The sequence below is a fragment of the Curvibacter sp. APW13 genome (genome assembly GCF_032337135.1).
Classification (GTDB): domain Bacteria; phylum Pseudomonadota; class Gammaproteobacteria; order Burkholderiales; family Burkholderiaceae_C; genus Allorhodoferax.
The window spans coordinates 1-115,343 of the sequence record NZ_JAVXZZ010000006.1; the positions used below are offsets into that span (position 1 = coordinate 1).

General features: G+C 64.3%; 93 protein-coding genes, 1 pseudogene and 1 riboswitch (1 of these 95 running past the window's edge). Of the genes and pseudogenes, 70 read left to right on the forward strand and 24 right to left on the reverse strand.

Going from position 1 to position 115,343, the window contains the following annotated elements; translation table 11 throughout:
* The first annotated feature begins 223 nt into the window (after nucleotides 1-223).
* The 8 genes from fliD (at nucleotide 224) to RQP54_RS18635 (ending at nucleotide 9,605) form a co-directional block, all read left to right on the forward strand.
* Nucleotides 224-1,645 (forward strand): flagellar filament capping protein FliD, encoded by a 1,422-nt coding sequence (gene fliD / locus RQP54_RS18600; protein ID WP_315679971.1) that lies wholly within the window; start codon nucleotides 224-226, stop codon nucleotides 1,643-1,645.
* 120 nt (nucleotides 1,646-1,765) lie between these two features.
* Complete coding sequence (gene fliS, locus RQP54_RS18605) at nucleotides 1,766-2,185, forward strand: flagellar export chaperone FliS (protein WP_315679972.1); 420 nt, start codon at nucleotides 1,766-1,768, stop codon at nucleotides 2,183-2,185.
* Between the two features lie 20 nt (nucleotides 2,186-2,205).
* A complete protein-coding gene (locus RQP54_RS18610) occupies nucleotides 2,206-2,505 on the forward strand; it encodes a flagellar protein FliT (RefSeq protein ID WP_315679973.1) in 300 nt (99 codons plus the stop codon).
* 115 nt (nucleotides 2,506-2,620) lie between these two features.
* On the forward strand, nucleotides 2,621-4,510 hold the full coding sequence (locus RQP54_RS18615) for a type I secretion system permease/ATPase (protein ID WP_315679974.1): 1,890 nt from the start codon (nucleotides 2,621-2,623) through the stop codon (nucleotides 4,508-4,510).
* A gap of 1 nt (nucleotide 4,511) precedes the next feature.
* Nucleotides 4,512-5,843: an HlyD family type I secretion periplasmic adaptor subunit gene (locus RQP54_RS18620; protein WP_315679976.1), complete on the forward strand. Its 1,332-nt coding sequence runs from the start codon at nucleotides 4,512-4,514 to the stop codon at nucleotides 5,841-5,843.
* Nucleotides 5,840-7,228 carry a TolC family outer membrane protein gene (locus RQP54_RS18625; protein ID WP_315679978.1) on the forward strand — a complete coding sequence of 463 codons (1,389 nt, stop codon included), beginning with the start codon at nucleotides 5,840-5,842 and terminating at the stop codon, nucleotides 7,226-7,228. The genes RQP54_RS18620 and RQP54_RS18625 overlap by 4 nt, the downstream gene beginning before the upstream one ends.
* Before the next feature lie 12 nt (nucleotides 7,229-7,240).
* Nucleotides 7,241-9,013 (forward strand): tetratricopeptide repeat protein, encoded by a 1,773-nt coding sequence (locus tag RQP54_RS18630; protein ID WP_315679979.1) that lies wholly within the window; start codon nucleotides 7,241-7,243, stop codon nucleotides 9,011-9,013.
* Nucleotides 9,006-9,605, forward strand: a complete 600-nt coding sequence (locus RQP54_RS18635) for a methyltransferase domain-containing protein (RefSeq protein ID WP_315679980.1) — start codon at nucleotides 9,006-9,008, stop codon at nucleotides 9,603-9,605. The genes RQP54_RS18630 and RQP54_RS18635 overlap by 8 nt, the downstream gene beginning before the upstream one ends.
* A gap of 100 nt (nucleotides 9,606-9,705) precedes the next feature.
* Here the strand turns inward: RQP54_RS18635 and RQP54_RS18640 are convergent, their stop codons facing one another.
* From RQP54_RS18640 to fliE, 3 genes are all read right to left on the reverse strand, one after another.
* Nucleotides 9,706-14,022, reverse strand: coding sequence for a tetratricopeptide repeat protein (locus tag RQP54_RS18640; protein WP_315679981.1), 4,317 nt, complete (start codon nucleotides 14,020-14,022; stop codon nucleotides 9,706-9,708).
* 12 nt (nucleotides 14,023-14,034) lie between these two features.
* Entirely contained in the window at nucleotides 14,035-28,404 is a 14,370-nt protein-coding gene (locus tag RQP54_RS18645; protein ID WP_315679982.1) for a M10 family metallopeptidase C-terminal domain-containing protein, read from the reverse strand.
* Between the two features lie 302 nt (nucleotides 28,405-28,706).
* Nucleotides 28,707-29,018: a flagellar hook-basal body complex protein FliE gene (gene fliE, locus RQP54_RS18650; RefSeq protein WP_315679984.1), complete on the reverse strand. Its 312-nt coding sequence runs from the start codon at nucleotides 29,016-29,018 to the stop codon at nucleotides 28,707-28,709.
* A 192-nt stretch (nucleotides 29,019-29,210) separates the two neighbouring features.
* Here fliE and fliF point away from each other — a divergent pair, with 192 nt between their 5' ends.
* The 13 genes from fliF to fliR all read left to right on the forward strand — a co-directional run bounded on the left by fliF (nucleotide 29,211) and on the right by fliR (nucleotide 40,074).
* Nucleotides 29,211-30,908, forward strand: coding sequence for a flagellar basal-body MS-ring/collar protein FliF (gene fliF / locus RQP54_RS18655; protein ID WP_315679986.1), 1,698 nt, complete (start codon nucleotides 29,211-29,213; stop codon nucleotides 30,906-30,908).
* Nucleotides 30,909-30,933: 25 nt separating this feature from the next.
* Nucleotides 30,934-31,935 carry a flagellar motor switch protein FliG gene (fliG, locus tag RQP54_RS18660; protein ID WP_315679987.1) on the forward strand — a complete coding sequence of 334 codons (1,002 nt, stop codon included), beginning with the start codon at nucleotides 30,934-30,936 and terminating at the stop codon, nucleotides 31,933-31,935.
* 1 nt (nucleotide 31,936) lies between these two features.
* Nucleotides 31,937-32,647: a flagellar assembly protein FliH gene (locus RQP54_RS18665; RefSeq protein WP_315679989.1), complete on the forward strand. Its 711-nt coding sequence runs from the start codon at nucleotides 31,937-31,939 to the stop codon at nucleotides 32,645-32,647.
* Nucleotides 32,634-34,049 (forward strand): flagellar protein export ATPase FliI, encoded by a 1,416-nt coding sequence (gene fliI, locus RQP54_RS18670; protein WP_315679991.1) that lies wholly within the window; start codon nucleotides 32,634-32,636, stop codon nucleotides 34,047-34,049. The genes RQP54_RS18665 and fliI overlap by 14 nt, the downstream gene beginning before the upstream one ends.
* A gap of 29 nt (nucleotides 34,050-34,078) precedes the next feature.
* On the forward strand, nucleotides 34,079-34,543 hold the full coding sequence (gene fliJ / locus RQP54_RS18675; RefSeq protein ID WP_315679992.1) for a flagellar export protein FliJ: 465 nt from the start codon (nucleotides 34,079-34,081) through the stop codon (nucleotides 34,541-34,543).
* Between the two features lie 125 nt (nucleotides 34,544-34,668).
* Nucleotides 34,669-35,835 (forward strand): flagellar hook-length control protein FliK, encoded by a 1,167-nt coding sequence (locus tag RQP54_RS18680; protein ID WP_315679994.1) that lies wholly within the window; start codon nucleotides 34,669-34,671, stop codon nucleotides 35,833-35,835.
* 63 nt (nucleotides 35,836-35,898) lie between these two features.
* Nucleotides 35,899-36,465, forward strand: coding sequence for a flagellar basal body-associated protein FliL (gene fliL, locus RQP54_RS18685; RefSeq protein ID WP_315679996.1), 567 nt, complete (start codon nucleotides 35,899-35,901; stop codon nucleotides 36,463-36,465).
* Nucleotides 36,466-36,486: 21 nt separating this feature from the next.
* Nucleotides 36,487-37,491: a flagellar motor switch protein FliM gene (fliM, locus tag RQP54_RS18690; RefSeq protein WP_315679998.1), complete on the forward strand. Its 1,005-nt coding sequence runs from the start codon at nucleotides 36,487-36,489 to the stop codon at nucleotides 37,489-37,491.
* Nucleotides 37,481-37,927: a flagellar motor switch protein FliN gene (gene fliN, locus RQP54_RS18695; RefSeq protein ID WP_315680000.1), complete on the forward strand. Its 447-nt coding sequence runs from the start codon at nucleotides 37,481-37,483 to the stop codon at nucleotides 37,925-37,927. Before fliM ends, fliN begins: the two co-directional genes overlap by 11 nt.
* A 9-nt stretch (nucleotides 37,928-37,936) precedes the next feature.
* Nucleotides 37,937-38,242, forward strand: coding sequence for a flagellar biosynthetic protein FliO (locus RQP54_RS18700; protein ID WP_315680002.1), 306 nt, complete (start codon nucleotides 37,937-37,939; stop codon nucleotides 38,240-38,242).
* A 23-nt stretch (nucleotides 38,243-38,265) separates the two neighbouring features.
* A complete protein-coding gene (gene fliP, locus RQP54_RS18705; protein ID WP_315680142.1) occupies nucleotides 38,266-39,018 on the forward strand; it encodes a flagellar type III secretion system pore protein FliP in 753 nt (250 codons plus the stop codon).
* Nucleotides 39,019-39,027: 9 nt separating this feature from the next.
* Complete coding sequence (gene fliQ, locus RQP54_RS18710; RefSeq protein WP_315680004.1) at nucleotides 39,028-39,297, forward strand: flagellar biosynthesis protein FliQ; 270 nt, start codon at nucleotides 39,028-39,030, stop codon at nucleotides 39,295-39,297.
* Nucleotides 39,298-39,312: 15 nt separating this feature from the next.
* Complete coding sequence (gene fliR / locus RQP54_RS18715) at nucleotides 39,313-40,074, forward strand: flagellar biosynthetic protein FliR (protein WP_315680006.1); 762 nt, start codon at nucleotides 39,313-39,315, stop codon at nucleotides 40,072-40,074.
* Between the two features lie 12 nt (nucleotides 40,075-40,086).
* Here fliR and RQP54_RS18720 read toward each other — a convergent pair whose 3' ends face one another.
* Together RQP54_RS18720 and RQP54_RS18725 are read right to left on the reverse strand one after the other, a co-directional pair.
* Complete coding sequence (locus RQP54_RS18720) at nucleotides 40,087-40,716, reverse strand: response regulator transcription factor (RefSeq protein WP_315680008.1); 630 nt, start codon at nucleotides 40,714-40,716, stop codon at nucleotides 40,087-40,089.
* On the reverse strand, nucleotides 40,713-41,795 hold the full coding sequence (locus tag RQP54_RS18725; protein WP_315680009.1) for an ATP-binding protein: 1,083 nt from the start codon (nucleotides 41,793-41,795) through the stop codon (nucleotides 40,713-40,715). The genes RQP54_RS18720 and RQP54_RS18725 overlap by 4 nt, the downstream gene beginning before the upstream one ends.
* 199 nt (nucleotides 41,796-41,994) lie before the next feature.
* On the opposite strand from RQP54_RS18725, the gene RQP54_RS18730 reads away from it, so the two are divergent.
* The 7 genes from RQP54_RS18730 (at nucleotide 41,995) to RQP54_RS18760 (ending at nucleotide 48,299) form a co-directional block, all read left to right on the forward strand.
* On the forward strand, nucleotides 41,995-42,438 hold the full coding sequence (locus RQP54_RS18730) for a hypothetical protein (protein WP_315680010.1): 444 nt from the start codon (nucleotides 41,995-41,997) through the stop codon (nucleotides 42,436-42,438).
* 32 nt (nucleotides 42,439-42,470) lie between these two features.
* Complete coding sequence (locus RQP54_RS18735) at nucleotides 42,471-42,833, forward strand: response regulator (RefSeq protein ID WP_315680011.1); 363 nt, start codon at nucleotides 42,471-42,473, stop codon at nucleotides 42,831-42,833.
* A gap of 39 nt (nucleotides 42,834-42,872) precedes the next feature.
* Entirely contained in the window at nucleotides 42,873-45,029 is a 2,157-nt protein-coding gene (locus tag RQP54_RS18740; RefSeq protein WP_315680012.1) for a chemotaxis protein CheA, read from the forward strand.
* 18 nt (nucleotides 45,030-45,047) lie between these two features.
* A complete protein-coding gene (locus tag RQP54_RS18745) occupies nucleotides 45,048-45,539 on the forward strand; it encodes a chemotaxis protein CheW (protein WP_315680013.1) in 492 nt (163 codons plus the stop codon).
* Nucleotides 45,540-45,636: 97 nt separating this feature from the next.
* Nucleotides 45,637-46,455 (forward strand): CheR family methyltransferase, encoded by an 819-nt coding sequence (locus tag RQP54_RS18750; RefSeq protein WP_315680014.1) that lies wholly within the window; start codon nucleotides 45,637-45,639, stop codon nucleotides 46,453-46,455.
* A gap of 42 nt (nucleotides 46,456-46,497) precedes the next feature.
* Nucleotides 46,498-47,196 carry a chemoreceptor glutamine deamidase CheD gene (gene cheD, locus RQP54_RS18755; protein WP_315680016.1) on the forward strand — a complete coding sequence of 233 codons (699 nt, stop codon included), beginning with the start codon at nucleotides 46,498-46,500 and terminating at the stop codon, nucleotides 47,194-47,196.
* Nucleotides 47,197-47,207: 11 nt separating this feature from the next.
* Nucleotides 47,208-48,299, forward strand: a complete 1,092-nt coding sequence (locus tag RQP54_RS18760; RefSeq protein ID WP_315680018.1) for a chemotaxis response regulator protein-glutamate methylesterase — start codon at nucleotides 47,208-47,210, stop codon at nucleotides 48,297-48,299.
* On the opposite strand, the gene RQP54_RS18765 is transcribed toward RQP54_RS18760, so the two are convergent.
* Entirely contained in the window at nucleotides 48,287-49,345 is a 1,059-nt protein-coding gene (locus tag RQP54_RS18765) for an AraC family transcriptional regulator (protein WP_315680019.1), read from the reverse strand. The genes RQP54_RS18760 and RQP54_RS18765 overlap by 13 nt on opposite strands.
* 102 nt (nucleotides 49,346-49,447) lie before the next feature.
* Between RQP54_RS18765 and RQP54_RS18770 the strand changes: the two genes are divergently transcribed.
* The 5 genes from RQP54_RS18770 (at nucleotide 49,448) to RQP54_RS18790 (ending at nucleotide 54,950) form a co-directional block, all read left to right on the forward strand.
* Nucleotides 49,448-51,070, forward strand: a complete 1,623-nt coding sequence (locus tag RQP54_RS18770) for a carboxyl transferase domain-containing protein (RefSeq protein WP_315680020.1) — start codon at nucleotides 49,448-49,450, stop codon at nucleotides 51,068-51,070.
* A 14-nt stretch (nucleotides 51,071-51,084) separates the two neighbouring features.
* Nucleotides 51,085-51,213 (forward strand): hypothetical protein, encoded by a 129-nt coding sequence (locus RQP54_RS18775; protein WP_315680022.1) that lies wholly within the window; start codon nucleotides 51,085-51,087, stop codon nucleotides 51,211-51,213.
* Nucleotides 51,206-53,251, forward strand: a complete 2,046-nt coding sequence (locus RQP54_RS18780; protein ID WP_315680024.1) for an acetyl/propionyl/methylcrotonyl-CoA carboxylase subunit alpha — start codon at nucleotides 51,206-51,208, stop codon at nucleotides 53,249-53,251. The genes RQP54_RS18775 and RQP54_RS18780 overlap by 8 nt, the downstream gene beginning before the upstream one ends.
* Nucleotides 53,252-53,356: 105 nt before the next feature.
* Nucleotides 53,357-54,280 (forward strand): glyoxylate/hydroxypyruvate reductase A, encoded by a 924-nt coding sequence (locus RQP54_RS18785; RefSeq protein WP_315680144.1) that lies wholly within the window; start codon nucleotides 53,357-53,359, stop codon nucleotides 54,278-54,280.
* Nucleotides 54,270-54,950: a nitroreductase family protein gene (locus tag RQP54_RS18790; protein ID WP_315680026.1), complete on the forward strand. Its 681-nt coding sequence runs from the start codon at nucleotides 54,270-54,272 to the stop codon at nucleotides 54,948-54,950. Before RQP54_RS18785 ends, RQP54_RS18790 begins: the two co-directional genes overlap by 11 nt.
* A 1-nt stretch (nucleotide 54,951) precedes the next feature.
* Here RQP54_RS18790 and RQP54_RS18795 read toward each other — a convergent pair whose 3' ends face one another.
* The 5 genes from RQP54_RS18795 to RQP54_RS18815 form a co-directional block, all read right to left on the reverse strand.
* Nucleotides 54,952-56,112, reverse strand: coding sequence for a thiolase family protein (locus RQP54_RS18795; protein WP_315680027.1), 1,161 nt, complete (start codon nucleotides 56,110-56,112; stop codon nucleotides 54,952-54,954).
* Nucleotides 56,091-57,518: an AMP-binding protein gene (locus tag RQP54_RS18800; RefSeq protein WP_315680029.1), complete on the reverse strand. Its 1,428-nt coding sequence runs from the start codon at nucleotides 57,516-57,518 to the stop codon at nucleotides 56,091-56,093. Before RQP54_RS18800 ends, RQP54_RS18795 begins: the two co-directional genes overlap by 22 nt.
* The gene (locus RQP54_RS18805; protein WP_315680031.1) at nucleotides 57,518-58,090 is read right to left on the reverse strand and encodes a biotin transporter BioY; all 573 of its coding nucleotides are present in this window, start codon (nucleotides 58,088-58,090) and stop codon (nucleotides 57,518-57,520) included. Before RQP54_RS18805 ends, RQP54_RS18800 begins: the two co-directional genes overlap by 1 nt.
* 104 nt (nucleotides 58,091-58,194) lie before the next feature.
* The gene (locus tag RQP54_RS18810; RefSeq protein ID WP_315680032.1) at nucleotides 58,195-58,788 is read right to left on the reverse strand and encodes an energy-coupling factor transporter transmembrane protein EcfT; all 594 of its coding nucleotides are present in this window, start codon (nucleotides 58,786-58,788) and stop codon (nucleotides 58,195-58,197) included.
* Between the two features lie 3 nt (nucleotides 58,789-58,791).
* Nucleotides 58,792-59,520 (reverse strand): ABC transporter ATP-binding protein, encoded by a 729-nt coding sequence (locus tag RQP54_RS18815; RefSeq protein ID WP_315680033.1) that lies wholly within the window; start codon nucleotides 59,518-59,520, stop codon nucleotides 58,792-58,794.
* Between the two features lie 87 nt (nucleotides 59,521-59,607).
* On the opposite strand from RQP54_RS18815, the gene RQP54_RS18820 reads away from it, so the two are divergent.
* From RQP54_RS18820 to RQP54_RS18855, 8 genes are all read left to right on the forward strand, one after another.
* The gene (locus tag RQP54_RS18820; RefSeq protein ID WP_315680034.1) at nucleotides 59,608-60,516 is read left to right on the forward strand and encodes a hydroxymethylglutaryl-CoA lyase; all 909 of its coding nucleotides are present in this window, start codon (nucleotides 59,608-59,610) and stop codon (nucleotides 60,514-60,516) included.
* Nucleotides 60,517-60,518: 2 nt separating this feature from the next.
* A complete protein-coding gene (locus tag RQP54_RS18825; RefSeq protein WP_315680036.1) occupies nucleotides 60,519-61,010 on the forward strand; it encodes a YbaK/EbsC family protein in 492 nt (163 codons plus the stop codon).
* 59 nt (nucleotides 61,011-61,069) lie between these two features.
* Complete coding sequence (locus tag RQP54_RS18830; RefSeq protein WP_315680038.1) at nucleotides 61,070-61,249, forward strand: DUF1289 domain-containing protein; 180 nt, start codon at nucleotides 61,070-61,072, stop codon at nucleotides 61,247-61,249.
* On the forward strand, nucleotides 61,246-61,884 hold the full coding sequence (locus tag RQP54_RS18835) for a 2-hydroxychromene-2-carboxylate isomerase (protein ID WP_315680039.1): 639 nt from the start codon (nucleotides 61,246-61,248) through the stop codon (nucleotides 61,882-61,884). Before RQP54_RS18830 ends, RQP54_RS18835 begins: the two co-directional genes overlap by 4 nt.
* A gap of 73 nt (nucleotides 61,885-61,957) precedes the next feature.
* Complete coding sequence (locus RQP54_RS18840; RefSeq protein ID WP_315680040.1) at nucleotides 61,958-63,778, forward strand: DUF294 nucleotidyltransferase-like domain-containing protein; 1,821 nt, start codon at nucleotides 61,958-61,960, stop codon at nucleotides 63,776-63,778.
* Nucleotides 63,775-64,422: a 3'-5' exonuclease gene (locus tag RQP54_RS18845; protein ID WP_315680041.1), complete on the forward strand. Its 648-nt coding sequence runs from the start codon at nucleotides 63,775-63,777 to the stop codon at nucleotides 64,420-64,422. The genes RQP54_RS18840 and RQP54_RS18845 overlap by 4 nt, the downstream gene beginning before the upstream one ends.
* Nucleotides 64,423-64,507: 85 nt before the next feature.
* Nucleotides 64,508-64,798: a nucleotidyltransferase family protein gene (locus RQP54_RS18850; RefSeq protein ID WP_315680042.1), complete on the forward strand. Its 291-nt coding sequence runs from the start codon at nucleotides 64,508-64,510 to the stop codon at nucleotides 64,796-64,798.
* The gene (locus tag RQP54_RS18855) at nucleotides 64,795-65,169 is read left to right on the forward strand and encodes a DUF86 domain-containing protein (protein WP_315680043.1); all 375 of its coding nucleotides are present in this window, start codon (nucleotides 64,795-64,797) and stop codon (nucleotides 65,167-65,169) included. Before RQP54_RS18850 ends, RQP54_RS18855 begins: the two co-directional genes overlap by 4 nt.
* 345 nt (nucleotides 65,170-65,514) lie before the next feature.
* Here RQP54_RS18855 and RQP54_RS18860 read toward each other — a convergent pair whose 3' ends face one another.
* From RQP54_RS18860 to RQP54_RS18870, 3 genes are all read right to left on the reverse strand, one after another.
* The gene (locus RQP54_RS18860) at nucleotides 65,515-66,219 is read right to left on the reverse strand and encodes a hypothetical protein (protein ID WP_315680044.1); all 705 of its coding nucleotides are present in this window, start codon (nucleotides 66,217-66,219) and stop codon (nucleotides 65,515-65,517) included.
* Nucleotides 66,220-66,729: 510 nt separating this feature from the next.
* Nucleotides 66,730-68,544 (reverse strand): cation acetate symporter, encoded by a 1,815-nt coding sequence (locus RQP54_RS18865; RefSeq protein ID WP_315680045.1) that lies wholly within the window; start codon nucleotides 68,542-68,544, stop codon nucleotides 66,730-66,732.
* A complete protein-coding gene (locus tag RQP54_RS18870) occupies nucleotides 68,541-68,849 on the reverse strand; it encodes a DUF485 domain-containing protein (RefSeq protein ID WP_315680047.1) in 309 nt (102 codons plus the stop codon). Before RQP54_RS18870 ends, RQP54_RS18865 begins: the two co-directional genes overlap by 4 nt.
* A 387-nt stretch (nucleotides 68,850-69,236) precedes the next feature.
* Between RQP54_RS18870 and RQP54_RS18875 the strand changes: the two genes are divergently transcribed.
* The 7 genes and pseudogenes from RQP54_RS18875 (at nucleotide 69,237) to RQP54_RS18910 (ending at nucleotide 80,813) form a co-directional block, all read left to right on the forward strand.
* Nucleotides 69,237-70,997: an MFS transporter gene (locus RQP54_RS18875; RefSeq protein ID WP_315680048.1), complete on the forward strand. Its 1,761-nt coding sequence runs from the start codon at nucleotides 69,237-69,239 to the stop codon at nucleotides 70,995-70,997.
* Nucleotides 70,998-71,102: 105 nt separating this feature from the next.
* Nucleotides 71,103-71,297, forward strand: a complete 195-nt coding sequence (locus RQP54_RS18880; RefSeq protein WP_315680050.1) for a hypothetical protein — start codon at nucleotides 71,103-71,105, stop codon at nucleotides 71,295-71,297.
* A gap of 105 nt (nucleotides 71,298-71,402) precedes the next feature.
* Nucleotides 71,403-71,894 (forward strand): hypothetical protein, encoded by a 492-nt coding sequence (locus RQP54_RS18885; protein WP_315680051.1) that lies wholly within the window; start codon nucleotides 71,403-71,405, stop codon nucleotides 71,892-71,894.
* Nucleotides 71,895-72,044: 150 nt separating this feature from the next.
* A pseudogene (locus tag RQP54_RS18895) lies at nucleotides 72,045-78,262 on the forward strand (excinuclease ABC subunit A).
* Nucleotides 78,263-78,341: 79 nt separating this feature from the next.
* Entirely contained in the window at nucleotides 78,342-79,112 is a 771-nt protein-coding gene (locus tag RQP54_RS18900) for a hypothetical protein (protein ID WP_315680052.1), read from the forward strand.
* 33 nt (nucleotides 79,113-79,145) lie between these two features.
* Nucleotides 79,146-79,922, forward strand: coding sequence for a substrate-binding periplasmic protein (locus RQP54_RS18905; protein WP_315680053.1), 777 nt, complete (start codon nucleotides 79,146-79,148; stop codon nucleotides 79,920-79,922).
* A gap of 84 nt (nucleotides 79,923-80,006) precedes the next feature.
* Nucleotides 80,007-80,813, forward strand: coding sequence for an alpha/beta hydrolase (locus tag RQP54_RS18910; protein ID WP_315680054.1), 807 nt, complete (start codon nucleotides 80,007-80,009; stop codon nucleotides 80,811-80,813).
* A 63-nt stretch (nucleotides 80,814-80,876) separates the two neighbouring features.
* On the opposite strand, the gene RQP54_RS18915 is transcribed toward RQP54_RS18910, so the two are convergent.
* Complete coding sequence (locus RQP54_RS18915) at nucleotides 80,877-81,818, reverse strand: carbohydrate porin (RefSeq protein ID WP_315680056.1); 942 nt, start codon at nucleotides 81,816-81,818, stop codon at nucleotides 80,877-80,879.
* A gap of 371 nt (nucleotides 81,819-82,189) precedes the next feature.
* Between RQP54_RS18915 and RQP54_RS18920 the strand changes: the two genes are divergently transcribed.
* The 7 genes from RQP54_RS18920 (at nucleotide 82,190) to RQP54_RS18950 (ending at nucleotide 88,683) form a co-directional block, all read left to right on the forward strand.
* Nucleotides 82,190-82,906, forward strand: a complete 717-nt coding sequence (locus RQP54_RS18920) for a hypothetical protein (protein ID WP_315680059.1) — start codon at nucleotides 82,190-82,192, stop codon at nucleotides 82,904-82,906.
* 112 nt (nucleotides 82,907-83,018) lie between these two features.
* Nucleotides 83,019-83,501, forward strand: coding sequence for a Spy/CpxP family protein refolding chaperone (locus RQP54_RS18925; protein WP_315680061.1), 483 nt, complete (start codon nucleotides 83,019-83,021; stop codon nucleotides 83,499-83,501).
* Nucleotides 83,502-83,507: 6 nt separating this feature from the next.
* Entirely contained in the window at nucleotides 83,508-83,795 is a 288-nt protein-coding gene (locus tag RQP54_RS18930) for a hypothetical protein (RefSeq protein ID WP_315680062.1), read from the forward strand.
* 8 nt (nucleotides 83,796-83,803) lie between these two features.
* Nucleotides 83,804-84,493 carry a response regulator transcription factor gene (locus RQP54_RS18935; protein WP_315680064.1) on the forward strand — a complete coding sequence of 230 codons (690 nt, stop codon included), beginning with the start codon at nucleotides 83,804-83,806 and terminating at the stop codon, nucleotides 84,491-84,493.
* Nucleotides 84,490-85,908, forward strand: a complete 1,419-nt coding sequence (locus tag RQP54_RS18940; protein WP_315680065.1) for a HAMP domain-containing sensor histidine kinase — start codon at nucleotides 84,490-84,492, stop codon at nucleotides 85,906-85,908. The genes RQP54_RS18935 and RQP54_RS18940 overlap by 4 nt, the downstream gene beginning before the upstream one ends.
* An 83-nt stretch (nucleotides 85,909-85,991) precedes the next feature.
* Nucleotides 85,992-87,026, forward strand: a complete 1,035-nt coding sequence (locus RQP54_RS18945; RefSeq protein WP_315680067.1) for a histone deacetylase family protein — start codon at nucleotides 85,992-85,994, stop codon at nucleotides 87,024-87,026.
* A 106-nt stretch (nucleotides 87,027-87,132) separates the two neighbouring features.
* Nucleotides 87,133-88,683: a HAMP domain-containing sensor histidine kinase gene (locus tag RQP54_RS18950; protein WP_315680068.1), complete on the forward strand. Its 1,551-nt coding sequence runs from the start codon at nucleotides 87,133-87,135 to the stop codon at nucleotides 88,681-88,683.
* Here RQP54_RS18950 and RQP54_RS18955 read toward each other — a convergent pair.
* From RQP54_RS18955 to RQP54_RS18970, 4 genes are all read right to left on the reverse strand, one after another.
* Nucleotides 88,649-89,854, reverse strand: coding sequence for an MFS transporter (locus RQP54_RS18955; RefSeq protein ID WP_315680070.1), 1,206 nt, complete (start codon nucleotides 89,852-89,854; stop codon nucleotides 88,649-88,651). The genes RQP54_RS18950 and RQP54_RS18955 overlap by 35 nt on opposite strands.
* A 9-nt stretch (nucleotides 89,855-89,863) precedes the next feature.
* Nucleotides 89,864-90,715: an HAD-IIB family hydrolase gene (locus RQP54_RS18960; protein WP_315680072.1), complete on the reverse strand. Its 852-nt coding sequence runs from the start codon at nucleotides 90,713-90,715 to the stop codon at nucleotides 89,864-89,866.
* Nucleotides 90,712-92,343: a peptide chain release factor 3 gene (locus RQP54_RS18965; RefSeq protein WP_315680074.1), complete on the reverse strand. Its 1,632-nt coding sequence runs from the start codon at nucleotides 92,341-92,343 to the stop codon at nucleotides 90,712-90,714. The genes RQP54_RS18960 and RQP54_RS18965 overlap by 4 nt, the downstream gene beginning before the upstream one ends.
* Nucleotides 92,344-92,410: 67 nt before the next feature.
* On the reverse strand, nucleotides 92,411-93,121 hold the full coding sequence (locus RQP54_RS18970; RefSeq protein ID WP_315680076.1) for a hypothetical protein: 711 nt from the start codon (nucleotides 93,119-93,121) through the stop codon (nucleotides 92,411-92,413).
* Here RQP54_RS18970 and RQP54_RS18975 point away from each other — a divergent pair.
* From RQP54_RS18975 to RQP54_RS19010, 8 genes are all read left to right on the forward strand, one after another.
* Complete coding sequence (locus RQP54_RS18975) at nucleotides 93,120-93,509, forward strand: hypothetical protein (protein ID WP_315680077.1); 390 nt, start codon at nucleotides 93,120-93,122, stop codon at nucleotides 93,507-93,509. The two genes, RQP54_RS18970 and RQP54_RS18975, sit on opposite strands and share 2 nt — an antisense overlap.
* A gap of 46 nt (nucleotides 93,510-93,555) precedes the next feature.
* Nucleotides 93,556-93,630: riboswitch (S-adenosyl-L-homocysteine riboswitch) on the forward strand.
* Between the two features lie 77 nt (nucleotides 93,631-93,707).
* Entirely contained in the window at nucleotides 93,708-95,159 is a 1,452-nt protein-coding gene (gene ahcY / locus RQP54_RS18980; protein WP_315680078.1) for an adenosylhomocysteinase, read from the forward strand.
* A gap of 30 nt (nucleotides 95,160-95,189) precedes the next feature.
* Nucleotides 95,190-96,176, forward strand: coding sequence for a TlyA family RNA methyltransferase (locus RQP54_RS18985; protein ID WP_315680079.1), 987 nt, complete (start codon nucleotides 95,190-95,192; stop codon nucleotides 96,174-96,176).
* 11 nt (nucleotides 96,177-96,187) lie between these two features.
* Nucleotides 96,188-97,030, forward strand: a complete 843-nt coding sequence (gene metF / locus RQP54_RS18990) for a methylenetetrahydrofolate reductase [NAD(P)H] (RefSeq protein ID WP_315680080.1) — start codon at nucleotides 96,188-96,190, stop codon at nucleotides 97,028-97,030.
* Nucleotides 97,031-97,136: 106 nt separating this feature from the next.
* Nucleotides 97,137-98,525 carry a TolC family protein gene (locus RQP54_RS18995; RefSeq protein WP_315680082.1) on the forward strand — a complete coding sequence of 463 codons (1,389 nt, stop codon included), beginning with the start codon at nucleotides 97,137-97,139 and terminating at the stop codon, nucleotides 98,523-98,525.
* A 2-nt stretch (nucleotides 98,526-98,527) separates the two neighbouring features.
* Nucleotides 98,528-99,511, forward strand: coding sequence for an HlyD family secretion protein (locus RQP54_RS19000; protein ID WP_315680084.1), 984 nt, complete (start codon nucleotides 98,528-98,530; stop codon nucleotides 99,509-99,511).
* A gap of 21 nt (nucleotides 99,512-99,532) precedes the next feature.
* Nucleotides 99,533-100,753, forward strand: a complete 1,221-nt coding sequence (locus RQP54_RS19005; RefSeq protein WP_409997590.1) for an ABC transporter permease — start codon at nucleotides 99,533-99,535, stop codon at nucleotides 100,751-100,753.
* The gene (locus tag RQP54_RS19010) at nucleotides 100,754-101,875 is read left to right on the forward strand and encodes an ABC transporter permease (protein WP_315680086.1); all 1,122 of its coding nucleotides are present in this window, start codon (nucleotides 100,754-100,756) and stop codon (nucleotides 101,873-101,875) included.
* Nucleotides 101,876-101,903: 28 nt separating this feature from the next.
* Here RQP54_RS19010 and RQP54_RS19015 read toward each other — a convergent pair whose 3' ends face one another.
* Nucleotides 101,904-102,788: a 23S rRNA (adenine(2030)-N(6))-methyltransferase RlmJ gene (locus tag RQP54_RS19015; protein ID WP_315680088.1), complete on the reverse strand. Its 885-nt coding sequence runs from the start codon at nucleotides 102,786-102,788 to the stop codon at nucleotides 101,904-101,906.
* Nucleotides 102,789-102,973: 185 nt separating this feature from the next.
* On the opposite strand from RQP54_RS19015, the gene rplM reads away from it, so the two are divergent.
* From rplM to erpA, 5 genes are all read left to right on the forward strand, one after another.
* Nucleotides 102,974-103,402, forward strand: a complete 429-nt coding sequence (gene rplM, locus RQP54_RS19020) for a 50S ribosomal protein L13 (protein ID WP_315680089.1) — start codon at nucleotides 102,974-102,976, stop codon at nucleotides 103,400-103,402.
* Between the two features lie 10 nt (nucleotides 103,403-103,412).
* Complete coding sequence (rpsI, locus tag RQP54_RS19025; protein ID WP_315680091.1) at nucleotides 103,413-103,805, forward strand: 30S ribosomal protein S9; 393 nt, start codon at nucleotides 103,413-103,415, stop codon at nucleotides 103,803-103,805.
* A gap of 80 nt (nucleotides 103,806-103,885) precedes the next feature.
* A complete protein-coding gene (locus RQP54_RS19030) occupies nucleotides 103,886-104,614 on the forward strand; it encodes a DUF6776 family protein (protein WP_315680093.1) in 729 nt (242 codons plus the stop codon).
* 15 nt (nucleotides 104,615-104,629) lie between these two features.
* Nucleotides 104,630-105,025 (forward strand): polymer-forming cytoskeletal protein, encoded by a 396-nt coding sequence (locus RQP54_RS19035; RefSeq protein ID WP_315680094.1) that lies wholly within the window; start codon nucleotides 104,630-104,632, stop codon nucleotides 105,023-105,025.
* A 53-nt stretch (nucleotides 105,026-105,078) separates the two neighbouring features.
* Nucleotides 105,079-105,444, forward strand: coding sequence for an iron-sulfur cluster insertion protein ErpA (gene erpA, locus RQP54_RS19040; RefSeq protein WP_315680095.1), 366 nt, complete (start codon nucleotides 105,079-105,081; stop codon nucleotides 105,442-105,444).
* Here the strand turns inward: erpA and RQP54_RS19045 are convergent.
* On the reverse strand, nucleotides 105,441-106,553 hold the full coding sequence (locus RQP54_RS19045) for an anhydro-N-acetylmuramic acid kinase (protein ID WP_315680096.1): 1,113 nt from the start codon (nucleotides 106,551-106,553) through the stop codon (nucleotides 105,441-105,443). The two genes, erpA and RQP54_RS19045, sit on opposite strands and share 4 nt — an antisense overlap.
* Nucleotides 106,554-106,565: 12 nt before the next feature.
* Complete coding sequence (locus RQP54_RS19050; protein ID WP_315680098.1) at nucleotides 106,566-107,939, reverse strand: M23 family metallopeptidase; 1,374 nt, start codon at nucleotides 107,937-107,939, stop codon at nucleotides 106,566-106,568.
* 121 nt (nucleotides 107,940-108,060) lie between these two features.
* Between RQP54_RS19050 and tyrS the strand changes: the two genes are divergently transcribed.
* A complete protein-coding gene (tyrS, locus tag RQP54_RS19055; RefSeq protein WP_315680100.1) occupies nucleotides 108,061-109,305 on the forward strand; it encodes a tyrosine--tRNA ligase in 1,245 nt (414 codons plus the stop codon).
* 59 nt (nucleotides 109,306-109,364) lie between these two features.
* Here the strand turns inward: tyrS and RQP54_RS19060 are convergent, their stop codons facing one another.
* The gene (locus tag RQP54_RS19060; RefSeq protein WP_315680101.1) at nucleotides 109,365-113,414 is read right to left on the reverse strand and encodes a CHASE domain-containing protein; all 4,050 of its coding nucleotides are present in this window, start codon (nucleotides 113,412-113,414) and stop codon (nucleotides 109,365-109,367) included.
* Between the two features lie 70 nt (nucleotides 113,415-113,484).
* On the opposite strand from RQP54_RS19060, the gene dtd reads away from it, so the two are divergent.
* A complete protein-coding gene (gene dtd, locus RQP54_RS19065) occupies nucleotides 113,485-113,952 on the forward strand; it encodes a D-aminoacyl-tRNA deacylase (RefSeq protein ID WP_315680146.1) in 468 nt (155 codons plus the stop codon).
* Between the two features lie 60 nt (nucleotides 113,953-114,012).
* On the opposite strand, the gene pabB is transcribed toward dtd, so the two are convergent.
* Nucleotides 114,013-115,343, reverse strand: partial view of an aminodeoxychorismate synthase component I gene (gene pabB, locus RQP54_RS19070; RefSeq protein ID WP_315680102.1) — the 3' portion only. Its footprint extends 502 nt past the window's final position; the window shows 1,331 of its 1,833 coding nt (coding positions 503-1,833); its start codon lies off the right edge, out of view; its stop codon occupies nucleotides 114,013-114,015.

The following is a 115,343-nucleotide window of genomic DNA, read 5'->3' on the forward strand; positions in this document are numbered from 1 at the left end:
AGCCAACCAGTTGCCGCAAGGCGTGCTGGCCCTGTTGCGTTAAACCGCTCGGGCGTAAGAACGGTGCGGTTGCCGCACCGTAGGCGCAAAGAAATCGGCACCCTCGCGGTGCCGATTTGCTTGAAAACTCAAGTTTGCGCTGAATTTGTCGATGTATTCTGAACTTTGCGCGACATGGGACGGTCCGATAATGGAGCGGCTCAGTGCTGGGCAGGAGGTTCTCATGGCGATTACATCGACGGGTATTGGCAGCGGACTGGATGTCAACAGCATCGTTTCCCAGTTGACCGCCATCGAAAAGCAGCCGCTCACTTCACTCAAGGTGAAGGCGGCAAAACTGCAGGTGCAGCTCACGACAGTCGGGCAAATCCAGTCTCAGGTTTCGGCTCTGGCCTCGGCCGCCACGAGCCTGGGTAGCGTGCTGGGCTGGAAGGGTGTTACCGCCAGCAGTGCCAATCCGTCGGCGATCGGCGTCTCTGCCACGTCGGTAGCGGTGCCAGCCAATTTCAATGTTGAAGTGACGGCTCTGGCCAAGGCCCAGTCGGTGGCCTTGCCTACGACCGTCGGGTCGCCTGCACTGCCGACGGCCACGGAGCAACTGGGTTATGGAACCCTGAGCATCCAGGTAGGAAGCAAGGCGGCAGTCAATGTCACCATTGCCGACGGCAAGGGGACGCTGAGCGACATCGCCGCCAAGATCAATGCCACCACGGGGGTCGGGGTGACCGCCACGGTCGTCAACGATCCGAGCGGAAAGCAGAATTTGCTGATTCGAAGCAATAGCACCGGCAGCGACGGTGCGTTCACCATCACCGCCACCGAGGGGACAGGCGGAACCATCAGCGTCCCGTCCAATCTCTCGCGCCTGTCCTACGTGTCGGGCAACTACGCCATGGCATCCACCCAGGCGGCGCAAAACGCTGCCATTACGCTCAACGGGGTAGCAGCCACTTCCAGCACCAATACCTTTGCCAATGTGGTGCCTGGAGTGACATTGACCGCACTGCAGACCACGACCCAGCCGGCCGAAGTGAAGATCGAGCGCGACACTGCCTCCATCACCAAGGCGCTGCAAGGTTTCGTTTCAGCGTACAACGCGCTCAATGCCACGCTGAGCGAGGCCACCAAGTACGATGCCGCGACTAACGTTGCCGGGCCGATGCAAGGCGACTCGGTGGTCACGGGTCTGAGCAATGCAATGCGGCGACTGATGGGAAGCGTCCTCGACACCGGGTCCAGTTACAAGCGCGTGGCCGATGTCGGACTGACTGCCGGTCTGGGCGGTGACCTGGCACTGGACACGAGCAAGTTTTCTGCTGCGATGGCGGCCGACCTCAGCAATGTGCAGACCCTGTTCACTGCCTACAACGGCACCGACGCCAAAAACGGTTTTGGCGTTCGCGTCAAGGACTTTGCCAACGGCTTGCTGGCGTCGAGCGGCACGGTAACGGGAAAGAGCAGCGCGATCCAAAAGGCGATCGCGACCAACACGGCAGAACAGACCCGCATCAATGACAAGGCCAGCTTGTTCGAAGCGCGGCTCAAGAAGCAGTACTCCGGGCTGGATTCGAAGATGGCACAGTTGAATGCGCTGAACTCTTACGTGGCACAGCAAGTCACGACCTGGAATAAATCGAACAACTGAGGTCGCGTCTCCGCACCTGGGTGCGGCCGTGTCACCGGTTGATCCCCCATTTTTCGGAAACCACTTCATTCGATGAACAACATGCCGATAACGAAAGTAACACTTTCTGAAAGCAACAGCATGTTCACACCAGTCAGTACCCGTGCCGCCTCGGTCTACAAGCGCGTCAACGTCGAAACCGGCATCGAATCAGCCAGTCCACACCAACTCGTGGTCATGTTGTTTGACGCCTTGCAGCAGTATCTTCTGGCGGCACAAGGGGCCATGGAGCGTGGCGACGTAGCCTTGAAGTGCCAGAAGATGGGGGCGGCGATTCGCGTGCTTGACGAAGGTCTGCGCGGCGCCCTGAACCTGGAGCAGGGTGGCGACATTGCCCGCAACCTGGATGCGGTCTACGAGTTCTGTGTCAACCGCCTGACGGTGGCCAACCTCAAGAACGATCCCCAGGCCATTACCGAAGTGATGGGCATCATGGCGCCGATCGCCAGCGGTTGGAAGCAGATGAACGGACAGACACCGGCGAATGGACAAAGCCGCTGAAGGCGGACGGGGGAGTGCGCATGTCCCGCATGCTGATTGATTACTACAAAGCCATTGAAGACAGCAGCGCGAAGATGCTGGAAGCGGCGCAAGCCCAGGACTGGGAGGGCGTGGTGCGATACGAAGGTGCCTGCGCTGTGCTGATCGAGCAGTTGCGTCACCGGGCCCAGACCGTTGAACTGCTCGAAGAGGAGCGGGTGGAGAAGGCCCGCATCATGCGCCGCATCCTGGAGAACGACGCGCGCATCCGCGACCTCGCGGAGCCGTGGGTACAGTACCTCGATGGGCAGATGAACGGCGCGCGCACCCTGCTGCACTGAACCTGTTCGCGCTAGACAAATAGGCCGCTTTTGCGGCCTTTGTTTTTCGTTTCGATCCTGATGGGGCTGCCTATGATGGTGCGGACTTGGTTGTACCGGTACCGCACCTTCGCCCATGGCATTCCTATCCACAGCACCGCCCAATGAAATCCGGCTGGCATTTCGCCAGCTGCGGTCTTCGTTCGTCTCGGTCGTGGTGTTCAGTGCCTTCCTGAATGTCATGCTGCTGGCGCCCAGCTTCTACATGATGCAGGTCTATGACCGTGTGCTCGCCAGTCGCAACGAAACCACGCTGCTGGTGCTGACGGCCATGATCTTGGGGGCCTACCTGTTTACGGGGGCCCTGGAGGTCATCCGCACCTGGGTGCTGGTACGCGTGGGCGCGCGTCTGGACACCCTGCTGTCGGGCCGCATCCTGCAGGCATCTTTTGACCGCACCCTGCGACAAGCGGGAGGCAATGCCGGGCAAGCTTTGTACGACCTCACGTCCTTGCGGCAAACGTTGACGGGCGCCGGTCTGTTGGCCTTGGTTGACGTTCCCTGGCTGCCGTTCTACATGGTGGTCATCTATCTTGCGTCCCCCACGGTGGCAGGGTTCACCGCGTTCGGCGCCTTGCTGCTGGTGGGCATCACCGTACTGAATGAGCGCTCGTCCAAACTCCGGCTGGAGGCCGCCCAGACCCTGAGCATGAAGACCCAACGGGAACTCGGCAACCACTTCCAGAATGCGGAGGTGATCGAGGCCATGGGCATGCTGGGGCGCCTGGCCGAGCGCTGGGCCCGTGCCCGCAACCAGGAGCTGGCCTTGCAGTCGATGGCAAGCGATCGTGGGGCCGTGTGGGGGGCAGCGGGCCGCTTTGTGCGTGTGGCGATGCAGTCCTTGTCCTTGGGTCTTGGCGCCATGCTGGTCATCGAAGGACAGATGTCGGCCGGCATGATGATGGCCATGTCTATCGTGGTCAGCCGCGCGCTGGCGCCTGCCGAATCGGTGGTGGCGAACTGGAAGTCACTGATCACGGCCCGGTCCGCCTACCGGCGCCTGGTGGAGTTGCTGGGCAGCTTTCCGCCGCGTCCCGAGCCCATGCGTCTGCCCTCACCGCAGGGGCAGATCACGTTCGAAGGGGTCAGTACTGCCGCGCCTGGTTCCCGCCAGGCGATCCTGCGTCAGGTGAGCTTCGTCATCCAGCCCGGCGACGTCGTGGCCGTCATCGGGGCCAGTGGTGCAGGCAAGTCGACGCTGGCGCGCCTGCTGGTGGGCGTCTGGCCTGCCATGGGCGGCGCGGTGCGGCTCGATGGTGCTGATCTGGCCCAGTGGCACCGTGAGGACCTGGGGCCATTCGTGGGCTACCTGCCGCAGGACATCGAGCTGTTCGATGGCACCGTGGCGGAGAACATTGCGCGCTTTGGTGATGTGGATGCCGACGAGGTGGTGGCCGCGGCCCAGCGCGTCGGTGTACATGAGCAGATCCTGCGCCTGCCACAGGGCTACGACACGCCCCTTGGGCCTGGCGGCAGTTTCCTGTCCGGTGGGCAACGTCAACGCATCGGCTTGGCGCGTGCCCTGTACCGCGACCCGGTACTGGTGGTGCTGGACGAACCCAACTCCAATCTCGACGACGTGGGCGAGAAAGCCCTGTCGGCCGCCGTGTCTGATCTGGCCGCGCGCGGGCGTACCTGTGTGCTCATCACCCACCGCCCGGCGGTGCTTCCCCTGGCCAACAAGCTCATGGTGCTGCGCGACGGCACGTTGGCAGCGTATGGGCCACGCGATGCCGTGCTGGCGGCGTTGAACGGTCGCAGCGCCGAGCCCGTGCCGCCGGCAAATGCCGGCGCGGGCGGTAGCCGCCCCGCACCGCCTGTCGTGAGCGAGAAGGCCGCATCGGCACCCGACGCGCGACAGGATGGCCCCCGAGTTCCATCGCCACCGGCCCGATCCGAAATGCCGCCACCAGCGGTCCAGGCCGCCCCCGCGGCGGCCCCCTTCAATCTGCAGTTTCCGGAATGACATGAGCGACACCACCGTGCCATTGCCGAACCTCATGGAGCAGTTGCCTGACCTGGATGACGCGCGCGCGCGCCGTTGGGGCTGGTTGCTGCTGCTGGCCTGCTTTGGCTCCTTCATGGCCTGGGCCACGCTGGCACCGCTGGACTCCGCCGTGGTCTCTCCGGGGACCGTGACCGTGACCGGTAGCCGCAAGGTGGTGCAACCGCTGGCGGCAGGCAAGGTGACCGCGTTGCTGGTGCGCGAAGGCGACATGGTGCAAAAGGGCCAGACCCTGGTGCAGTTGGACGAAACCAGCAGCCGCTCGCAGCTTGACCTCGTGCGCGGCCAGTGGCTGGTGGCGTTGGCCACGCAGGCCCGTCTGGAAGCAGAGCGCCAAGGCAGCGACACCATTGTCTTTCCCGAGCAGCTGGCGCAGCTGGGAAGCGACGCGCGCGTACAGGAGGTCATGGCCTTGCAGACACGTCTGCTGGCTTCGCGGCGCCAGATGCGCAGCAATGAACTGCGGGGCTTTGACGCCAGCCTGCAAGGACTGGATTTCCAGGCGCAGGGACAGGAAGCAGCGCGTGAAGCCAAGGAAGCCCAAGGGCGATTGATGCGCGAAGAACTGCGCAACCAGAAGGCCCTGGCCGAAGAAGGGTTCTATCCCCGCAATCGTGTCTCGGAGCAGGAGCGCGGGTACGCCAACCTGTTGGGTAGCCTTGCCGAGGACGCTAGCCAGCTGGGCAAGGTACGCCAGTCCATGGTGGAGCTGCGGGCGCGAAGGGCTGGACGCGAGCAGGAGTTGCGCAAGGACATCGAGTCGCAACTTTCAGACGTGCAGCGCGAAGCGGCGGCGCTCGAAGTGCGGCTGCGTGCGTTGGAGTTTGAGGTCGCCAACGCCACGATCCGCGCGCCGGCCGACGGCATCGTCATGGCCATGACGCTCAACACCGTCGGTGGGGTGGTCAGCGCGGGTGCCACGCTGATGGAACTGGTGCCGACCAAGGAGCCATTGCGGGTCGAAGTCATGCTACCCGCTCACCAGATCGACCGGGTCAAGCCGGGCATGGACGTCGATCTGCAATTCACCGCTTTCAACACCGCCAACACGCCCCGGGTGGAAGGCAAGGTGGTGCTGGTTGCCCCCGATGCCCTGATAGACCCGCGGCATAATGGTTCGTACTTCAAGCTGGCGGTGGAAGTGCCCGTGCAGTCGCACGCCAAGCTGCGCCAGCATGAAATCCGCGCCGGCATGCCGGTGGAAGTGTTCATCAAAACCGGGGAGCGTACCTTCATGAACTACGTGCTCAAGCCCTTGATCGACCGGCTCAACCACGCCCTGATCGAGCCATGAGTCTGATGAAACCGGGATGGCGCCGCAATGCCTTGTTCGCCGCATTGTGTGTGGCGGGCTTGTCCGCTGCCCGTGCGGGGGAGTTTGCGCAGGCCTACCAGGCCGCGCTGCAGAACGACGCCAAGTTCCAGTCGGCGCGCTACACCCTGGAGTCGGGGCAGCAGGCGCTACCGCTGGCACGTGCCGCCATACTGCCTACCGTTAGCGCCACGATATCGGACATGCAGGTGCAGGGAACGCAGGACATCGAATCGGCGGGAACCACCACCAGCAACAACCTGGACTACCGGGCACCGAGCCAGAGCATCTCGGCCCGCGTTCCACTGATCAATGCCGCCGGGGTGGCGGGTACACGGGTGGCGGGGGCCCAGGTAGAGGCGGCCCAATCCCAGTATGAAGCCCAGAAGGCGGACCTGCTGGACCGTCTGACCATGGCATTCCTGCAGCGCATGCTGGCAGAGGACGCCTTCAGCGCCACCCACGTCCAGATGCAGGCCGTGATCGAGCAGCGCAACCTGATGCGCAAGCGCCTGGAGCGTGGCGAAGGCACCAAGACTGAAGTGGCGGAGGCACGCGCCAGCGTCAGCACGGTACAGGCCCAGTGGGCGGATGCACGCGACCAGGTGACGAATACCCGGGCGGCACTGGCGCAGATGACCGGCGAAAAGCTCACGGAGGCCAACGAAAAGGCGGTTCGGCTGGCCGATGACTTCAAGCCACCCGCATTGGAGCCGGCCGATCTGGCGCCATGGATTGCCATGGCCCTGGAAACCAGCCCGACCCTGCGCGCCAAGCGCCAGCTCGCTGCCGCCGCAGCGCAGGCCGTCGCCCGTGCCGACGCCGGCCACTTGCCGCGCCTGGATCTGGTGGCCAGCGTTTCGAATTCGCGCAACGAGAGTGCTTCATCGCTCAACCAGACTGTCAACCAGCGTGCCGTCGGTCTGCAGTTGTCGATTCCGATCTACAGCGGTGGGCAGGTGGTGGCGCAGGCCAAGGCCGCGAACGCCGAGCTTGCCCGTGCAGACGCGGAAGTCTTGGCGGAGCAGCGCGCCATTGAGCTCGATGTGACCCGTCTGTACCGCATTGTCCGCAACGGTGCCACCAAGCTGGAGTCCTATGTGGACGCGCTGGAAGCCAGCAACCTGGCGGCCGAAGGGGCCCGGCGGGGGCTGGAGAGTGGCTTGCGCACCAATGCCGACGTGCTGGAAGCCTTGCGCAAGGCAGCGCAGGCCCAGAAGGACCTGGCGCAGGCGCGCTATGACCATGTGCTGCAGCGCATTCGGTTGTTCAACCGCGCCGGCATGCCGGCCGAGAAGATTGCCGAGCAGGTCGATGCCCTGCTCAAGCGCGAGGAAGGCTCCCCGCCCGCGCCCACGGCCCAGTAGGTCCGGTACCGCATGCAAAGTGCAGCAGAGTTGGTGGCCCACGGCATGCGCGAGCACCAGGCGGGCCGTGTGGCGGCTGCGCTGGAGGCGTATGAACGGGTGCTTGCCATTGATGCCCGGCAGTTCGATGCCCTGCACCTGCGCGGTGTGGCGCTGCACCAGTGCGGTCGCTCCGACGAGGCGGTGCAGGCGATAGAGGCTGCGCTGACCCTGCGTACCCACGACGCGGCGGCGCTCTCCAACCTGGGGCTGGCGCTGCGTGCCCTCAAACGCCACGATGAGGCCCTGCGTGCCTACGACCGTGCCGTGGAGTCCGCGCCACAGTTCGCTCAGGCCTGGAGCAACCGGGGCAACCTGCTGCGCGACATGGGGCGTGGTGCCGAGGCGGTGGCTTCCTATGAACGCGCGGTCGCTGCCAACCCCCAACTGGCCTCGGCCTGGCACGGCCTGGGCTTGGCTTTGGGGGATCAGTCGCGCTGGGCTGACAGCCTGCAGGCCTTCGACCGCGCCTTGGCCTTGCAGGCTGACTATGCCGTGGCCTGGATGGACCGCGGCAACACCTTGCGTTCGCTGGAGCGCTTTGAGGATGCGCTGCAGAGTTACGAGCGTTCGCTGGAGTTGGCGCCCGAAACGGCCTTTACCTGGTCGAACCGCGGCGTGGTGCTCAAGCGCCTGGGGCGCTTTGCCGAGGCCGTGGTCAGCTACACCCGGGCACTCACACTCAAGCCCGATTTCGTCGATGCCATGGTCAACTTCGCCACCTTGCAGAAGGACCGCATGGACCTCGAGTCCGCCATCGCCCTCAACGAACGGGCGCTGGCCCTGCAGCCGGACAACAGTGGCGCCCACCTGAACCTGGCCATCTGCCATCTGGTCACGGGAAATTGGGATCTGGGCTGGCCCCACTACGAGTGGCGCTGGAAGACCGAGCAACTGCTCGACGGCGCGCGCAATTTCGCACAAGCCCAGTGGGACGGTACCGCCTCATTGCAGGGCCAGACCATCCTGCTGCACGCCGAACAGGGGCTGGGTGACACGCTGCAGTTCTGCCGCCTCGCCACACTGGTGGCCCAGCGCGGAGCGCGGGTGGTGCTGGAAGTGCAGGCGCCGCTCAAAGGGCTGTTGGCCGGACTGGACGGTGTGGCGCAGGTCGTGGCGCGCGGTGAGCCCTTGCCCCCCTTCGATTGCCATTGCCCGCTCCTGAGCCTGCCCTTGGCGTTGGGGTTGACCTTGGACGATCTGCCGGTGGCACGGGCCTACGTGCAACCCGATGCATCGCGCGTAGCAGCGTGGCCGGCCCGCCTGGGGGCGGTTGCCCCGAAAGTGGGGCTGGTCTGGTCCGGGCGTCCGGAACACAAGAACGACCATAACCGCTCCCTGCCGCTGGCCACCCTGGTACAGGCGTTGCCAGCCGGTCCGCAGTACCACTGTCTGCAGAAGGAATTCCGCCCCCTGGACGCCCAGCTGCTGCAGACCCTGCCGCAGATCACCCGCTGGGACAGCGCCTTGCACGACTTCCGCGACACGGCCGCGCTGGTGGCGCACATGGACTGGGTGGTGAGCGTTGACACCTCGGTCGCGCACCTGGCCGCGGCCATGGGCAAGCCCGTGTGGCTGCTGCTGCCCTACAGCCCCGACTGGCGCTGGATCGTGGGGCGCGACGACTCGCCCTGGTATCCCGAAATGCGCCTGTACCGGCAGCCGGAACTGGGCGACTGGGACTCCGTGCTGGAGCGCCTGCGGCACGACATCGACACTGAATTCAGGAGACTTCACCATGCATGAAAGCAGCAAAGCCATCTTCAGCCGCCTCAAGGACGCCCGCTACGCCACCCGCTACTTCGTGGGCGACGGCATCGACATCGGGGCCGGCCCGGACGCGCTGGGCCAGTATGGCGAGTTCTTTCCGCTGATGCGTTCCTGCCGGGCTTGGGACCTGCCCGACGGTGATGCCGAACTGCTGGCCACGGTGGCCGACGCCACGTTCGACTTCGTGCACTCCTCGCACTGCCTGGAGCACATGCGCAACGTGGATGTGGCCCTGAACCACTGGTTGCGCGTGCTCAAACCCGGCGGTCACCTGGTGTGTCTGGTGCCGGACGAAGACCTGTACGAGCAGGGCCAGTTCCCCTCCACCTTCAATTCGGACCACAAGCACACCTTCACCATCCACAAGAAGAAGAGCTGGTCGTCGCGTTCCATCAACCTGACGGAGTTGCTGGCCAACACGCAGGCGGACATCCAGGTGAAGAAGATCGAGTTGCTCGACGCTACCTACCGCTACAAGCTGCCCCAGCAGCTGGGCAAGCGCATCGACCAGACCACGACGCCGGTGGGCGAGTGTGCAATCGAGTTCGTGGTGAAGAAGCTGGGTTGACGTCGGTGGCCCTCTCTTTGGCCGGATTTTCGGCCAAATCTGCCTCTTGCCCGCATATTCATTGCGTAGGCAGCTACTGAAAGTGTAGCAACTGCGGGGGCTAGGCCCGCTGCAGGTCGGACAGCAGGTGCGCCACCGCATCGCCCCATTGGGCACGGGTCTGTTGGCGGTACAGCGTGGTACGGGGGTACCAGGGGCTGTCGTGGCGTTCGAGCAGCCAGCGCCAGTCGGGCACGCAGGGCAGCAGCAGGCGCACGCGGCGGCCCAGTGCCCCGGCCAGGTGCGCCACCGAGGTGTCCACAGTCACCAGTTCGTCCATCTGGCTCAGGATGGCGGCGGTATCCTCGAAGTCGCGGATCGCGGGGCTCAGGTTGTTCAGACGGCAGTCGCTGGGCAAGCTGGCGATCTGGGCTTCGGCAGCGGCCCCTTTCTGCACGCTGAAGCACTCCACGCCGTCCCAACGCAGCAGCGCAGCGAAATCGGCCAGTTGCATCGAGCGGTTGGCGTCATTGCCATGGGTGGGGCGCCCTGCCCAGACCAGTGCGATGCGTCGCTTTTTGGTTGAGCCCAGTTGCTTTTTCCAGTACGTGACGCGTTCGGGCAATGGCGTGAGGTAGGGCACCTGGGCCGGAACGGTCTCCAGCGTGGTGCCGAAAGCCCGTGGCAGGCTCAGCAAGGGGCAGTGGTAGTCGAAGGGTGGCAACTCCGCCCCGCTGGCCACCATCTGGGCCAGTCCTTCCACGCGGGACAGCAGGCTGTGGATGTCCGGCTGCACCACCAGCACGACGCGGGCCCCGCGCGCAGCCAGCAGCGGCACATAGCGCACGAACTGGAAACTGTCGCCAAAACCCTGCTCGGCATGCAGCAGGATCGTCTTGCCCTCCAACGGCTCGCCGTTCCACAGCGCTTGGGTGAACTGGCGCTTTTCCTTGGCGTCGGGTTGCAGCCAGCGGCTCTCGTAGTCGGTCCAACCCGCGGCGAAATCGCCCATGGCCAGCTCGATCAGCGCCTGGTGCAGGGCCGCCTTCACATGGCCGCCGGGCTGTGCGGTGAGGTGGCGAAAGGTCTGCAAGGCCTCTTCGAAGCGGCCGTTTTCCTTCAGGGCGATGCCTTGGTTGAAGCGGTATTCGCTGTCCTTGCCGGCGAGCTTGACGGCACGGTTGCTGGCGTCCAGCGCTTCGGCCCAGCGGCCTTGGGTGCCCAACGCATTGCCTAGGTTGGCCCAGGCCTGGGCGTTGCCGGGAGCGAGCCGCACAGCAGTCTGCAAGGCAGCCAGTGCCTCGTCGAGGCGGCCGATATTCTTCAGGAAGGCACCGCCATTCGACCAGCTCTCGGGGTCTGTGGGGTTGAGTCGGCATGCGCGCTGGCCGAAGGTGACGGCGGCATGGGTGAGCCCTTGGCGGAAGGCGCAGATGGCCAGCGCCGAGGCGGCGCGGGCATGGGTGGGGCACAGGCGCAGCGCCTGCCAGAACGCGGGCGCGGCCAAGGCCGGCTCGTTGCGCTCCAGCAGCACGCGCCCTTGCTCCACCAGCGCGTGGGCCGCGGCGTGGCGGCGCTTGCCTGCGGCGGAGTTCGGGTTGGCCAGCTCACGCAGCTCGCGTGTGAGCCGCTCCAGCACCGAATCCCAGTCGCGGTAGCTGGGTTGGCGCAGGATGCGCACGCTCGGGTACCAGGGCGTGTCCTCGCGCTCCAGCCGCCAGCGCCAGTCCGGCATCCAGGGAATGAGCAGCCAGGTCGGAATGCCCAGGGCACCGGCCACATGGCAGATCGACGTGTCCACGCACACCAGCAGGTCCATGTGCTGCAGGGCGGCGGCCGTTTCGCCGAAGTCCTTGAGCTCGTCTGAGAGGTCCAGCACCTTGCCTTGCAGGTTGGCGGGCAGGGCCTGCAGATCGGTGCTGCGCGCGCCGACCTGGAAGGAATAGAACTGCACGCCGTCCAGCCCCAGGAGCGGGTGCAGGGCATCCAGGGCGATGGAGCGGTTGGCGTCGTTCTTGTGGGCGGGGTTGCCTGCCCACACCAGGCCCACGCGCAAGCCCGGCGCGGTGATGCGCGCGGCCCAGGCCGCAATGCGGTCGTGGGCTATGTGCAGGTAGGGCACCTGCCCCGGAATCTGGTCGCCCAGGCGCAGCAGGTGCGGGATGCTCAGCAAGGGGGCGACCATGTCGTACGGCGGCGGGCGGCTGCCTTCATGCAGCAGCTCCACCCCCTTGGGCAGCTCCACCAGGGAAGTCAGGGGCTCCTGAATCAATAGCAACACACGCTCGAAATACGCGGGCAGCAGGGCGATATGGCGCAGGTACTGCAGGGTATCGCCGAGGCCCTGTTCGGCGTGCACCAGCAGGGTCTTGCCGTGCTGGACGCTGCCGTCCCACAGCGGCTTGGTGGTCTTGATGCGCTTGGAGGGGAAGTCGGGGACGTCGAAGCGGCGTTCGTAGTCGGCGTAGCCGCCGGCCATGTCACCGGCCAGCAGTCGCGCAAGCCCCCGGTTGTAGATCAGCCCCGCGTAGTCCGGCTTCGCTTTCAGCCCCTGTTCGAAACAGGCCATGGTGCTAGGGAGGTCGCCGATCGCCTTGAAATAGGCGCTGCAGTTCGACCAGCTTTCGGGGTCTGTGGGGTTGAGTCTGCAGGCGCGCTGGCCGAAGGTGACGGCGGCGTGGGTGAGCCCTTGGCGGAAGGCGCAGATGGCCAGCGCCGAGGCGGCGCGGGCATGGGTGGGGCACAGGCGCAGCGCCTGCCAGAACGCGGGCGCGGCCAAGGCCGGCTCGTTGCGCTCCAGCAGCACGCGCCCTTGCTCCACCAGCGCGTGGGCCGCGGCGTGGCGGCGCTTGCCTGCGGCGGAGTTCGGGTTGGCCAGCTCACGCAGCTCGCGTGTGAGCCGCTCCAGCACCGAATCCCAGTCGCGGTAGCTGGGTTGGCGCAGGATGCGCACGCTCGGGTACCAGGGCGTGTCCTCGCGCTCCAGCCGCCAGCGCCAGTCCGGCATCCAGGGAATGAGCAGCCAGGTCGGAATGCCCAGGGCACCGGCCACATGGCAGATCGACGTGTCCACGCACACCAGCAGGTCCATGTGCTGCAGGGCGGCGGCCGTTTCGCCGAAGTCCTTGAGCTCGTCTGAGAGGTCCAGCACCTTGCCTTGCAGGTTGGCGGGCAGGGCCTGCAGATCGGTGCTGCGCGCGCCGACCTGGAAGGAATAGAACTGCACGCCGTCCAGCCCCAGGAGCGGGTGCAGGGCATCCAGGGCGATGGAGCGGTTGGCGTCGTTCTTGTGGGCGGGGTTGCCTGCCCACACCAGGCCCACGCGCAAGCCCGGCGCGGTGATGCGCGCGGCCCAGGCCGCAATGCGGTCGTGGGCTATGTGCAGGTAGGGCACCTGCCCCGGAATCTGGTCGCCCAGGCGCAGCAGGTGCGGGATGCTCAGCAAGGGGGCGACCATGTCGTACGGCGGCGGGCGGCTGCCTTCATGCAGCAGCTCCACCCCCTTGGGCAGCTCCACCAGGGAAGTCAGGGGCTCCTGAATCAATAGCAACACACGCTCGAAATACGCGGGCAGCAGGGCGATATGGCGCAGGTACTGCAGGGTATCGCCGAGGCCCTGTTCGGCGTGCACCAGCAGGGTCTTGCCGTGCTGGACGCTGCCGTCCCACAGCGGCTTGGTGGTCTTGATGCGCTTGGAGGGGAAGTCGGGGACGTCGAAGCGGCGTTCGTAGTCGGCGTAGCCGCCGGCCATGTCACCGGCCAGCAGTCGCGCAAGCCCCCGGTTGTAGATCAGCCCCGCGTAGTCCGGCTTCGCCTTCAACCCCTGCTCGAAACAGGCCATGGCCTCGGGCAGACAATGGCGCTCGCACCACACGCGCGCCAGGGTACCCCAGGCGTCCGCGTGGGCCGGCTGCTGGCGCACGATCAGTTCCAGCTCGGCCTGTGCACGCGCATGCAGTTGCAGCTCCAGCAGGCACTTGGCCAGCATGAAGCGGTAGTCGACAGCGTTTGGCTCCAGGGCGCAGGCGCGGTCGAAATGGACGCAGGCCTGGGCATACTGGCCTGTGCCATAGAGCAGGTTGCCGAGGTTGTTGTGCGCGGCCGCGAACTGCGGGTCGTGCTGCAGCGCCTGGCGGTAGGCGTCAACGGCCTCCTCCTGCCGTCCCAGGTTCTTCAGCGCGACGCCACGGTTGGCATGGGCGCGGGCGTTGTCCGGAGCCAGTGCCAGTTGGGCATCGAAGCGCGTCAGCGCGTCGGCGTGGGCACCCTGGGCATTGAGCAAGACTCCGAGGTTGTTGAGCGCGTGCGGGTGGTCCGGCTCGCGCGCCAGCACGGCCTCGTAGGCCGAACGGGCGGCGAGCAGGTCTCCGGCATTCTGCAGTGCCAGGGCCTGGGCAAATGAGTCAGTGGTGTCTGTACGCGTTTGCCGCAGGGCCATGGAGCAAGGTGTCTACCAGATGAAATCGGACGAGCTCAGTCCGGTCGTCGAGGTCAGCACCAGTTTCATGTCGGCCGCACCGTCGCCATTGCTGTCGACCAGCAGGACGTGCGTCGCATCGTCCCACTTGCCCTGGGCATTGCCGTTGTTGCTGAAGGTGCTCACCATGCTGAAATTGTTGCCGAGTCCACTGAAGTCCAGTTTATCTTGCCCGACCACGAAATCGGTGATCGTGTCAAAAGTGGTGGTTGTGGACTGCAATTTGTCGGTAAAGGTGAAGTAGTCCGCACCTGCACCGCCGGTCATGGTGTCTGCTCCGTTGCTTCCGATGATCACGTCGTTGCCTGCACCGGCCTGGATGACCGAGCCCACGCTGGACAGCGCCAGCGTGATGGTGTCGTCCATGGATCCGCCGACCAGCGTCTCGATGCCGCTGATCGTCACGTTGTTGTTGCCGTTGCTCGACAACGTGAGCTTGTCGGTGCCTCCGCTGAGGTTGTAGGTGACAAAGGACACTGCATTGCCCAGGGTCACGTCGTCATTGGCTGCCCCCGCCACCAGCGTCTCCACGTTGGTCAGCGTCAGGGTGTTGACGCCGGAACCTGCGAGCGTTACCGAGTCGTTGGATGCACCCAAGTCGATCACGGCGCCCGTGATGGCCGTGGAGTAGGTGATGCGGTCGCTGCCGCTGCCGCCGTTGATGGTTTCGATGCCACTGACGGTGATGGTATTGGCGCCACCGGACAGATTGAGTGTGTCTGTTCCTCCGTTGAGGTTGATGAAACCCGAACCCAATGTTGTCGACAGGGTAATGGTGTCATTGCCCGAGGCGCCGACGATGGTTTCCACACCCGAGGTCGTGATGTCATTGGCCAAGCTGCTGGTCAGGGTCACCGAATCGGTGCCGCCGTTGAGGTTGAATACGTTGCCGGTGGCCTGCGCTGTCAGCGTGATGACGTCATTGCCGGAGTTGCCGGTAATGGTTTCGATCGATGCGCTGGACAGGGTGAAGGTGTTGGCACCATTGAACAGGCGCAGTTCATCGGTACCTGCGCCACCGACAAAGTTGGTGGTGCCAGATACCACGGCATTGAAGGTGATGACGTCATTGCCGGTGCCGCCGGTGATGGTTTCGACGTTGGATACCGTGAAGTCGTTGTCGTCGCTGCTCAGCGTCAGGGTGTCGGTGCCGGCGCCCAGGTCGACAATCGTGCCCGTCTGGCCCGCATTGAAGACCACGGTGTCCGTTCCGCCGGAGCCGCTGATGGTCTCTGCCCCAATGACCGTGAGCAGGTTGGTGCCAGAGGCGGCCAACACCAGGCGGTCGGTTCCCGCGCCGAGGTCGTAGGTGCCGCCGGACTGGGCTGCGGTGAGGGTCACCACGTCATTGAGCGTACCGGCCGTGAGCGTTTCCACGCCCGACACGTTGACCACATTGGCGAAGTTGCCCAGCGTCAAGGTATCGGTGCCTGCGCCCAGGTTGAAACTGCCGCCGCTGCTCAGTGTGCTCAGCGTGACGTTGTCTGCGGCTGTACCTCCCGTAACAGTCTCTACATTGGCCAACGTGATGGTGTTGCCGACGCTAGCCAGGGTTACCGTGTCCGCACCGGCCCCCAGGTTGAAGAAGTTGTTGGTTGCGGCATTGCTCAAGGTGATGACTTCGTTGCCACTGCCACCGGTCAATGTGTCGATGGAGTTGTTGAGTGTCAGCGTGTTGCCACCATTCGCAAGGATCAGGGTATTGTTGCCTGCACCGAGGTTGTAGTTGCCGCCTGCAACGCTCGCAGCCAGGGTGACGGTGTCGTCGCCGCTGTCGCCGACAATCGTTTCCACCCCATTGGCGGTGAGCGTGTTGGCGAAGTTACCCAAGGTCAGCGTGTCGGCCGCGCCACCACCGAGGTTGTAGTTGCCGGCCGTGATCTGGGTCAGGAAGGTCAGCTTGTCGTCGGCAGCACCACCCACCACAGTTTCGACGTTGGAGACCGAGGAGATGGTGTTGGCCGCGCCGGAAAGGTTGAGGCGGTTGTTGCCGCCGCCGAGGTTGACCGCGGATCCGGAGATCATGCCGGTGGCCAAGGTGATGGTGTCGTCGGTCGCATCAGCGACGATGGTCTCGGCATTGCTGACCGTGACGGTGTTGGTGCCACTGGTCTGGCTGAACGTCAGTACGTCGGTGCCGGTGCCCAGGTTGACAACGCCATTGGTCATCAAGGTCGCCACCGTCACCGTGTCGGCGCCGGTGCCACCGGTGATGGTTTCGACGTTCGACAGCGTCAGGCTATTGGTGCCATTGGCCAGGGTAAGTGAATCGTTACCAGCATCGAGGTCGAAAGTGCGTCCGGAAACGACACCGCTGAGCGTGATTTTGTCGGCGGCGGCACCAGCCACAAGGGTGTCAATATCTGTATTGAGCGTCAACGTATTGGTGCCGGTTGTGGCCAAGATCAATGTGTCTGTGCCTGCGCCCAAGCTGATGTTGACGCCAGATACTGCCGCTGTCAGCGTCACGCTGTCGTCACCACTGCCGCCCACGATGGTTTCGATGTTGGTGGCCGTGAGGGTGTTCGCCCCGCTACCGCTGGTCATGAGTACCAGCTTGTCGGTACCACCGGCCAGGTCGAACGCCTGGTTGGTGACCGTGTTGCCCAAGGTGATGGTGTCAGCGCCGGCATTGGCCACCAGGGTTTCGACGTTGGTAACCGTGAGCACGTTGGTGGCATTGGCCAGGGTCAGCTTGTCGCTGCCGTCGCCCAAGCTGATCACCTGGCCGCTCACACCAGCGCTGAGCGTGATGGTATCCACCAGAGTGCCGCCCATCACGGTTTCCACGCTGGCATTGAGGGTGAGCGTGTTGGCGGCATCTCCCAGTACCAGCTTGTCAGCGCCGGCCCCCAGGTCGATATTGGCGCCGGAGATTGCGCCTGCCACGGTGATGGTGTCCGCACCTGCATTGCCGACCACGGTTTCGATCGCGCCATCGATGGTGATGCTGTTGGTGCCGCTGGCCAGCGAGAGCTTGTCCACGCCCGCCCCTAGCGTAACGGTGGCGCCGGTGATGGCTGCCCCCAAGGTGATGGTATCTGCACCCGTGCCGCCGGTGATGGTTTCGACATTGGTCAGCGTCAAGGTGTTGGTGCCGTTGGCCAAGGTGACGCTGTCACTGCCCGAGCCCAGGTTGTAGACGCCGCTGCCTTGGGCTGCGCCGAGGGTCACGACGTCTGCCCCTGTGGTGCTGCTGGTGAGTGTTTCCGCATTGCTGACGGTCAGGGTGTTGCCCACGCCCAAAAGGGTCAGGCTGTCCGTGCCAGCACCCAGGTCATAACTATTGCCACTGACCGCAGCACTGAGCGTAAGCAGGTCGGCACCTGCATTGCCCACGATTGTTTCGATGTCTGCGCCGACCGTGAGGGTGTTGGCAGCATTGGCCAGGATCAGCTTGTCGGTGCCGGTGTCAAGGACGAAACTCAGGGTCGAACCTGAAACGCCGATGCCTAGCGTGATCGTATCGTCACCCGTGTTGCCGACGATGGTCTCGGTGTTGGACACCGTCAGGGAGTTGGCACCCACGTTGCCCAGGATCAGCTTGTCACCGCTTCCTGCGCCGAGGTTGAACGTTCCGCCCGTGGCCTGCGAACTCAAGGTGACCGTGTCATTGCCGGAGCCACCATTGAGGGTTTCCACGTTGGACAGGGTGACGGTGTTGGCGCCCGTACTTGCTGCCAGCAAGTTCAGGGTGTCGTTGCCAGCGCCCAGGTCGTAGGTCATGCCGGTGACCGTGGCACTGAGCGACAGCACGTCCGCCAGGCTACCCCCGACGATGGACTCGATGGAGGCGTCGACGGTCAGCTGGTTGGCTGCACTGGCCAGTGTCAAGGTATCGGATCCGGCGCCCAGGGTGATGCTGGCGTTGGTGATGCCGGTAGTGAACGTTACCGCATCGTTGCCCGAGGAGCCGACCACCGTTTCGATGTTGGCCACGGTGACGGTGTTGTCTCCCGTGGCTGCAAACACCAGCTTGTCGGCTCCCGCGCCCAGGTCGATGGTACGCCCGGTCACCGAGGCGGACAGGGTGATGGTGTCAGCGCCAGAATTGCCCACCAGCGTATCGATGTCGGTACCGATGGTCAGCGTATTGGTGGCGTTGGCCAGTCGCAGCACGTCGTTGCCGGTACCCAGGGTGAACGAACCTGAAGTCACACCGGTAGCCAGCGTCACATCGTCGTCACCGGTGCCGCCGGTAATGGTCTCGATGTTCGAGACCGTCAGGGTGTTGTTGAAGTCGCCCAGCGTCAACGCATCGTTGCCCGCGCCCAGGTTGTAGTTGCCCGCCGTGATCTGTGCGCTGAGCACCACGGTATCGGCCAGCGACCCCCCGGTGAGGGTTTCCACGCCCGACAGGGTGACGGTGTTGGTGCCAGTTCCAGTGCCTGCGAGGGTCAGGGTGTCATTGCCAGCCCCCAGGTTGTAGACACCGTTGGTGACCAGCGCCGAGATCGTGAGGGTGTCCGCACCGGTTCCGCCGACCACGGTTTCCACTGTGCTGTCCAGCGTAAGGGTGTTGGCGCCATCTGCCAGCGTCAGGACGTCTGCCCCCGATCCCAGGACGATGGAGCCTCCCGAAATGGCGGTCGTCAGCGTGACGAGGTCGGCGCCGGTGCTACCCACGATCGTTTCCACGTTGGCGAAGGTGGCGGTGTTGCCGTTGCCACCCAGGGTGATCTTGTCCGCGCCGGCACCCAGGTCGTAGACAGAGCCACTGGCCAGTGCAGCCGTCAGCGTCAAGGTATCTGCCCCAGTACCACCTGTGACGGTTTCCACGTTGGCCAGGGTCAGGGTGTTGGCACCGTCGGCCAGCACCAGACTGTCTGTGCCCGAACCCAGGTCATAGTTAAATCCGGACACCGCCGCGGTGAGCGTGATGCTGTCGTTGACCGATCCACCGACCAGGGTTTCGACGCTGCCATTGAGCGTCAGGGTGTTGGCACCTGCCCCCGACAGTGTCAGCGTGTCGTTGCCGGCACCAAGGTTGTAGCTGTTGCCCGATACCGCACCTGACAGCGTGATGGCGTCGGCCAGGGTACCGCCGACGATGGTTTCCACGTTGCCGCTGGCGGTGAAGGTATTGGCGAAATTGCCCAGCACCAGGCTGTCGTTGCCCGCACCGAGATCAAAGCTGCCGGTGGTGACGGCACCGCTGAAGGTGACGGTGTCTGCACCTGTGCCACCCACGATGCTTTCGACGGTGTTGACGGTGCCGTTGCCTACGGTCAGAGTGTTCGTGCCGTCGGCGAGCGTGATCTGGTCGGTTCCTGCTGCCAGGTCAAAGTTGCCGCCCGTCACGGTAGTGAGCAGGGTCAGGACCTCGTCCCCGGAGTTGCCCACCACGCTTTCCACATTGGAAAGCGTCAGGGTGTTGCCGCCGGTGGCGAGGAACAGCTTGTCCACACCACCTGCGAGGTCGACCACGGCATTGGTGACGCCTGCACCGAAGGTCACGATGTCGGCACCGGCATTTCCGGTCACGGTTTCAGCGCTGGTCAGCGTCAGGGTGTTGCCACCGGCCGCAAGCGTGATGCTGTCGTTGCCTGCGCCGAGATTGAGCGAGGCATTGAAGGGACTGGCGCTGGCCAAGGTGATGGTGTCGTCACCCGAACCGCTGGTGCTCAGGGTCTCTACACCGTCCAGGGTTGCCACATTTGCACCGGCCGCGAGGGTCAATGAGTCGCTGCCGCCGCCCAGGTTGACGGTTCCGCCGGTGATCAACGTGGTGAATGTCACGGTATCGTTGCCATTGCCGCCCACAAGCGTGTCCACACCGGAGGCCGTGATCACGTTGGTGCCCGAGCTCGACAGGTACAGGGTGTCGGTTCCGCCGTCCAGAGCCACGGTGGCGCCATTGATGGCAGCGCCGAGGGTCACGGTTTCGTCACCAGCGGAACCGGTCACGGTTTCGACATTGGTGGCGGTGATGATGTTGGTTCCGTTCGCCAGGGTCAGTGAATCGCTGCCGCCGCCCAGGTCGTAGGAGGCGCCCGAAACCGCCTGCGACAGGGTGATGGTGTCCACCACGTTGCCAGAGCCGTTCACTCGCTCAACGCTGGCGTCCAGGGTCAATGTATTGGCGCCACTGCCAGAGAGGTTCAGGGTGTCCGTCCCGGCGCCAAGGCTGAAGGTGCCTGCGGTCTGTGCGGCCCCCAATGTGATGGCGTCGGCGCCTGTACCACCCACGATGGTTTCGATGTTGGTGGCTGTCAGGCTATTGGTGCCGTCCTTGAGGGTCAGGCTGTCTGTTCCCGTGCCCAGGTCGATAACGCCACCTGCGACCACGGTGTTGAGTACCACAGTGTCTGCGCCGCTGTCGCCAGTAATGGTTTCCACGTTGCTGGCGGTAACGGTATTGGTGCCATTGGCCAGTACCAGGGCGTCGTTGCCAGCACCCAGGTCGATCTGCGCGCCAGAAATGGCGGCGCCTAGGGTCACGGTATCGGCACCGCTGTTGCCGGTCACGGTTTCCACGTCGGTGGCGGTCAGGCTGTTGGTACCAGCCCCCAGGATCAGCCGGTCATTGCCAGTACCCAGGGTGTAGGTGTTGCCGGTCACGGCGCTGGTCAGGGTGAGCGTGTCGACCCCCGTACCACCGGTGACGGTTTCGACCGTACCGTTGAGCGAGAGCGTGTTGGTGCCGTCCGCCAGGAATACGCGGTCTGCGGTGCCGGCGCCCAGATCGATGCTGATGCCATTCACGGCAGCGCTGAAGCGCACGGTGTCGTTCGCTCCGGCCCCCTGGATGGTCTCGATGGCGTTGACCGTGACGTCGTTGGCTCCCAAGCCGGAGAGGCTAAGCTTGTCTCCAGAGCCTCCGCCGAAGTCGTAGGTGACGCCGGAAGCGGCGCCGCTGACGGTCACGAGGTCATCGCCGGCGCTGCCCACGATGCTCTCGACCGTGGCGGCGACTGTGAGCGTATTGCCGCTGGCGCCCAGGGTCAGCGTGTCGGTGCCGGAACCCAAATCGATGTTGGTGCCGGAGGTTGCGCTGGTGGCAAGGGTCACCGCATCGTCTCCACTGGCCGACGCGGTAACGGTCTCCACGTTGCTCAGGGTCAGCGTGTTGGCGCCGGAAGCCAGTGCCAAACTATCGGTGCCTGCGCCCAGATCGATGCTGGCACCACTGATCACCGCTCCCAGTGTGACCGTGTCGGCAGCGGTGCCGCCCACCAGGGTTTCGATGCCTGTCGAGGTGAGGCTATTGGCGCCGGCGCTGGACAACGTGAGCGTGTCGCTGCCTGCCCCCAGGTCTACATTGCCACCCGTGACGGCAGCCGTGAACGTCACGGTGTCGGCCGCAGTGCCGCCGGTCAGTGTCTCGATACTGCTGGCCGTGAGCGTGTTGGCCACGTTGGTCAACGTGAGCGTATCGGTGCCGGTACCACCGGTCACGGTTTCCACATTGGTGGCCGTCAGGCTGTTGGTGCCGTTGGCCAGGATGATGCGGTCGCTGCCTGCGCCCAGATCGACAACCCCATTGGTGAGCGTTGCACCGAAAGTAACGGTGTCGGCTCCGGAGTCTCCGGTGATGGTTTCAATGCCGGAGGCCGTGATGGCGTTGGTGGCGTTGGCCAGGGTCAAGGTGTCGGTGCCGGCGCCGAGGTTGATGTTGCCTCCGCTGAGTCCGGCCGCCAGAACCACGACGTCGTTGCCGGTGCCTGCGGCAATGGTTTCGGCATTGCTGACGGTAAACGTGCCGCCGGAGGCCGACAGCGTCAAGGTGTCGGTGCCCGTGCCCAGATCCACCGTAGCCGCAGTACTGCCGCTGCCCAGGGTCACGTTGTCGTTGCCCGTGCCGCCGGTAATGCTTTCAACGTCGGTGATGGTGACGGTATTGGCGCCATTGGCCAGGACTACGGAGTCGGTGCCTCCATTGAGGTCAATGGCCATGCCGCTGACGGCAGCGCCGAGCGTCACCGTGTCATCGCCGGTACCACCGGCAAGGGTCTCGATGTTGAGTGCCGTGAGGCTGTTGGTGCCGTCGGCCAATGTCAGGCTGTCGCTGCCGGCTCCCAGGTCCACGGTGGCACTGGTAATCGGCGCCCCCATGATGATGGTGTCGGCGCCTGTACCGCCCAGGAGCGTTTCGACGTTAGAGATCGTCAAGGCATTGGCGCCGTTGGCCAGCGTCAGGGTGTCGGTGCCTGCGCCGAGGTCAATGTTGGTGGTGACGGCATCTGCCAGCACTACGTTGTCGGCGCCGGCAGCACCCACCACGGTTTCTACGCCAGTGATGGTGAGGGTATTGGTGTCGTTGAACAGGGTCAGCGTGTCGGTGCCCGCGCCCAGGTTGACCACGTTGCCCGTGCCCGTGAAGCCCGAGCCCATGGTGATGGTGTCGTTGCCGGTACCGCCGCTGATGGTTTCGACGTTGGAAACCGAAGCACTGTTCGTACCATCCGCCAGGATGACGCGGTCCGTTCCCGCGCCCAGGTCCACGTTGGCACCAGTGACGGTAGCCCCTAGAGTCACGGTGTCAGCGCCCGAATCACCGACCAAGGTCTCGACCCCGGTCACGGTGAGGGTGTTGGGCGAATCAAACAGGGTCAGGGTGTCGGTGCCGTTGCCCAGGTCGACGATCGCACCCGTGACGCTATTGCCCAGCGAAACCGTGTCGTCGGCGCTCTGCCCGGTAATGGTCTCGGTATTCTTGACGATGACGTTGTTGGCACCTGCAGCGCTCAGGGTGATCTGGTCACTGGTGCCGGCCCCCAGGTCGTACATGCCGAAGGTGGTGGCGTCAGACAAGGTCAGGGTGTCGGTGCCGGTGCCACCCAGCACGGTTTCCACGCCCGTGGTCGTGAGGGTGTTGGTGCCATTCGTCAGCACGATCTTGTCGCCCGAACCTGCGCCGAGGTTGACCTGCCCGCCACTGAGCACGGAGGTGAACGTGACCTGGTCTACACCGGTGCCACCCGTGACCGTTTCGATGTTGGTGACGGTGAGTGTGTTGGTGCCGTTGGCCAGCGTCAAACTGTCGGTGCCGACACCCAGGTCGACACGCATGTTGGACACCGCGGCACTGAGCACGATGGTGTCGTCCCCGGAGCCGGAAGTGAGCGTCTCAACGCTGTTGCCCAGGGTGAGGGTGTTGTTGCCCGTGGTCGACAGGATCAGCTGGTCACCGGTGCCTGCACCCAGGTCGTAGCTGCCGGACGATACTGCGCTGGTCAGCGTGATCGTGTCATTGCCTGAACTTCCTGCCAGGGTTTCGATCGAACTGTCGAGTGTGAGGATGGATGCTGCGGACAGATTCAGGGTGTCGGTGCCCGTGCCCAGACTGATGGTGCCGTTGGTTACCGCCGTGGACAGGGTGACGGTGTCGTCCCCGGTGCCACCGGTGATGGTTTCCACCGCTGCAGCGGTGACCGTGTTGGTGCCGTTGGCCAGCGTGAGGGCGTCGTTGCCGCCATTGAGGTTGATCACGGCGCCGGTGACCGTGGCGCCCAGCACCACGGTGTCGGCAGCATTGCCACCGATCACGCTTTCGATGTCGGTGGCGGTGAGGGAGTTGGCCGCTGCACCGGAGAGGTTCAGGACATCGGTGCCGCTACCCAGCGAGTAGGTCGCGCCCGTTACGGCAGCGCTCAGGGTCAGGGTGTCATTGCCCGTGCCACCCACGACGCTTTCGACTGAGGCGTTGAGGGTGAGGTTGTTCGTGCCATCGGCCAGCGTGAGGGTATCGGTGCCCGCACCGAGGTCGAAGCTGAAGGCGGTGCCCGACACTGCTGCAGACAATGTGACGCTGTCGTTGGCCGTGCCGCCGACGATGGTTTCAATGCCTGTGGCGGTGATGGTGTTGGCGCCGGCGCTGGACAGCGTCAGGCGGTCGGTGCCGCCAGCGAGGTCGTAGACCAGACCTGTGACTGCAGTGCCGATGGTGATGATGTCGTTGCCGGCATTGCCGACCACGGTCTCGACGTTGCCGCTGACCGTCAGGGTGTTGCCACCGGCCGCCAGGTTCAGGGTGTCGGTGCCCGTGCCGAGGTCAAAACTGCCTCCCGACACGGAAGCATTCAGGGTCACGGTGTCGTTGCCGGTACTGCCAATGACGGTTTCTACCCCAGACGTCCCAAGGGTGGCTCCGTTGCCTGCCAGCGTCAGGGTATCGGTTCCACCACCGCCGGTCACGGTTTCGATGTTGGTGACGGTCAACGAGTTGGTGCCGTTGGCCAGGGTCAGGGAGTCGGAGCCACCCAGCAAGTCAAAGCTCGCGCCGGTCACCGCAGCACCCAAGGTGATGGTGTCGGCCAGTGTGCCACCGGTCAGTGTCTCCACCTGGCTCATGGTCAGCGTGTTGGCCACGTCCGTCAGAACCACGGTGTCCGTGCCGGAGTTGCCGACCACCGATTCCACACCCACCAGGGTGACGGTGTTGGTGGTATTGGTCAGCATGACGGTGTCGGAAGCGTTGCCGCCAACCACGGTTTCTGCGCCCAATGCGGTGACGACGTTGCTGCCATTGGCCAAGGTCAGCACGTCGCCAGTACCACCTGCCAGGTTGATGTTGGCCCCGCTGATGGCGGCGCCCAGGGTCACGAGGTCATCGCCCGCGCCGCCCACCACGGTTTCGGTGCCGCTGACCGTGAAGGTTCCTCCGGCCGCAGCCAGATTGAGGGTGTCGGTTCCGGTGCCGAGGTCGATAGTGGCGGCGGTACTGCCCGTGCCCAAGGTCACGGTGTCGTTGCCCGTGCCGCCGACAATGGATTCGACGTTGGTGGCCGTGATGGTGTTCGTGCCATTGGCCAGGATCAGTTCGTCGGTTCCGGCAGCCAGATCGAAGGTGCCCGAGGCCATGGCACCCGTCAAGGTGATGGTGTCGTTGCCAGTACCACCTGTGACCGACTCGACGGCGGTCAACGTCAGCGCATTGGTGCCGTTGGCCAGGTTGAGAACATCGCTGCCTGCACCAAGGTTCACCGCCCCGCCAGCGACTGCCGCCCCAAAAGTGACGGTGTCCACGCCCGAATTGCCGGTGACGGTTTCGACGTTGCTCAAAGTAACGGTGTTTGCCCCGTTGGCCAGTACCACGGTATCTGTTCCGCCGGCGAGGTCGTAGGTTCCGGCAGTGACCACATTGCCAAACGTGATGGTGTCGTCACCGGCATCGCCCGTGATGGTCTCGATGTTGGTGGCAGTGATGCTGTGGTTGCCAAGCGAGAGCGTCAGGCTGTCACTGCCTGATCCCAGATCCATCGTGGCGCCCGAAATGCCTGCACCCAGGGTGATGGCATCAGCACCCGTACTGCCGGTCAGGCTCTCCACGCCCGACACGGTCAGTGTGTTTCCGTTGCCCAGCAACGTCAGGACGTCGGCGGTGCCGGCAGCCAGGTCAACCGTGTCGCCGCTGGCTGTGGCGTTTGTGATGGTGACCACATCGGCGCCGGAATTGCCCAGAATGGCTTCGACGCCTGTGACCGTGACTGAGTTGGAACCATCCGCCAGATTCAGCTGGTCGGTGCCCGTGCCGAGCGACACGATGCCATTGGTGATGGCAGCATTGAACGACACGGTGTCTGCGCCGGTACCGCCGACAATGGTTTCCACGTTGGACACGGCCAGCACGTTGCTGGCAACGTCGGCGAGTACGATCTTGTCATTGCCTGCGCCCAACAGGTAGGTGCCGTTGGTCGTCGCATTGTTCAGCGACAGGGTATCGTCGCCGGTGCCGCCAATGACTGTTTCCACGTTGGTCGTGGTCAGCGAGTTGGTACCGTCTGCCAGGGTGATGCGGTCGGTGCCGCCAGCGGCCAGGTCAAAAACTCCGCCGGTGATGGTGGTGCCCAGCGTGATTTGGTCGGCACCCGAGCCTCCGGTAATGGTCTCGACATTGCGGGCGACGAAAGAGTTCGAGTTGTCGGACAGCGTCAGGGCATCCCCTCCGCTGCCGCCGTCCACGACCACGTTGGTCAGTGCGGCGTTGAACGTCAGGGAGTCCACCCCGGTGCTACCCACCAGGCTCTCGATGCTGCCATTGAGCGTCAGCGTATTGCCGTTTCCGCCCAGGTTGAGTACGTCGCTGCCGCCACCCAGGTCGTAGTTGCCAGCGGTCAGGCTGGCGGTGAGTGTGACCACGTCGTTGCCGCCGCTGCCCACCAGGGTTTCTACCGATCCATCCATGGAGAGGGTGGATGCACCGCCCAGAGTCAGTTTGTCCGCAGTGCCTGCACCCAGCGAAATGTTGCCCGACGTGATCGCGTTGGTCAGGGTCACCGTGTCGTCACCGCTGCCGCCGACAATGGTTTCCACCGAGGTCAGCGTCAGGTCGTTGGCGTTGGCACCGGTCTGGTACAGGGTGACGCTATCGGTTCCGCCCTTGAGATCGTAATTGCCGCCCGTGATGGTGGCGCCTAGAGTCAGGGTGTCGTTGCCGGTGCCGCCGACCAGCGTTTCCACGTTGGACACCGTCAGAACGTTGGTCCCGTTGGCGAGCGTGAGGGTATCGGTACCTGTAGCCAGATCAACGGTGCCGCCGGAGACCGCTGCGCCGAACGTGACGGTGTCGTTGCCCGTACCCCCGGTGACGGTTTCCACGTTGGTGGCAGTCAAGGTGTTGGTGCCGTCAGCCAGCGAGAGCGAGTCAACGGCGGTACCTGTGCCTAGGCTGAACAACCCGCCTGTGACAGTGGTGAGCAGGCTGATCGTGTCGGCACCGCTGTTGCCCGTCACGGTTTCGACATTGGACAGGGTCAGGGTGTTGTCCGCGTTGGCCAGCGTCAGGGTATCGGTCCCGGCAGCCAGGTCAATGACGCCGCCCGACAATGCTGCGCCAAGGGTCACCGCGTCCGCATTGGCGCCGCCGGTGATGGTCTCGACGTTGGAGAGGGTAACGGTGTTCCCTCCCCCCGTCAGGGTGATGGTGTCGCCGGTGCCGGCACCGAGGTCGGCTTGCAGGCCGGAGGCCGTGGCCCCCATGACGATGACGTCGTTGCCGCCACCGCCAGTGAGTGTTTCCGCACCGGACAACGTGACGGTGTTGCCAGAGCCCGCAAGCACCAAGGTGTCGGTACCCGCACCCAGGGTGACGGTCGCTCCGGAAATGGCGGCGCCCAGGGTCACGGTGTCATTGCCCGTGCCGCCGGTGACCAGTTCCACGTCGGTGGCGGTCAGGGTGTTGGTGCTGCCCGTGAGGGTGATGGCATCGGAGCCGCTGCCAAGGCTGATGTCGCCCGCGGTAATGCCCGCGCCCATGGTGATGGTGTCGTCGCCCGTGGCCCCGACAATGGTTTCGACCCCGGTGGCCGAAACCGATTGCGCGGTGGTGACACTGGCCAGCAGCGTCAGCGAATCGGTGCCCGCGCCGAGGTTGACCACACCGCCGGTCATGCCGGTGCCCAGCGTGATGGCGTCTGCCAGTGTGCCGCCGACAATGGTTTCGACATTGGATGCGGTAACGGTATTGGCGCCGTTGGCCAGGGTCAGGCTGTCACTGCCACCTGCCGCCAGGTCCACCGTCGCTCCAGAGATGGCGGCTCCGAACGTGATGGTGTCGGCGCCCGCATTGCCCGTGACGGATTCGATATTGCTCAGCGTCAGGGTGTTGGTGCCGTTGGCCAGGGTAATGGCATCGGCCCCTGAGCCCAGGTTGATGGTGCCGCTGGCCTGTGCCGCGCCCAGGGTGACGGTATCGTCGCCCGAGCCGCTGGTAGTAACGGTTTCCACGTTCGACAGCGTCAGCACGTTGTTGAACGCACCCAGGGTCAGGGCGTCGGTCCCCGCACCAAGGTCCACATTGCCAGCGGTGATGATGGTGGCCAGTGTGAGGGTGTCTGCGACGTTGCCGCCGACCACGGTTTCCACATTACTGACGGTAAAGGTGTTGGTGCCGTTGGCCAGCGTCAGGGTATCGTTGCCTGCCCCGAGGTCCATGGTGCCTGAGGTCAGTGCAGTGGTCAGGGTCAGGACATCGGCGCCGTCGCCCAGGCTGATGCTGGATGCCGTGCCCAGGCTGCCTCCCAACGTGACAGTGTCGGCACCGGAGTCGCCGACCACGGTTTCCACGTTCTGCAGCGTGATGGAGTTGGTGCCGTTGAACAGGGTGACTTTGTCGGCCCCGGCCCCCAAATCCATGGTGTCGCCTGTGGCCGCAGCTCCGAGCGTGATGTTGTCCGCCAGTGAGCCACCGGTGACGGTCTCAATGTTGGAGAGGGTGCCGGTGTTTGCGACGGTGGTGTCCAGATAAAGGATGTCTGTGCCCGCGCCTTCGCCCAAGTCAATGCTTGCGCCGCCAAGTGCTCCACTGAGGGTGATGGTGTCCGACCCGGTGTCCGCCGTGATGGTCGTCCCACCAGGCAGTGTCAACGTACTGCCGCCGGTGATTGAAATCGTGGTTGCCATGGTCGGATCCTCTGAAAACGTTGCAAGCTAGCTGAAACTCGGAAGCGCCGGGTGTACGTCTACCCCCAGGTGCAAGCCGTGCCACCCCAGTGACACTTTGCCGCCTCTCTCGGTATTAACGGCTGATGAAGGAAAAACTTTAAACCCGGGGTGCGGACCCGTCCAGGGCCGTGGTTCTGGTGGCCTGGGGGGGCGACCGGGCAAAACGCGCGCAGCTTGGTTCATGCCCCTGTTGCGAAAATGAATAAAAAATGACGATAGTCCGCGTGGAATATGCATTGGCAGCTATGAATAGCGTAGCGTCACACCTGCATGTTCATGATGTCGGTATAGGCTTGCACCATGCGGTTGCGCACGTGCAGGGTAGCCTGGAAGCCGATTTGCGCCTTCTGGATTGCCACCATGGTTTCTTCCAGGCTGACCTTGGGGTTTTCCATTTGCACCTCCCGCTGCAGTTGGGCGGACTGGTTCTGGGCGGCGCTGACGGACTGCAGCGCCGACTTGAAGGCCGTCGAGAATCCGCCATTCGCCTCCGTGGCGGCCTGCGGTCGGGCCGCAGCTTGGGCTGAGCGCAGGGGCGATTGCGGCGAAATGGCAGAGAGTTTGAGGTCCATGGCAGCCTCCTTGGGGGCGAGTGGTGCTCTATATAAGAGGATGGTGGGGATCCTAGGGGGCCCTGTGCCGGGCATTTTTTTGAAAATAGGCTGGAAATGCGGTCTTTTTAGCCCTAATGTTTTGGGGGGTGCCTTCAATAATCGTGGCGTGGCGGAAGCAATCGGGCTTGCGCCAAGGTACTGGATTTCACAATGCAAGACGTCGCGAGCTTACCTGCACCTTCCGGAATCGGCCAACGCTTGGCTGGATTGGATCGCGGGCAACGCCTGCGCCTGGCTGTTGGCGTGGTGTTGTTCGTTGCCATTGCTGTGGCTGGCCTTGTGCTGGGACGCCAAGCCGAGTGGCGGGTTCTGTTCTCCAATTTGTCCGACAAGGATGGTGGTGCGGTCGTGGCCCAGCTCACCACCATGAACGTGCCCTACAAGTACACCGAAGGCGGTGGCGCCATTCTGGTGCCAGCAGATCGGGTGCACGATGTGCGTCTGCGGCTGGCATCGCAGGGATTGCCCCGCGGTTCGGTGGCTGGCTTTGAAATGATGGATGCCGGCCGGTTCGGCATGACCCAATTCCAGGAGCGACTGACTTTTCAGCGGGGTCTGGAAGGTGAGTTGACGCGTTCCATCCAGGCTGTGTCATCCGTCGCAAGTGCCCGGGTTCACCTGGCCCTTCCCAACCAGAATGGATTCTTCCGCGAACAGCAAAAGCCATCGGCTTCGGTACTGTTGAGCCTCCATCCGGGTCGTTCTCTGGACAAGGCCCAACTGGCCGGAATCGTGCATCTGGTGGCTTCCAGCGTACCCGAAATGAGTCCGACTGCGGTCAGCGTGCTGGATGATTCCGGCAAACTGCTTTCCTCGGCACCGGATGCTGCAGCCAGCGGCGTGGACGCCGAACAACTTCAGCAGACCCGTCAGGTGGAAGATCTGTACACCCGACGTATCCTCGAAATTCTGGAGCCGCTGGTAGGTAAGGACAACGTGAAGGCCCAGGTGACAGCCGAGTTGGACTTCTCCCAGACCGAGCAGACCACCGAGTCGCACCGCCCGAACCAGACCCCGGACAGTAGCGCAGTGCGTAGCCAGCAGATCGTGGAAAGTGGTCCAGGAACGGCGAATGCACAGCCCGCCGGTGTTCCCGGAGCGACCACCAACCAGCCACCCGCCCAGTCGACAGCTCCCATCAACGCCCAGGCACAGACGGTGGCTGCCGCTGGGCAAACACCAGGGGCTGGCGGGCTTGCCGCCGGCGCCAAGCGCGAGTCCATCACCAACTACGAGGTTGATAAGACGGTGCGTGTGGTCAAGGGGGCCTCGGGTGTCGTCAAACGCGTCAATGCGGCAGTGGTGGTCAACCACCAGTCCGTCACTGACGAGAAAGGCAAGTCAACCAAGGCGCCGCTGTCCGATGCCCAGGTCGAGAAGATGACCGCGCTTGTGCGCGAGGCCATTGGCTTCAGCAAGGACCGGGGCGACTCGGTGAACCTGGTGAACGCCGAATTCGCGGCAGTCAAGGACGAAGCTGTGGCAACCCCTCTGTGGCGTCAGCCCGAGGTACTGGAAACCGCGCGCTCCTTCGCATGGCCGCTGGGCTTGGCGGCCATGGCTGCGGTGGTGTTCTTCGGTGCAATTCGCCCGGCGCTCAAGTCTGTGGTTCAGCCCGCGGCCAGCGCAACGGCTTCCTCGGAGGGACCGGGCGCCCAATTCGCCGCGGTAGAGGCAGATTTGCCCGAGCGGCCCCAGTTGATGGCGCCGGGTAGCGCACAGGATCCGGTGCAGACTTCCGAGGCCGAACACCGTCTGGAAGAAGCGCGCAAACTTACCCGTGACAACCCGGCGGCGGTGGCCAATATCGTCAAGGCCTGGATGAACGGCGAGACGCCCGCTGCGTAGGCAATCGGCGCACAATACCAGCATCATGTCAAACGAAGACGGACTCCAAGAAGCTGCGATCCTGATGATGTCCCTGGGCGAGGCCGAGGCATCGGAGGTGTTCAAGCATTTGTCGCCCAAGGAAGTGCAGCGCCTGGGCGAAGCCATCGCCAAGACCTCCCAGCTCACCCGTGAGCGCGTGGACGATGTGATCGTCAAGTTCACCGGTGTGGCCGCCTCGCAGAGTTTGCTGGTGTCCAACTCGGGAGAGTATGTGCGGTCGGTGCTGAAACTCGCACTCGGGGACGACAAGGCCGCATTGCTGATCGATCGAATCCTGCAGGGCGGGGATGTGTCCGGCATCGAAAGCCTGAAGTGGATGGACCCGCTGGCCGTTGCTGAGCTGTTGCGCAACGAACATCCCCAGATCGTGGCCGCCATTCTTGTGCATCTGGATTACGACCAAGCCGCCGACGTGCTCAAGCACCTGACTGAGCGCCAGCGCAACGAAGTCATGTTGCGTGTGGCGACCATGGAAGGTATCCAACCTACCGCGCTGAAGGACCTCAACGAGGTTCTGTTCAAGGTACTGGCCGGTGGCGACAAGATTCGCAAGTCTTCACTGGGCGGCGTCAAGACGGCAGCCGAGATGATCAATCTGATGGGCACCGCGATTGAGGGCACCGTCATCGAATCGATCCGTGCCCACGATGCGGACCTGGCACAGAAGATCATGGACAAGATGTTCGTGTTCGACGACCTGAGCAAGCTCGACAACAAGGCCATTCAGGCGGTGCTCAAGGAGGTATCGTCCGACGTGCTGGTCGTGGCGCTGAAAGGCGCGCAGCCCGAACTCAAGGAAAAGATCCTGGGCAACATGTCCTCCCGCGCGGCCGAATCCTTGCGCGAGGATCTGGAGTCCCGTGGGCCAATGCGTTTGTCCGAGGTCGAGGCGCAGCAGAAGGAAATCCTCAAGATCGTTCGCCGCCTGGCCGACGAGGGCCAGATCGTCCTGGGCGGCGGTGGCGCAGACGACCAGATGGTGTGACATGAGCCGCGGCAAGAACTCCTTTATCCCCGGTGAAGACATCGCGCAGGTGGTGGACTGGTCGTTTGCGGCCGTTGACAGCCAATCGGACCGCTTTGCTGCCAAGCTGCGTGCCCAGGAAATGCAGGAGGCGCTGCAGAAGGAAGAGAACCTGCGACAGGTCGGCTATGCGGAAGGCTACGGAGCAGGTTACTCGGAAGGTTTTGCCAAAGGGCATGAGCAGGCTGCATTGGCGGGGCAGCAGCAGCTCGACGACTACATTGCACAGCAGGGGCAAGCTGCGGCTGAGCGCTTTTCCCGGCTGTTTGAGCAGGTTCAATTGCAATTGGCTCAGCAGGAGCAGCAAATTGCGCAGGGACTGCTGGAGATGGCTTGCGAAATTGCGCGTCAGGTGCTGCGCAAGGAACTGTCGATCAACCCCAACCTCCTGCAGCCCGTCATCAGGGAAGCTCTGGGTATGTTGGTGCTCGACAACCGCGCCGCAACGGTTCGACTGCATCCGGTCGATGCGGATGTGCTTGCCGGAACGGTTCGCGAGGATTTTGCAGGTCTGGCGCTCAATCTCGTCCCCGATGCGTCGGTGACACCGGGGGGGTGCATGGTCGAGTGTGCCGGTGCCGTGGTTGATGGGACGGTGGAAAAGCGCTGGCAGAAAGCAGTGGCCCGATTGGGACTGGAGTCGCGCTGGGAGCAGGACAATGACGTCCACTAATGCGGGTTCCGGGCGTTGGGAGCGATTCCTTCACGCAGCACGGGTGCAGGTGTCCGATGACACCACCCTGGAGAGTCGCGGCACGCTTACCCGACTGGCGGGTCTGGTCCTGGAAGCCCAGGGCTTGCGGGTTCCGGTAGGTTCGCAGTGCCAAGTGCAGGGGAATCATCAGCAGTCGCCGGTGTTGGCTGAAGTGGTGGGGTTCAGCGGCGATCGAGCGTTTCTGATGCCTGCGGGTGATGTCCATGGGCTCTCCAGTGGGGCCGCCGTAAGCGTGGCACCCGCCTATGTTCCGGTGCCATTGATTGATGAGCCGGCACGGGAGCTGCGGGTGGAGCCTCGTCGCGGGAGCCTTCGACTTCCCTTGGGAGACGGACTGCTTGGGCGCGTGGTGGATGCGCAGGGAGCGCCAATGGATCGGCAGGGGCCATTGGTCAACGTCGAATCACGACCACTGGACCGCGTCCCCATCAATGCCATGGATCGCGCTCCCATCCGCACGGCGCTCGACACCGGCGTTCGTTCCATCAACGCCTTGTTGACCGTCGGCCGCGGACAGCGGCTCGGCTTGTTCGCCGGATCGGGGGTGGGCAAGAGCGTTCTGTTGGGCATGATGGCTCGCTACACGCAGGCCGATGTCATTGTGGTTGGCCTGATTGGCGAGCGGGGCCGTGAAGTCAAGGAGTTCATTGAGGACATCCTGGGCGAGGAAGGCCGTGCACGATCGGTGGTCGTTGCGGCGCCCGCCGATGCGCCTCCCCTGCTGCGCATGCAGGGCGCGTCCTATGCCACTGGCGTCGCCGAATACTTCCGTGATCAGGGTAAGCATGTCCTTCTCTTAATGGATTCGTTGACACGCTACGCCATGGCACAGCGTGAAATTGCACTCGCGATTGGTGAACCTCCGGCCACCAAGGGATATCCACCCTCCTGTTTTGCGCGGCTGCCCCAATTGGTCGAGCGCAGCGGAAATGGCCTGCACGGAGTGGGGTCGATCACCGCGTTCTACACGGTCTTGACGGAAGGGGACGATCAGCAGGATCCGATTGCCGATGCCGCGCGGGCGATTCTGGACGGTCACATTGTGTTGTCTCGCCAATTGGCTGAAACCGGCCATTACCCGGCCATTGATGTGGAGCAGTCTGCCTCGCGGGTGATGCATAACGTCGTGCCACGTGAGCAATTCGAATTGGCAAGACGGTTTAAGGCTGTTTATTCGCGCTATCAGCGAGGCAAGGATTTGATACAAATTGGCGCATATGCACCGGGTTCCGACAGGGGGCTGGACGAGGCCATCGCTTTGAACGACTCCATGGTCGAGTTCCTGCAGCAAGACATGCTGGAGGCGGTCCCGATGGAGGGCGCGGTCAGCGGTCTGCAGGCAGTGCTTAGGGCGAATTAGCAACAAAGGAGCGCTTGGCGCGAAAGTTCATGTCGGCGATTCGTAGCATTGAGCTGGCGATCGATCTTGCGCTGCGGCGCAGGGACGAGTCTGTTCAGCATCTGGCGCATGCACAGCAGAACCAGGGGCATGCTATCAATCAGCTGCAGCAGCTCAAGGACTATGTGCTGGAGACGGACCAGCGTTTGCTGCGTCAAGGCAGTGTGCAGGTGTCATTGGAAGTCTTGCGACACCATTACCAATTCATGGCAAGGCTCCAGGAGGCAATTCAAATGCAGACAGAAGTGGTTGGAGGACTGGAGCGGCGGGTGAATTTTGCCCGTGCCGAACTGGCAAAGGCGGAGTCCGCCGTGATGGGGCTGCGCACGGTGCTGAAGAAGCGACTGGATGAGCGCAATCAACTGGCCCAGCGCAGGGAGCAGAGTTTGATGGATGAGCTGGCAGCTCAGCAGCATCTGCGCCGCGTGCCGGCATTTGCATCAGGAGAGCATTGATGGCTATTGAACAAAGCAAGCCCGCGACGACTCCCGCTGCGCGCGCAAATGGGACCCCAAAGACATCAGGGAAATTGCCCGGGGCTGGGGCGGGGCTGCCCGCCCAAGGCCTGGATTTTGCGAGCATGATGGCCTGCGCAGAAGGGGCCGAAGCGCAGACAGAAAACGCCGCCGCCCCATTGGTGGCTGGCCCGGGCCCCACTTCGGCTCCAGGCAAGGTGGGGGACAGCCATCGCAGAAGCGCCCAGGTGCGTGACGGCACTCCCGGCAAGCAGAGTTCGGCCAGTGCCCAGGGCCCATCGGACGAATCCGGCCTGTCCGACGGCACAAATGTGCCGTCGATGCAGTCGGTTGAACTGCCCGTCCCAGGGTTGGACACGACGGTGGCGAGTACTGTCGCCGCATTGCCAGTGGTAGATCCCGCTTCTGTTCAGGCCGCAACACAAGGCGGTGGTGCCGAAGTCTCTGCAAACCTGTCGGTGCGCGTCAGTGGAACAGGAAGCCGAGGGCTGTCCAGCACCCAGCAACTCCAGCAGTCCTTGGGTTTGGGGGGGAAATTCAAGCAGCAAGCGCAGGGGCAGGCCGGTCCCGCCAGTAGCGAAGCGGACGCGGTAGGCATCGTTAGTCAGAATTCCGCCTCCCGCAACGACGCAGGTCATGACATTTTTGCCCGAATGGGGCACGCGGTGGGTGCTGAGGTTGCGCGGCCGACGACCGCCATGGAACTGGTGGGCTCCATCCTTTCAAAATCGCACACTCCCTCGGAGTCTCGTGATGCCGATTCCAATCAACGCCCAGGTCTCCTGGGCACCATGGAGTCGGTCTCGCCGCATCTGCCTGAGTCGACGGACGCCCTGGGTGGTGGCTTGGGTGCTGATGAAGTGATATCCGAGCCCGTCAAATTCTGGCTTGGTACGGAGCAAACGCAGCAGGCCGACATGACCGTCGATGATGTGGGGGGTGGTCCTGTGGACGTCACGATACGCTTGCATGGCAAAGAGGCGCACGTGCAGTTCCGCGCGGACGAAGCGCAGGCACGTGACGCCTTGCAAGCGGCCAGTGGCCAATTGAAGGACCTGCTTGGGCAGGAGGGATTGACGCTGAGCGGTCTTTCCGTAGGTACTTCGGGACAGGGTCAGGCTTTCGGGCAAGCAGGGCAGCGCGACAATCAGGGTAAAGGTGGCGCCTCTAAAGTGGGACGTGTGGCCGTGGCCCTTAACGAAGATGTCAGTCTGGCCGGTCAGCTGCCAGCCCGTACAAGCAATGGACGTGGTGTGGATTTGTACGTGTGAGACCAGTGAAGCTGGGTCACAATGTGCAGTCATGGTGTGCAATGAATAGAAAAGGAATGCGCTGTGTCCGCTAAACCAGAAGCAAGCGAAGAGGGTGCTGCTCCGGCCAAGAGCAAGAAGATGCTCATCATCATCGTGGCTGCCGTACTGGTGGTCGCGCTAGGTGGTGGTGGGGTGTTCTTCATGATGAAGAAGAAAGCCGCAGCCGATGACGAGGAGGGGGCGGACGCCGCACCCGCCAAGACAGCCGCTCACGACAAGCACAAGCTGCCCCCTGTGTACCTACCCATGGACAACATGGTGGTGAATCTGGCCAATCCGGGCGGGGAACGTGTCGCGCAGGTTGGCGTCACACTGGAAGTTGTCGATGCCGAAGCGTCCACCCAGGTCAAAGCCTATATGCCGACCATCCGCAGTGGCGTGTTGATGCTCATTTCCAAGCACACCGCAGAAGAGCTGTTGACTGCGGAAGGAAAGGAGAAATTGGCTCAGGACATTCTTCGCGAGACTTCACTCCCCTTTGGTGGGGGAGAAGAGGATGAAGCTCCGGCCAAGGGTTCGAAGAAGAAAAAGGTCGTAGTGCAGTACCCCGTCATCGGTGTGCACTTTTCGTCCTTCATCGTGCAGTAGGCTCCAACTGTCCCACAGGCCATGAGCGAGTCATTCCTTTCCCAAGAAGAAGTAGATGCCCTGCTGGAGGGGGTCACGGGTGAAAGCCAGAAGTCCGTCGAAGAGACGGCCGACAGCGGTGAGATCCGTCCCTACAACATTTCGAGCCAGGAGAGGATCGTGCGTGGGCGTATGCCCACGATGGAAATCGTCAACGAACGATTCGCCCGCAACCTGCGCGTTGGCCTGTTCAATTTCATTCGCCGCAGTCCGGAGATTTCCGTGGGGTCTGTCTCAGTGCAGCGCTACAGTGCGTTCCTGCGCGAATTGGCGGTACCGACCAATTTCAACATCGTGGCCATTCGCCCCCTGCGCGGAAGCGGCATGGTGGTGTGCGAGCCGACATTGGTGTTTGGTGTCATCGATACCCTGTACGGGGGATCGGGAAAGTACCAGACCCGCATTGAAGGGCGTGACTTTTCAGCCACCGAGCAGCGCGTGATCAATCGCCTGGTGGACGTGATCGTGGCGGAGTACAAGAAGGCTTGGAAAGGCATTTATCCGCTGGAGCTGGATTACCAGCGCTCGGAGATGCAGCCTCAGTTCGCGAACATTGCAACACCGAGCGAAATCGTGATTTCCACTTCGTTTCAGTTGGAAATTGGAGATATTTCCGGGGCCATCCATTTTTGTTTCCCCTATTCGACACTGGAGCCCATTCGAGACGTTCTTTACTCATCCACGCAGGGCGACTCGATCGAGGTCGACCGTCGGTGGGTGAATGTGCTGACGCGGGAAATACAGGCGGCAGAGGTGACGTTGGTGGCAGAGCTTGCGAAGGCGGATGCGACGGTGGAGCAGTTGATGCTCATGAAGGTCGGCGATTTCATCGAACTGGAAAAACCCCAGTCGATACAGGCCACCATCGATGGTGTCCCAATTTTTGAATGTCATTACGGTACCCATAATGCAAAGTACGCCATTCGGATCGACAAGGCCTTGCGGGGCAATGACCAAAACTGGCTAGGAGAGCGAAATGTCATCTGAAGATAAACCCGACGAGTCTGCAGCAGACGACGGCATGGCAGACTGGGCTGAAGCTCTGATGGAGCAGAAAAGTGCAGAAGGGCCCGCTGAAGATGCCTCTGGCGGCGTGCTGTCCGGGGGGGATGCGCCCCGTCCGTTTGCCCAGGCGACAGGTGGTGGCGACGGGCATTCCAATGACATCAACATGGTGCTGGATATTCCTGTCCAACTCTCGGTGGAATTGGGGCGGACCAAGGTGCCGATCAAGCACATACTCCAGTTAGGACAAGGTTCCGTGGTCGAGCTGGATGCGTTGGCTGGCGAGCCCATGGATGTGTTGGTGAATGGCTATCTCATCGCTCAGGGCGAGGTGGTGGTTGTCAATGACAAGTTTGGCATCCGCCTGACGGATGTGGTCACGCCTTCGGAGCGTTTGCGCCGCGTCAGCAAGAGCTAATATCGGGGCATGACCGATTCCCTGATCCTGCTTGTATTGTTTGTGGTCGCCATTGCATCCCTGCCTTGGGGTGTGCGACGGCTTCAGGCGCGGTTTGGTGTACCAGCTCCGTTGGCCGGCGGGCGGGTGGTGTCTGCTCTGGCAGTAGGGCCTCAGCAGCGCATTGTGACGGTTCAGGTCAATTGCGGTTCGCAGGAGCTGACGATGGTGCTGGGCGTGACGAGTGCTTCGGTCACGTGCTTGCACAAATGGGGCGGAGGTGCCCCATTGCAGACATCGACCGACGCTCCAATGGAAAGTGGGGGCGGGAAGTGAACAAAACATCCGTAAGCCGACGGATGTTCCGTGCAGCCTCGTATTTTTCGGGCGCGTCGGTGCTTGCCTTGTCGTTTGGAGGTGAAGCCTTTGCGCAGGCAACGGGTCAGCTGCCGTTGCTGGTCGGGAACGGCCCCTCGGGAACCAGTTTTTCGGTACCTATCCAGACACTGCTGTTCTTCACGGCGCTGTCGTTTCTGCCCGCCGTGTTGCTGATGATGACGGGGTTCACCCGAATTGTTATCGTGTTGTCATTGCTGCGACAGGCCTTGGGCACCCAGTCTTCCCCCCCCAATCAGGTGATCGTAGGTCTGTCCTTGTTCCTGACGTTTTTCGTCATGGGTCCCACTTTGGACAAGGTGTATGCCGAAGCGTATGTTCCCTACAGTAACGGAACCATCGCCTTTGAACAGGCTTTGGCCAATGCGGAGGCGCCCATGCGCAGCTTCATGGCAAAGCAAACGCGTCAGACGGATTTTTCCCTGTTTGCGAAACTGGCCAAGCTGGACAACAAGACCACGATCGAGAATGCGCCGTTCCGGGTTCTCGTGCCAGCTTTCGTCATCAGTGAATTGAAGTCAGCCTTCCAGATCGGGTTCATGATCTTCATCCCTTTTTTGGTTATTGACATCGTGGTTGCAAGCATTCTGATGTCTCTGGGCATGATGATGTTGTCTCCGGTGCTGGTGGCATTGCCATTCAAGCTGATGCTTTTTGTCTTGGCTGACGGCTGGAACCTGTTGATCGGGTCGCTGGCTGCAAGTTTTGTGACCTGAGCGCGACCGATGAACGCACAGTTGGTTTTGACCCTGGGACAAGAGGCGCTGTTGATGCTGCTGATGGTGTCTGCACCCGTATTGGGTGTCGCGCTGGTGGTTGGGCTGTTGGTCAGCTTGTTTCAGGCGGTCACGCAGATCCATGAGGCAACATTGGCTTTCGTTCCCAAGTTGGTGGCCGTCATTGCGGTGTTTGCCATCGCTGGGCCATGGATGCTGACTGTGTTGGTGGAGTACCTCAAGCGCACGATTGAGGCCATTCCCAGCATGGTGGCGTGAACACGAAAACCACCCATGATCGGATTCGATGAAGGCCAGTTGGTTCAGTGGCTTTCTCCGCTCCTGTGGCCATTCTTGCGGATACTGGCGGTCTTTTCTGTGGCCCCGATGTTTTCCTCGCGTGCCTTTCCCATGCGCGCCAAGGTGGCGTTCGCTTTTTTGATCGCTCTGGCAGCGCAAGCGGGCTTGCCACCCGGCATGGCGATCAGTGTCAATGACCCAAGAGCGACGGGCGTAGCCGCACAGCAAGTCATGGTGGGCTTGTCGATCGGATTCGCAGTTCGGCTGATATTCGCCTGCATGGAACTGGCCGGAGAAGTGATTGGCTTCCAGATGGGGTTGAACTTCGCAGCCTTCTTCGATCCAGCGATGGGTTCCCAGTCCAGCGCCATGGGGCGGTTTTTTGGGCAAATTTCCCTGCTTCTTTTTGTCGCTACCAATGCGCATCTATTGGTTATTGGGGCGTTGATGCGCAGTTTTGAGGTGTTTCCCGTGGGAGATCCACTTCTGGCCACGTTGGCCCGTATGCCTTTGCATCAGTTTGGTGCCGAACTGTTTGCGACTGGGTTTTGGATTGCGCTGCCCGTAGTGGGAATGTTGCTGTTTACCAATCTGGCATTAGGAATCGTGTCACGCGTGGCGCCCCAAATGAACATCTTCGCCATTGGCTTTCCCATCACGCTGGTGGTCGGCATGATTGGTGTGGCACTGACCCTTCCGATGCTCGATCAACCGTTCCAGGCCTTGCTCGGCAAAGTGATCGAACGCTTCTTCTGACTGATTTGTACGTCAGATCAGGTTGTTTCTGTTGGCGTAGACGGCCAACTCCGCGTTGCTCGAGAGTTTTAGTTTCTCGAGCAATCGGGCGCGGTAGACACTGACCGTCTTGGGGCTAAGCATCAAGTCGTCAGCGATCTCGGAAAGCTTCTTTCCGCTTGCAATCTTCAGCAGGGTTTGCATCTCCCGTTCGGAAAGCTGTTCGTGGGGTGCCTGGTCTACCGGCTGGGCAAGACTGTTGACCAGCATGTCGGAGACCTCTGGTGTCAGGAATTTACGACCTGCTCCCAACGTGCGAACCGCTTGGACGATCTGGGTCGGATCGCCGGCCTTGTTGAGGTAACCGTGCGCACCTGCGCGTAGGCATCGCAAGGCGTATTGGTCGGCTTCGTACATTGACACGATCAGCACCCGGACATGGGGGTACGCTTCCCGCACGGTCTCCAATACCTCCAGCCCACTGCGTCCTGGCAGGTTCAGGTCCAGGATGAGTACGTCGCAAGCCGCGTTGCGCAACAAGGCTTTTACCTCGGCGTAATTGGAAGCCTCACCGCACACCTGCACATCAACGGCTTCGGAGAGTGTCTCCCGAATGCCGCGGCGGATCATCGCATGGTCATCGCAAAGCAATACCCGGATCATGGCGCGTTCTCCTGGTCGGGAGCGTTGGCGCTACCCAGGGGTATGGAAAGTGTGATGGAGGTCCCCTGCCCGGGGGCAGAGCTGACGTCAAGCCATCCCTCGACACTCTGCGCACGTTCATGCAGGCCTCGCAGGCCGAATGACTGTGCTTTCTGGGTGGCATGGCGTTCCATGCCTTGCCCGTTGTCTGTCACTTCCACAGTCAGTACGCCCTCATCGCTGGAGACGTCAATCGTAACGCGCGTGCATTGTGCGTGCTTGGCAACGTTCGTCAGCGATTCTTGGGTTGTTCGAAAGGCAACCAGCATGGTGTTCGATGGCAAGGGGGCCAACGGCTCCCGTATTCGCAGAGATACGGGCAGGTCATTGCGTCGAGAGAAGTCATTGGCCAGCCACCGTATGGCCGGAGCCAGACCTTCGTCGAGCACGGAGGGCCGCAGGTTGAGCATGAGGCGGCGGCAGGCATCCATCGCAGACTGGATACTGGCGAGTGCGGATTCGGTGTGCGAACGGTTCTGCTCGGATTCCGACCGCCGCTGCAACCATGCGACGTCGAGTTTGGCGGCCGTCAGTGCCGCGCCGATGTCATCGTGGACCTCGCGGGCGATGGAGAGCCTCTCATGCTCAATCACCTCCTGAAGGTGTGCCGTCAGGCGGGCCAAGTGCTGCTGGGACTCAGCCAACGCTCGGTCGGCCCGTTCCTTGGCACGTTGATGTGCAGCAAATTCCACTGCACGCTGCACTACATGGGGCAACCGCTGCAGATCGGATTTGCTCAGGTAGTCAGCGAAGCCCTGCTGGATGGCCTGTACTGCAGCCGCTTCGCCAATGGCTCCTGAAAGCAGGACGAAAGGGGGGCGTTCACGGTCGCTCGGGAATCGAGACCAGGCGTCAAGGGCGGTGAAGCCGGGAAGCTGGTAGTCGGCCAGCACCAGGTCGACGTCGACCTCTCCAGTGGCGGCCTCAAAGGCCTCCAGTGAATCCACCTGCCGAAGGTCCCAGGAGAGCCCTGCGCGACGCAATGCGCCCAGCGTGAGTGCGTGGTCCAGGGGGGAGTCTTCAAGGTGCAGGATTTTCATAGGGTTATCAATGATTCGATGCCGGAGATCACAGGCTATCATCGCTCGGACACTCGGGAACGCGGGGGAATGCTCCGGTTTTTCCACCCAGATTCAAAAAGAAGCGCATGAACGACATTTTCCTGCTACTCTGCGCCCATTGGCGAAATGGGTGTGTCTTCCTGCCTTCGGTGTGTTGTTGGATTTGAGGATGGTGGCTATGCAGTCTTCGATGGGTTCCGATGCTCCTTCTTCCGTGCAACTGCCCGTGATGCTGGTGGCAGATGTGCAGGATTCGCTCTTGGTTGTGGTGCATGATCTGTCGCGTTTGGATGGGTTGCTTGCCCACACCATGGAGAATCTGATGGAGCGGTTTACCAGCGCGAGTGCCAGTTTGGCTGACCCTGCACTTCAGGCGTCGCCCGAATTGGATCTGGTGCGGAGCACCCTGCGTGCTGCTGTAACTGAGTTGCAGTTCCAGGACATGGCCTCCCAGCTGATCACCCATACTTCCAAGATCCTCCAGGGATGTGCTTACCGTCTTGCCTCCGAATCCATGGGGATGGAGGATGGTGAGGCGGTTCCTTTTGTGGAAGAAGTGCCGGATCGCCCCAATCCAGTGACCCAGGACGAAATGGATGCCGGGTCCATCGAGTTGTTCTAGATTTTTGTGGTGTTTTTGTCGGAGTTTGTTTTATGCCCACGATTCTTGCTGTAGATGATTCTCCCTCGATGCGGAAGATGGTGTCGTTCACGCTCACTGGGGCGGGGTACCAGGTGGTAGAGGCGGTCGACGGGCAGGATGCCTTTGAGAAGGCCCAGGCACAGACGTTCGATCTGGTCCTGACAGACCAGAACATGCCGCGTTTGGATGGCTTGGGCTTGACGCGCAAGCTGCGCGATCATCCGCAGTTCAAAACCACGCCAATCCTGATGTTGACGACGGAATCCAGTGATCTCATGAAGCAGGCGGGCAGGGCAGCGGGAGCGACTGGGTGGCTAGTCAAGCCCTTTGATCCTGCGAAACTGCTTGACGTCATCAAGAAAGTGATTCGCTAAGGCGGTCGACTCGCACACACCACATCAACGGAGTTCCACATGTCAGAACTGCATCATGAAGGCGGCGCGGCTGGCGGAGATTTTGACCTCAGCCAGTTCTATCAGATCTTTTTCGAGGAAGCAGGAGAGAACCTCGACCAGATGGAGCAAATTCTGCTCAGTCTGAACCTGGAGACCGCGGACGACGAGGAGCTCAACGGCGTGTTCCGTTGTGCACACTCGGTCAAGGGCGGTGCTGCCACCTTTGGATTCTCTGATGTGGCCGAACTCACGCACCACATGGAGTCGTTGCTGGACAAGCTTCGGCGCCATGAGCTCCAGGCGACTCCCGAAATGGTGGATGTTCTGTTGGAGTCCGCCGATATTTCGCGCAGCCTGTTGGCACGCCACCAGGCTGGTGGTGCTGGTGAGGGACCTCCCACTGCCGATCTGGTTCGCCGCATCAGTCTGCTGGCGTCCGGCCAAGGGGCTGGGGCCGCACCGAGCGCGGCTCCGGCGGCAGCGACACCAGCACCCAAGCCTGAGAGTGCGTCTGCGCCCGCGCCCGCACCTGCGGCATCACCCATGCCTGCGGGGATGCGTAAGCTGTCAATTCGCGTCGGCCCCCTGGAGCGGCCGCAGCAGGCCGATGCCATACCTGAGCTCTTCAGGGATATTCCTGGATTGGGTGAAATCTCCGCGAATACTGCGACGGAACCCAATATGCGGGCATTCTCGGTCAGTACGAAGTCGACCGACGACGAGCTCTTGGACCTGTTTGCGTTTCACGTTTCGCGTGAGTTCATCAAGATCGAGCAAGAGCCTGCAGCCGCAGCTTCTGCGCCAGCAGAGGCCGCGGGCAGTGCTTCGGGTGCTGCGGCCGAGGGCTACGGCTTCTTCGAGGGTTCGCCTGGTGCACCTGGGGCGGAGGCTCCCGGTGGGGCATCGGCGACTGCTATGGTTGCTAAGGCTGCTAGCGCCGCCGAAACAGCTGGAAAGCCAGCCGCAGCCGCCGCTTCTAAGCCTGGCGCAGTGCCCCACGCGGCCCAGCCGGAGGCTGCGACGATCCGAGTGGCCATCAGCAAGGTGGACCAGCTGATCAACCTGGTTGGAGAGCTGGTGATCACCCAGGCCATGTTGGCGCAGAACAGTCGCACGCTGGATCCGGCTGTTTATCAGCAACTGCTCAGTGGCTTGGCCGATCTGGATCGCAATACACGGGATCTGCAGGAATCCGTCATGTCGATCCGCATGATTCCAATGTCCATCGTTTTCAGCCGATTTCCGCGGATGCTGCGCGATCTGGCGAGCAAACTGGGGAAGAAGGTGGACTTCGTAACCCAGGGTGAGGCGACCGAATTGGACAAGGGATTGGTGGAAAAAATCACCGATCCCCTTACCCATCTGGTACGCAACAGTTGCGACCATGGCATTGAAATGCCTGCCGATCGTGTCGCAGCAGGGAAGCCGGAGACTGGCACCATCACCTTGTCGGCGTCCCACCAGGGCGGCTCCATTGTCATCGAGGTGCGTGACGATGGCCGGGGCATGTCTCGGGAGAAAATCCTCAAGAAAGCCCGGGAGCGTGGGCTTGATGTGTCCGATTCGATGTCCGATCAGGACGTATGGCAGCTCATCTTTGCCCCCGGCTTTTCTACCGCGGAAGTGGTTACCGACGTGTCCGGGCGCGGCGTAGGGATGGATGTCGTCAAGAAGAACATCGCAGCGCTCAACGGGACCGTGGAAATCGACTCTGCAGAGGGTTATGGCATGCGTGTTTCGGTGCGCTTGCCGCTGACCTTGGCGATCATGGATGGCATGTCCGTCGGAGTCGGAGACGAGGTCTACATTCTGCCCCTCTCGTCCGTGGTCGAGTCTTTCCAGGTCAAGGCCGACGCGGTCAGCACGGTGGGTCAGGGGTCGCAACTGGTCAAGGTGCGTGATGAGTACATGCCAGTGATCGAGTTGGAGAAGGTGTTTCAGGTGCCCCGCTTTGAGCTGGGCAAGACCAGCGACATCATGGTCGTGGTCGAAGCTGATGGCAGCCGCGTGGTCTTGCTTGTGGATGAACTGCTCGGTCAGCAACAGGTGGTGGTCAAGAACCTCGAAACCAACTATCGCAAGGTGCCCAACGTATCGGGGGCCACGATCTTGGGCGATGGCAAAGTCGCGCTCATTTTGGATACTGGCGCTTTGGTGCGTCGCTCGCGCCACTAACTTTTCGGGAGATCGAGCATGGCTACAGGTGAAACCAGCGACAGTGTTGCAACCACAGGGGTTGCACGTGAATACCTGACCTTCCGGCTTGACCAGGAAGAGTATGGGATTGACATTCTCAAGGTGCAGGAAATTAGGGGCTACGAGCCGCCCACACGCGTGGCCAATGCGCCTAGTTTCATCAAGGGCGTGGTCAACTTGCGCGGCACGATTGTTCCCATCGTGGATATGCGGCTCAAGTTCAACTGCGCCAAGGCGGAATACAACACCTTCACGGTGGTGATCATCCTGAACCTGCGCTCGCGCATTGTGGGCATCGTCGTCGACTCCGTCAGTGACGTGATGGAATTGCCGCCGGAAAGTTTCCGTACGGCACCTGATGTCGACAGCGTCATCGATAGCGGCGCAGTGCTGGGCTTGGGGTCCGTGGGTGAACGCATGCTCATCCTGTTGGACATTGAGCGATTGATGGCTGCGCCCGATATGGGCTTGGCAAGTGACATGGAGTGATCGAAATAGCCAGCACGTTCAATCGCTGGGGTAATGGCTTTCCGAAGGAGGCTGTAGTCGGGCACGGCGTGGGCGAAGTCCTTCAAAGGTAATAGATATGACACAGGCCAAGGAATTTGCATGGACGAGCGCAGATTTCGACCGCGTGCAATCGTTGATCTACAAGCGAGCTGGCATCAGCCTGCACGATGGAAAGCATGCCATGGTGTACAGCCGCCTTTCACGGCGGCTTCGGGAAACAGGGCACAGGAGCTTTTCGGAATACCTGAGTTGGCTGGAGTCCGGGGATGGTCCTGAATGGCAGGAGTTCGTCAACGCACTGACAACCAACCTGACTTCCTTCTTTCGCGAGCATCACCACTTCGACATGCTCTCAGCGCACCTGCGGTCTGCGCATGCGCCCAAAGGCGGTTGGCGCCTTTGGTGCAGTGCGTCTTCGACAGGCGAAGAGCCCTATTCGATCGTGATGACGGCTGTTGAGTCCCTGGGCTCGCGCGAAGGCTTTTCGTTGGCCGCCAGCGACATTGATTCCCGGGTTCTGGATACGGCCCAGCGAGGCGTGTATCGCATGGATGGCATCAAAGGTGTTTCGGATGAACGCCTGCGCAAGTTTTTCCTGCGCGGCAAAGGTGCCAATGAAGGCCTGATCCAGGTGCGACCTGAATTCCGCCAAAAGATCGATTTCATGCAGGTCAATCTGGTGCGCGATGGTTGGCCATTTCGCGACCCGTTCGACATTGTTTTTTGCCGCAACGTGATGATCTACTTTGATGGCAAGACCCAGCGGGGTGTGCTTGAGCGCATCCACGCCGTCATGAAGCCGGGGGGGCTGCTGTTCGTGGGGCATGCGGAGAACTTTACGGATTCGAAGGACCTGTTTGTGCTCAAGGGAAAAACGGTATACGAGCGTCGGTAAGCATGCAGCCTCCTGGAATGGGAGGCTTGAGGAGAAAGTGCGATGAGTTTTCAGTCGGTTGGAACCAGTGGCATTGCGCGCCCCACAGCGGCGCCGAGTGGCGGCACGCGCATTCTTGCCAATGGGCGGGTATCCAGGATTGACCAGCTCAAGGCACAGCCGCGCAAGCCAGGCGAGGCCTCGTTCTTCTACGCGGATCACCACTTCCAGTACGACGCTGTCAAGGTGCTTCCGGGCGAGTACTACGTGTCCAACGAGGATTTGGTTGTGATGACGGTTTTGGGCTCCTGCATAGCCGCGTGCATCTGGGACGGCAAGGCTCGCACCGGTGGAATGAATCACTTCATGCTGCCGGAAGGGGAAGACGGCTCAGGTCGCTATGGTTCCTATGCAATGGAGCTGTTGATCAATGAAATGCTCAAGCTCGGTGCGCGGCGTGAAACCATGCAGGCCAAGGTCTTTGGTGGTGGCCAGGTGATGGCGGGGTTCACCACCATGAATGTCGGTGAGCGCAACACCAAGTTTGTGCTCGACTACCTTGCCACCGAGCGTATCCCGGTCGTATCGCAGGATGTGCTGGACATCCATCCGCGCAAGGTTTGCTTCTTTCCGGTCACGGGCAAGGCGCTCGTCAAGCGTTTGGCGCATTCCCATCCAGAAACCCTGGTGGTGGAAGAGCGCAAAGGCAATGCGGCTTCGGTGGCGAAATCGACGTCTGGCGGATCAGTGGACCTGTTCTGACAGGGTGATGTGTGAGCAAGAAAATACGTGTTGTAGTGGTCGATGACTCGGCCTTGGTCCGGTCCCTGGTGTCGGAGATCATCAATCGTCAGACGGACATGGAGTGTGTCGGGGTTGCCAATGATCCCCTGATCGCGCGGGAGATGATCCGCGAATTGAATCCGGACGTCATCACGCTCGATGTCGAAATGCCCAAGATGGATGGGCTGGATTTCCTGGAACGCCTGATGCGACTGCGGCCAATGCCCGTCGTCATGCTGTCCACCCTGACCCAGCGTGGGGCTGAAGTCACGATGCGTGCCTTGGAGCTGGGCGCCATCGATTTTGTGGCCAAGCCGCGCATCGGCCTGGCGGAGGGGCTGCGCGAGCTGTCCAGCCAGATCGTGGACAAGATTCGCATTGCCAATGCGGCCCATGTGCATCGCATAGCACGCCCCGCCGCCGTGAGTGCACCGGCAGCGGGAGAAACCCCAGCGCCGGTACGGCAGTGGTCCCTGGCTTCTCGCATCTCCACCGAAAAACTCATTGCCATTGGCGCGTCCACGGGGGGTACCGAGGCCATCAAGGACGTTCTGGTCAAGATGCCAGCCAATGCCCCGGGCATCGTCATCACCCAGCACATGCCGCCGGGTTTTACCACGAGCTTTGCAGCCCGACTCAATGGCTTGTGCCAAATCGCCGTGCAGGAGGCACGCAATGGTGAGCGTATCCTTCCGGGGCACGCCTACATTGCGCCTGGAGGCAAGCAGTTCAGTGTCGGGCGCAATGGCGCCAACTATGTCTGTGTGGTCGAAGATGGGGAGCCTGTGAACCGGCACAAACCCTCGGTCGAGGTGCTGTTCCTGTCGGTGGCAAAGGCGGCGGGTGCCAACGCCGTAGGCGTTATGCTGACCGGCATGGGCAATGATGGTGCCAGGGCCATGAAGGTCATGAAGGACAGCGGAAGCTACAACATCTGCCAGGACGAGGCTACGTGCATTGTCTTCGGCATGCCGCGCGAGGCCATTGCTGCAGGTGCTGCGGATGAGGTCCTGCCTCTGCCTGCCATTGCCGACGCCATCCAGGCGCGCCTGGGCAGTGCGTCCGATCGCTACCGCGTCTGAGCGGACGTTCCCGATTGCGATCGGTACTGCTCGGGCGTCTGTCCGGTCCAGCCCTTGAAGGCGCGCATGAAGCTCTTTTCACTGGCAAAGCCAGCCTCCTGGGCGATTTGTTTGACGGGCTTGCGGCTGCGTAACAGCAGCCCGCAGGCGATGTCCCGGCGCACTGCATCCTTGATCGCCTGCAGGCTCGCGCCTTCTTCACGCAATTGACGATGCAGGGTGCGCGGCGACATGGCTAGCCATGTCGCCAGGTGGTCCGCATTGCGCTGCAGCACAGGCTGCTGCAACAGGGCTTGCCGCACCTTGTCCACCAGCAATCGGTCACGCCGATAGGGGCGTACGGTCAGTAGCAGCGCGCGCTGCAGCATGCGTTGCAAAGCGGCTTCATCTCGGCGCACCGGCAAGGCCAGGTATCCCGCGTCAAACTGCAGTCCATGCTGCGGCGCATCGAACTCGCACGGGCCGTCGAACAGCACGCGGTAGCTGGATGCATGGGCTGGTGCACCATACCCCAACTGGGTGCGCAACAATGGGATGCGAGAGTCCGTGAGCCAACAGGCCACCCCCAATGCATTGCGCAGCGTGGACACCACACAGAATTCTTGCCACTCCCCTAGCGGCTGGCGCTCGCGCATTTGCAGGCTGGCCACGCCCTGGTCAACGTTCAAGGACAGGGCAATGCGTTCGGTCAGTAGCCCATGGTGGCGGCACCATCGCCCCAGAGCCACCCCCAATGTCGGGGCGGTGAGCGAGGCGCGCACCAACATGCCATAGCTCCCCCAAGGCAGGCGTCGCTCAAACCAGCCCAGCGCCTCATCGTCCAACTCCTCCATTGCGGCAGCGGAAACCCATTCCATCTGCAAGGTGGTGATGCGCTGCTGCGGGTTTTCCAGGGTGTGTGGCGCAATTTGTGCCCGCGCCAAGGCACCGGAAGGGTCCATTCCCCGCCTCTGGTAGGCCTGGACGATAGCGCGAACGAAAGCAATCGGCGTCTCTGCGCGGGCATTGCTGATCGCCTGCGGGCGGGAAGAAGGCTGGCTAGACATGGCTACAGTAATTGTGGCACCTTTTGCAACCAGCGTGACAGGCGTAATGTCCCGCTTCGTACTACGCTTGGGACCACTGTTTCCACTTTCGAAAGCCTATTCATGCCCGCACTGGAATCGAAACTCAATCCGCGCGCCAGCGACTTTCAGGCCAACGCCACGGCCATGCGCGCCCTGGTGGCCGACCTGAACGCCAAGATCGCCCAGGTGGAACAGGGGGGGGGTGAAGCCGCCCGTGCCAAGCACACCGCCCGCGGAAAACTGTTGCCGCGTGATCGCGTGGGAATGCTGCTGGACCCTGGCACCCCCTTCCTGGAGCTGTCGCCGCTGGCCGCGCTGGGCATGTACCCGGACCGCGACGGCAGCGACAGCGCGCCCTGCGCCGGTGTCATTGTCGGCATTGGCCGCGTCTCGGGCGTGGACTGCATGATCGTCTGCAACGACGCCACCGTGAAGGGCGGCACCTATTACCCCATGACGGTGAAGAAGCACCTGCGCGCCCAGGAAGTGGCCGCGCAGAACAACCTGCCTTGCATCTACCTGGTGGACTCGGGCGGCGCCAACCTACCGAACCAGGACGAAGTGTTTCCTGACCGCGACCACTTTGGCCGCATCTTCTTCAACCAGGCCAACATGAGCGCGCAGGGCATCGCCCAGATTGCGGTGGTCATGGGCTCGTGCACGGCCGGTGGCGCCTATGTGCCGGCCATGAGCGACGAGACCATCATCGTCAAGAACCAGGGCACCATCTTCCTCGGTGGCCCGCCGCTGGTGAAGGCCGCTACTGGCGAGGTGGTGAGTGCGGAAGACCTCGGCGGTGGCGACGTGCACACGCGCCTCTCGGGCGTGGCGGACCACCTGGCGCAGAACGACCTGCATGCGCTTTCGCTGGCACGTGAAGCGGTCGCTAACCTGAACCGCAAGAAGACCGTTGCCGCCGCCGTCAAGGCGCCGGTAGCTCCCAAATATGCAGCAGAAGAGCTGTACGGCGTGATCCCCACCGACACCCGCAAGCCCTTCGATGTCCGCGAGATCATTGCCCGCATCGTCGATGGATCGGAGATGCACGAATTCAAGCCGCGCTACGGCACCACCCTGGTGTGCGGCTTTGCACACATCGAAGGCATGCCGGTGGGCATCATCGCCAACAACGGCATCCTGTTTTCCGAGTCGGCCCTGAAGGGCGCGCATTTCATCGAACTGTGCTGCCAGCGCAAGATTCCGCTGGTGTTCCTGCAGAACATCACCGGCTTCATGGTCGGGCGCAAGTACGAGAACGAGGGCATCGCCCGCAATGGCGCCAAAATGGTGACAGCCGTGGCTACCGCCAATGTGCCCAAGTTCACCATCATCATTGGTGGCAGCTTCGGGGCCGGCAACTACGGCATGTGCGGCCGGGCCTACTCGCCCCGCTTCCTGTGGATGTGGCCGAACGCACGCATCAGCGTCATGGGCGGCGAGCAGGCCGCCAGCGTGCTGGCCACGGTGCGCCGCGATGGCATAGAAGCCAAGGGCGGCAACTGGAGTGCCGAGGAGGAAGAAGCCTTCAAGGCCCCGATCCGCCAGCAGTACGAAGTGCAGGGCCACCCCTACTTCGCCACCGCCCGCCTGTGGGACGACGGCATCATCGACCCCGCCGACACCCGCCGCGTGCTGGCCCTGGGCCTGTCGACCGCACTCAACGCACCGGTCGAGGACGTGAAGTTCGGCGTGTTCCGGATGTAATGGGAGTAGCAAAAATGTTCAAGAAGATCCTCATTGCCAATCGCGGTGACCAGCCGCAACGCGGCGCAGCGGCGAAGCCAAATTGCATGGTGCGCGTAGCGCACGCAGGCGATTTTTCCGCGATGGAGACACAGCATGTTTAAGAAAATCCTCATTGCAAATCGCGGAGAAATCGCCTGCCGCGTAGCCGCCACCGCCCGTGCCATGGCCATCCAGACGGTGGCCGTGTATTCCGATACCGACGCGTATGCCAAGCACGTGGCGGCATGCGATGAGGCGGTGCACATCGGAGGCAGCGCGCCCAAGGAAAGCTACCTGCGCTGGGAGCGCATCATCGAGGCCGCCAAGGCCACCGGAGCCCAGGCCATCCACCCCGGTTACGGCTTCCTGAGCGAGAACGAAGACTTTGCCCAGGCATGCGCTGCTGCGGGGCTGGTGTTCATCGGCCCGCCGGCGTCGGCCATCAAGGACATGGGCCTCAAGGCCGAATCCAAGCGCCTGATGGAAGCGGCCAACGTGCCCCTGGTACCCGGCTACCACGGTGCCAACCAGGATCCGGCGCTGCTGCAGGCCGAGGCTGACCGCATCGGCTACCCTGTGCTCATCAAGGCCAGCGCGGGCGGCGGTGGCAAGGGCATGCGCGCTGTGGACAAGTCGGAAGACTTTGCCGCAGCCCTGGCCTCGTGCAAGCGCGAAGCCATCAACAGCTTCGGCGACGACGCGGTGTTGATCGAGAAGTACGTGCAGCGCCCGCGCCACATCGAGATCCAGGTATTCGGCGACACCCACGGCAACTACGTCTACCTGTTCGAGCGCGACTGCTCGGTGCAGCGCCGCCACCAGAAGGTGCTGGAAGAGGCTCCGGCCCCCGGCATGACCGAAACCCTGCGCCACCAGATGGGCGAGGCGGCCGTGGCCGCGGCCCGCGCCGTGAAGTACGTGGGGGCGGGCACGGTGGAATTCATCGTCGAACAGCCCGGTGGCTACGACGCCCCCGAGCAGATGAAGTTCTACTTCATGGAAATGAACACCCGACTGCAGGTGGAGCATCCGGTGACCGAGGCCATCACCGGCCTGGACCTCGTGGAGTGGCAGTTGCGTGTCGCCGCTGGCGAGCCGCTGCCGTTGCGACAGGAAGACCTGCGCATCCAGGGCCACGCCATCGAAGCCCGCATCTGCGCCGAGAACCCCGACAACAACTTCCTGCCAGCCACCGGCACGCTGCATGTGTATGGCCTGCCGCCGCACGTCACGTTCGAGCGCGCGCCCTGTGGTGTGCGTGTGGACTCGGGCGTGCGCCAGGGCGATGCCATCAGCCCCTTCTACGACTCCATGGTGGCCAAGCTCATCGTCCACGGCCGCACCCGGGACGAAGCACTTGCGCGCCTGGACAGCGCGCTGGCCCAGACCCACATCGTGGGCCTGACCACCAACGTGCAGTTCCTGCGCCATGTCACCACCAGTGCCTCGTTTGCGCAGGCCAAGCTCGACACCGCCCTGATTCCGCGCGAGTCGGAGGTGCTGTTCAAGCAGGACAAGGTGGGCCTGCCCTTCGCCACGGCAGCTCTGGTGGCGGACACCTTGCTGGCCGAAGCCGCGCAGGCCCGCACGGCCGACGCCAGCGGCTGGGTGGACCCCTGGGCCCAGCGCGACGGCTGGCATTCCCATGGCGATGCCGAGCGCACCTTTGCGCTGGAGTATGCGGGCGAGCCGCTGCAGGCACAGCTGACCACCGTGCACGGTGCGGGCAGCCTGCAACGCAGCCTGCAGGTCGCAGGCGCTAGCCACCCCTTGCAGTTCCGCGCCGCACCGGCTGGTGCCATCGAGGTGCAGCATGGTGCGCGCCGTGCGCTCGTGCATGTGTACCGAAATGGCGAGGTAGTCCAGGTATTCACTGCGCAAGGCGCTACAACTATCGTAGCGACTGACGTGCTGGCCCACGCCGGCGAAAGCGCTGGAGAAGGCGGCCGCCTCACGGCCCCCATGCCGGGCAAGGTGGTGTCCTTTGCCGTCAAGGCGGGTGATGCCGTCAAGAAGGGGCAGCCCCTGGCGGTCATGGAAGCCATGAAGATGGAGCACACCATTGCCGCCCCGGCTGACGGCGTGGTGGCCGAGTTGCTGTTTGCACCGGGTGACCAGGTCACCGAGGGCGCCGAACTGCTCAAGCTCACCGCCGCCTGAGCTGGCGTGGCGCAAACCGGGCCGTGCCCACAAGGCAAGGCCCTGCGGTCGCGGGAGAGGGGGCGGGAGCTGCCGCATTCGGTGGAAAATGCCGGCATGTCGACATTGCGCATTACCTATTGTTCGGCGGACATGGATGCCGCCAGCTGGATTCCGGGCCTGCAGGCGGCGATTCCCGGCGCCGAGGTCACTTTGTGGGAGCCGGGGGGCCCCCCGGCTGACTACGCTGTGGTCTGGAAGCCGCCGCAGCAACTGCTTGACGAGCAGGGCCCGCACCTCAAGGCCATCTTCAACACGGGTGCCGGGGTGGATGCCATCCTGAAACTGCGCCTGCCGCCCCATGTGCCCGTCATCCGTCTCGACGACGCCGGCATGTCGGTGCAGATGGCCGAGTACGTATGCCACGCCGTCATTCGCCACTTCCGGGAATTCGATGCCTATGACCGCGATACCGACAACGGCAAGTGGTCGTTCCGCAAGCCGCGCAGCCGCGCCGAGTTTCCCGTCGGCGTGCTGGGCCTGGGTGTGCTGGGCGAGCGCGTGGCCCGTACCCTGACCCAGTTCGACTTCCCGGTGAACGGTTGGAGCCAGACCCCGAAGGACATCAGCGGAGTGGCTTGCTACCACGGCAAGGCCCAGCTGAACGACTTCCTGGCAGCCACGCGCGTGGTCGTTTGCCTGCTGCCCCTCACCCCCGAGACCGAGAACATCCTCAACGCCGACACCCTGGGGCGGCTACAGTCGGGGGGCTATGTCATCAACGTGGCGCGTGGCGCCCACCTGGTGGACGCTGACCTCATTGCGCTCATCGACAGCGGCCACCTGGCCGGTGCCCAGCTCGACGTGTTTCGCACCGAGCCCCTGCCCAAGGGCCACCCGTTCTGGGCCCACCCGAAGATCGCCATTACCCCCCACACCTCGGCCCGCACCCTGCGCAGCGAGAGCATCGCCCAGATTGCCCGCAAGATCGAGGCGCTGGAGTGTGGTCAGGCCGTTGCTGGCGTGGTGGACATGGACCGTGGCTACTGATTCGCAAGCCTGGGCGACCGGGCTGGCGCAGCGCAGTTCGGTGCGGGCCTACACGCCGCAGCCGGTGGAGCCGAAACTGCTGGTACAGCTGTTGCAGGAGGCACGCCAAGCTCCCAGCGCCTCCAATCTGCAGCCTGGTGGCTTCGTGCAGGTGTGCGGAGACGTGCGGTCCGCGCTGAGTGCCGAGCTGGCGCAGTCCTACCTGGCCGGGGCGCCATGGGACGAAGACTACGTCTATTGCTCCGAGCCCCTGACGGCTGAACTGCAGCGCCGCCGTGTCGGCGCTGCGCGGGCCCTGTACGACAGCCTGGGCATTGCCCGCAGCGACCGTGCGGCGCGGGATGCGCAGTTCGCGCGCAACTTCCGCTTCTTCGATGCGCCGGTGGCGCTCGTTGTCACCATCGAGAGCCGATTCGGCAGCGGGGCCTACCTGGACTTGGGGCTACTGCTCCACGGCTTGATGCTCTCCGCCCAGGCCCACGGGCTCGCCACCTGCGCCATCGGTGCACTCGCGTGCTATCCCGACATCGTGCGCAGGCACCTGGGGCTGGGGGAGAGCACGCACATCGTGTGCGGTCTGGCACTGGGGTATGCCGACGCCGAGCACCCCGCCAACCGCACGCGCACCGAGCGCATTGGGCTGGACGAATTCTTCCGGGTCGTCGGCTAGTTCACAGCCAGCGCACCACGGTGGCCGCGCCGATGCCACCGGCTCCTGCCACTGCGGCCAGTCCATTCGCTCCGCCGCGCCCCTGCTGCTGCAGGTCGCCCAGTACCCGCACCAGCGCCATCGCTCCCGAAGCACCAATGGGGTGGCCGCGTGCAATGCCGCCACCGCGCCGGTTAACCGTATCGGTGGACAGCCCGAGGCCGCGGCAGAAGGCCAAGCCCTGCACGGCAAAGGCATCGTGCAGTTCCACCACATCCAGGGCTTGGGGGGAAGCGATGCCACTGCGCCGCAGTGCCTCATGGGCCGCGCTTTCCGCTGCCAGCAAGGGCATGGCCGGATCGGCCCCCACCGAGGCGCTCGCGACCCACTGTGCCCTGGCTTCGATACCCAGGCGTCGGGCAGCCATCGGGCTCATCAGCAGCACCAGCGCCGCGCCGTCTGCGCGGGGCGAGATGGCCAACGTGCTAACGGCGCAGTCCGCGCTCGTGGCCTCGGCGCTTCGGGCCTGCACGGGCAGGCGCGCGGCCATGGCTGCGCCCATGGCACGCGGGTAGGCGTCGTGTGCCAGGCCTGCGACTGGAACGATTTCTGCCGCCAAGGCCTCACGCTGGGCCAGGGCCTTGGCATGGCTCTCCAGCGCGTAGCGGTCCTGCTCCATTCGTGTGACACCCTCCGCGGCGGCATAGTCGGCGGCGGCCTGCAGCAGGTCGGGGTCCCGCGCGGGGTCAGGTGCAAAGGCTGGGCGCTCGTAGGGCACGGCGGGCTCATCGGGGCTCAGTGGGCGGTGCTGGCGGATCGGGGCACGCGACCAGGCCTCGGCCCCACCGGCAACCACCACCTGTGCCTGTCCGCTGGCGATCAGGCCGACACCTACGGCAACAGCATCGAGCCCAGCACAGCATTGCGTGTCGACCGACAGGGCGGCACAGCGGTCCGGCAAACCGGCTGCCAAGGCCAGCATGCGCGCCGGGTTGCCACCGGCCCCCAATGCATTGCCCAGCACCACGGCGTCGACCGCCTCGGGTGCGACACCGGCGCGCTGCAGCAGGGCCTGCAGTACCGGTGTGCCGATGTCGTGCGCCGCCAGCGCGCGGAACGCGCCGCCGTGGGGTGCCACGGCACTGCGCGCCCATGCTGCGATCAATGCCAGGGGCTCAGCCATGGAATCTCCTGCGGGGCCTGTCGGTGCTGGTCCAGCGCCAGGCCCAGGGCGCGGTGGTCGGTCTTGCCGCTGGCGGTGAAACGCCATTGCGTGGCCACCCACAGGTGCCGCGGCAGCTTGTAGGCTTCGAGCCGCGCGCGGCACCAAGCCTGCAGTGCCTGCAGGGAGGGGCGTTCGGTTGCAGCGTTGGCCCATTGCAGTACCGCCACCACCTGCACGCCGCGCGCGGCGTCGGGCAGGCCGTGCACCGATGCGCGCGCGATGGCCGGGTGGGCTTCAAGCACGGTTTCCAACTCTTCCGGGAACAGCTTCTTGGCCAAGGTGACCAGCATGCGGCTTTCGCGCCCGGCCACGTGCAGGCGGCCTAGGGCGTCCAGGGTGCCGAGGTCGCGCACGCAGACCCAGTCGCCATCGCGCAGCGCGGCCGTGTGGTCATTGGCGTTGCCCACGTAGTCCATGAAGACCATGGGACTGCGCACGTAGATCAGCCCCTCGGGGCTGTCGGGGCTGGCGCCGCGTACGTCAATCTCCACCGTGGCAAAGGGTGTGCCTACCACGTCGTCGGGCAGGTCGGGCTGCGAGTCGGTCCAGGCAATGAAACTGGTTTCCGACGCACCGTAGAACTCGATGATGCGGGCCTGCGGAAACAGGGCCTGCAGCTCGGCCGTGCGCGCACGCGGCCAGCGCGCACCGCTGATCAGGATCAGCCGCGTGGCGGCAATGGGTGCCAGCTGGCGGTGCTGCGCCCATTCCAGCATCAGCAGCAGCTGGCTGGGCACGGCGACCAGGCAGGGGGTCTGGCCGCTGCGCAGGGTGTCCAGCGTGGCGGGGGCCGAAAACTGCTCCTGCACCACCACGCCCGCCCCGGTCCACAGACCCAGCAGCATGCCGAACAGGAACAGCGAATGGGAGTCGCGCCCCGGTGCCAGAATGGTCTGGCCTGCAGCACGCCCGAAGGTCTGCAGGCACAGGTCGAAACTTTCGGTCCAGGAACGGTGGTGGCGCCGAAAGCCCTTGGGCAGACCGGTACTGCCCGAGGTGAACCCGGTATAGAAGGGCGTCAGCGGCGTGGGGGGAGGGCAGTCGCAGGGGGCGGTGGGCAGCAGGCTCTGCACGGCTTGCAGCACGGCCGGTGGCCATAGTGGGTCACTGACTGCAGCGCAGCGTCCACTGGCAATGGTGCCCAGAAAAGCCACCAGGCGCTGCGGCAGTGGGGCGCGGGCGTCCTGCAGCACGGTGGCCGGGGCGCGCTGCTCTGCCAGGGCCTCGGCGTGGTCTTCCACGGCCTGGGCCAGCGTGGCAAAGTCCAGCTGACCGGCGTCGCTTTGGATGGCTGTTTGGCTACCCCGCTCCCGGGCCCAGCGCGCCAGGCGGCTGTGCACCAGCTCCGGGGTGGGCGCGGGCATCAGGCGCGTTGCTTGCCGAACTGCCAGTCGGGCAGACCGCGGGCCACCGTGTGGCAGACGGCAGCGGTCAGCACGCACTTGATCAGGTCACCGGGCACAAACGCAAGCGTGGCCAGAGCGGCCTTCTTCAGGTCCATGCCGGCAATGCCCATGAGGCCGAGTACGCCGCTCACATGCACTACCAGCAAACCGCCCACCAGCGAGGCCACAAAGGCGCTGCCAGCCACCGTGCGGGGCGAATCCGTGGGCAGCATCTGCATCACCAGGCCCGTGACGAGCGCGCCAATGGGGAAGGCCAGCAGGTAGCCGGCGGAGGGTGCCATAAACACGCCCAGACCCCCGCGTCCGCCCGAGAGCAGAGGCAGGCCCATGGCCACGGCGGCGAGGAACAGCGCCAACGCCTGCAGCGCCAGGCGCGGGCCCAGCAGGCAACCGGCCAGCATCACGCCCAGGGTCTGCATGGTGATCGGTACGCCAAAGGGCAGGTCGATCTTGGGGATGAGGCCCAGCACGGCCATCAGGGCGGCAAACAGTGCTACGAGGGCGATCGATTGGTTGCGGGTACGGGTCATGGTCTTGTGGTCTTCCAACGGGTGAAACAAGTTGACGTTTACGTCAACGTTAATTGTCGCAGAGGCTGGCCTGCGACTGGCTGACAGCAACGTACGGGCGCGGGTCAGTCGCCCAGGCGGAGGTCGAGTGTATCGGCAACGCGCCGGGCGGTCTGCAGCATCTGGATGGTCAGTGGTGCCAGCAGGCGAAAGCCGCCGGGCTTGCCGGTGCGCAGGCGGTGGGCGTCGTCCAGCCGGCTCCAGACCACGAAGAAATGCTCGATGAAGCGCAGCATCAGCGCCATGCCCAGCGCGAACCGCTCGGTGCGCAGGCCTACATGCTGCAGCGGTTGCAGCACCCGCTCCAGCACGGCTTGCAGCGCGGCGCTGCGGGTGGTCAGCGTCAGGGCAATGCCCAGCACGGTGGCACTCGCCATGCGCAGCACGCTGACCACGCCCACCAGGGGTTCGCCGAAGAGGGCATGGAAGCCCAGCACCAGTGCGCTGGCGATGAGCAGGGCGCGGATCAGGCGCAGCCCGTGCGCCATGGAACGCCCCAGGGACAGGTAGAGCAGGCAGGCCAATCCGAACGCGATACCCAGCCATGCAGGGGAGGAAAGCCAGAAGATGCCCGTGCCCAGCACCAGCAGGGCTGCGAGCTTCCAGCCGGCGCCGATGCCGTGCAGCCAGGTGCGGTGTTCGCTGTAGAGGCTGCCCATGGGTCAGCTGACGGTGGCGGTGCGGTCGGCGATGCGCTGGCGCACATCGGCCCGGTAGGCGGCGCAGACGGCCGCGGGGCGGCCATCGGCACGCACGCGGCCCTTGTCGAGCCAGACCACGCGGTCGAAGTCGTGCAGGTGCTCCAGCAGGTGGGTGGAGACGATGATCGGCTGCGGCACACGCGCCATGTCCTCGTGCAGCAGCGCCTGGCTAGGCAGGTCCAGGCTGGCAAAGGGCTCGTCCAACAACACCAGGGACGGGCTGCTCAGCAGGATGGCCAGCCAGCACACATGCTGGCGCTGGCCCTGGCTCAGGCTGTTGACCGAACGATCCGCCCAATCCTGCAGGCCGCGCGTGTCAAGAAAGCTGCGGGCCTGCCCAATGGCGTCGCGACGCGGTGTGCCGGTGGCGGTCAGCCCCAGTGCCAGCTCTTCCTCCACCGTGGGGAAAATGATCTGGTCGTCGGGGTTCTGGAACATCATGCCCACGCAGTTGGGCTTGCGGGTGTTGATGCGAAAGGCCTCCTCGCCCTGCACCGTGACACTGCCGGTCTGGGGTGCATCGAGACCGCAGGCCAGGCGAAACAGACTGCTCTTGCCCGCACCGTTGTCGCCAATGAGGCCGATGCGGCGTTCGTTCAGGTGCAGGGTCAGGCCGTCAAACACCAGGGTGGTGCCGCGGGTCAGCCCTGCGTTGGTAAAGCTCAGCAAAGCGGGCGCCCTTTGGGTCATGCAGGAAAGTACGTAAATATACCAATGGGCCGCGGTGGCTTGCGGTTCGCGGTTTAATCGCAGGATTGCCAATGGAGTGAATCCGCCATGCCTTTGCCTACCCGTGTCAAGTTGGTCGATGTCGGTCCGCGCGACGGACTGCAGAACGAAAAGCAGCTCATCCCCGCCGCCACCAAGATCGAACTGGTGCATCGCCTGCAGGATGCGGGCCTGACCGAAATCGAAGTTACCAGCTTCGTTTCACCGAAGTGGGTTCCGCAGATGGGCGACAACGCGGAGGTGATGGCCGGGCTGCAGCGCAAGCCCGGTGTGCGCTACTCGGTGCTCACCCCCAACCTCAAGGGCTTCGAAGCGGCGGTGTTGACCAAGCCTGACGAGATTGTGGTGTTCGGTGCGGCCAGTGAAGCCTTCAGCCAGAAGAACATCAACTGTTCCATCGCCGAAAGCATCGAGCGCTTCGCCCCGGTGGTGGAAGCGGCCAAGGCCGCGGGCATCTTTGTGCGCGGCGCCATGAGCTGCACCGTGGGCTGCCCCTACGAAGGCGACATCGCCCCCGAGCGCGTAGGCTACCTGGCCGGGCTGATGAAGGGCATTGGCGTGCAGCATGTGGGCGTGGCCGACACCATCGGAGTGGGCACCCCGCTGAAGGTGGCACGCGCCGTGGAGGCCACGCTGCAGCACTATGGCGTGGACGAAATTTCCGGCCACTTCCACGACACCTATGGCCAGGCCCTGGCCAACACCCTCATGTGCCTGCAGATGGGCATCTGGCAGTACGACACCTCGATCGCGGGCCTGGGCGGCTGCCCCTATGCCAAGGGCGCCACGGGCAACGTGGCCACCGAAGACGTGGTTTACCTATTGCACGGCATGGGCATCGAAACCGGCATTGACCTGGACAAGCTGCTGGATGCGGGTGCGTTCATCAGCGAGGCCCTGGGGCGCAAGCCCAACTCCCGCGCGGCTAACGCCTTGCTGACAAAGCGATTGGGATAAGCATGTGTGGCGCGGAATTGACCAACTTGCCTGAGGGCGTGCGGCGCGTCGCTGCGTACCTGCAGTCGCACGACCATCCCCACGGCCCGCGCATGCTCGACGACGCCGCGCGTACCGCGCAACAGGCGGCTGACGCGCTGGGCATCGATGTGGGCCAGATTGCCAAGAGCATCATCTTTCGCCGTGTGCAGGACGATGCCGCGGTGCTGGTCATCACTTCGGGCGACAAGCGGGTGGACGAGAAGAAGGTCGCCGCCCTGGTGGGTGACCTGGGCCGGGCCGACGCCAGCTTCGTCAAGGCCAAGACGGGGTTTTCGATTGGCGGTGTGGCGCCCGTGGCCCATGCCAGCACCGGCGTGGTGCTGATCGACCGCGAGCTGTTCCGGTTCAGTGAAATCTGGGCAGCGGCGGGGCACCCGCATGCCGTTTTCGCGTTGACGCCTGCGCAGCTGGAGAAGATGACCGGGGCACCGGTGGCGGAGGTTGTTGTATGACGGATGCTATTAAATTGCTAGCTTCCCGCGCAAATGCGGCGCGGGCCTACAGGCAAAACGTGCCTTCGCCTTGCGTTTCGGTGTGCCGCATGGACGAGCGCAGCGGCCTGTGCCAGGGCTGCCTGCGCACCATCGACGAGATCCGGGCCTGGAGCACCAGCGACGACGCTACCCGTCGCCAGATCTGGACCACCATCGAACAGCGCGCACGTGGCGTCGTAAGCGGGCAGATCGCATGAAGCAGATCACTTTCTACCTGGACTTCATCTCGCCCTACGCCTACCTGGCGTTCGAGCGCCTGCCGGTGGCGCTGGAAGGGCTGAGCTACGCCGTGCGCTACAAGCCCATCCTGTTTGCCGCGCTGCTCAAGCACCATGGCCAGTTGGGTCCGGCCGAGATTGCGCCCAAGCGCGACTGGACCTACCGCCAGGTGCTGTGGCAGTCGCAGCAGTTGGGCATTCCGCTGGACCTGCCGGTAAGCCACCCCTTCAACCCCCTGGCGCACCTGCGCCTGGCGGTGGCCTGTGCAGACAGCGGCGAACCCAACCGCTATGTGACCGAGACCGTATTCCGCCACGTCTGGCTGGGTGGTCATGAAGCCACCGATGCGCAGCGTCTGCAGCAGTTGCAGGCGCTTCTGGCCCCGGCGCGCGAGCCCATTGATGCCACGGTGAAGGCCCAGCTCAAGGCCCACACCGACGAGGCCTTGGCGCGCGGTGTGTTCGGCGTGCCCACTTTCGCGGTGGACGACAAGCTGTTCTGGGGGCTGGACGCTCTGCCCATGCTGCGTGCCTACCTGGAAGGCAGCGATGCCGCCTGGTTCGACGGCCCCTGGCACGCCGCTGCAAGCGTGGCGCAAGGCATACGGCGTTGAATGGCACTGGGGCGCTGAACCGGCGCGTGACCGGCATGCACCGCATGCTGCGCGCGGCCAGCCCCCAAGCGCCATGCCCAATGCCTTCAACTTTTCCGCCTCCCCGTTCGACTGCCTGACGCGCGACGAGCAGCGCCTGGTGCGCGACAACGTCGATGTGGCCTACTTCCCACGCGGCGCCACGGTGCTGGACCGCGGTGCCACGCCCGACCACCTGTATGTGCTGATCAAGGGTTTTGTCACCCAGTACGACGGCGAGGACGTCGTGACCACCTACGGCCCGGACGACAGCTTTGACGGCCGCTCGCTGATGGCGGGCAAGGTGGGCAACCGCTTCGTCGCCACCGAGGAGGTGGTGGCCTACCAGTTGGCGAAGAAGGCCGTTACCGACCTGATCGCCTCCAACGCCAGTTTTGGCGCGCTGCTATTTGCGGAGCTGAGCGACAAGCTCCAGTCCATCGCGGCGCGCAAGAGCCAGCACGAGGTCGAGTCGCTGACCATGGCCCGTGTGGACGAGGCCTTCATCCGACCGGCCATCTTTGTGGAGCCGCAGACCGACATCCTGGCGGTGGTGCGCTTGCTGCAGGAGCAGCGGGCATCGAGCGTGCTGGTGCGCGGCGCACAGCCGGACGCACCCATGGGTATCTTCACGTCCACCATGGTGCAGAAAGCCGTGCTCGACGGACGCCCCTTGGACCGATTGCCGGTGGCCGAGCTGGCGAACTTCGCGGTCATCACCGTGCGGCCTTCCGACCAGCTGGGCGAGGCCATGGCCAGCATGCTGCGCCACCGCGTGCACCGCGTGGTGGTGCAGGACGGGGACACCATCCACGGCGTGCTCGAAGCCCTGGACCTGTTCAGCTACATGGCGAACCAGTCGCACCTGATCACCGAGCGCATCGAGGAGGCGCGTGACCTCGACGGCCTGAGCCAGGCCGCGGCCCAGATCACGCGCATGATCGCCTCGATGTACCGCAGTGGCACCCGCGTGCACCTCATTGCCACCTTGGTGCAGCAGCTCAACGCCCGCCTGTTCGAACGCGCCTGGCAGCTCATCGCGCCGCCGGAACTGGTGGCCAACAGCTGCCTGTTCGTCATGGGCAGCGAAGGGCGTGGCGAGCAGCTGCTCAAGACCGACCAGGACAACGGACTCATCCTGCGTGACGGCTATGAGCCGCCGCCTCAGCTCGACATGCTGTGCGTGCGTTTTTCCGAGGCGCTCAAGGGCTTCGGTTACCCCGTGTGCCCGGGCGGCATCATGGTGAGCAACCCGGCTTGGCGCGGCGACGTGACCCGTTTCACCCGCACCACGCGGCAGTGGCTGCTGCTGCCCAGCGAAGAGGGGCTGATGAACCTGGCCATCTTCATGGATGCCCACGCCGTGTGCGGCGATGCGAGCCTGCTGGCGCAGGTGCAGTCCGCCTTGATGCAACTGGCCACCGACAACGACGCCACGCTGGCGCGGTTTGCCTCCGCCATCGACGCCTTTTCCAGCAGCACCGGCTGGTGGAACCGCCTGCTGGGGCTGGACACCGTGGAGCACCTGAACCTGAAGAAGGAAGGCATCTTCCCGCTGGTGCATGGCGTGCGCAGCCTGGCGCTGGCCCACCACATCACTGCCACCAGCACCGAAGCGCGGCTCAACGCCCTGGTGGAGCAGGGCCACCTGGCGGCCGACATGGCGGCCGACCTGAATGAGAGTCTGCAGTTCTTCATGGGGCTCAAGCTCAAGGCCGGGTTGCTGGAGCTGGACACCGACAAGCCGGTGTCGGGCACGGTGGACGTGGCCCAGCTCAGCAGCCTGGACCGCGACCTGCTGAAAGACACGCTGGGCGTGGTGAAGCGCTTTCGCACCCTGCTGCGCCAGCGCTTCCGGCTGGACGTGGTGTCGTGAGCACCTGGCTGTCGCCCTGGCGCGCGCTCAAGCGCGAGTGGCTGCTCTACCACCTGGGCCTGCCCGAATTCCGCTTCATGTTCGACGTGCCCCCGCCCAACGAGTGGGTGTCGCTGGACTGCGAGACCACCGGGCTGAACGTTCGCAGCGACGAGATCATCTCCATCGGTGCGGTGCGCATCGTCGGCAACCGCATCCTGACCAGCGAGCGCCTGGAGCTGCTGGTGCGCCCAGAGAAAGGCGTGTCGGCCGAGAGCGTGCGCATCCACCGCCTGCGCGAGCAGGACGTGGCCCAGGGCCTGCCCATCGACGAGGCCATGAAGCGCCTGATGCACTTCATCGGCAGCCGCCCGCTGGTGGGCTACTACCTCGAATTCGACGTTGCCATGATCAACCGCGCCCTGTTTCCCCTGCTGGGCATGGGCCTGCCGCAACCGCAGGTGGAGGTGTCGAGCCTGTACTACGACTACAAGTTCCGCCAGCTACCCAACTACCAGCAACAGGGCAACGCCAACATCGACCTGCGTTTTGCCACGCTCATGGACGACCTGGGCTTGCCGCAACGCGATGCGCACGATGCGCTCAATGACGCGGTGATGGCGGGGCTGGCGTTCATCAAGTTGAGGGAGTTGCGGGGGGAGTAGGGGCGTGGGCCCCAAGGTTCGGGCTGGTGCGTCTGGAGTGGCTCCACGGTATGATCCAGCCGTATTTCCCAGTTGGAGAAGACCCATGAAGCCGTCCATGGCGCTGCAAGCAAACCGTGCTGCCATCCGTGCCGTGGTGGAGCGTCACCGCGCACGCAACGTCCGGGTTTTTGGCTCCGTGCTTCGCGGTGAGGACCAGGACGGTAGTGACCTGGATATCCTGATCGACCCGACGCCTGAAACGACGATGTTCGATATTGGGGCGATTCGGCATGAATTGTTGCAGCTGCTTGGCGTGCCCGTCGATGTACTGACCCCGAATGCCCTTCCGGACTCCTTTCGAGCCCAGGTCATAACGGAGGCACGCCCGGTATGACCCGTGACGCCCAGCGCTTGGTCGATTACCTGGGGCACATTCTGGAAGCGATTGAGCGCATCGAGCATTACGTTGCCGACATGGACGAAATGGGTTTTTTGGGCAACAAACTCGTCCAGGACGCGGTGATTCGCAACTTCGAGATCCTGGGCGAGGCGAGCAACAATATCGAGAAGCGCTTTCCCGAGTTCGTGGCTGCGCATCCGGAGTTGCCGCTAGCTTCCGCATACCAGATGCGCAACGCCCTCGCACATGGCTACTTCAAGGTGGATTTCGAAATTCTTTGGAAGACCATCCATCGCGAACTGCCTGGTCTGCACGCACAGATCCGCGAGGCGCGAGCCGCGTTGGATGGAGCTGGGGCTCCGTGAGCGGGGTGCGGGCCTGAATTGTCGAAGCCTTTGCTTGGTGCGCGCAGCGCTGCAGGCCGGGTCTCGGCATGGCGGGCGAGGCATGTCGGGATGTGCGCCCGACAGCGCACTCACTTTCTCGAAACCCGCAAAGCGGGTTTTCTCTTGCTCGCCAATGGCGTGCTATGCACGCGGAGCTTGCTCACTTCGCGCAGCGAAGTTACGCAAGCACCAAAGTAAGCAAAGAGAAGGCGAGCCGGATGCGTCGGCCCTGCGGGCTCACTGCGTTGCTCGCGCGGGGCGGGAGGCGCGCAAACTCGCCTGCGGCTCAAACAGCGCGCGCCTCTTCATCCGCCCCACCCTGCGCTACTCGACTCCGCATGACGGCGTGGGATACCCCACGTGCCTTCCCTCATCACTGAGCAGGGACATTTCTTGAAGGAGTTCCGAAGGTCGAACAATCCTCACACTACTAGCAATCTTGCTTTTGGCGAAAACTCGTTGCAATTTGAAGTCAAGTGTGAGAAGGAACGAGCACGTGGCAACTTCTGCACTCCAAAGATGAAACGCATCTAGCAGTTGATTCCGATTGGGTGGCTTTGTTGCGCCCTGATAAGCCCCACACGCGCGCTGAAGTTCTTGGAAACGGGCATTTCGGATACCTGTAAGAAATCGCATTTGTTCTTCTGCGCCATTGATGCTCCCGCCCCCCATGACACGCGCATAGGCAAACGGGATGTCAGCAAGCACCCGGATCGGCGCACCATAGAATTTGCCGGCTTCGCTATCTAAGTTTGGCAAGCCCCACGTTTCATACAGTCCTTCCGCCGTTTGAACGAAGTTGAGGGTTCCGATCTTGCCAGCTTGCGCTACTTCGGGAAGCAAGTCTGCTTCCGAGCGGAGCTCTGCGTTCATGATGTGATCATTTGGATTGATCGTTACGTTGTCGTGGACGACTGTCTGAATGCTCAAGGGTCCCCATTGGAGTTGAATCTCCCGCGGTTTAAATCGGCGCAGCTCGGTCGCAGCGAACTTCAGAACGTTACTGTCGATGTAGACAAGCGTTGACATGCAGGTTGCTTTGATTTCTATGAATTCATGAATGTCGGCTTGCGCAAATAAGAAATACCAAACTCAAACAATACCACTCGCGCCGAGCGAAGCGATGGCGCGTGACCCTCCCACATCCCCTTCTGGCTGCGCCGAGGAGCGCAGCAGGCGCTGGGTCAAGGGGCGCGCGCTGTTTGAGCCGAAGGCGAGTTTGCGCGACCCCCAGCGGCTGCGAGTACCGCAGGTTGCCCGGAGCGTAGCGGAGGGACGCAGACAGTGCGGTCGCCTTCTCTTTGCCTTCTTTCTTTTGGCGAAGCAAGAGAAAGAAGGTCGCCCGCCGGGGCGAGACCCGGCCTGCAGCGCCGCAAGCGCAAACACCGCGTCCCAAAGAAGCCAAGTGCCATTTCAGCCCGCAGCCCTCAAAAAAATTGCGTAACCAGCTACATAATCCATAGCGCCAATAAAAAACCGGGCAGCAGCCCGGTTCTCTGTGGAAGTGGCCGCACAAGGCAGCCAAAGTGCAAGTCAGCCTCAGTGGCCAGACGCTCCAGACGCGCCGTACCCCGTTTCCGACCGCACTTGCTGCGCCGCAAAGGCCGCCCGCTCCTGGGCCGCATTGGCGCTGCGGTCGAGGATGGAGAACAGCCACACGCCCACGAAGCCGATGGTCATGGAGAACAGCGCTGGTGAGCTGTACGGGAACCAGGCCGAGCCCTTGGGGTAACCCAGGGTTGCTTCCCACACCGAGGGGCTCACGATGGTCAAGCCCACGGAGGAGATCAGGCCCAGGAAGCCGCCGATGACGGCACCCTTGGTGGTGCAGTCTTTCCACAGCACGGACATGAACAGCACCGGGAAGTTGGCGGAGGCCGCGATGGCGAAGGCCAGCGACACCATGAAGGCGATGTTCTGCTTCTCGAACGCGATACCGAGGGCCACGGCAATCACACCCAGCGACAGGGTGGTGATGCGCGACACCTTGAGTTCGGCAGCCGAGTCGGCCTTGCCGCCCTTGATGACGGTGGCGTAGATGTCGTGCGACACGGCCGATGCACCGGAGAGCGTGAGGCCTGCCACCACGGCCAGGATGGTGGCGAAGGCCACGGCCGAGATGAAGCCGAAGAACACGTTGCCGCCGACGGCCTTGGCCACCAGCACCGCTGCCATGTTGGCCGAGCCGCCGCCGCCCTTGATGATGCCCTTGGCCGTGTCGGCAAACTCGGGGTTGGTCAGCACCAGGGTGATGGCGCCGAAGCCGATGATGAAGATCAGCACGTAGAAGTAGCCGATCCAGGTGGTGGCCCACAGCACCGACTTGCGGGCTTCCTTCGCATCCGGCACGGTGAAGAAGCGCATGAGGATGTGGGGCAGGCCGGCGGTACCGAACATCAGCGCCATGCCGAAGGAGATGGCGGAGATCGGGTCCTTGATGAAGCCGCCCGGGCCCATGATGGACAGGCCGGTCTTGGCGGGGTCCATGGCGTTGGCCTTGGCCAGTTCGGCGGCTGCCGCTGCGGCAGCATCCGGCGTGGCGGCCGCCGCAGCGGCCGCGGTGGCCGCGGCAATGGCGGCTTCCTTGGCGTTGCCCGCGATCAGGCTTTTCACTTCCACGCCCTTGGCGAACAGGGCCTCGGGGCTGAAGCCGAACTGCGACAGCACCATGAAGGCCATGAAGGACACGCCGGCGAGCAGCATGACGGCCTTGATGATCTGCACCCAGGTGGTGGCAGTCATGCCGCCGAACAGAACGTACACCATCATCAGCGCGCCGACGATGACCACGGCCATCCAGTAGTCCAGACCGAACAGCAGCTTGATGAGCGAACCGGCACCCACCATCTGCGCGATCAGGTAGAAAGCCACGACCACCAGCGTGCCGGAGGCCGCGAAGATGCGGATGGGCTTTTGCTGGAAGCGGTAGCCGGCCACGTCGGCAAAGGTGAACTTGCCCAGGTTTCGCAGGCGCTCGGCCATCAGGAACGTGATGACGGGCCAGCCCACCAGGAAGCCGATGGAGTAGATCAGGCCGTCATAGCCCGAAGCCATCACGGAGGCGGAAATGCCCAGGAAGGAGGCCGCCGACATGTAGTCGCCGGCAATGGCCAGGCCGTTCTGGAAGCCGGTGATGCCGCCACCGGCGGTGTAGAAGTCCGCAGCCGACTTGGTCTTGGCGGCGGCCCACTTGGTGATGTACAGCGTGGCCAGCACGAACACGCTGAACATGACGATGGCAGTCCAGTTGGTGGCCTGCTTTTCCACCTGGCCCAGGTCGCCACCGGCGGCAAAGGCTGCGCCCGCGGTCAGGCTGGCCAGCAGGGCCAGTGCGAGGGATTTGAAATGCTTCATTTGTTCACGTCCTTCAGGATCTCGGCGGTCAGGTCGTCAAACTCGCTGTTGGCGCGGCGCACGTAGATGGCCGTGATGACGATGGTGAAGATGATCACGCCCATGCCGAGGGGAACGCCCACGGTAGTCACACCGGAACCGATGGGGGTGGCCAGGAACGGCTTGTTGAACGCGATGAGGGCGATGTAGCCGTAATACACGACCAGCATCAGGATCGTCAGCAGCCAACCGAAGCTGCTGCGCTTGGCGCGCAGTTGCCGGTACTTGGGATGGCTCTGGATCTTGTCTACCACGGGGTCACTCATGGGAAGTCCTTCTGGGTTGTTGAATGGAGAGAAAGGTGCCTGCGCTAGCAAAACAATTGCATTCTGTAAATCCGTTCTGACCCACCCCTTACGTAATACCGGCGTAAGTATTTGCTATGGATCTGGAAGCGCTTGGTGCGGTGCCGGTTGCAATTTCCAACCTATCGGAAACCCTTAGGACTTGAGCTGCCTCAAGTCCCCAAAACCCCAAGATTTTTCACAACAAGAAATGGGCTCTAGGGGTAAGTGCTAGGCCTGTAAGCACGCATTCAGATTGGGTGACGCGCGCCCCTGAATCACGTCAGAAACGCGTCAGTGGCGACTTTGATAGTTCGCCCCAAGTCCTGTTGGAACGGACCCATAACCATTTTTTAGGAGACACAGACTATGGCAACTGCAGCCGCACGTCCGATGACCGCCGAAGAAAAGAAAGTGATCTTTGCTTCGTCGCTCGGTACGGTTTTTGAGTGGTACGACTTCTACCTGTACGGTTCCTTGGCGGCCATCATCGCCAAGCAATTCTTCAGCGGTCTTGACGAAGGCTCGGCCTTCATCTTCGCGCTGCTGGCATTTGCTGCCGGCTTCATCGTGCGCCCCTTCGGCGCACTGGTGTTCGGCCGCCTGGGCGACATGATCGGACGCAAGTACACCTTCCTGGTGACCATCCTGATCATGGGTCTGTCGACCTTCATCGTGGGTATCCTGCCCAACTACGCTTCCATCGGCGTGGCCGCTCCGGTCATCCTGATCGGCCTGCGCTTGCTGCAGGGCCTGGCCCTCGGCGGTGAATACGGTGGTGCCGCCACCTACGTGGCCGAACATGCCCCCCAGGGCAAGCGCGGTGCCTACACTGCCTGGATCCAGACCACCGCCACCCTGGGCCTGTTCCTGTCGCTGATGGTGATTCTGGGTACCCGTACTGCCATCGGTGAAGACGCCTTTGCCGATTGGGGCTGGCGTGTGCCGTTCATCGTGTCCATCCTGCTGTTGGGCATCTCGGTGTACATCCGCCTGAGCATGAACGAATCGCCTGCCTTCCAGAAGATGAAGGCCGAGGGCAAGACCTCCAAGGCGCCCCTGTCCGAGTCCTTCGGCCAGTGGAAGAACCTCAAGATCGTGATTCTGGCCCTGATCGGTCTGACCGCTGGCCAGGCCGTGGTCTGGTACTCCGGCCAGTTCTATGCCCTGTTCTTCCTGACCCAGGCCCTGAAGGTGGACGGCGCTACCGCCAACATCATGGTCGCGATCTCGCTGATCATCGGCACACCGTTCTTCATCGTGTTCGGTTCGCTGTCCGACAAGATCGGCCGCAAGCCCATCATCCTGGCGGGCTGTCTGCTGGCTGCCGTGACCTACTTCCCGGTGTTCCGCGCCCTGACCGAAGCCGCCAATCCGGACCTGGCCAAGGCCCAAGCCGCCGCCAAGGTGACCGTGACCGCCGACCCGGCCGAGTGCTCGTTCCAGTTCAACCCCACCGGCACCAAGAAGTTCACTTCCAGCTGCGACATCGCCAAGCAGCGTTTGGCCGGTGCTTCCGTGTCCTACGAGAACGTGGCTGCTCCTGCCGGCACCCCTGCCGTCATCAAGGTCGGTGAGACTGTGGTGAACGTGAAGTACAGCGCCGAAGACATCGCCGCAGCCAAGGCCAAGGCCGAAGCCAAGGTGGCTGAGCTCTCCGCTGCCAACCCCGTCGACCAGAAGGCTGTGGACGCTGCCAAGAAGACCGTGGCTGACCTCAGCAACGAGAAGACCGCCGGTGGTGCCCTGCTGGGTGCCAACCTGAGCGCCGCCCTGAAGGCTGCAGGCTACCCTGCCAAGGCTGACATGGCCAAGTTCGACAAGGTCAAGGTCATCATCATCCTCACCTACCTGGTGATCCTGGTGACCATGGTGTACGGCCCCATTGCCGCCATGCTGGTGGAAATGTTCCCGACCCGCATCCGTTACACCTCCATGTCCTTGCCCTACCACATCGGTAACGGCTGGTTCGGCGGCCTGCTGCCCACCACCGCCTTCGCGATCGTGGCCCAGACCGGCAACATGTACAACGGCCTGTGGTACCCCATCATCATCGCGGCTGCTACCGTGGTGATCGGTGGCCTGTTCATCAAGGAAACCAAGGACGTGGACATCTACGCCAACGACTGATTCGAGTTCAAGTGAGTGAACGGTGCCTGCGGTACAGTGGTACCCAGGCACATTGACAGGCCCTCTCCCCCAGGGGGCCTTTTTTCTTAGTGAAGGAAGATGGGTATGTGGAAAATTGCATTGGGTTTTGTCGTGTTTGCCGGCTTGGCTTTGTTCATCCTGATGAAGAGCGGCGGCGACATCGACATGAGCGGCGAGAAGCATGGCGCTGAAGCCACACACGCCGAACCCGCCAAGGCAGCGCCTGCCGCAGCGTCGGCACCTGCCGCTGCTGCCCCTGCGTCGGCTGCCAGCCAGTGACCGGATCGTGACCCCGGCCATGGCTGGGGTCTGCCCTAGTAGGCACCGGCCTGTGGGCGGGTTCTAATGCCCCGTTGTGATGGTTTTCTTTCGTTGGTCCACCGCATGAAATACACCAAGACCGATGCCGGGCAGCTGGCGTTCAAGCAACGTTCGCCACAGATCTCGGCGCGCCAGCGCTCCATGTTCATCCTGTTCGACGGCAACAAGACCGCCGAGCAGGTGCTGGCCGCCACGGCGGGCATGGGCGGGTGCCAGGCCGACATCGATGCCCTGGTCGAGAACGGCTTCCTGGCATTGCTGCCGGGCTCCGACAAGGCGGCCAAGTCCGCCGGATCTGCCCCCGCCGCACCTGCCGATGCCTCGCCTGCTGAAGAGGCTTCTGCTGCCTCTGGCCGCTCCGACCAGGAGCGCTACCTCGAAGGCATGAAAGTGGCCACCCAGATTACCTCGGCCTTGGGGCTGCGCGGGTTCCGGTTGAACCTCTCGGTCGAGGCCGCGGGCAACGTGAAAGACCTGCTCGAACTGCTGCCCAAGATCGAGGCGGCCGCAGGGGCAGAAGCCTGCAAGCCGCTGCGCGCTGCGCTCAAGGGCTAAGACGCACCGCGCGGCACGGGCCGCAGCAGCCCGGTCGGCCCAACGGGCGTTGATATACTGGATGTTTGTACAGCTTGTGCATGACCTTGGGATTCCCGGGGCCATGCGCCTGTCACTACCATCTTCGCTCCCTTTCTGGCCGACCGTACCATGACACAAGGCACCATCCGCATCCGCGGAGCGCGACAACACAACCTCAAGAACCTCGACCTCGACATCCGCACGGGGGAGCTTACGGTCGTCACCGGCCCCAGCGGCTCGGGCAAGTCCAGCCTGGTGTTCGATACCCTGTACGCCGAAGGTCAGCGCCGCTACGTCGAAACTTTTTCCGCCTACGCCCGCCAGTTCCTCGACCGCATGGACAAGCCGGCGGTCGACCGGGTGGACGGCGTGCCGCCAGCCATTGCCATCGACCAGACCAACCCGGTGCGCTCCAGCCGCTCCACCGTGGGCACGATGACGGAGCTCAACGACCACATCAAGCTGCTCTATGCCCGCGCCGCCAACCTGTTCGACCGCGACACCGCCGAGCCGGTGCAGCACGACACGGCGCAGAGCATCTACGCCGAGTTGCTGCGCCGGGCGAAACAGGAAGACGATCCGAGGTTGGTACTGACCTTCCCGGTCGAACTGCCCGCCGGTACCACGGGGGAGGAAGTGCAGCAGTGGCTGCTGGCCAGCGGCTTTACCCGGGTGCAGGCCGAGCGCGAACTCACGCGCACCCTCACCACGCCCGAGAAGGGCAAGACCAAGGCGGAAACCGTCACCGTCAAGGTGCTCGACGTGGTAGCAGACCGCTTCCGCATCGCCAACGTGGAGCAGGCCCGCGCGCTGGAGGCCATCGAGGTGGCCCTGAAGCGCGGCAGTGGTCGGCTCAACGTCTATGTGCAAAAAGAGGCTGTATCCCAGGAAAATGCTGCGCAGGCAGCTACAGAAAGCATAGCGACTGCCGAGCCCACCATCTGGCGCTTCTCCACGGGATTGCACTGCCCGCACAGTGACCTGCGCTACGCCGACCCGGTGCCCAGCATGTTCAGCTTCAACTCGGCCGTGGGCGCCTGCGAAGCTTGCCGCGGCTTCGGGCGCGTGGTGGGTGTGGACTACGGCCTGGTCATTCCCAACGACAAGCTCACGCTGCGTGCCGGAGCCATCAAGCCCATGCAGACCCCGGCCTGGGCCGAGTGCCAGGATGACCTGATGCGCCATGCCGAGGCCGCAGGCATTCCGCGCGACACGCCCTGGTACAAGCTCACACCAGAGCAGAAACACTGGGTGCTCAAGGGTTCGCCGCATTGGAATGGCAAGTGGAACCAGCAGTGGTACGGCGTGGACCGCTTCTTCGAGTACCTGGAGAGCAAGGCCTACAAGATGCACATCCGCGTGCTGCTGTCCAAGTACCGCAGCTACACCGAGTGCCCCACCTGCGGCGGTGCGCGGCTGAAGACCGAGAGCCTGCTGTGGCGGGTCGGCACCAAGGCGCAGGCCGATGCCGTGTTGGCGCCTTCCAAGCGCTTCATGCCTTCCGGGGTGAAGTGGTCGCGGGATCAGCTGGAGGCGCTGCCGGGGCTGTGTCTGCATGACCTGATGTTGCTGCCGCTGGATCGGCTCAAACGGTTCTTTGATTCGCTGGATGTTGGTGAAGCTTTTGTGGAACTCGCTGCGGGGGAGTCGGGTACGCCGACGGTTTTGAACGCCCTCAGCGTCCAGCAGACGTGGGGGTGGGGGCTGGGGCCGATTTCTGCTCGCAGCATGAGGCCCCGGCCCCCACCCCTGCGGCTGCGGGTCAAGGCACGAATGCGCCTTCCAAATCGGAGGCCGATGCCAAAACCCTGAAGCTGCTGTTGGATGAAATCCGCACCCGACTCAAATACCTCAGCGAAGTCGGCATCGGCTACCTCACGCTCGACCGCCAGAGCCGCACCCTCAGTGGCGGCGAAGTGCAGCGCATCAACCTCACCACCGCGCTGGGCACCTCGCTGGTCAACACCTTGTTCGTGCTGGACGAGCCCAGCATTGGCCTGCACCCGCGCGACATGAACCGCATCGTGCAGGCCATGCAGCGCCTGCGCGACGCGGGCAACACCCTGGTGGTGGTGGAGCACGACCCGGCCGTCATGCTCGCTGCCGACCGCATGATCGACATGGGCCCCGGCCCCGGCGAGCGCGGCGGCAGCATCGTGTTCGACGGCACCACCGAAGCCCTGAAACGCACCGATACCCTCACCGGCGCCTACCTCGGCGGGCGCAAGCAGGTGGGCATGGGTTTCAAGCGCCTGGTCAACGACAGCACCCCGAAGCTCATTCTGGAGGGCGCGCGCGAGCACAACCTGCAGAACGTGTCGATCAGCCTGCCGCTGAACCGCCTGGTCTGCGTCACGGGCGTCAGCGGCTCGGGCAAGTCCACCCTGGTGCAAGATGTGCTGGCCCCGGCGCTCCTGCGCCACTTCGGCAAGGCTACCGAAACCCCAGGCGCGTTCGACCGCCTGCTGGGGGCCGAGCAGTTGAGCGACGTGGTGTTTGTGGACCAGTCGCCCATCGGCAAGACGGCGCGCTCCAACCCCGTGAGCTACGTCGGTGCCTGGGACGCGATCCGCGAACTGTTTGCCACCGCGCCCCTGTCCAAGGAGCGCAGCTACACCGCCAGCAAGTTCAGCTTCAACAGCGGCGACGGTCGCTGCCCCACCTGCGGCGGCTCGGGCTTCGAACACATTGAAATGCAGTTCCTCAGCGACGTCTACCTGCGCTGCCCCGACTGCGACGGCAAACGTTACCGCCCCGAAATTCTGGAAGTGACCATCGAGCGCGGTGGCCGGGCCTTGAACGTGGCCGATGTGCTGGACCTCACGGTGTCGGAGGCGGCGCAGCTTTTCAAGGAAGACCGCGAGGTCATCCGGGTACTGCAACCCATCGTGGATGTGGGGCTGGAGTACGTGAAGCTGGGCCAGCCCGTTCCCACGCTCAGCGGTGGCGAAGCGCAACGCCTCAAGCTCGCGGGCTTCCTGGCCGAAGCGGCCAAGTCGGCCACGGCCAGCAAGCAGGCGCTGGCGAAGAAGGGCTCGCTCTTCATGCTCGACGAGCCCACCACGGGCCTGCACTTCGACGACATTGCCAAGCTCATGCGCGCGCTGCGCAAGCTGGTGGATGCCGGGCACTCTCTGCTGGTCATCGAACACAACCTCGACGTCATCCGCGCAGCAGACTGGCTGCTGGACCTCGGCCCCGAGGGCGGTGACGCCGGTGGATTGCTGGTGGCCCAGGGCACGCCCGAAGAGGTAATGCTGCACGCCACCTCCCACACCGGCCAGGCGCTGCGTGACTACGCGGCGGCCATGGGCGTGGTGCATGCGGTGTCGGAGGCCCGTCCGGCGTATGGGGCTTTGGTGGAACACGCTGCGGGGACTACGGTGACGCCGGGTTCCTCATACGGCCAGCCGAAATCGTCACCCGGCGCAACCGCATCCCCCGCGGGCCGCAGTGCGCCAACGGTCTCGACAATTCACTCCACAAGCACTACCACCGCCACTTCAGGGGCCAGGGCGGGGGTGGGCGACGATTTCTGCCCGCAGCATGAGGAGTCCGCCCCCGCCCTGGCCCCGCACCACCAGGCCGCAGCAAACGACTGTATTCAGATCGTCAATGCCAAGGAACACAACCTCAAATCCTTGTCTGTCGACATTCCGCGCGGTAAGTTCAGCGTGGTCACCGGCGTGTCGGGTTCGGGCAAGTCCACGCTGGCGTTCGACATCCTGTTCAACGAAGGCCAGCGCCGCTACCTGGAAAGCCTCAATGCCTACGCCCGCTCCATCGTGCAGCCCGCAGGCCGCCCCGAGGTGGACGCGGTGTACGGCATTCCGCCCACCGTGGCCATCGAGCAGCGCCTCTCAAGGGGCGGACGCAAGTCCACCGTGGGCACCACCACCGAAGTCTGGCACTTCCTGCGCCTGCTGTATGTGAAGCTCGGCACCCAGCACTGCGTGCACGACGGCACGCCGGTGCAGCCGCAAAGCGCCGACAGCATTGCCGCGCAGCTGATGAAGACCTACCGCGGCCAGCACATCGGGCTGCTCGCGCCTCTGGTGCAGGGCCGCAAGGGCGTCTACACCGAGCTGGCCGACTGGGCACGTCCGCGTGGCTACACCCACCTGCGCGTGGACGGCAACTTCCTGCCCACCACGGGCTTTCCGCGCATCGACCGATTCAAGGAACACAACATCGAGCTGCCCGTGGCCAGCCTCGACGTCCGCCCGGAAAACGAAGCGGCGCTCCGCGAGGCCCTGAGCACTGCGCTGACACACGGTAAAGGCGTGGTGCAGGTGCTCTCCAGCCTGGAGGGCTTGGCCGAGGCCATGGCCGCGGGTGGCCCCACCGCCCACATCGGCCACCTGCACGCCTTCTCCACCAAGCGCGCCTGTCCGCTGTGCGCCACCAGCTATGCCGAGCTCGACCCGCGCCTGTTCTCCTACAACAGCAAGCACGGTTGGTGCCCCGACTGCGTGGGCACGGGCGTGGCCCTGACCAAGGAACAGCGCAAGGTGTTCGACGACTCGGTCAAGGACGACACCAACGGCCGCGAGCAGACCTTTGCCGAAGCCGATGTGGAAGACCTGCACGACGTAACCTGCCCCACCTGCCAGGGCACACGCCTGAACGCCACGGCCCGCGCGGTGAAATTCGCCGGGGTTGGCATCACCGACATTGCGCGGCTGTCGGTCAGTGACGTGCGCCAGTGGGTGCAAAGCCTGCAGCTAGAAGGTGGCATGACGGCCCGCGAGGCCGACATCGCCCGCGACCTGGTGCCCGAAATCCGCAGCCGCCTGGAGTTTCTGGAAGAAGTGGGTCTGGGCTACCTCACGCTCGACCGTGGTGCGCCCACGCTGTCCGGTGGCGAGTCGCAGCGCATCCGCCTCGCTGCCCAGCTGGGCAGCAACCTGCAGGGCGTGTGCTACGTGCTCGACGAGCCTACCATCGGCCTGCATGCGCGGGATAACCAGATTCTGCTGGGTGCCTTGCAGCAACTGAGCGACAAGGGCAACACCCTGGTGGTGGTGGAGCACGACGAAGACACCATCCGCCACGCCGACCACATCATCGACATCGGCCCCAGCGCGGGCAAGCGCGGCGGGCGCCTGGTGGCGCAGGGCACGCTGGCGGAGGTGCAGGCCGCACCCGAATCGCGCACCGGGCGCTACCTGCTGCACGCCATGCGCCATCCGCTGGCGGATAGGCGCGCCGTAGTTGCTATGGATTCGGTAGCTGCTCACGCACATTCTGCGAGGGCTGAAGGCCAAAACGGCGCTGAAACCTTGCCGTTCCTGACGGTCCACGCCGCCACGCTGCACAACCTGCAAAGCGTCACGGCCCAGGTGCCGCTCAAGCGCTTGGTGGCGATCACTGGCGTGTCTGGCTCGGGCAAATCCACGCTGGCGCGCGATGTGCTGCTGGCCAATGTGCAGACCGCCGTGCACAAGCGCTCGACCAAGGCCGGGCGCGACGCGCTCGATGCCGGCGAGACCATTGCCTGGCAGGGCTGCGACGGAGTGAGTGGTTTCGAGGCCGTGGACCGCGTGCTCGAAGTGGACCAGACCCCCATCGGCAAGACCCCGCGCTCCTGCCCGGCCACCTACATCGGTTTCTGGGACACCATCCGCAAGCTCTTTGCTGAAACGCTGGAAGCCAAGGCGCGCGGCTACAGCGCCAGCCGCTTCAGCTTCAATACGGGCGACGGCCGCTGCCCGAGCTGCGAAGGGCAGGGCATGCGCACCATCGGCATGAGCTTCCTGCCCGATGTGAAGGTCATCTGCGAAACCTGCCACGGCGCGCGCTTCAACCCCGAAACCCTGGCCGTCACCTGGCGCGGCAAGAGCATTGGCGATGTGCTGCAGATGGAAGTGGACGAGGCCGTGGACTTCTTCGCCAGCATGCCCAGCATTGCCCACCCGCTGCAATTGCTCAAGGACGTGGGGCTGGGCTACCTCACGCTGGGCCAGCCCTCACCGACGCTCAGCGGCGGTGAGGCGCAGCGCATCAAGCTCGTGACCGAACTGAGCAAGGTGCGCGATGAAATCGGCAAACGTGGCCAAAAGGCCCCGCACACGCTCTACGTGCTCGACGAGCCCACCGTGGGCCTGCACATGAGCGATGTGGAAAAGCTCATCCATGTGCTGCACCGGCTGGTCAACGGCGGCCACAGCGTGGTCGTCATCGAACACGACCTGGACGTCATCGCCGAAGCCGACTGGGTGCTCGACCTGGGCCCTGAAGGCGGCAACGGCGGCGGACGCATCGTGGCGGCAGGTACGCCCGAAGAGCTGGTGCGGCTGGGTACGCACACGGGGCGGGCGCTAGCCGGAGTGTTGTCCAGGCAGTGATGGTCCAGGGCGCCACGTTGGGCGCCTTGCAGAAGCAGCCCGGTTGAAGCGACGTAGTCGGCGGCGTACACTGGCGCACATGACCAGAATGACAGCGTTGGAGGGCCTTTTCCACCGGGTGTGGAAGCCCCGTGTGGCGAGCGGCATGGTGCTGATGCTTGCCTGTGTTGGGGCCCATGCGCAGTCGTTGCCGACACCTGGCCACGGCACTCCGTTGCGCCTGGTCAGCATTCTCGCCCTTGACCGGCCCGTCATGGTGCAGGAGAAGCTGCTGCTGGATGTGCTGTTCAGCCGTGCCGGCGTGGGGTACACCCTGGAAACCGTCCCAGCCGAGCGCGCCTTGGTGGACTTTCGCAATGGCACCTACGACGGTGACGTCAACCGCATTGCCACGTTTAGCCAGAGCCACCCAGAGGCCGTCCGCGTGGACCCGCATGTCCAGAGTGCTTTCTTCTATGCGGTCGGTGTGGCACAGGGGCCGCTGCCCGCGGGCTGGAGCGACCTGACTCCCTACCGCGTTGCCTATGTGCGGGGCTTCAAGGGCATAGAGATCCGCACCGCCGGTGTGGCCCACCGCGAGGTGGCCAACAGCGACGAGTCCTGCCTGCGCATGGCCCAGGCGCGACGGGTGGACTGGTGTGTGTTGCCGGCCGACAGGAAGAACGAATGGCCCATGCGCAGCGACTTTGGCGCAGAGTTGACCGGGGCTTTGCTGGACGCGGTCAAGGTGCACATCTGGCTGGGCCCGCAGCACCGGGAGTTGGCGCAGACCTTGTCCCGGACCCTGCGCGATCTGGAGCGCAGTGGTTCGCTGGGGCGCATCATGGGGACATTCCGGCAGGCCGACTAGGTCGGTGGTTGCAAGAAGGCAATGGGGTTCAGTATGAAGACGCGCAATTTCCTGAAGTTCGTACCCGCGCAGCGGGCGTTTTCTGGCATGGTCCTGCTCGTTGGGAGCGTGGGGCTGGCAAACAGCGCGTCTGCCGGCGATGAGGCTCCCGTTACCCTGCACTACGTGCAGCGGCCACCCTACATGGTTGCGGCGGAGGAGGGCTTGACGGGGCTGACCGGCGGGCCGTCTTACCAGGCGTTCAAGAAAGCGGGCGTGCCGGTGGTGGTGAAGGAAACCCCTTTCGCGCGCCAGTTGAACTACGTCGAGATGAACATCGGGCAGGATTGCATGATCGGCATGTACAAGACCGCTGAGCGCCAGAAGTTCGCCAAGTACAGCCAGCCGATCTACCAGAGCCAGCCGCATGTGCTGCTGACGTCGGCGGCCAGTGCATCGCGCCTGGCTGCACACGCCACGCTGGAGTCGGTGTACGGGGACCAGAGTCTGGTCTTGCTGGTGAAGCTGGGCTACTCCTACGGTGCCGCCATGGATGCCCTGATCGAGAAATACCAGCCCAAGCGCCAGACAACCACGGATGAGAACCTGGCCATGCTGCGCCAGATCAAGCAGGGTATGGCGGACTACATGCTCATCGCCCCGGAAGAGGCCCAGGGTGCCATCGAAGCGGCTGGATTCAAACCTGCCGATTTCCGTCAGTTCAAACCCCGGAACATGCCCCCAGGCGATTACCGGCACCTGATGTGCAGCAAGAATGTGCCGGATACGGTGATGCAGAAACTCAATGCTGCCATCCGTTTCAACAAGTAGCCACGTGGCGTACCGCCGCTGCCTTGTTGGGCGGGTCGGCCGATCGGGCGGCGGTGCGCCCGAACCATTCACAGGGAGCCAGCCATGCAGGTGCTGAACCGCAGGACGGTCTTGGCCTTGCTGGCGCTGGGGGCGGCGACTCCAGCGCTGGCGCAGGAGGGCACAGGGGCGACCCGCATTGGGGTGGTGCTGATGCATGGCAAGGGTGGTTCACCCACCGGGCTGGTGGCCGAACTGGCCACCTACCTGGTAGCCCAGGGCATGCGGGTGCGCAACCTGGAAATGCCTTGGTCGCAGCGCCGCCAGTACGACGCTTCACCTGAGCAGGCGCAGCAGCAGGTGGCCCAGGCGCTGGCGGAATTGCGCGCGCAGGGAGCGCAACGCGTGGTGCTGGTGGGGCACAGCCAAGGGGCCGTGTTCGCCCTGCATCTGGCGGCGCAGCTGCCGGTGGATGGTGTGGTGGCCATTGCCCCGGGTGGCAACACCGCAACCGAACTGTACGGGCAGAAGCTGGGGGCCTACCTCGACAAGGCACGCACCCTGGTGGCTGCCGGGCAGGGGGCCGAGATCGGCGGGTTCGCGGACTACGAGGGCAGCAAGGGGCTGTCCACGGTCCAGACCCGCGCTGACTGGTACGCTGCCTGGTTCGACCCGCAAGGCGCCATGGCGCAGGAGCGGGCCTTGCGTGCGGTGCCAGCGACCGTGCCGGTGCTGTACCTGGCGCCCACGGGCGATTACCCGGCGTTGCGGCGCGCCAACCCCGCGCTGTTTGCCCTGCTTCCACCCAACGCCCGTTCGCGCTTCGAGCAGCCCGATGCGAGCCACATGCAAGCCCCTACCGCTGCACGCGAACGCATTGCCCAATGGCTGCTGGACGCCGGAGCGCCATGAAAAAAGAGGTGGTCCCCTGGCAGGAACCACCCCATCAATTTCCTTGGAGTTGAAAGGCAGCGATCAGAAGTCGTAGTGCAGGCGCACGCGGAATGCAGTCTCTTCTTTGTTGGTGTTGGCCACGCTGTCGGCGGCCTTCGATACCGACACCGCCGGGGTAATGGTGGCGCCCTTGATGCCGAACAGGGGCATGCTGTAGGACACGTAGCCCGTCTGCACGCGGGTGTCACCGCCGGTGGCATCATTCTTGGCACTGATGGCACCGACCGACAGTCCACCCACGGCGACGGTGAGCGCATAGGCGCTCTGGGTGTCGTCGATGGTGGCGTCCTGCTTGCCTTGCGCGTAGTTGCCGGTGAGCTTGAAGGCGCCGAAGTCGTAGCCGACGGTCAGGCCAAAGCCACTGACCTTGTTACCGGAGTTGTATTCGCCCTGCTCCAGGCCCAGCTTGGCGGCCAGGGGGCCGGAGGTGTAGGACAGCACCGGGCGCAGGCCGCGGGCGGTGGCGCCGCTGAGGTTGGTGGTGGTGGTCGAAATCAGTCCGAGTTCGAAGGCCAGGCCCGAGCCCAGGTTGAACGTGGTGGCAGCGTGGAACACGTCGCTGGCCTTGCGTCCGCGCAGGGTGTTGGCGCCGTAGACGGTGCCAGCATGGTTGACCAGCGTGTCACCCGCCAGCGGGAACAGGTCCGCGGCTTCGAAGCGGCCGAGTTTCACGTCCGTGGACGCATTGCCCAGTTGGATCCACATGTCGTCGGTGGCAACGGTGCCATCCTTCTTGGACAGGAAGGTTGCGCGCCCTGCCACAAAGGCGTCGGCGCCGGCCTTGTTGGCCACGTTCAGTTCCAGGCGACCAGACTGGGTCAAGCCCTTGTCGGCAGCTGCCACATAGGTGCCATCGCGGCTGGTGTTGTCGAGTTCGATGTTGGCATCGATGGCGGGCGCGGCAAAGGCGCTGCCGCACAGGCACAAAACGGCGGCTGTGCTGGCGCGCACGGCGAATGTCATACGGTGATTCATTTCAGAGGTCCATCCAGTGTTAGGTTCGTAGTGGCCAGCGAGTCGCGCACTCGTTGGTCGTTGTTATTCGCCCTTGCAAGAACACCGGAATTGTTGTGACGCGGCCGTGTCCGTGGACGCCACCGGGGGTAAACACCGAGCCCGATTACGTTACCTGTCGGTAACGCGGAATCGGGCTTCGTCGCCTGAGGCGAGGGCGCCTTGTCGATATGCCAGGCGCGGCGTTACCAACAAGTTGTCGGTGATTGCCGTTGGAGTTACACCACGTAACGACTCACCAGTGGTAACAATTGCGGGGCTGCCAAGTGCCGCCACAGCGCCTACACTTGCGGCCCATTGCCGAAGTGTTGGAGTAAGCCATGTCCCGTCCACTACTCACCACGCGCCAGATGGCGCTTCCGCTGGCCCTGGGGCTGGCCATGCCCATGATGTCCGTTGCACAGACAGCGAACACTCCGTCTGGCACCACAACCACCACCAGCCCTTCAAACTCCACCGCCAACGACCGCCTGGCGGCCAGCTACGCTACCTGGGCCGGTTCCACTGCCAATGCCCGGTCGCTGGTGAATGGCCTGAGCACGGGCAGCACCGTCAGCCTCAGCGGCAGTACCGGCAGCACCAGCTTCAGCCCGAGTACCGGCAAGATGGGGGTGGGCGAGACCGGCATTGCACTGTCGCTGGCCAAGGCTTCGCTGGCCAAGCAGGGCATCACCAACCCGACCCCGGCACAGATCTCGGCAGCGCTGAACGGCGGCACGGTCACCGTCGGCACCAAGACCACCACCCTCAATGGCGTGCTGTCGCAGCGTGCTTCGGGCATGGGTTGGGGGCAGGTCGCCCACGCCAACGGCGTCAAGCTCGGCGCCGTGGTGAGTGCCAGCAAGACCGACAAGTCCAAGGCCGCAGAGGCTGGCCACAAGGACCACCGCAAGGAAGGCCGCCACGACAAGGAGTCGCGCGGCCACGAGTCCCACGGCAAGCAGTCCGACCACGAGCGTGGCGGTGGGCGCGAAGGCCACGGCGGTGGCCATGAGGGGCATGGCGGTGGCGACCACGGCGGCGGTGGCAAGAAGTAGGCCCTGAAATAAAACGAAACAAAGCGATACCGGCCCGACACCCGGTAACGGCACCCGCTGGGCACCATCACGGTCATGTTCCACCACTCCACCGGAGTACAGAAAGACCGCCATGTCCCACTTCTTCAAACGCCACCTCAAGCGCACCCTGCTCGGCCTGTTCGGCGTCACGCTCGTCGTCGGTAGCCTCTCGGCCTGCGGCCACCGCCAGCACGAATATGGCGCGCAACTCAGCGCCGAGGAATACGCCCAGAAACGCGACAAGGTCGTCGACAAGGTGGCCAGCCGCCTGGACCTCAACGAAGACCAGAAAAAGCGCCTGGCCGTGCTGGGTGACAAGCTGTACGAGCAGCGCACCGCGCTCATCGGCCAGACCAAAGACCCGCGTGCCGAGATGAAGGCCCTGGTATCCGGCGACAAGTTCGACGCCGCCCGCGCCCAGGCCCTCATCAACGACAAGACTGCCGCACTCAATGCCAAGAGCCCCGAAGTAGTGGCCGCGCTGGCTGACTTCTACAACAGCCTCAACGCCAGCCAGCAGCAGAAGGTGCGTGACTACCTGGAAGGCCGTGGCCGCTGGTTCCACTGGGGCTGATGCACCATGCCTGCAGCCGACGTGACACCCGCGCTGCGCGACTTGCGCCAGCAGTTGCCGCGGCTCGTCGCCCACACCGACGAGCCGCATGCCGAAGCCCTGGCCCTGGTGTGGGGCTCGCGCTTCGACCAGGACCATGCCCGCTCCCTGGCCGGCAGCGCGGGGCTGTCGTTGCCACCGCTGGAGCAGGCCGCGCGCGAGTTCGATGTCCTGCCGGGCGCAGCACAGCAGCGTCTGCGCGCACTCATCCTGCGCCACCACCGGTGGTGGGAGAATGCGGCAACGCTCCATTGAATTGCTGCATGCACCGCATCCTCCTGATTGACGACGACGCCGAGCTCGGGCCACCCCTGGCGGCCTATTTCGCGCGTTTCGACATGACGCTGGAGCACGCGCTGCGCCCCAGTGCCGGGCTGGCGCGCCTGCAGCAGGGCGGCATCGACTGCGCTATATTGGATGTGATGCTGCCCGAGATGGACGGCTTTGCCCTGTGCCGCGCCATCCGCAAGGAAAGCGACCTGCCCATCCTCATGCTCACCGCCCGCGGCGACGTGATGGACCGCGTGGTGGGGCTGGAGCTGGGCGCCGACGACTACGTGCCCAAGCCCTTCGAGCCGCGCGAGCTGGTGGCCCGGGTGCAGACCGTGCTGCGCCGCAAGGCCCCGGCCACCGCCCCCACTTCTGATCCGAACGTGCTGACCTTCGATGGCCTTGAAATCAATACCGCCACCCGCACCGTACTGCGCCAGGGCCAGGCGGTGGAGCTGACCAGCACCGAATTCGACCTCTTGCTGCTGCTGGCGCGCGCCCCCGGCAAGGTGTTCAGCCGCGACGACATCCTGAACCAGCTGCGCGGCGTGGAGGCGGACCTGTACACCCGCGCCGTGGACATCGTGGTGAGCCGCCTGCGCAAGAAACTGGAGCCGCTGGACGCCATCAAGACCCTGCGCAATGCGGGCTACACCCTGGCCTTGCAGGGAGCGAAGGGATGAGAAAGCGACACATGAGCGCCGACGGGCCGCCCCTAGGCGCGAGGGACCCCTTGGGGGGCAGTGCACCACGCGAAGCGGGAAACGTGGGGGCTCCGTTGCGCTGGCACCGGCGCGCACGCCACGCGCTGGCCTACTCGCTGCGCCTGCGCCTGGTGGGCCTGTTTCTGCTGCTGGCCCTGGCCATGACGGCTACCTTCGTGGGTGGCATGCAGTACGCGCTGGGCATCGGTTGGCGTGACGCCGCGCGTCCCTTGGTCATGGACTACGTGGACAAGCTCGCGGCCGAGATCGGCACCCCGCCGGACGTGGCGCGGGCCCAGGCCATCGTGCAGCGCCTGCCGGTGAGCGTGCGCATCAGCGGCCCCACCGTGAACTGGCGCAGCCACCCCGACGACTACGACTACGACCCCACGCGCTGGGAGCGGCCGGGCGACCCGGCCCGGCTGGCCAGCGAGCCACCGCGCATCTTCGAGCGCACCACGGCCGACGGCCACCGCATCCGCTTTGCGCTCAAGGTCCAGGTCTGGCACGACAAGCCCCGGCTCATCGGCTGGTTCACGCTGGGCGGCATGCTGCTGCTGACCGGCCTGGCCTATGCCCGCGTGCGGCGCATGTTGCGCCCACTGGAAGACATCCGCGCCGGGGCCCAGCGCTTCGGCAGTGGCGACTTTGCCCAGCCCATTCCCGTGCGCCACGCCCACCGGCCCGACGAGCTGGGCGTGCTGGCCGGCACCATCAACACCATGGGCGCCGACATCCACCACATGCTGGAGGCCAAGCGCGCGCTCTTACTGGCCATCAGCCACGAACTGCGCAGCCCGCTCACCCGCGCGCGCCTGAACACCGAGCTGCTGCCCGAAACAGAGGACGTAGCCCCCAGCCGCGAAGCCCTGCTGCGCGACCTGGCCCTGATGCGCGACCTGGTGATTGATCTGCTGGAAAGCGAACGCCTGGCCACCCCGCACACCGCCCTGCACCGCGAGCCCTGCGACCTGGTGGCGCTGGTGCACGAGGTGGTGCACCAGCTGCCCGGCCAACCCGTGGTGGAACTGGTGTGCGATGCGGTACCTACCGCGCAGCTGGACCCCACCCGCATGCGCCTGCTGGTGCGCAACCTGCTCGACAACGCCCTGCGCCACACCCCCGCCACCGCCCAAGCCCCCGTGCTGCACCTGCAAAGCCTGGGCGGCCACCTGCGTTTGCGCGTGCGCGACCACGGCCCCGGCGTTGCCCCCGAGCAGCTGCCCCACCTGGGCCAACCCTTCTACCGTTCTGAGGCCGCCCGCACCCGCGAAGGCGGCGGCGTCGGCCTGGGGCTGTACCTGTGCCGCCTGGTGGCCCAGGCCCATGGCGGAACCTTCACCGTGCACAACGCCCAGCCAGGGTTGGAAGTGGTGGTGGAGATTCCGCTGTAAGCCCAGTACAGTTGCTACTGAATTTCTAGCTGACTACACATATTCCGTGCGGGCTAGAAGCCAATTTGACCAATGAAACTGCCATGAAAACCTACTACAACCACCTGCACGCCCAGCACCAGGGCAAGGTCGAGATGTTTCGGGGCGCGCTGGTTCCCTGCTTCGAGGTACCGGCCCGGGCCGACCACGTGCTGGCCGAGCTGCAGCGCCGCCCCTTGGGGCCGGTGTTGGCTCCCACCCCGTGGGACGAGGCCTTGCTGGAACAGGTGCACAGCCCGCGCTATCTGCACTTCCTGCGCACGGCCTGGGCGCAGTGGGTGGCGCTGGACCCCGCCAATGCGGACAAGGACATCTTGCCCTCGGTGTGGCCCACGCGTACCTTCCGAAGCGACATCGAGCCCGACAACTTTGCGGCCAAGGTGGGGCTGTATTCCTACGACGCGGGCACGCCGTTCACGGCCGGCACCTGGGCGGCGGCGCGCGAAGGTGCCCTGTGTGCGCTGAGCGCGGCGCACGCAGTGCTGGATGGCGACGCCTCGGCCTTTGCGCTGAGCCGCCCGCCCGGCCACCACGCGGGCGCCGACTTCTTTGGCGGCTACTGCTTCCTCAACAACGCGGCACTCGCTGCCCAGCACCTGCGCAATGGGGGCTGCCGGAAGGTGGCGGTGCTGGACATCGACTACCACCACGGCAACGGAACCCAGGCCATTTTTTATGATCGCCCCGACGTGTTCTTCGCCAGCATCCATGGTGACCCGCGCACCGAGTACCCGTTCTACCTGGGCCATGCGGACGAAACCGGCACGGGCGCGGGCCTGGGGGCCAACCTGAACCTGCCATTGCCGCGCGGCACGGGCTACACCGCCTGGGCCCAGGCGCTGGAGGTGGCGCTCACGGCCATTGGCCGCTTCGGGGCCGATGCGCTGGTGGTGTCCCTGGGCATGGATACCTTTGCGGGCGACCCGATCTCGGGCTTCCAGCTGCACAGCGATGACTACCTGCGCGTGGGCCAGCGCCTGCGCCAGGCGGGCCTGCCCACGGTGCTGGTGTTCGAGGGCGGGTATGCGGTGGCCGAGGTGGGGGTGAACGCGGTGAATGTGCTCTCGGCCTGGGGCTGAAAAGCACTGGATCATTTGAAATGTGCGGGCTACACTGCAAGCCCGGCTGGCGCCAGGGTGTGCGAGGTAGGAACGGCGCTGGCCACACGCAACGACAAGGATTCGGATGGATCTTCAGCGCAGCAGCACAGCAGCAAGTACCGGAGGTCGGCATGGCCGAGATGAGCGGCGCGTGGCCTGGTGGGCGCGCTCGGTGCGCGTGCAGTTGGCTGTGTTGCTGATGGCGGTGGTCACCGCACTGACCGGAACCATCGGTCTGTGGTCCTTCAACCAGGCGCAGGTGCGCCTGAAGGAAAACCGGGCACAGTTCGAACACGAATTGACCCAGCAGCTTGCCCGCCCCATGGCCAGTGCCATGTGGAATTTTGACCGCACTGCCGCCGCCGCCCTGATGGACACCCGGCTGGGACCGGTGGTGTATGCCATCAAGGCCTTTGATGTGCGCGGCGAACTGTGGCTGTCTCGCGAACTCACGGGCGAGGACGTGCCCGACCGTGGCGAGGTCTTTGAGATCACGCTCCCGACCGTCGAGGGGATGGAAGTCGGGCGCCTGGAAGTGCTGTGGTCGGCTGCGTCGCTGGAGCGGGCCGTGCAGCAGACCCTGGTGATCCTGGTGGTGCAGGTGCTGCTGCTCAACGCGTTCCTGTTGGTGGTGTTCTGGTTCGGCGTGGACCGGCTGGTGTTCCGCCGTGTGCGGGCGTTGCAGCAGGTGCTGGACCATGCGGCCAGCCGCGAGGCCGCCGAAGACATCGTGGCGTTCCCGGTGGTGGCGCAGGACGAGTTCGGTGCGCTCACGCAGAGCATCAACACCATTACCACGCGGCTGCGCGATGAACTCGAGGCGGGGCAGGAGTCCGAAGAAGAGGCGCGCGAAGCATTGACGAGTCTGCAAAACGCCCAGGAAGGCTTGGTCCGTGCCGAGAAGATGGCGGCCCTGGGCTCGCTGGTGGCGGGGGTGGCGCACGAGCTCAATACCCCGATCGGCAACATCGTTGTGGTGGCCAGCACGCAACAGGATCGGGTTGCCCAGTTCGCCCAGGACGCAGCGGCCAACAAGCTCACCCGCAGGGGCCTGGAAGAGTTCGTGACGCAGACGCGCGAAGGGGCCGACCTGGTATTCCACAACGCCACCCGGGCGGCCGAACTGATCCAGAGCTTCAAGCAGGTGGCCGTGGACCAGACCAGCGAACGCCTGCGCAGCTTTGACCTGGCGACCCAGATCGGCGAGGTGCTGAGTGTGACCTCACCGGTGTTCGGCAAGAAGAAGGTGGCCATCCGCCGCAATCTCATGGGTGGCATCCTCATGCATACCTACCCCGGCCCGCTGGGACAGGTGCTGACCAACCTGCTGACCAATGCGGTGTTCCATGGTCTGGAAGACCAGCCCGCGGGCATCATCACGGTGAGCTGCAGCGATCGCAAGGGTTGGGCCATCATCGAGGTGGAGGACAACGGTTGTGGCATGCCCCCGGAGGTGCTGGGGCGCATCTTCGACCCCTTCTTCACCACCAAGCTCGGGCGTGGCGGCACCGGCCTGGGGCTGCACATCTGCCACAACATCGTCTACGGGCCGCTACGCGGTCGGCTGCGGGTGAAGAGCGTCGTGGGTCAGGGCACCACGTTCACCATCGAGATTCCGTGCCAGATCCAGGGCTAGCCCGTAGCAGCGCCGCCAGCCCCACGGCGGCCACGCCGATGAGCACGGCCGGGAAGCCCAGCCGCGGTGACCAGTCCAGCAGGGCGCCCGACACGCTCGACGCCACCAGCCCGCCCAGGGTGTAGGTCAGCACCAGCACCGCGGTGCTGTTCACCAGGGTGATGCCCTTTTCGCGGGCCCCGATGTCGATCATGGCCATGGTGTACAGCGTGCCGCCGGCACCGCCCCACAGGAACACCAGCGGCCAGGCCAGCCAGACGGTGTGGGCCACGAAGGGCATGGTGCAAGTGGCCACGAGCGTGACCGCGGCGAACAAGCGCATCAGGGTGTGGCGCCCCTGCACCGGGTCGCGGAAGCGGTCGGCCACCATGCCGGCGGGCATCATGATCAGCACGCCCCCGATGCCGCTGGCCGACACCAGCAGCGCCGCCTGCTCCGGGCGCAGGCCCAGCTCCAGCCCATACAGCGGCAGGATGCCGGTGACCCCGGTCTCGAAAAAGCCGCCGACGAACCCGGCCAGCATGATGATGGGGTGCGCCACCAGCGCCTGCCACAGGCCACGCCAGCCGGTGCTGGCGGTGTGGCTGTCGTGGGCGGCAGGCAGGGGCGGTATCAGCGCCGTCCAGGCCAGGCCCAGCGCCGACAGGCCCATGGCCCACCACAGGGTGCTGGCGCTCTGCGGCCCGGCCCACACCAGGGCCGCGGGCCCGGCGATGAAGGTCGCGCTCACCAGGGTCTGGAAGAAACCCACGTAGCGGCCGCGCTGCTGTGGTGGGCAGAACTCGGCAATCAGCGCCTCGGCCAACACCCAGCGCAGCGCCATGGCCAGGCCGGAGAGGAAGTTCAGCGCAAACCACAAAGGCAGGCTGTGGAAGAAGCCATAGCCGAACGCCGCTGCGGTGATGACGGCGCTGGAGGCCCACATGGCGGGCCGCTGGCCCAGACGGCGCACGATGGTGGAGGCAAACGGCGTGAGCAGGAAGATGCCCAGCCAGCCTGCCGCCGAGAACAGCCCGGCCAGGGTGCTGGAGACGTTGTCGCCCTTCATGCGCAGCAGCAGCAGGGGCATGAGCATGAAATGGGCCACCAGGGCGAAGAAGGTGGAGCCGAAGATGGCGGTCAGGCCCCGGCTGGCGTGGGCCGGCAGGGGTGGGGTGGTGGTCGCAGCCATGGCGCTGCCTCAACGTGCCTGCAGGATCGCCTGCGCCATCTGCGCAAAGCCGGTGCCGCGTTCCGCCGGGGTGATGTAGCGCGGCAGGTCGGTCAGGCTGGAAGCACAGCGGGCAATGTTGGCCACGCCCACGCTGTGGCGGAAGTGCCGGAACATCACCTGGTCGTTGCCCGAATCGCCGATGAACACCCAGCGGTCCAGCTCATCGGCCAGCTCCCTGCGCATCAGGGTGCGCAGGATCCACTGTGCGCCAGTCCATTTGTCGAAGTGGCCGAAGCAGCCGTGGATGTGGATGCTGCTCACCGAGGTTTCCATGCCGCTCTCGTGCAGGATGGCCAGGACCTGCTGCACGGTCTCGGGCGGCAGCTGCGCGTACTCGGCGTAGTCAAAGGCCAGGTCGGTCTCCCGCCCGCCGCCGTCGCGAGACAGGCCCACGCCGGGCAGTTCGCGCAGCACACGCTGCGCCACTTGCTGCATGGCGGCGGCATTGGCTGCGCGTGTGGCGGCATCGAGTTGGTATAGTTTTGATAGCGGCTCACGCAGTTTTTCTGCGGGCTCTGGCCTGATTTGGCCTTGAACATCGGCAGACAGGCTGCGCACGAAGGCGACGCCACCGTTTTCCGCCACCATGGCCGGCACCGGCCAGGGCTCCTGGCTGAGGCCGTCCATGAAGCGCTGGCACCAGCCGATGGGGCGCCCCGTGACCGGGATCACCACCACCCCGGCCGCGTGCAGGTCGTGCAGTGCCTGCAAGGCGTCGGGCGTGATGCTGCCCTCGGAGGTCAGGGTGTCGTCGATGTCGGTGAACACACCGACGATGCCGCGCCGCTCCGCCAGCGGCCAGTCGGACAGCGGTTTCAAGACGCGCTCTGCAAGGCCAGCCCGGCGTGCTCGCGCAGCGGGTGGAAATGGATCTTGGGGAAGCGCTCCTGCGCCAGGCGCACGTCGTAGGGGCTGGTGCAGAGGTAGGCCAGGGTGTCGGCGGCGTCCTTGGCCATGCGCAGCGGGTAGGCGTTGACGAACTCGCGCAGGTCTTCCGGCTTGTCGGCCGTGATCCAGCGAGCGCCGGTGTACTGGCAGCCCTCCAGGCGGATGTCGGCGTCGTACTCGGCCTTGAGGCGGTGCTGCACCACCTCGAACTGCAGCTGGCCCACGGCGCCTAGCAGCATGTTGCCACCGGCTTCGGGCTTGAACACCTGGATCGCACCCTCCTCGCCGAGCTGGGCCAGGCCCTGCTGCAGCTGCTTGGTGCGCAGCGGGTTCTTCAGCACCACGGTCATGAACATTTCCGGGGCGAAGAAGGGCAGACCGGTGTAGAGGCGGTTGACGCTGCCGTCGGTGATGGTGTCGCCCAGCTGCACGCCGCCGTGCGTGGTGAAGCCGATGATGTCACCGGCATAGGCCTCGTCCACGGCCTCGCGGCGCTGGCTCATGAAGGTGACCACACTGGTGGGGCGCAGTTCCTTGGCGGTGCGCATGACCTTGAGCTTCATGCCCGGGGTGTACTTGCCCGAGGCCACGCGCACGAAGGCAATGCGGTCACGGTGGTTGGCGTCCATGTTGGCCTGCACCTTGAACACCACGCCGGAGAACGCCTCGTCGTCGGGCTGCACTTCGGTGACGACCGGCTGGCGGTTCACCACCGCGGTGCTGGTGCGGCTCTTGGGGCTGGGGGCCAGGTCCACCAGGGCGTCGAGCACTTCCATCACACCGAAGTTGTTCACGCCGGAGCCGAAGAATACGGGGGTCTGCTTGCCGGCCAGGAAGGCCTCGCGGTCGAAGGCGGGCGAGGCCCCGGTGGCCAGCTCCATGCCGTCGATGGCGGCGTCATAGTTGCTGCCGAAGCGGGCCTTGAGCACCTCGGTATCGGCCAGGCGGATGTGCTCGAACTCCTGCGGGCGGCGTTCGCTGCCGGCTTCGAACACCGACATGGTCTGGGTGTGCAGGTTGATGATGCCGCCAAAACTCTTGCCCTGGCCCACGGGCCAGGTCATGGGCACGCAGGGCATGCCCAGCTCGCGCTCGACCTCGTCCAGGATGTCGAGCGGGTCGCGCACCTCGCGGTCCATCTTGTTGACGAAGGTGATGATGGGGGTGTCGCGCTGGCGGCAGACCTCGATCAGGCGCCGGGTCTGGCTTTCCACACCGTTGGCGGCGTCGATCACCATCAGGGCCGAGTCCACGGCGGTCAGCACGCGGTAGGTGTCTTCGGAGAAGTCCTTGTGGCCGGGCGTGTCGAGCAGGTTCACCACGTGGTCGCGGTAGCTCATCTGCATCACGCTGGACGCCACCGAGATGCCGCGCTGCTTCTCGATCTCCATCCAGTCCGAGGTGGCGTGGCGGCTGGCCTTGCGCGCCTTCACCGAGCCCGCGATCTGGATCGCGCCCGAGAACAGCAGCAGCTTCTCGGTCAGCGTCGTCTTACCGGCGTCCGGGTGGGAAATGATGGCAAAGGTGCGGCGGCGGCGGGTTTCCGCAGTGAAGGTCATGGAGTCGGGGGGAGTCTGGAGGGGGAAAGCCGCGATTTTACGCGGCGGCGTCATCGGCGCGGCGCTCTCAGCCGCGGGGCCGGCTCGCGTAGCGCCGGATGGCTTGCAGCGAATAGCGCGACGCGTGCGCGATCTGGCTGCTCTCGTAGCGGTGCGCTGCGCCCACCGGACAGGCCTGCCGCGCCGGGCACCCCAGCGCACACGGCGACCCGTCCTGCAGGCGTTGTGATTGGCAGGCCTGGAAGTCCATGGGGCCTTCCGATAGCGCCTTGCCCCGGCAGGCCGAGACACAGGCTCTGGTTGTGCAGGTGGGGCAGGGGTGTCCCAGATCCTCGCGCGGCGAAGGGGGCAGGGCGGTGTCCGTCAGGATGGCGGCCCGGTAGGCAAACCAGCTGCCCCAATGGGAATCAACCCCGACCATGAAGGGGGACGGGTGGTGCCAACCGGCCAGTTGCCCCAGGCGTTGCAGGCCCACATGCTGGCCCGGTCGCAAGCCCTCCGGGTAGACAAAGCGGGCACGCGCGCCAGGCAGGGCCTGTGCCAGCCAGCGCTGGACGGTACGCACGGAGTAGGCGTCGATGGGGTGTTCCTCGCTGCCCCCTTCGGCCTGCACGCGCTCCCACAGGCGTCGGCCCGCATGCCCAAACAGGAGCAGCTGCCTTTCATGGGCGGCGGGTGCCATGGGCGCCAGCAACTCCGGTGGCAAGTCGGCCAGCGCGAAGACATGCTGGCGGTTGAGGCCAGCGTCATCGAGGAGGTCCTGCAGGGGAAGAGGCATGCGACCCATTGTACGAACCAGTGACCGGTGTATTCTTGTCGGCATGTTCGAACACCGCACCAAGCCGCTGCTGCATCCGCACCTGTTCGCGTGGCGCGTACTGCGGCATCTGGGAATCGCCTTGCTGATGCTGGGGGTTTCGCTGGCCATCGGCATGGCCGGCTACATGGTCTTCGAGGCGTTGCCGCTCGTCGATGCTTTTCTCAATGCCGCCATGTTGCTGGGGGGTATGGGGCCGGTACACCTGCCAAAAACCGACGCGGGCAAGGTGTTTGCAGGCAGCTACGCCCTGTATGCAGGCCTGATTTTCCTGGTCAGTGTCGCGGTGTTCCTCTCGCCGCTGGTGCACCGCGCCTTCCACCAATTCCACCTCGAAGGCAAGGACTGAGCGGGCCGGTGCTGGCCGGGAACGGGTGAATCCGTATAATCCCACCCCATCCGAGGAGCGTTGCAGCATCGTCAACCGATGCGAGGCTCGGATCTTCACCCCGCAACGACGCTCACCCACGGTTCTGTGTGGTGAGGCTTTTCCCCAAAAGTGCTGGCCCCGAAACGTGGTTCATTCAAATCTGTTTTGGAGTAAACCATGAGCGCACTCAAACCTGCCAGCAAGAACGAAGACTACAAGATCGCCGACCTGAGCCTGGCGCCCTGGGGCCGCAAGGAGCTGACCATTGCCGAGACCGAAATGCCCGGTCTGATGGCCATCCGCGAAGAATTTTCCAAGAGCAAGCCGCTGAAGGGCGCACGCATTGCCGGCTCGCTGCACATGACCATCCAGACCGGTGTGCTGGTCGAGACCCTGCAGGCACTGGGTGCCGAAGTGCGCTGGGCGTCCTGCAACATCTTCTCCACCCAGGACCACGCCGCCGCCGCCCTGGTGGCCCAGGGCACCCCGGTGTTCGCCCACAAGGGTGAGACCCTGGACGAGTACTGGGACTTCACTCACCGCATCTTCGAATTCGGCGGCAAGAAGGGTACTGCCGGCGAAGGCCCCAACATGATCCTCGACGACGGTGGTGACGCCACGCTGCTGATGCACCTGGGTGCCAAGGCCGAGAAGGACATCAAGGTGCTGGCCAAGCCCGGCAGCGAAGAAGAGATCTGCCTGTTCAACGCCATCAAGGCCAAGCTCAAGGTCGACCCGACCTGGTACAGCCGCCGCCTGAAGAACATCATCGGTGTGACCGAAGAAACCACCACCGGCGTGATGCGCCTGGAGGAAATGTCGGCCAAGGGCTCCCTCGCCTTCCGCGCCATCAACGTCAATGACTCGGTGACCAAGAGCAAGTTCGACAACCTGTACGGCTGCCGTGAATCGCTGGTAGATGCGATCAAGCGCGCCACCGACGTGATGGTGGCTGGCAAGATCGCCCTGGTGGCCGGTTACGGCGACGTGGGCAAGGGCTCGGCCCAGGCCCTGCGCGCACTGTCGGCACAGGTGTGGGTGACCGAGATCGACCCCATCAATGCGCTGCAGGCCGCCATGGAAGGCTACAAGGTCGTGACCATGGAGTACGCCGCCGACAAGGCAGACATCTTCGTGACCGCCACCGGCAACAAGAACGTGATCACCTACAAGCACATGGACGCGATGAAGGACCAGGCCATCGTCTGCAACATCGGTCACTTCGACAACGAGATCGACGTCGCTTCGCTGGAAAAGCTGAAGTGGGAAGAGATCAAGCCCCAGGTCGACCACGTGATCTTCCCCAAGAAGGGCAAGAAGGCCGAAAAGCGCATCATCCTGCTGGCCAAGGGCCGTCTGGTGAACCTGGGTTGCGGCACGGGTCACCCCAGCTTCGTCATGTCGTCGAGCTTTGCCAACCAGACGATCGCCCAGATCGAGCTGTTCACCAAGCCCAAGGAATACAAGAACGGCAAGGTCTATGTGCTGCCCAAGCACCTGGACGAGAAGGTTGCACGCCTGCACCTCAAGAAGGTCGGCGCCATGCTGACCGAACTGAGCGACGAGCAAGCCGCCTACATCGGCGTGAACAAGGCCGGCCCGTACAAGAAGGCCACCTACCGCTACTGAGCGGTACGCCGTTCCAGAAAGTGAGAGTCGATGCGCGCTGACGTATTCCTGGTAGATGCCGGCTTGGCTACCACCCGTTCCCAGGCCCAGCGCCTGATCGGCGCGGGGGTGGAGTGGCGGCTGTTCGATTCAGCGCCGTGGACCAAGGTGGTCAAGAATGGCGATGACATTCCCACCGGTGCTGAAGTGCGCCTGCTCGATGACGCCGAGGCGCGCTACGTGTCGCGTGGCGGGCTCAAGCTCGAAGGGGCGCTGAAGCAGGCCGGTGTGGCGGTGTCCGGCCGCCAGTGCCTGGACGTCGGCCAGTCCACCGGAGGCTTCACGCATTGCCTGCTGGGCCAGGGAGCCTCCCTGGTGGTTGGTGTCGACGTCGGGCACGACCAGGTGCACGCGCTGGTGCGCGACGACCCGCGGGTGGTGTGCCTCGAAGGCATCAATGCCCGCGCCCTGACGCCTGAGGTGCTGACCCATGCGTGGGAAGCTGCGTGGAGCGATGTCGTCGAGGAGGATGACGATGACCGCGAACCCGAGGCTCCCTATGCCTGGATGCGCAACGGTGGCGTGGTCGAGGACGACTACGACGACAGCGATGACGTCAAGGACGAGGACGTGGACAACTTCGAGTCCGACCGCGCAGCGCAGGCCGAGGCCCGTGCGGCCGAAGGCCCCCGCCTGCAGCGCAGGCCGGAATTCGAGGGGCGCCCAGTGTCCCCTACGTTCGAGCTCATCGTGGGCGACCTGTCCTTCATTTCCCTGACCCTGGTGCTGCCCGCACTGGTGCCCCTGCTGGCGCGTGGCGGCGACCTGCTGCTGCTGGTCAAGCCCCAGTTCGAACTGCAGCCGGCCCAGGTCGGCAAGGGCGGCATCGTGCGCGACCCGGCCCTCTATGCGGTGGTCGAGCAGCGCCTGCGCGACGCCTGCGCGGCATTGGGCCTGCAGGTGCGGGCCTGGTTCGACTCGCCCATCGCGGGCGGCGACGGCAACCGCGAGTTCTTCATCCACGCAACCCTTTCCTGAGAAAGCCCTCCATGGCCGATTCGCGTTTTCCCATCAGTCTGGAATTCTTTCCGCCCAAGACCCCCGAGGGGGCCGAAAAACTGCGCGTGGTGCGCAGCAAACTCTACGCCCTGCGACCCGAGTTCTGCTCCGTGACCTTCGGTGCTGGCGGTTCCACCCAGGCCGGTACCTTCTCTGCCGTGTCGGAAATCCTCTCCGAAGGCGTACAGGCAGCTTCGCACTTCTCCTGCGTCGGAGCCACCAAGGCCACGGTGCGTGCGCAGCTGGCAGAGCTCAAGGCCATGGGCGTGAAGCGCCTGGTGGCCCTGCGTGGTGACCTGCCTAGCGGCTACGGCCTGGGGGGCGAGTTCCAGTACGCCAGTGACCTGGTGGCCTTCATCCGTGCCGAGACCGGGGACGACTTCCACATCGAAGTGGCGGCCTACCCCGAGGTGCATCCGCAGGCCAAATCCCCCGCCAGCGACCTGCAGGCCTTTGCCACCAAGGTGCGTGCCGGTGCCAACTCGGCCATTACCCAGTACTTCTACAACGCCGATGCCTACTTCCGCTTTGTCGAAGAAGTCGACGCACTGGGGCTGACGGTGCCCGTGGTACCGGGCATCATGCCCATCACCAGCTCGACCCAGCTGATGCGCTTTTCGGATGCCTGCGGTGCCGAGATCCCGCGCTGGATCCGCCTGCGCCTGCAGAGCTACGGTGATGACGTCGAATCCATCAAGGCCTTTGGCCTGGACGTGGTGACCAGCCTGTGCGAGCAGCTGCGCGCCGGGGGCGCTCCGGCGATCCACTTCTACACCATGAACCAGAGCGTGGCCACCCTGGCTTTGTGCGAGCGGCTGGGATTGTCTGCTTGACGATGGGCGCCTTCGCGCGCCCATAATGCGCCCCTACCTTGCGTGGGCAAGGGTGCGCGGAACGGGGATGATGGCAATGGTTCAGCCTTGGAAACAGGGACTCTGCATGGCGCTGCTCGCAGCGGGCGTGGGTGCGTTTGCGCAGGCGACCCCAGGTACCGGTCAGGCGATGGACTTCTCTGCGGCCTGGTCGCATCTGGTGGCCCACTCGGGCAAGCTGGCGGCCGCCCACGCGGCCTTGCGCGGTAAGCAGTTGCAAGGCGAGGGCCTGCAGGGGCTGGGCGGGCCGTCGGTGGCGGTATCCGGCGCCAGCTACGCCTACAACGCCAACCTCACCGTGGACCTGGACCCGGTCAACCAGCGGCTGCTGCAGGCCGGCCAAGCGCTGCAGGCCCCCCTGGCCGGTCTGCCCGTGCCGGCGCCATCGTTTCCCAGCCTGCCGTCAAGCTACACCTACAACCAGCATGGCACCGGCAACACGGCGTCGCTGTCGCTGATGTGGCCACTCTATATGGGTGGCGCCACCGATGCCGCGCGTGCCCTGGTGTCGGCCCAGGCCGACGAGGCCCTGGCCGACACGCGCAAGACCAGCCATGAACTGATGACGGTGCTGGTGCAGCGCTATTTCGGCGCCCAGCTCGCAGCCCGGGCGGCCAGCCTGCGCCAAGCCGCCTACAGCAACGTGCAGGAGCACGACCGCGCGGTCGAGAAGATGCTGGCCGCAGGGGTGGTGTCGCGCGTGGAGCGGTTGCAGGCCCGTGCCGCGCTTGAAGACGCGCACCGCAATGCACTCAAGGCCCAGGACGATGCCGAACTCACGGCCATTGCCCTGGCACGCACCGTGGGCGCGCCCGGCGCCGTCACGCCGCAATCGCCCCTCTTTGTCTGGAGTCGGCCGGTGCAGCCCATGGCGTATTTTCTGGAAGCTGCCTTGCAGAACCATCCGGGTCTGGCCAAGGTGGCGGCAAAAAAGGCCCAGGCCGAGAGCCTGCATGCGGGGGAAGAGGGCTTGCGCCGCCCCCAGCTGTTTGCCTTCGGTCAGCACGCGCTGACGACCGGCAACCCCGATTGGGTACTCGGTGTCGGTGCCCGCTGGACCTTGTATGACTCCGTGGACCGCGACAAGATGGCCGCTGCCTCACTGCAGCAGGTGGCACAGGCCGAGCATACCGACGCCCAGGCGCGCAACGACATTGCCCTGCTGGTCGAGCGCAACTGGCGCTTGGTGGAGCAGGCCCGGCGCCAGTTCTTCAGTCTGCAGCCGGGTGCTGACGTGGCCGACGAGGTGCTGCGCCTGCGCAAGGCCGGGTTGCGCGAAGGCACCAGCACGGCCGTGGACCTGATGGATGCCGAGATGTACGTGGTCAAGGTGCAGACCGAGCGTGCCCAGGCCGCCTACGAATACGTGATGGCGCTGGCCAACCTGCTCGAAGGCTGTGGGCTGTCAGAAGAATTCGCTGCCTATATGGCGGGTGCAGACGTAAAGGTGGAATGACGATGCAGATCAAGTCCGTGGCCGTGGGTGCGGCAGCGCTGGCCCTGGTCGGGTTTCTGGGGCTTGGCCTGTGGCGTGCCTCCCAACCCGCACCCGATGTGTTCCAGGGGCAGATGGAAGCGCGTGAGACCGACGTGGCCGCCAAGGTACCCGGCCGCATTGCTGCCTTGCTGGTCAAGGAAGGTGATGTGGTCCAGGTGGGTACCCCCCTGATGCGCATGGACAGCCCCGAAGTCAACGCCAAGCTGGCCCAGGCCACTGCGGCGCAGGAAGCGGCCCAGGCGGTGGCGGCCAAGGCCCAGGCCGGTGCCCGGCCGCAGGAAGTGGAAATGGCGCGCATGAACTGGCAGCGCGCGGTGGCGGCAGCGGAATTGGCCCAGGTGTCGTTCCAGCGCGTCGAGAATCTTGCCAAGGAAGGCCTCGTACCGGCCCAGAAGCGCGACGAGGCTGAAGCCAACTACAAGGCCTCGCGTGACGCGGCCGCAGCCGCCAAGGCCCAGTACGACATGGCCCGCACCGGGGCACGGGCCGAAGACAAGGCCGCCGCCGCCGCCCAGGCGCGCCAGGTGCGGGGCGTGGTGGCCGAAGTCGAGGCGGCCAAGGCCGAAACCGAGCTGCGCAGCCCCGTGGCCGGTGAAGTGGCCAAGGTGCTGGCCAAGGCCGGCGAACTGTCCCCGCAAGGCGTGGCGCTGGTCAGCGTGGTGGACCTGAAGGACCAGTGGGTGGTGATCAACGTGCGCGAAGACCGCCTGCAACGCTTTGCGCTGGGGGCTGAGTTCGACGCCACCGTGCCGGCGCTGCGCGACAACGGTGTGCCGAGGGTGGTGCGCTTCAAGGTGTTCTACAGCGCGGCGCTGCCCGACTTTGCGACCTGGCGTGCCACGCGTGGCAGCCAGGGCTTTGACGCACGGACCTTCGAGGTCCGCGCGCGGCCATTGGCACCGATTGCCGATGCACGTCCGGGCATGAGCGTACTGGTGCAGTAGCAGTTGCGCTGCTTGTTTTTCGTGCCAATAAAGCCTCCAGCCCGCGAATACACTGCGCAGGCAGCTATTGTTTCGGTAGCGACTGCGGCGCGGCGCGAACGCGGCTTGTTGCTTTCCAGACCCTGGGATCTGGCGCTGATCACCTGGGTGCCTGCGCTGGCCTGCCTGCTGCTGTGGTGGATCTTTTCGGCCGGCTTGCCGACCCGGCTGCCGATCGGCCTGCTGGATGATGACCACTCGGCGCTTTCGCGCCAGCTGACCCGCTTCCTGGAGGCCTCGCCGGGCCTGAGCGTGGCGGTGCGCTACGCCGATGCAGCGCAAGCGGAGCGCGGCCTGCGCAGTGCCGAGGTCTATGCCGTGGTGCGCATTCCGGGCGACTTTGCCCGAACCATCAAGCAGGGGCGTGCGGCCCAGGTCACGCTGCTGCACAACGCCCAGCTTGGAACCCATTCGGGCCTGATCCAGCGTGACGTGCGCACCGTGGTCGGCACCCTGTCGGCCGGTATCGAGATGGCGGCACGCAACAAGCGCGGCGAGCCGGCGCAGACCGTGCGTGTGAGCATGGAGCCGGTGCGTACCGGCATGGTGACGCTGTTCAACGCCTCGCTGGACTACGAGCAGTTCCTGGCGGCAGCCCTGTTGCCGGCGCTGCTGCACATTGCCGCCATGACCGCGGGTGCCTGGGGAGTGGGGCGTGAACTGCGTGACCGCAGCGTGGACCAGTGGCTGGGGTCGCATCCCGATTTTTTGCAGGTGCTGGCAGGTCTGGCCGGCAAGCTGCTGTGGCCCTGGCTGGGCCTGGGTCTGGTGGCGACTGCGGCCTTGGTCGGCATCACTTGGGGGCGCGGCTGGCATCCCGCCGGTTCCGTGGCCTGGACCTGCCTGGCCTTGTGGGTCTTTCTGGCACTGTCGCTGGGCATGGGGGCGCTCGCGGCGGGGGCGACCCGGTCCTTGCGCACGGCCCTGTCTGCCACAGGGTTCATCACGGCGCCGGCGTTCGCGTTCGGCGGCGTCGGCTTTCCGATCCAGTCCATGCCCTGGGGGGCGCAGCTGTGGGCCCAGGCGCTGCCGTTTACCCATTACATCCGGCTGCAGATGGAACAGTTGCAGATGGGCGCGCCACTGGCGGTGTCGCTGGCGACGCCGCTGTGGATGTTCGTGGCGGCCATGGTGTTGCTGCTGGGCAGTGCGGCAGCCCTGCGGCGCGCCGCCGTTCAGCCCGCAAGCTGGGGGAAGCGCTGAATGCGCGCGTTCGCCCGCGCCCTGCGTGCGACCCTGCTGGCGGTGTGGGCCGACAAGGGCGTGCTGCTGTTGCTGGCCATCGCGCCGGTGCTGTACGGCTTCTTCTACCCCTGGCCCTACATGGAGCAGGCAGTGACCCGTGTTCCCGTGGCCGTGGTTGACCTGGACCACAGCAGCCTGTCGCGCCAGATCACCCGCTTTGCCAGCGCTAGCCCGCGCCTCGACGTGCGCTGGGTGGGGGCGGACCTGCAGGAGGCGCAGCGTGCCCTGTGGGCGGGCGAAATCGAGGGGTTTGCCATCCTGCCGCCGGATCTCAAGCGCCATGTGCTGCGCGGGCAGTCTGCCGTGGTGACGGTCGAGGGCGATGGCGCCTATGCCCTGCTCAACAAGGCGGTGCTGTACGGTTTTGCCGAAGCGGTAGGAACGGTGTCCGCCGGGGTGGAGATCAGGAAACTGCAGGCGGCCGGCCAGGGTGCACGTCAGGCCGCAGCCAGCCGCAGCCCCGTGGGCACGCTGCTTGTGCCGCTGTTCAATCCGACCGAAGGCTATGGCAGCTACGTGGTGCCTGCCGTGGCCCTGCTGATCCTGCAGCAGACCTTGCTGATGGGCGCGGCCATGCTGGTCGGCACCTGGGCGGAAACGGGGCAGCAGCGGGCCAGGCCGGCCGAATGGATCGGGCGCGTCGTGGCGCTGTCGGTGGTGGGGTGTCTGGCAGGATTGTTCTACTTTGGCTGGGAGTTCACGCTGCAGGACTTCCCGCGCGGCGGCAACCCGCTGGGGGCCTTGCTGTTGCTGGCGTGCTACATGCCGGCAGTGGCCTGCCTGGGGTGTCTGCTGGGTCTCTGGTTCCGCGATCGCGAGCGCTCCATGCAGGTGCTGCTGCTGACTTCCCTGCCCATGGCCTTCCTGTCTGGCTTCTCCTGGCCTGCGGAAGCATTGCCCGGACCCTTGCAGGTGCTGCGCTGGCTGGTGCCCAGCACCGCGGGCATCCAGGCCTCGTTGCGGCTCAACCAGATGGGCGCCCCCGTGGCCGATGTGCTGGCACCATTGGGTGCGCTGGCCGCACTGACACTGGTTGTGGGGGGCGCGGTACTCTGGGCAGGGCGCCTGCGCAAGTCCTGAGACCCGTCGGCGCGGTCCGTGCAGGGCGTCAGCTGCCGCTGTCCAGGCTGGACGCGGCGTTGCTGTCCTGTCCCAAGGCCTTGACCAGGAACGGCAGTGTCTCCTTCAGGGCGTCCTTCAGGGTGTGGGGAGGGTTGATGACGAACATGCCGCTGGCGGGCAGACCGGGGCGCACCTCATTGCCCTGCGCGTCGGTATGCACCTTGCTCGACTTGACTGTCAGTGTTGCATGCAGCCAGGGGCGGTCGGAACGCTGGGCCATGGTCTTGAGGCGCTTGGGCAGGTCGTGGGCTTCCGGGCGCGGAATGATGGGGTACCAGACGGCGTAGGTGCCGGTGGCGAAACGCTGCAGTGCGTCGTCCACCATGGCGGGCACCCGCGCATAGTCGGTCTTCATCTCGTAGCTGGGGTCGCACAGCAAGAGTCCACGCCGCGAGGGCGGCGGCAGCAGCTTGCGCACGCCTTCGAAGCCGTCTTCGCGCAGCACCGCCACCTGGCGCCCCGCCTCCAGCTGGGCGATGTTGCCGCTCAGGGTCTTGGCGTCGGTGGGGTGGATCTCGTACAGCTTGAGCTTGTCGCGCTCGCGCAGGAATTTCTGGATGATGAAGGGCGAGCCGGGGTAGACCTTCCAGGGCTTTTGGGTGTTGAAGCTGGCCACCGTGTCCAGGTAGGCCTGCAGCGCGGCGGGTACCGGACCGGCAAGGTCCTGCAGCTTGACTATGCCTTCCAGGGCCTCGGCACTGGTCTGGGCAAAGTCGCCGTCCAGCCGGTACAGACCGGCCCCCGCATGGGTGTCGAAGGCCATCAGGGCGGTTTCCTTGATGGTGAGGTGCTGCAGGATGGCAATGAGCGTCGTGTGCTTGAGCACATCGGCGTGGTTGCCTGCGTGGAAGGCGTGGCGGTAACTGAACATAGGCAGACATCGTAACCGCGCTCCCCCTGGCTTGCCCAAACGGGGGGAGTTTTATATAATGGCAGGCTTCGCAGCGATTTTGTGGTTCCGCGGCGAAGACAAGCTTACCCACCTAAGAGATTCCCAACAGAGGAAAACCGACCGTGGAAAAGAACCCGCCAAACCCTTTTTCGTAATGAGAAAACATGACTACTTTCAGCGCAAAACCCGCTGAGGTCGTGCATGAGTGGTTTGTGATTGACGCGACCGACAAGGTCCTCGGACGAGTAGCCAGCGAAGTTGCTCTCCGTTTGCGCGGCAAACACAAGGCCATTTACACGCCTCACGTTGACACTGGTGACTTCATCGTCATCATCAACGCTTCCAAACTCAAAGTGACTGGCACCAAGTCCCTGGACAAGGTGTACTACCGCCACTCCGGTTTCCCCGGCGGTATCACAGCCACGAACTTCCGTGACATGCAAGCCAAGCACCCTGGCCGCGCTTTGGAAAAAGCCGTCAAGGGCATGCTGCCCAAGGGTCCCCTGGGCTACGCCATGATCAAGAAGCTCAAGGTGTACGGCGGTGCTGAGCACCCCCACACCGCCCAGCAACCCAAAGTGTTGGACATCTAAGGAGCTCTAAATGATTGGTGAATGGAACAATGGCACTGGCCGTCGCAAATCCAGCGTCGCCCGTGTTTTCCTGAAAAAGGGCTCCGGCCAGATCGTCGTGAACGGCAAGGCAATCGATAAGTTCTTCGGTCGTCAAACCTCCATCATGATCGCCAAGCAGCCCCTCGTGCTGACCAACAACACCGAAGCCTTTGACATCATGGTCAACGTGCACGGTGGCGGTGAGTCCGGCCAGGCCGGCGCTGTGCGCCACGGCATCACCCGCGCCCTGATCGACTACGACGCTTCCCTGAAGTCCGAGTTGAGCAAGGCCGGTTACGTGACCCGTGACGCCCGCGAAGTGGAACGTAAGAAGGTCGGTTTGCACAGCGCCCGTCGCCGCAAGCAGTTCTCCAAGCGTTAATCTGCATGCAGATCAACAAAGCCGCCCCGGCCTGGCTGGAGGCGGCTTTGTTTTTTGTGTTTTCATTTGCCCGTTGACCCATGCGCCTGCGCCTGCTCAAACGCCGCCTCACCATCAGTGCGCCCCGCATGGCAGTGCGCAGCGCCATGCCGTGGCCATTCCGCTGGGCAGTGGTGGCCATCGTGCTGGGTTTTTGCGCTGCCATCGGGCTGTGGGCCTTCGAGTTCGGCAAGGACATTGCGGGACTGGAGCGTGGTTCGCGCGAAGAGATCCAGCAACTGCGCCTGCTGGTGGAGAGCCAGCAACGCGAACTCGAGCAGTTGCGCCAACAACGTGACGAGGCCCAGTCGGTGGCAAATACGGCTGGCACGCTGGTGGCCGCGGAGAAAGCGGCACAGGAAAAGCTGGTCAATCAGGTCAAGCAGCTGGAGCAGGAGGCCCATGCCCTGCGCGATGACCTCAGTTTCTTCGAAAAGCTCATTCCGGCTGGCGGTGCGGACGGCGTTGCGGTGCGCGGTCTGCAAGTCGAGACCGAGGAGCCCGGTAAGCTCAAGTGGCAAGTGTTGGCCATCCAGTCGGGCAAGAACGTGAATGAACTCTCCCTGCGGCTGGAAATGGTATTTGTTGGCACCCAGGGCGGAAAACCCTGGTCGGCCCCATTGGCCGATGGCGGCATTCCCTTTAAGATCAAGCAGTATGGTCGGCTGGAAGGTGAGTTGGAGCTTCCGGCACAGGCGCAGGTGAAGAGCGTCACGGCCAAGGTGATGGATGGCAGCACTGTGCGTGCCACGCAGACCATCAAGTTGTAGCGCCACGAGGTTTCCATGTTCAACAAAAACAAGCAAGCGCCCATCAAGAGTCTGATCGCAGACGGCAGCCAGATCACTGGCAACATCGCATTCACGGACGGCCTGCGCATTGACGGCGAAGTGCTCGGCAATGTCATTGCCAGCGAAGGCAGTGCCAGCATGTTGGTCATTTCCGAAACTGCGAAGGTCGTGGGCCACATCACGGCCGACCTGATCGTGGTCAATGGCAGTGTCACCGGGCCCGTGCATGCCCGCTCCGCGCTGGAATTGCAACCCAAGGCACGCATTGAAGGCGACGTGGAGTACGCGTCGCTGGAGATGCACAAGGGTGCCCTGATTTCCGGTCAACTGCGCCCGCTATTGGTGGAAGAGGCAAAGCCCACACTGAAACTGGCGGCGAACAACCAGTAATACAATACCTGACCAAATCCATTTGGTATTGCGAACCGAACCAGGAGGCCGCCATGAGCGCCGTAGCCGAATCCGTCCCCACTTCCATGCCCGACCCCATCCTCTTCACCGACAGTGCGGCGGCCAAGGTCGCTGATCTCATCGCCGAAGAAGGCAATCCCGACCTGAAACTGCGCGTATTCGTGCAGGGTGGCGGTTGTTCGGGGTTCCAGTACGGTTTCACCTTCGATGAAATCACCAACGAGGACGACACGACCATGACCAAGAATGGCGTGTCCCTGCTGATCGACGCGATGAGCTTCCAGTACCTGGTGGGCGCCGAGATCGACTACAAGGAAGACCTGCAGGGCGCCCAGTTCGTCATCAAGAACCCCAACGCCACGACCACCTGCGGTTGCGGTTCTTCGTTCTCGACCTAAGCCGGATACAGGGCGCCCAGCACCCGCAGGCCGCGGGCGCCCGTCACTTCGGGCAAATTTCCAGGGCTGCCCTTCACGCATTGGGCGGCCAGCCACGCAAAGGCACAGGCTTCCACCTGTTGTGGGGGCAGACCGGCGACCGATGTGGACTCCACCCGCACTTGCGGCAGCGCTTGCTGCAGGGCCTCCATCAAGCTGGCATTGAAGGCGCCGCCACCGCAGACCAGCAGGCGTTGGCACTGGGGGTGATGCGCGCGCAGGGCCTCGGCACAGGACTGCGCAGTGAGGGCGCACAAGGTCGCCTGCACGTCGGCGGTAGCGACATCGGGATGCCGGCGCAGCTTGGCGTCGAGCCAGGTGGCATGAAACAAGTCGCGCCCAGTGCTCTTGGGAGGCGGGCGGCGGAAAAAGTCTTCGTCCAACAGGTCGTGCAGCAGACTGGCGAGCACCCGCCCCGTGCGCGCCCAGGCGCCATCCCGATCGTAGGCCTGCCCCATGTGCCGTTGGCACCAGAGGTCCATCAGCGCATTGCCCGGTCCGCAATCGAAGCCCCGCACCGGAGTGAAGCCCCCGGGGTTCAGCAGGGTGATGTTGGAGATGCCGCCGATGTTCAGGATCGCCATGCATTCATTGGCGGCATTGAGGAAGCGGCTGTGGAATGCAGGCACCAGTGGCGCACCTTGTCCGCCCGCAGCGACGTCGCGGCTACGAAAGTCGGCCGCTACCGCGATGCCCGTGCGTTCGGCCAGCAAGGCCGGGTTGTTCAGTTGCAGGGTATAGCCACAACCGTCGAATTCGCCGGGACGGTGACGCACGGTCTGGCCATGGGCGCCGATGGCGGCGATGGCGTTCGCCGCCACGCCGCTGGATTGCAGTAGCCTGTCAACCACCTTCGCGTAGAGGTCCACCAAGGCAATGGCCGCCAGGGCAGAACGGTGCAACTCGTCGTCACCAGGGGTGTTGAGGGCGAGCAGTTCCGCGCGCAGTGGCTGGGGCATGTCGAGGCTGGCAAAGGCCAGCACCTGCAGCTGCCCGGCGGTGCCGAATTCGGCCAGGACGCCATCCACACCGTCCAGCGACGTGCCGGACATCAGGCCAATGGTGCGCATGGCCAGTTGGCCTTATTGGGCGCTGGCGGTTTGCAGCTGGGCAGCCGACGCCAGCTGGGCCCGAACCTGGGCCACAGCCGCATTGAACGCAGGGCGGGACCCGGCGGGCAGCGGGATCGATTCGCTCTGGCGGGCCATGACCAGCGGATCGCGCTGCTGACCATTGACGCGGAACTCGAAATGCAGGTGCGGCCCCGTGGCCCAGCCAGTCTGACCCACGGCGCCGAGGTTCTGACCCTGGCTCACTGTCTGACCCTTGCGCACGGCGATGCGACTCAGGTGGGCGTAGGCAGTGGAGTGGCTGGCGTTGTGCTTGACGATGACGATGTTGCCGAAACCGTTCTGCACCCCGGCGAACTCGACCACGCCATTGCCCACGCTGCGCACGGGTGTGCCGATGGGTGCGCCATAGTCCACGCCCAGGTGGGCACGCCAGGTCTGCAGGATCGGGTGGAAGCGCATCTTGAAGCCGCTGGTCACGCGCGAGAACTCCATGGGCGAGGCCAGGTAGGCACGACGCAGGCTGTCGCCGGCAAAGTTGAAGTATCCGCCTTTGGCCGCTGCCGTGGCTTCGGTGCCGCCCGGCACAAACCACAGGGCAGAAAAGGTCTTGCCGTTGTTGACGAATTCGGCACTCAGCACCCGGCCGCTGCGCAGGGGCTCGCCATCACCTTCCAGGGTTTCATACACCAGGGAGAATCGGTCTCCCTTGCGCAGCGCGCGGTGAAAGTCGATGTCGCCGGAAAAGATGTCGGCCATCTGTGTGGCCACGCTGTCGGGCACGCGGGCTTCGTCGGTGGCGGCAAACAGCGAACTCTGGATGCTGCCGCTGGCCATGCGGGTGGAAGCCACCAGCGGTGCGCTCTCGATGCTTGAGCGGAAACTGCCATCGGCCTGGCGCGTGATCTGCAGGCGCCTAAAGGTGCCGTCATCGGCAGGGCTCCAGCGCGCGGTCAGGGTCTCGAGCTGGCCCGACTGCTTGGACTGGGCCGTGACATTGCGGCCGCCGCGTCCGAGCAGGTGCTGCTGGGCCAGGCGGTCGTTGCGCAGGAACTGGACCGCGGCGTCGTCCTGCACGCCCAGGCGCCGCAGCAAGGAGGCCGCGCTGTCGCTGTTGCGGCTGACTTCGGAGCGGAACAGGGACTGCGACGCTTGGGCGAGTGCCTCGACCTGCGCGGACAGATCGGTAGTCTGCAGCGCCTCGACCACGGTTTGGGTGCGGATGTCGGCGGCTTCGGGCGCAAAGCTGGCCACGGCGAAGGTGGCGCCGGTGCCGCCAAGCAGCATGGCCGCCACCAGTGCTGTCACGCGACGGGGGTGGGTTTGCACCAGCGCAGCTGCGCGGCGGGCGAACAATTCGAGAGATTCGGGGAAGTTGGCGTACACGAACAGACTCCGGGGGCTTGCAGCGGGACTAAAATCCGGCCGCTGTCAATCCACGGATTGACGCTGAAACAAGCCTCCCAGTATAGCGGCTTGCTGCACCGCCGCATCGAGAAAAACCCTTATGAATCAAGCCTCCAGCCCCGATTTTGTTGTAACCGACCGTGTTCGCGAGGCGCTGGCCGTTACGCTGCGCGGCTGTGAGGAACTGATCCCCCAGGAAGACTGGGTGAAGAAGCTCGCGCGCTCCGAGGCCACGGGCAAGCCGCTGCGCATCAAGCTCGGCCTGGACCCCACCGCCCCGGACATCCACGTCGGCCACACCGTGGTGCTCAACAAGATGCGCCAGTTGCAGGACCTGGGGCATACGGTGATCTTCCTGATCGGTGACTTCACCAGCATGATCGGGGACCCCTCCGGGCGCAACAGCACGCGCCCGCCACTGACCGCCGAGCAGATCAAGGTCAATGCCGAGACCTACTACCGCCAGGCCAGCCTGGTGCTGGATCCGGCCAAGACCGAGATCCGCTACAACAGCGAATGGAGCGACCCGCTGGGCGCCCGCGGCATGATCCAGCTCGCCAGCCGCTATACGGTGGCGCGCATGATGGAGCGCAACGACTTCCACCAGCGCTACACCGCCGGTACCCCCATTGCCGTGCACGAGTTCCTCTACCCCTTGATGCAGGGCTACGACTCGGTCGCGCTGCACAGCGATCTGGAACTGGGCGGAACCGACCAGAAGTTCAACCTGCTCATGGGGCGCACGCTGCAGGCCGAGTACGGGCAGGAGCCGCAGTGCATCCTGACCATGCCGCTGCTCGAAGGCCTGGACGGCGTCGAGAAGATGTCCAAGAGCAAGAACAACTACATCGGCATCAGCGAAGACCCCAACACCATGTTTGCCAAGGTGCTGAGCATCTCCGATGTGCTGATGTGGAAGTGGTACACGCTGCTGAGCTTCAAGAGCGAAGCCGAAATCGCGGCCCTGAAATCCGAAGTCGACGGTGGACGCAATCCCAAGGACGCCAAGGTGATGCTGGCCAAGGAGATCACGGCGCGCTTCCACAGTGCGGCCGCGGCCGACGCCGCGGAGCAGGATTTCATCAATCGCTCCAAGGGCGGCATCCCCGACGAAATTCCTGAACTCAGCCTTCCGCTGGGCGACGGTGGCGCGCCGCAGGGCATTGCCAACCTCCTGAAGATGGCCGGCTTGGTGGCGTCCAACGGCGAAGGCAACCGCCTGATCGACGGCGGCGGTGTGCGCGTGGATTCCAGCGTGGTCAGTGACAAGGGCCTCAAGCTGGGCGCCGGAACCTACGTGCTGCAGGCGGGCAAGCGCAAGTTCGCCCGGGTCACCCTGGTCTGAAATTGCTATCTTTTTTGAAGCTTCTTGCGCTGGTTTTTTAAGGGCTGCAGCTGGTTTTGTCAGTTTTCCATTTTCTCCAGCAACTGCTGACATTCCCCGCGCGCCGCGTCGAACTCCAGTGATGCGACCGCTGCCTGAAGGCGCATGAGTGCGTCGGCCTGCGCTGCAGGCCAGTGCGACTCCAGTTGTGCCATGGTTTCGAGGGCCTGCATGTTGCTCTCTGCCAGCTGCTGTTCCATGGTCTGCAACAGGGCCCGCAATTGGGTGTCGTCCCGGGGGGGCGACGGCGCCTGCTTGACGCTGGGCTGCTTGCTTTCCAGCGCCTGCAGCAACGCCTGCAACTGGGTATGTGCCCGTGCGATGCCCTGTTGCATGCTTTCGACCAGAGCATGGGAAAACGCCTGGGGGTCCTCGGGCTGGGCGCGGAGTTGCTTTTCCGCCCCCGCAGCCTGGCGGGAAAGCGGGGTAACACCCAATGTGGCGGCCAGTCCCTTGAGGGTATGCAGCAGGCGTTGCGCCGCGCTCGCGTCGCCCTGGGCGTGCAGCGCTTGCAGCTCATCACCCATGCCCCGAACATCACCGATGAAGTTGCGCAGCAGCCCTGTGTACACCGATTGCTTGTGGCCCATGCGGGCGATTGCGGCTTCGAGTTCCACCCCAGCTTCCCGAGCCAGTCTGGATACGTCCTCAGTCAGGTCCTGCGGTCGAAGCGGTATCGCACGCGGGGCCGGGCTGGCGGCGACTTCACGCCCGCTCTGGACCCGCAGCACCTCGACCAGTTGGTCCAGGTCGAAGGGTTTGCCGATGTGGTCATTCATGCCCACCTGCAGACAGGCGTCGCGGTCGGTACTCATCGCGTTGGCCGTCATGGCGACCACCGGCAGGAAGGATTGGCCCAATTCGCCGCGGATGGCCCGGGTGGCGGCGAAACCGTCCATCACGGGCATCTGCAGATCCATCAGCACCACGTCGTAGCCATGGGGTTGGGCGCGAATCGCATCCACCGCCTCCTGCCCGTTGTTGGCCACATCGACCAGGGCACCTTCGTCGCGCAACAGCTCGCAGGCGACCTGCTGGTTGTTCAGGTTGTCTTCGGTGAGCAGAATGCGCAGTCCCTTCAGACGCAAGGGGCCGTCCCCGGCCACGGAGCGTATCTGCGCAACACTGCGTGGGACGAAGCGCGTGCTGCTGATGGGCAGGGTAATCTGGAAATGGAAGTCGCTCCCTTCGCCCAGCGCGCTTTCGAGTTCCAGGGTGCCGCCCATCAGCGCCACCAGACCGTGGCTGATGGACACGCCCAGCCCGGTGCCGCCATAGCGGCGGGTGGTCGAGGCTTCTGCTTGGGTGAAGCCTGAAAATATGCGTGTCTGGTTCTCCGGTGCAATGCCGATCCCGGTGTCGCGCACGCTGAATCGGATGGTTGCGGTTTGCGGCGTGCGTGCTACCAGCTGCAGACTGATGGTCACCTCACCCTTGTCGGTGAATTTGACCGCGTTTCCCCCCAGGTTCACCAGGATCTGCTGCAGCCGCAGGTTGTCCCCCACCAGATGGGGCGGTACCGCCGGGTCCACCTTCCACACCAGTCGAACCGGTTTGGTGCCTATGTTGGTCTGCAGGATGACGGCCAGATCACGCAGCAGTTGCTGGATCGAAAAGGGTTGCGGGTCCAGGGTCATCTTGCCGGCTTCGACCTTGGAGATATCGAGGATGTCGTTGAGCAGCCCCAGCAGCGATTTGGCGGCCGAGCGGGCCTTTTCGGCATAGTCTGCCTGCTTGGTGTCCAGTGGGGTGCGCGCAAGCAGCGTCAGCATGCCCAGGATGGCGTTCATGGGGGTGCGGATCTCGTGGCTCATGTTGGCCAGGAACTGGCTCTTGGCGCGTGAGGCTTCTTCCGCCGCTTCCTGGGCCGCCATCAGGTCGGTGACGTCGATACGGAAGCCCACGGTATGGCCGTCCGGAAGGCGGCGTTCCACGATGCGCAGCGTGCGGCCGTTCTCCAGTCGTTGCACCAGGGTGGTGTTGCCTGCAAGATGCGCCGCCATGCGCTCGGCTACCCATTCGTCTACACGGCCAACAGCCGCCGAGTATTCGTTGCGCTCAGCGCCGTAGCGGATGATGGATTCGAAGGTGGCCCCGGGTACCATGACGGGGGCGCAGATCGGGTAGATCTGCCGGTACTTGTCGTTGCACAGGACCAGCCGGTCTTCGGGGTCAAACAGCACGAAGGCTTCGTCGATGACGTCGATGGCGCCACGCAGCAGGGCTGCGCTGCGGCGGGCTTCTTCCTCGATGGCATGGCGCTCGCTGATGTCGGTGTGTGTGCCCGCGACGGTGTGCGCCTTTCCATCTTCGCCCCGTGCGACGATCTGCCCGTGGGTGGTGACCCAGACCCAGTGACCGTCCTGGTGGCGCATGCGCATGTCAAGGCGGAAGAACGCTGTCTTGCCTCGCAAATGGTCATCGAGCTGGGTCAGGACCATGGTCAGGTCGTCCGGGTGCACGAGGCGGTTGAAGGTGTCGATGGACACCGGCGCGAGGTCGTCCACGGTGTAGCCGACGATCTCGGCCCAACGGTGGTTGATTTCCAGGGCGCCACTTTGCAGGTCCCAGGCCCAGGTTCCCACATTGGTTGCAGAGATGACGTTGTCCAGGGCCTGACGCTGGCGTTCCAGTTCCTGCACGGCCTGCTTGCTGGTCGTGATGTCGCTGGATATCTCCATGAATCCGGTGAGGGTGCCGTCTTCGCCGCGTTGTGGCTGCAGCTCGGTGTCCACCCAATACTCGGCGCCTGACTTGGCCCGGTTGAGGATCTCGAAGCGCATGGCCTCGCCCTGTGCAATGGCGCGGTCAATGGTGGCCAAAAGGTCGGCAGGTGCCTTGCCGCTGCCCACAAGCTCTCCGGGTGTCTTGCCCCGGGCTTCCTCCAGCGTATACCCCGTGATGCGCGTGAAGCCTTCGTTGACCCAGTGGATGCGACCGCAGCGGTCCGCGATCGAGACTGCATTCGACGTGTGCCGCACCACCTCAGCCAGGCGATTGAGCTCCTCGGTCATTTCCTGTGCCGAACGCCGAGCGCGCACCAGCGACTGGCTTTGGGTGCGCAGCAGGGCCGCCAGCAGAAGACTCAGCAGGGCGCCCGCGGCTGCCGCAAGCAGCGGCGTCCAGCGTGTGATGGCGCTTTCGAATGCCGGTGTGCTCTCCACCGTCAGCAGGAAATGGCGGGCACCGATGCGCAGCTGGCGGGCTGTGGAGTAGTCCCGCTGGGCCAACGAGGGCGCGCTGAACTCCAGCTCGGGGTTGGTCAGTTCGCTGTCATACAGCAGGCTGCTCACGCCATCGGTCGTGTCGAAGACGTGCACATTGACGGCACCGGCCTTCACGTCAGGCAGGTCGGCCAACAGTTCGGCGGGCCGCAGCGTTGCATAGACCAGGCCATAGAAACGCTGTGCCCGCTCCTGGTCATCATTGGGGGGGCGGCTTCCTGTCCTGTACATGGGGAGCATCAGCAGTTGCTGGACGACGGTTTCATTGGCGCTGGAAACTGGCGGTGACAGCGTGATCTCCCCGCTGATCGCAGCGCGTTCAATCGCTTCGCGCCGTGTCCGCTCCGAGCCCAGGTCGAGCCCCATGGCAGGATGGAAGGGGCCACCAGGTTCGAGGTACTTGACCACGTACATGGGATCCATGGCACTTGGCTGGATCGCGTTGACGGTGAACCAGGGGGCGCTGGACTCGTGCTCGGCGCGGACAAAGGCTGCCAGCCGACCGCGTTCCACCCGCTCGATGTAGCCCAAGCCCCAGACGCCGCGCAGGTCGTACTGGCTGCCACGCGAATTTGCATAGGCCGTGAACTCCTCGCGCCCGACGGAAGCGCTGGCCGCAAACAACCCGCGCGCGCCCAGCAAGGTGGCTACCGACGCGCTGTAGCGCCGCTGCACTTCATCGCTGACGCGTTGCGTCGCCGCATCGAAATCGCGCTGGGCGCTGTCGCGGGTTTCGGCGTAGAGCCAGGCACCCAACCAGGCGCTGAGCATCCATCCCCCGAGCAGCACGGCCAGAGGCAGCGCGGTTTGCCGCAAGTGTTGGTGCCAGGGGGCGGGAGTCTGCATGGGCGGATTGTGCACGTTGCCTGCGTCGTGGTGTGCACAATCAGGCCATGATGAATACATTTTGCAAGACATGTTAGCGCTGGTGCAACGCGTAAGCCGTGCCCGGGTCGTGGTGGCCGAAGAAACCGTCGGATCCATCGGTCGCGGCTTGCTGGTGCTGGTGTGCGCCGAGCAGGGCGACACCGAAGCCGAGGGCGAGAAACTGCTGGCCAAGTTGCTCAAGCTGCGCATCTTCAGCGACGCCCAGGGCAAGATGAACCTGAGCGTGCAGGACCTGGACGGTCAGGGGACGGCCGGAGGGCTGCTCATCGTCAGCCAGTTCACGCTGGCGGCGGACCTGCGCGGCGGCAACCGCCCCAGCTTCACCCAAGCGGCAGCCCCTGCCGAGGGGCAGCGCCTGTACGACGCTTTCGTGGCGCGGGCGCGGGCCTTGCACAACGACGTGCAGACCGGCATCTTTGCTGCTGACATGCAGGTCGAGCTGGTCAATGACGGCCCGGTGACGATCCCGATGCGCGTGCCGCCACCGTCTGCGTGACGCTATTCATTGCGTAGCTGTATGCGCATATTCCATAAGGGCTGAGCCCCGTTTTGGCACCTAATCCTGGGTGGGGAACAGGCATTCCTGTACCGGTGGCGGCTGCAGTGCGGGTGGTGGGGGCGAGTGCCAGACCGCATCCACCCAACCGCGCAGGCTGTTGATGAAGGCCAGGCCCTGTACCCGGGGCAGGTCGTCCAGGTGGATCACCGCTTCCGTGACGCGCCCCTGGGCCAGCCAGTGCGCACGCCCAATGCCGGGAAGCAAGCCGCAGCGTAAGACCGGGGTAACCCAGCGGCCGTCGAGCAGCAGGGCCACGTTGCCGCGCGTGCATTCGGTCAGCTCCCCCGCCGGGTTCCACAGCACGGTGTCGAAAACCTCGGGCGCCCCAGGCGCAAAAGCGTCATAGTGGCTGCGCCGGGTGGTCTTGTGGCGCACGAATTCGCTGTGCGCCATGGCCAAGGGGTGTGGTGCCAATTGCAGCACCACGCGCGCGGGCGTGGGTGGCTGGGCGAAGGCCTGGGCCTCGAACTGCCCTGCAGCAGCCAGCAGCAGCCGTACGCGCCACGCTCCGTGGGGATGTGAACGTGCCACCTCCGCCAGAGCGGCCTGCGCCGCCGAGGCAGACCAGGGGAAGCCGAAGTGTGCGGCTGAGGCAGCCATACGTTCGAGGTGGGCATCGGCGGCGGGCAGCAAGCCGTCGCGCAGCGCCAGGGTTTCCAGCAGGGAAAAGCCCTCGCTGGCGCGCAGCAGGAAGGTCTGCTTGTGGCGCCATTCCTGCCATTCGCCATCCGCCGTGGCGTCCGAGGTGATGCCGCTGCCGGTGCCGGCCCAAGCTGCCCCGTCACGCGTCAGCACCGTGCGGATGGGGACATTGAAGGTGGCGCTGCCGCCCGGGCGCACCACGCCCACCGCGCCGCAATAGACGCCACGGGGCGTGTCTTCAAGTTCGCGGATCAGGCGCATCGCCTGCACCTTGGGGGCGCCGGTAACCGATCCGCAGGGGAACAGGGCGCCGAACACGTCGGCCAGGCGGGTGCCGGTGCGGGTGTCTGCATGCACGTCGCTGACCATCTGCCACACCGTGGGCAGGGGCTGGACGCGGAACAGGCCGTCCACCTGCACCGAAAAGGGCAGCGCAATGCGCGAGAGGTCGTTGCGGATCAGGTCCACGATCATCACGTTCTCGGCCCGCTCCTTGGGCGAGGTGCGCAGGTGGTTGGCCGCGGCGGCATCCGTGTGCGGGTCGCTGCGTCGGGCAGCCGTGCCTTTCATGGGGCGGGTGACCAAGTGGCCGTCCTGCCAGTCGAAGAACAGCTCGGGCGAAACCGAGAGCACCTGCTCCTCGCCGGTGTCGATGTAGGCGGCAAAGCCACCGGGCTGGGCGCGGT

Bases quoted from the DNA above. Each gene is read 5' to 3' on its own strand.
- fliD (WP_315679971.1), top strand. From the start codon at position 224: ATGGCGATTACATCGACGGGTATTGGCAGCGGACTGGATGTCAACAGC.
- fliS (WP_315679972.1), top strand. From the start codon at position 1,766: ATGTTCACACCAGTCAGTACCCGTGCCGCCTCGGTCTACAAGCGCGTC.
- RQP54_RS18610 (WP_315679973.1), top strand. From the start codon at position 2,206: ATGTCCCGCATGCTGATTGATTACTACAAAGCCATTGAAGACAGCAGC.
- RQP54_RS18615 (WP_315679974.1), top strand. From the start codon at position 2,621: ATGGCATTCCTATCCACAGCACCGCCCAATGAAATCCGGCTGGCATTT.
- RQP54_RS18620 (WP_315679976.1), top strand. From the start codon at position 4,512: ATGAGCGACACCACCGTGCCATTGCCGAACCTCATGGAGCAGTTGCCT.
- RQP54_RS18625 (WP_315679978.1), top strand. From the start codon at position 5,840: ATGAGTCTGATGAAACCGGGATGGCGCCGCAATGCCTTGTTCGCCGCA.
- RQP54_RS18630 (WP_315679979.1), top strand. From the start codon at position 7,241: ATGCAAAGTGCAGCAGAGTTGGTGGCCCACGGCATGCGCGAGCACCAG.
- RQP54_RS18635 (WP_315679980.1), top strand. From the start codon at position 9,006: ATGCATGAAAGCAGCAAAGCCATCTTCAGCCGCCTCAAGGACGCCCGC.
- RQP54_RS18640 (WP_315679981.1), bottom strand. From the start codon at position 14,022: ATGGCCCTGCGGCAAACGCGTACAGACACCACTGACTCATTTGCCCAG.
- RQP54_RS18645 (WP_315679982.1), bottom strand. From the start codon at position 28,404: ATGGCAACCACGATTTCAATCACCGGCGGCAGTACGTTGACACTGCCT.
- fliE (WP_315679984.1), bottom strand. From the start codon at position 29,018: ATGGACCTCAAACTCTCTGCCATTTCGCCGCAATCGCCCCTGCGCTCA.
- fliF (WP_315679986.1), top strand. From the start codon at position 29,211: ATGCAAGACGTCGCGAGCTTACCTGCACCTTCCGGAATCGGCCAACGC.
- fliG (WP_315679987.1), top strand. From the start codon at position 30,934: ATGTCAAACGAAGACGGACTCCAAGAAGCTGCGATCCTGATGATGTCC.
- RQP54_RS18665 (WP_315679989.1), top strand. From the start codon at position 31,937: ATGAGCCGCGGCAAGAACTCCTTTATCCCCGGTGAAGACATCGCGCAG.
- fliI (WP_315679991.1), top strand. From the start codon at position 32,634: ATGACGTCCACTAATGCGGGTTCCGGGCGTTGGGAGCGATTCCTTCAC.
- fliJ (WP_315679992.1), top strand. From the start codon at position 34,079: ATGTCGGCGATTCGTAGCATTGAGCTGGCGATCGATCTTGCGCTGCGG.
- RQP54_RS18680 (WP_315679994.1), top strand. From the start codon at position 34,669: ATGATGGCCTGCGCAGAAGGGGCCGAAGCGCAGACAGAAAACGCCGCC.
- fliM (WP_315679998.1), top strand. From the start codon at position 36,487: ATGAGCGAGTCATTCCTTTCCCAAGAAGAAGTAGATGCCCTGCTGGAG.
- fliN (WP_315680000.1), top strand. From the start codon at position 37,481: ATGTCATCTGAAGATAAACCCGACGAGTCTGCAGCAGACGACGGCATG.
- RQP54_RS18700 (WP_315680002.1), top strand. From the start codon at position 37,937: ATGACCGATTCCCTGATCCTGCTTGTATTGTTTGTGGTCGCCATTGCA.
- fliP (WP_315680142.1), top strand. From the start codon at position 38,266: ATGTTCCGTGCAGCCTCGTATTTTTCGGGCGCGTCGGTGCTTGCCTTG.
- fliQ (WP_315680004.1), top strand. From the start codon at position 39,028: ATGAACGCACAGTTGGTTTTGACCCTGGGACAAGAGGCGCTGTTGATG.
- fliR (WP_315680006.1), top strand. From the start codon at position 39,313: ATGATCGGATTCGATGAAGGCCAGTTGGTTCAGTGGCTTTCTCCGCTC.
- RQP54_RS18720 (WP_315680008.1), bottom strand. From the start codon at position 40,716: ATGATCCGGGTATTGCTTTGCGATGACCATGCGATGATCCGCCGCGGC.
- RQP54_RS18725 (WP_315680009.1), bottom strand. From the start codon at position 41,795: ATGAAAATCCTGCACCTTGAAGACTCCCCCCTGGACCACGCACTCACG.
- RQP54_RS18730 (WP_315680010.1), top strand. From the start codon at position 41,995: ATGCAGTCTTCGATGGGTTCCGATGCTCCTTCTTCCGTGCAACTGCCC.
- RQP54_RS18735 (WP_315680011.1), top strand. From the start codon at position 42,471: ATGCCCACGATTCTTGCTGTAGATGATTCTCCCTCGATGCGGAAGATG.
- RQP54_RS18740 (WP_315680012.1), top strand. From the start codon at position 42,873: ATGTCAGAACTGCATCATGAAGGCGGCGCGGCTGGCGGAGATTTTGAC.
- RQP54_RS18745 (WP_315680013.1), top strand. From the start codon at position 45,048: ATGGCTACAGGTGAAACCAGCGACAGTGTTGCAACCACAGGGGTTGCA.
- RQP54_RS18750 (WP_315680014.1), top strand. From the start codon at position 45,637: ATGACACAGGCCAAGGAATTTGCATGGACGAGCGCAGATTTCGACCGC.
- cheD (WP_315680016.1), top strand. From the start codon at position 46,498: ATGAGTTTTCAGTCGGTTGGAACCAGTGGCATTGCGCGCCCCACAGCG.
- RQP54_RS18765 (WP_315680019.1), bottom strand. From the start codon at position 49,345: ATGTCTAGCCAGCCTTCTTCCCGCCCGCAGGCGATCAGCAATGCCCGC.
- RQP54_RS18770 (WP_315680020.1), top strand. From the start codon at position 49,448: ATGCCCGCACTGGAATCGAAACTCAATCCGCGCGCCAGCGACTTTCAG.
- RQP54_RS18775 (WP_315680022.1), top strand. From the start codon at position 51,085: ATGTTCAAGAAGATCCTCATTGCCAATCGCGGTGACCAGCCGCAACGC.
- RQP54_RS18780 (WP_315680024.1), top strand. From the start codon at position 51,206: ATGTTTAAGAAAATCCTCATTGCAAATCGCGGAGAAATCGCCTGCCGC.
- RQP54_RS18795 (WP_315680027.1), bottom strand. From the start codon at position 56,112: ATGGCTGAGCCCCTGGCATTGATCGCAGCATGGGCGCGCAGTGCCGTG.
- RQP54_RS18800 (WP_315680029.1), bottom strand. From the start codon at position 57,518: ATGCCCGCGCCCACCCCGGAGCTGGTGCACAGCCGCCTGGCGCGCTGG.
- RQP54_RS18805 (WP_315680031.1), bottom strand. From the start codon at position 58,090: ATGACCCGTACCCGCAACCAATCGATCGCCCTCGTAGCACTGTTTGCC.
- RQP54_RS18810 (WP_315680032.1), bottom strand. From the start codon at position 58,788: ATGGGCAGCCTCTACAGCGAACACCGCACCTGGCTGCACGGCATCGGC.
- RQP54_RS18815 (WP_315680033.1), bottom strand. From the start codon at position 59,520: ATGACCCAAAGGGCGCCCGCTTTGCTGAGCTTTACCAACGCAGGGCTG.
- RQP54_RS18820 (WP_315680034.1), top strand. From the start codon at position 59,608: ATGCCTTTGCCTACCCGTGTCAAGTTGGTCGATGTCGGTCCGCGCGAC.
- RQP54_RS18825 (WP_315680036.1), top strand. From the start codon at position 60,519: ATGTGTGGCGCGGAATTGACCAACTTGCCTGAGGGCGTGCGGCGCGTC.
- RQP54_RS18835 (WP_315680039.1), top strand. From the start codon at position 61,246: ATGAAGCAGATCACTTTCTACCTGGACTTCATCTCGCCCTACGCCTAC.
- RQP54_RS18840 (WP_315680040.1), top strand. From the start codon at position 61,958: ATGCCCAATGCCTTCAACTTTTCCGCCTCCCCGTTCGACTGCCTGACG.
- RQP54_RS18850 (WP_315680042.1), top strand. From the start codon at position 64,508: ATGAAGCCGTCCATGGCGCTGCAAGCAAACCGTGCTGCCATCCGTGCC.
- RQP54_RS18855 (WP_315680043.1), top strand. From the start codon at position 64,795: ATGACCCGTGACGCCCAGCGCTTGGTCGATTACCTGGGGCACATTCTG.
- RQP54_RS18860 (WP_315680044.1), bottom strand. From the start codon at position 66,219: ATGTCAACGCTTGTCTACATCGACAGTAACGTTCTGAAGTTCGCTGCG.
- RQP54_RS18865 (WP_315680045.1), bottom strand. From the start codon at position 68,544: ATGAAGCATTTCAAATCCCTCGCACTGGCCCTGCTGGCCAGCCTGACC.
- RQP54_RS18870 (WP_315680047.1), bottom strand. From the start codon at position 68,849: ATGAGTGACCCCGTGGTAGACAAGATCCAGAGCCATCCCAAGTACCGG.
- RQP54_RS18875 (WP_315680048.1), top strand. From the start codon at position 69,237: ATGGCAACTGCAGCCGCACGTCCGATGACCGCCGAAGAAAAGAAAGTG.
- RQP54_RS18880 (WP_315680050.1), top strand. From the start codon at position 71,103: ATGTGGAAAATTGCATTGGGTTTTGTCGTGTTTGCCGGCTTGGCTTTG.
- RQP54_RS18885 (WP_315680051.1), top strand. From the start codon at position 71,403: ATGAAATACACCAAGACCGATGCCGGGCAGCTGGCGTTCAAGCAACGT.
- RQP54_RS18900 (WP_315680052.1), top strand. From the start codon at position 78,342: ATGACCAGAATGACAGCGTTGGAGGGCCTTTTCCACCGGGTGTGGAAG.
- RQP54_RS18905 (WP_315680053.1), top strand. From the start codon at position 79,146: ATGAAGACGCGCAATTTCCTGAAGTTCGTACCCGCGCAGCGGGCGTTT.
- RQP54_RS18910 (WP_315680054.1), top strand. From the start codon at position 80,007: ATGCAGGTGCTGAACCGCAGGACGGTCTTGGCCTTGCTGGCGCTGGGG.
- RQP54_RS18915 (WP_315680056.1), bottom strand. From the start codon at position 81,818: ATGACATTCGCCGTGCGCGCCAGCACAGCCGCCGTTTTGTGCCTGTGC.
- RQP54_RS18920 (WP_315680059.1), top strand. From the start codon at position 82,190: ATGTCCCGTCCACTACTCACCACGCGCCAGATGGCGCTTCCGCTGGCC.
- RQP54_RS18925 (WP_315680061.1), top strand. From the start codon at position 83,019: ATGTCCCACTTCTTCAAACGCCACCTCAAGCGCACCCTGCTCGGCCTG.
- RQP54_RS18930 (WP_315680062.1), top strand. From the start codon at position 83,508: ATGCCTGCAGCCGACGTGACACCCGCGCTGCGCGACTTGCGCCAGCAG.
- RQP54_RS18935 (WP_315680064.1), top strand. From the start codon at position 83,804: ATGCACCGCATCCTCCTGATTGACGACGACGCCGAGCTCGGGCCACCC.
- RQP54_RS18940 (WP_315680065.1), top strand. From the start codon at position 84,490: ATGAGAAAGCGACACATGAGCGCCGACGGGCCGCCCCTAGGCGCGAGG.
- RQP54_RS18945 (WP_315680067.1), top strand. From the start codon at position 85,992: ATGAAAACCTACTACAACCACCTGCACGCCCAGCACCAGGGCAAGGTC.
- RQP54_RS18950 (WP_315680068.1), top strand. From the start codon at position 87,133: ATGGATCTTCAGCGCAGCAGCACAGCAGCAAGTACCGGAGGTCGGCAT.
- RQP54_RS18955 (WP_315680070.1), bottom strand. From the start codon at position 89,854: ATGGCTGCGACCACCACCCCACCCCTGCCGGCCCACGCCAGCCGGGGC.
- RQP54_RS18965 (WP_315680074.1), bottom strand. From the start codon at position 92,343: ATGACCTTCACTGCGGAAACCCGCCGCCGCCGCACCTTTGCCATCATT.
- RQP54_RS18975 (WP_315680077.1), top strand. From the start codon at position 93,120: ATGCGACCCATTGTACGAACCAGTGACCGGTGTATTCTTGTCGGCATG.
- RQP54_RS18970 (WP_315680076.1), bottom strand. From the start codon at position 93,121: ATGCCTCTTCCCCTGCAGGACCTCCTCGATGACGCTGGCCTCAACCGC.
- ahcY (WP_315680078.1), top strand. From the start codon at position 93,708: ATGAGCGCACTCAAACCTGCCAGCAAGAACGAAGACTACAAGATCGCC.
- RQP54_RS18985 (WP_315680079.1), top strand. From the start codon at position 95,190: ATGCGCGCTGACGTATTCCTGGTAGATGCCGGCTTGGCTACCACCCGT.
- metF (WP_315680080.1), top strand. From the start codon at position 96,188: ATGGCCGATTCGCGTTTTCCCATCAGTCTGGAATTCTTTCCGCCCAAG.
- RQP54_RS18995 (WP_315680082.1), top strand. From the start codon at position 97,137: ATGGCGCTGCTCGCAGCGGGCGTGGGTGCGTTTGCGCAGGCGACCCCA.
- RQP54_RS19000 (WP_315680084.1), top strand. From the start codon at position 98,528: ATGCAGATCAAGTCCGTGGCCGTGGGTGCGGCAGCGCTGGCCCTGGTC.
- RQP54_RS19010 (WP_315680086.1), top strand. From the start codon at position 100,754: ATGCGCGCGTTCGCCCGCGCCCTGCGTGCGACCCTGCTGGCGGTGTGG.
- RQP54_RS19015 (WP_315680088.1), bottom strand. From the start codon at position 102,788: ATGTTCAGTTACCGCCACGCCTTCCACGCAGGCAACCACGCCGATGTG.
- rplM (WP_315680089.1), top strand. From the start codon at position 102,974: ATGACTACTTTCAGCGCAAAACCCGCTGAGGTCGTGCATGAGTGGTTT.
- rpsI (WP_315680091.1), top strand. From the start codon at position 103,413: ATGATTGGTGAATGGAACAATGGCACTGGCCGTCGCAAATCCAGCGTC.
- RQP54_RS19030 (WP_315680093.1), top strand. From the start codon at position 103,886: ATGCGCCTGCGCCTGCTCAAACGCCGCCTCACCATCAGTGCGCCCCGC.
- RQP54_RS19035 (WP_315680094.1), top strand. From the start codon at position 104,630: ATGTTCAACAAAAACAAGCAAGCGCCCATCAAGAGTCTGATCGCAGAC.
- erpA (WP_315680095.1), top strand. From the start codon at position 105,079: ATGAGCGCCGTAGCCGAATCCGTCCCCACTTCCATGCCCGACCCCATC.
- RQP54_RS19045 (WP_315680096.1), bottom strand. From the start codon at position 106,553: ATGCGCACCATTGGCCTGATGTCCGGCACGTCGCTGGACGGTGTGGAT.
- tyrS (WP_315680100.1), top strand. From the start codon at position 108,061: ATGAATCAAGCCTCCAGCCCCGATTTTGTTGTAACCGACCGTGTTCGC.
- RQP54_RS19060 (WP_315680101.1), bottom strand. From the start codon at position 113,414: ATGCAGACTCCCGCCCCCTGGCACCAACACTTGCGGCAAACCGCGCTG.
- dtd (WP_315680146.1), top strand. From the start codon at position 113,485: ATGTTAGCGCTGGTGCAACGCGTAAGCCGTGCCCGGGTCGTGGTGGCC.